The following is a 104458-nucleotide window of genomic DNA, read 5'->3' as shown; positions in this document are numbered from 1 at the left end:
CGTTCAGTTTTCAAAGAACTTGTCCGCCGCTTCAGAAGCGACTTCATCATATTAACATCTTCATTTTTCGATGTCAACTAAGTTTTAAAATTTATTTTTTGTCGTTTTCTGCGTTTCCGCATCAGCGACGTTTATTAATATACCATCATGATTTTTAAATAACAAGTGTTTTTTATAAAAAAACAAAAAAAATTATCTATCCTATCTTTCTTCTATAGTAAGACCTTTTATCCTCTCTACTGAAAACAAGTATTTTGATTGTATATCAATACACTCTAATTAACCAAACTGCATTTCATTCTCTTCTATATTAAACTTCATAATCATTTACCTCTCTATAAAATAACGATACACGTTAGCCGCAAAAACGAATCCCCCTCACTAAAAAGCAACTCAAGTGAATACTTCCTCTCCAATCAGACATTTCACTTTCTACAAATAATAAAATGCCGACAAAAACATTAAATTAAGAATATTGTTAGAATATTTTTACATTTAATTAATGAAAAATATCCAATTTTTGTTATATAGTAAGAGAGGACGTACTCAACTATAAATAAACCAATGGAGGAATTACTTTATGGATAGGTTAACGAAGTTTTCATTACAAAACCGCGCCGCTGTTATCATCATGGTTTTTCTCATTTCCATACTCGGCGTTTATTCCGGCTCTAAATTACCGATGGAATTTTTACCAAGTATCGACAATCCAGCAGTCACTGTCACAACTTTATCTCAAGGACTCGACGCTGAAACAATGACAAAAGAAGTAACTGATCCCCTTGAAAAACAATTTCGCAATTTAGAACACGTCGACACCATTACTTCTTCTACGCACGAGGGACTATCACGCATCGATATCGCATATACATCCAAAGCAAATATGAAAGATGCCGCACGCGAAGTTGAAAAGGCCATTAATACGATTAAATTACCTAAAGATGCAACTAAACCAATAGTTAGCCAATTAAATACTTCTATGATTCCACTCGCTCAAATTGCAATCCAAAAGCAAAACGGATTTTCAAAAGCAGATGAAAAACAAATCGAAAAGGAAATCGTACCACAACTCGAAAGCATTGATGGTGTTGCCAACGTTATGTTTTTCGGAAAATCAACTTCTGAATTATCTATTATACTAGACCCAAACCAATTAAAAGATAAAAACGTAACACCTGAACAAATATCAAAAGTTTTACAAGGAAAAGAAACTTCTACTCCAACTGGAGCTGTTACCGTTAATAAAGAAGAATATAACCTTCGTGTCATCGGGGATATAAAAAATGTAGATGACATTAAAAACATCACCGTTGCACCTCAAGTAAAATTGCAAGATGTTGCTCAAATTGAACTTAAACAACACTACGATACAATCTCACATATAAATGGCGAAGAAGGCACTGGATTAATCATCATGAAAGAGCCAAGTAAAAATGCAGTTGCAACCGGAAAAGAAATCGATAAAAAAATCAAAGATATAAGTAAACAATATAAAGATCAGTTTTCTATTAAACTTTTAGCATCAACTCATGAACAAGTTGAAAATGCTGTTACTAGCATGGGAAAAGAAGTAATCCTTGGAGCAATTGCTGCAACTCTAATTATATTAATCTTTTTACGTAACTTCCGAACGACACTCATCGCTGTTGTCAGTATTCCATTATCTATTTTATTAACACTCTTTTTACTACACCAATCTAACATCACACTTAACACTCTAACACTTGGTGGTTTAGCCGTTGCAGTTGGACGTCTCGTCGATGATAGCATCGTTGTCATTGAGAATATTTTCCGCCGTTTACAAAAAGAATCTTTCTCTAAAGATATTATTCTCGATGCAACGAAAGAGGTCGCCGTCGCAATTACTTCTTCTACTTTAACAACGGTCGCTGTTTTTTTACCTATCGGCCTCGTATCAGGAGTAATTGGAAAATTAATGTTACCTATGGTATTAGCGGTTGTATATTCTATACTATCATCCTTAATCGTCGCACTAACAGTTGTTCCACTTATGGCTTTTTTACTACTCAAAAAAACAAAACACAAAAAGCCAAGTTCTTCACCACGATATGTCGCTACATTAAAGTGGGCTCTTTCGCATAAATTCATTATTCTACTTACTTCTTTTTTATTATTCGCAGGATCGATTGCTGCCTATGTATTACTACCGAAAGCGAATATAAAATCTGAAGACGACACAATGTTATCTATCAACATGACTTTCCCAGCTGATTACGCTCCTGAAACACAAAAACAAAAAGCCTTTGATTTCGAAAAGAAGCTACTTTCTAATTCAGATGTAACAGATGTTATTTTACGAATGGGATCTAGCGCAGAAGATGCACAATGGGGGCAAACGACCAAAAATAATCTCGCAAGTATATTGGTAGTCTTCAAAAAAGGTTCTGATATTGATCAGTATATTAAAGAGTTAAAGAAAGAACATAAAACTTTTGAGCCCGCTGAACTTGATTATATAAAAATGAGTTATTCAAGCTCTGGCGGCGGCAATAATTTGCAATTCAACGTAACAGCTACTAACGAAACGAATTTAAAAGAGGCTGCTACTATCGTTGAAACAAAACTAAAAAGCATGGATGATCTTTCTAAAGTAAAAACGAATTTAGAAGACTCTAAGAAAGAATGGCAAATCCATGTTGATCAAACAAAGGCCGAACAACTAGGATTAACACCAGAACTAGCAGCTCAACAAGTGGCATTCCTTATGAAGAAATCACCTATTGGTGAAGTTTCAATCAATAACGAGAAAACTACTATTATGATAGAACATAAGAAAGAAGGCATTACTAAACAAGAAGACATTTTAAACACAAACATACTATCACCTATTAATGGACCAATTCCTTTAAAAGACATTGCAACTATTTCAGAAAAGCAACTTCAAACAGAAGTCTTCCATAAAGATGGAAAAGAAACGATTCAAATTACCGCAGAAGCTTCAAATGAAGATTTAAGTAAGGTAAGCGCAGAAGTGAACAAAGCGATAGCTGACTTAGATTTACCTAGTGGAGCAAAAGTAAATATCGCAGGTGCCACTGAATCTATGCAAGAGAACTTCACAGATTTATTCAAGATTATGGGGATTGCAATCGGGATTGTATATTTAATTATGGTTATTACCTTCGGGCAGGCGCGTGCTCCTTTTGCAATCTTGTTCTCCTTGCCATTAGCTGCTGTCGGCGGTATTTTAGGATTAATCATTTCAGGAACACCAGTTGATGTAAATTCCTTGATCGGTGCATTAATGTTAATCGGGATTGTCGTTACAAACGCTATTGTATTAATAGAAAGAGTACAACAAAACCGGGAACACGGTATGGAAACGAGAGAAGCCTTACTTGAAGCCGGTTCCACTAGACTACGTCCAATTATTATGACAGCTATTACAACAATTGTTGCTATGCTCCCACTCCTATTTGGCCAATCACAAGCAGGAAGTATGGTATCAAAAAGTCTAGCCGTTGTTGTCATCGGTGGTTTGGCAGTCTCAACCGTTCTTACATTAGTAGTCGTTCCAGTTATGTATGAACTATTAGATAAAATCGGGAGAAAAAGGCGCTCTCGTAGAAAAATAAGCACTTCTACAGAAACACCTGATATTTAAAAGCAAAAGGCGTTATCTTCAAAAATGAAGATAACGCCTTTTCTTTACCTACCCATATAATCCATTATTTTTTCCACATACCGTTCTAGAGATTCACTAGAATCCACAATAATATATTCACTATTTAAAGGTCTTTTACTACTATTTAACCACTTTTTAAAAGCTACTTCCGACTCTACCTTTTCAATTTGACTGACCATACGCTTACGTGTTTGCAACCTATTATTAATCTCTTCCATATCATTCAGATAACACTCAATATATTTATATTTCACACCATGTTTATTAGACAGCTTAATTCCTTTTTCAACCATCCCTTCATATAGACATGGACTATCCAATATCACACTATGCCCTTGTTCTAAATAAGAATCAATCAACACCCATTCAACATCGTATGATACTCCTCCAACAATCGTCGATTCAATCCCTTTCATTTCTAATGATTGCAACAATGCAGATTTCAAAACATCATGATCTACAATTACAGCACCTGTTAACTTCGCAATATACTTAGAAACTGTCGATTTTCCCGCCCCAGGAAAACCTGACATTTGTAAAAAAAACAATTCCTCCACTCCTTCAGTTGTACCTATTCGTCTATATAATCAATTACAAATTCAATAATCATTACATCCATTCCTTCTATATTAAAATACAAAAAGAACCCCCTACTTATAAGTAGAGAGTTCCCCCCTTTACAGCTTATGCTGCTTTTACCTTCTTCGTCGTTTTACTTTTTCTTTTCGTTCCTGTAAAACGTTTGTGTAATACAGATGCTACCAAGCGTGAAATAACGTTGAATAGTAATACCATAATAATTAATACTGCTGCAGATTTTGTCGCAATCAACTTCGCATCCGGGATAACCCCTTCAGAATTCAACTTCCAAATGTGAACCGCTAATGTTTCAGCTGGTCTAAACGGATTTAAAGGATGCGCAGGACTTGATAATTCTACTGCTGAATTTAAAATCGGAGATGTTAAACCCGCTGTATAAATTAATGCTGCCGCTTCTCCAAATATACGACCCGCCGCTAAAATAATCCCTGTAATAATTTGTGGTAATGATGACGGAATAATAATACGAGCGATCGTTTGCCACTTTGTTGCACCTAAACCAAGACTTGCCTCTTTTACATTATGAGGAACTTCTGAAATCGCATTTTCACAAACACGTGTTAAACCTGGTAAGTTTAAAATAGTTAAAGCAAGAGCACCACCCATTACTGTGTATCCCCAACCTGTCATTGTAACGAACACTAACAAACCGAATAAACCAACAACAATAGAAGGTAAAGATGCCATTGTCTCAATACATAAACGAACAAAATTTAAAAAACGCCCTTGTTTTGCGTACTCCGCTAAATATATTCCCGCACCTAATCCAAGAGGAATAGAAATAACAAGTGTTATAACAAGCATATAGAAGGAATTGAATAACTGCGGACCAATCCCACCACCAGCTCTTGTATTGCTTGGTTCTCCAAACAAGAAATTAGGATCCCAAAAACCCCATCCCTTTTGTAAAATTTCAAACACTAAGAACACTAGCAGCGCTACAACTAAAGCCGCAACTGCATAAAAGATACCTGTCCAAACTTTATTTACCGTTCTTGCATTCATTATTATCGCTCACCTCTTTGCCCAATCGCTCGAATTACTAAAATAAACAGGAATGAAATAACAAGTAAAATCATCGCTAAAGTCCATAGCGCATTGTTCCAAGCAGTTCCGTTCAATGTATTTGTCATATCCATTGTCAAAATACCTGTTAACGTTGCTGTCGGACTGTATATTCCTTCTGGTAATTTAATCGTGTTTCCAATTACCATTTGAACCGCTAACGCTTCACCAAAAGCACGCGCTAACCCTAAAACAATACCTGTTAAAATCCCTTTTTTCGCAGCAGGAACAATCACTCGGCTAACCGCTTGCCATTTCGTTGATCCTAGACCATAGGAAGCTTCTAAATAATCAAACGGAACAGAGCGTATTGCATCGGAAGCGATACTAGCAATAGTAGGTAAAATCATAATACTTAGTACAACAATACCTGCAATTAAACTAAAGCCCACTCCACCAAACGAATCACGTAATAGTGGAACTAAAATCGTAACCCCTAATAACCCGTATACAACTGAAGGAATACCGACTAATAATTCTAAAACAGGCTTCAATACTTTATTCCCAAACTTCGGCGAAATTAAATTCATGAATATAGCAAGAGCTATAGCAATCGGTGCACTAATAATAACCGCACCTAACGAAACCACCGTTGAACCTACAATAAAAATCAAAGCCCCGAAGGTTCCTTCGTCAGCATTTGGATTCCATTTTGTCGATGTTAACATCTCAGTAAACGAGATACCACTTTGCGTAAAAGATTGAATTCCTTTACCGCAAATAAACGCAATAATAGCTAATGTAATTAAAACAATTAAAATACCACAAAACGTAACAAGTGATCTTCCTATATATTCACTTTTTACGTAATTAATTTGTTTTTTCCCCTTCATCACAGGACAGACCCCACTTCACAGATTGAAATGAACAGGACTGGCCTTGCAGCCAGCCCTATAAATTTGATTATTTACTTAATTTAGACATTGGAATGTAACCCATATCTTCTACTTGCTTTTCAAAGTCCTTACCTTTTACATAATCGATGTAAGCTTTTGTTGCTTCTTTCGCTTCACCTTTTGTTACCATATATTCGTAAGACCAGAATGGATATTTTCCAGACGAAATGTTTTCAACTTTCGGTTCAGCACCATCAATTTTCACTGTTTGTAATGCGCCTTTTTTATCGCCAACCATGTAAGACATCGCTAAATAACTTACTGAGCCCGGCGTAGAATTAATTGCTTGCTCTACTGCACCGTTAGAATCTTGTGTTGTACCAGTTCCATCGTTAATTTTCGCGTCTTTCATAACCGTTTTTTCAAATGTAGCACGTGTACCAGATGAAGCTGGACGATTAATTACGTTAATTTTTTCATCTTTTCCGCCTACTTCTTTCCAGTTTGTTACTTTTCCAGTGAAGATATCTTGTACTTGTTGTACTGTTAAGTTATCAACTTTTACATCTTTATTTACGACAAGAGCGAATGCAATACCCGCTACCTTGTTATCTACTAATTCTTTCGCCTTTTCAGCATCTTTTATTTTATCTGAAGACGGAACATCTGAGTTACCAATCTGTACCGCACCAGATGCTACTTGGTTAATCCCAGTTCCACTACCGCCACCTTGAACTTGAATAGACACTTTCGAATTTTTCTCCATGAATTTCTTTCCAGCTTCCTCCGCAAGAGGTAGAAGAGCTGTAGAACCAGCCGCTGCAATCGTACCTGATAATTCTTGTTTCGCATTATCGCTTCCTTTAGCAGCCTCTTTATCCGTACTTTCTGCTTTTCCACATCCAACTAATGCACCTGCCATAACTAAAGCTGCTAAAGAAAATTTAATACCTTTTTTCATAACCATGTCTTGTACCCCCATTTGGATTATCGCTTTTCGAATTCATTTTCTTTCGAACACAAATTCATTGTAGGACAACAATATTATGTGAGTGTTAAGCAATTTTTAATTTTAAGTAAATCGCGATAATAATCCTTAAAAGCTAGGAATTCCAACATTTTTAGTTAAAGAATCCAACAAAATCCACACTAACTGAGCCGTAATGTAAATTTATTCTTAACAATGTAAATTCAATGTAAACGTTTTTCTTTCTTTTGCCCTTTTACTTAAAGTTACATTTACAATTCAGCTGTATTTTGTCACTTTTACACACATCATTTATGTACATTAAAAAGAATTTCAGTAATATTTTTTTAGTACAACTAAATAAATTGGAACAATTCTAAAAATAAATGAATATTTTTAAAGTACTAATTGACAGCATCATTCAATGTAGTCTACTATATTACTAACAAAAAGTTTACCTAAGGAAACTTTTTAAACTAAAACTAAAAATATAGAGATGAGGTAACTTTTATGGTATCGGCTAATACTAAACCTCTTTCCGATTTTAAAACAGGGGAATTTGTACAAATTGAGAAGATACAATTAGAAGGAACTATGAAACGACGTTTATTAGATTTAGGATTTATCCCTGGGGCAACGATTAAAGTATTACAGCGCAGTCCACTTGGCGATCCAGTCGCTTATCAAGTAAGTAACACAACTATCGCACTGCGTAAGGAAGAAAGCTCCCTTATTTTCGGGATATTAATAGGAGATGATTTCAGATGAGCAAACATCGTATTGCTTTAGCTGGTAACCCGAATACCGGGAAAAGTACATTATTTAATACTTTAACAGGCTTAAAACAACATACTGGAAACTGGACGGGAAAAACCGTTTTAAAAGCTGAAGGGGAATATGAACATAACGGAAGTAATTATACATTAATAGACTTACCCGGAACTTACTCGCTGTATTCAAATTCTGCGGATGAAGAAGTAGCAAGGGATTATATTATATTTGAAAAGCCAGAAGTAACTGTCGTTGTCATAGATGCAACTGCTATGGAAAGAAACTTAAATTTAGCACTCCAAGTGATGGAAATGACAAGCAACGTAGTCATTTGTATTAATTTAATTGATGAAGCCGAGAAAAAAGGTATTGTTATCGATGAAAAGAAGTTAGCAAAATCACTTGGTGTACCTGTAGTTAAAATTTCAGCTCGCAACCGCGTGGGTATTGGTCATTTGCTAAACGTCATCGCTAAAGTGGCAAATAGAAAGCTAATTCCAACACCAATTAAAGTTACTTATAGTGAAAAAATCGAAAATATGATTCGAGAATTAGAACCACAAATTTATAAAGTATTCGGTGATACGTATCCAGCACGTTGGATTGCATTACGTATACTAGATGGAGATAAAAATTTCTTAACTGCACTTCAAAAACACCATAACGAACCACTTGTAAGGGAGGTCGTAATCAATGGAATCTCACTCAGCCAGTAAAGCTCTTCCATTAGACTATATTATTCAACACGCTCAAACACTTTCAAAAGAAGATATACGAGATGATATTGTCGGAGATATTTATCGAACGTCTGCAAGCATCTGTAAAGAATCTGTTCAATATACAAATACGGATAAATTATATCGTTCTGAAAAACTAGATAAAATTTTCACATCTCCAATCTGGGGATTCCCAATTATGCTCGGTATTTTATCTATTATTTTTTATCTTACAATTGCAGGTGCTAACGTACCATCTGATATGATTGCTGAGTTCTTCGGATGGGCCGAAGGATATTTAACATCTTGGTTCCAAGCAGCACATGCCCCTGAATGGTTACATGGCATTTTAATACTTGGCTTGTTCCGTGGTATCGGCGCTGTTATTAGCGTTATGTTACCACCTATGGCCATCTTTTTCCCTATGTTTGCACTATTAGAAAACTACGGATACTTACCACGCGTTGCGTTTAATATGGACCGATTATTCAAACGCTCTGGTGCACACGGCAAACAATCTTTAACAATGGCAATGGGATTTGGTTGTAACGCCGCAGCTATTATGTCAACGCGTATTATTGAATCACCACGTGAACGTATGCTAGCAATCTTAACAAACAACTTCGTGCCTTGTAACGGTCGCTGGCCTATGTTAATTTTAATGGCTTCACTATTTATGGCCGCTGGTTATACAGGCAGCATGCAAACACTTGTTACTGCCGGCGTTGTAGTTGGAATGGTTGTAATTGGTGTTATTATGACATTAACCGTTTCTTGGGTACTATCAAAAACAGCTTTAAAAGGCGTTCCAACTCACTACACACTTGAGTTACCACCGTACCGTAAGCCAAAGGTCTGGAATACAATTGTGCGTGCAACACTCGATAAATCAGTCTATGTTTTAAAACGAGCTGTTGTTGTAGCTGCCCCTGCGGCTGCATTAACTTGGTTACTAGCTAATATTTTCATCGGTGACACAAGCCTACTTATGTATTTTGTAAACTTCCTAGATCCATTCGCTAAAATGTTAGGACTCGACGGCTTTATTCTAGCTGCATTCATTCTTGGACTACCCGCTAATGAAATTGTTATCCCGATTTTATTAATGTCTTACTTATCAACTGGAGCTTTAACTGAAATAGATGATTTTAATCAGATTAAAAATCTATTTTTAGAAAATGGTTGGACTTGGTTAACGGCGTTAAACACAATGTTGTTCTCACTTCTTCATTTCCCATGTGGAACGACACTGGTTAACATATATAAAGAAACAAAAAGTGCAAAATGGACATTCTTATCGTTTGCAATCCCTACCGTTATCGCCATTGTTGTGACATTCCTCTCTACACAATTGGTACATTGGTTAGGGCTTGTATAAAAACAAAGCATACATAGAAGGTATCCTCCTTCACATATGCTTTGTATAAAAGAAACCTGAAATCATTCAGGTTTCTTTTTTTGCACATCAGTATTCCAAGGTTGCGCTCCATACGTTGTGATTTTTTTATGAATGTAGTATATGGCCCCCGGAAGAATTGCCATTAATATTGTGCAACTAATCCCTAATCCAGTAAACACCTTCCATCACCTTACTTTACTCTTTTTGGTAAAGCTGAACCCGAATGTTCAATTGTTGGATGAACATGAACAGTAACCTCAGCATCACTAAAGTAATTTTCACCTTGATCCCAATTCTTACTTATTTTTTTCCACTCTTTATAATTATGCCGCTTATATACTTCCCCTAATTCTAATACATCTACCTTATATTTTTTTTGAACAAGCTTAATCGATTTTTGAATGCGCTTCTCCATTTCCTTCGTGATGTTTTTCTTTAATCGCTTTTCGTTCATAATTTGTTTATGATCATTAAAGTGTAACTCAGCTAAAGTGCCTTCCAAATATAAATGAATATCAAACTTCGGTTTTGTAGCACTTTCTGTAGATACTTTAATCTTTCGACGCATCTTATGAATTTCATATGTAATAAGCTGATCTTTTTTACGAACGGTAAAGAATCCTCCAATTTTCTTACCTATTATATAATTCATCCCTAATGTTTCTTCCCCATTCAAACTACCTACACACTTATTATCCTTCCCACGGAACAACGCTGCCCCGTTCATTTGTACACCTTGCTTTGTTAATTCAAGAATAGGTAATACAAAGCTTCGGCTCGCAATCATCTTTTCCTGAACTTCACCAATTCTTGCAGCCTCAATCATTTGGGCATTTTTTGGAGGATGTTCAGCTAACATATCAATATACTGCGCTGGTAAATTTTCAGGCTTAGCGCTCTGCTTTAAAATAGCTTCTGCATCTTTGTCAGAAACGAACAAACGAATATTTCGCCTCATCTCATGATCACGAATATATACATCTAACGTATTTTGTAAAACATATGGATTCACTAATAAATCTTTAGAAAAAATTATCACTTGTATATGCGGAAAAAATAATGAGCGACTAATTTTTTTTGCGATAATTCGTATTTGCTCAAAGACACTATCTGCTTTCGCACTCACATTAATATAATTTTCGCTATCTCCACCACCTTGTCCCCCTTGTTGCGCTAGCTTACTGGGAAGTACCATCTGATACGTCCCTTTCATAATCGGATTCGATTTCTTTTTTTTCACGATATCATAGGCTGCACCTACTACAAATCCTCTTTCTTCTATTTCTTCTAGCTCAGAGCACCCACTGATAGATCCAACTAAAACCATAAGCATTATAATTTTAAGAAGGTGTTTCATTTCTACCATTCCTTCTTTTTATTTTATATACAATAAAAACTAACAAAGGTGCTAACACGACAAACCCCATATCTATCCAAGCTAAATACGTCCCATAACTTGACAAAGCATTTAAATTACTAGGCATCATATTCACCATAAAAATAATCGGGGCACTTACAAAAATGAAAGTATGTTTCTTAACTTTTGGAAACATAGCACAAAATAATAAAGATGCGACGTCATAATACATTGCTGTAGTGTTATAAATAGTAATAATCCAAGTTGTAAAAAAAATTGCATCAAATCTTTCTAAAAAACCTCCACCAATTTCAATTTCTTTCCCTAATTCAATTGTTGGGTATGTCAATCCACGAGTTGTCATATACGTAAAAACACTAATACAAGTTACATAAATTAAAATGTACGACAGCACATTTACCATTACCGCTTTCGCAACTGCCATTGGTGCTTTTTTTGCTGTCTTATCGTTTAATAACACAGCATAAAAGAGAGCTACTTCAAATCCAATAAACGTAAAAATAGAATTCTTAACTCCAACAGCATATTGACTCATTTTCGTTTGAAAAGCTGGTAGTAAATTATTTATTTCCATTAAATTTATATTCAATAAAGAAAGAAGCACTATCGCAATTAAAACAATCGGTAAAAATAGAACATTTAACCTTAATAAGGCCGCTCTTGATCCCGCTATTCCATAAATAACAACTAATAAGAAGAAGAAAGACAGTAGTTGTAACGGTGTATCACTAAACAAATACGTTTGAGAAATAATCGAAATCATTCGCGATTCATATGCTGTCAAAGCAGAAAATGTTAATACTAAAATACTACTAATTGTGTACGCAACAGGCTTTGTCAAATGCGCACTCGTATATTGAACAAAGTTTTGTTTCGGGAATAAAATCGCTACCCTCGTTACAAACCAACCTAAAACTGCACAAACCAATCCACCCAAAAGCAAAATAATCCAACCGTCCGAAAATAAAGTTTGGTTAGCAATATCTCTTGGCATAGACAATGCCCCTATACCAATAATGGTCGATGATACTGCAAATCCAATTTCCCGAGATCCAATCTCTTCATCTCCATACTCAAATGGTTTCAATTATTTTCGCTCCTTTGGACGTATTGTAGAATCCTTCGTTTGTAAATATTCCGGTCTCTCTTTCAACATTGATTTTGGCAAACGAATAAGCTCTTCTTTCCAATCTTTATAAAAAGCTGGAGCGATAGGTGTTGTATAAGGAATACCAACACTCTTCAAATTTGTAATATGAACCGCAAGTGCAATAAGCGCTAAAATAATTCCATACAATCCAAAAGCAGTCGCTGCTAACACAAAGACGAAAAGTAAAATTCGAAACGTAATTGTGATGCTATACACCGGAAGTGAAAATGTAGCAATAGCTGTAACCGCAATAATGATAACTAAAAATGGATTTACAATTCCTGCGTTCACCGCTGCTTCTCCAATTACAAGCCCACCTACAATCCCAATTGTTTGCCCCATCGGTTTCGGCAACCTAATTCCCGCTTCTCGTATTAATTCCATCGTTAATGCCATCATTAATGTTTCTATATATGCAGGAAACGGAACACCTTCTCTTGCTCCAGCAATCGAATAAGCCAATTTAGAAGGAATAAGTCCTTGGTGATATGAGACGAGCGCTACATACATCGCCGGCATTAAAACTGCAACTATACCAGAACCCATCCGCAAAATTCTTAATAAAGTCCCTATTACCCAACGCTCATAATGATCTTCCACAGATTGAAAAATATCAACAAATACTAGCGGAGCTATAAGGGCAAACGGTGATCCATCCACCAAAATAGCTGCCTTTCCTTTCGCTAATGAGGCCACAATATTATCAGGCCTTTCCGTATTCAAAAACTGCGGAAACGGTGATAAATTATTATCTTGAATTAATTGCTCAATTGTACCCGTCTCAAAAACAACATCTGTCACTATGGATTGAAGACGCCGATCTAGCTCTTTTACAATGTAAGGATTAATAATGTCTTCTATATATACTAAAGTCACTTCTTTTTGGGATCTCTTCCCCATAATATAAGATTGAAATCTCAGCTTTGGGTCACGTAAACTACGGCGAATCAACATTTTATTCACGTTAATATCTTCATTTAATCCAACCCTTGGTCCACGTATTAAATCTTCTGTTACTGGCGGTTCTAAACTTCTTTTTTCCCAAGCTCTACTATTAATTACGATAGCGGTTTGAATATTATCGATTAATATAACTGTATCTCCCGCTAAAATCGCATTTATAATATCCGGAAACGTTGTCTTCTTACCAACTTCCGCAATAGAAATAAAGCGATCCAATAACGTTTGAACAACAGCTGCTTCTTCTTGTATTTCTTCATATTGAAGTGTACGAACTACATATTTATAAACATTATCCTTATCTGTTAACCCACATAAAAAAACAACAGCACAGCGTGTAAAACTACCAGCAAGGGCAACTTCCCTAATTGTTAAATCATTAGGCGAACCTAACTCATCCCTAATTTCTTTCATAACTTCAAATAAGTTACCTTTTAGCTCTAACAAGTCCCCCACCTAACTTCCTTTTCAACAAGTTTTTAGTTAGATTCCGCTAATAGAAGAAAATATATACAAAAAAAAGCTATCTCTTTTCAAAGATAGCTCTAGCATACGAATTACTTTTCTACTATTATATTGTCCGCTTTTATAGACACATTTTTCGTGAACCCGCTAACGATAAACATCACAATCATATTCATTAACAATGCGACTATACCTACATTTAAATCTTTTATATATTGAGGGAACCCCGGAAACATCGTAGCTATAGTTGAACCAGATAAAGTAATATACGCAACCACTAACAACCCAATCCCCATCCCTGCAATTGCCCCTTGCTTCGTAATAACCTGACGTGGAAACAGACTACATACAAGTGCAGGGAAAAGTTGTGTCACTATACTATATCCCATTAAAAGAAGTGCTCCTATCGTTTCTCCACCTTTAAAAGTGAACAAAACAGCTACAAGCGTTACTACAGGAACAAATAATTTCGCTGTTTTTGCAACTTGTCGATCCGAAGCAGATGGGACCATTGTTCGGTAAATATTTTTCGCTAATAATGTAGAAGCGGCCATGACAAGCATAGAACCTGGAACTAATGCCGTTAAAACTCCAGCACTACCAATAATCCCAATAAACCAAGGATCAAAAGTTTGAAGAGCCAGACGGACTAACGAAAGGTCTACATCCCCTCCCTTTAATCCAGGAACTTGTAAGATAGCTACGAACCCTGCAAAGAACACGAAAAGTAAAACTAAAGAATACAGTGGCATAATGGCTGCATTTTTACGAAACACTTTTTCATTTTTAGCAGAGAAAGCAGAAGCAAATGTATGAGGCCACATATAAAAGCCTAGGGCCGTTAATATAATAGTAGAAACAAACCAAGAAATACTCATCCCTTCTTCAGGCAAAGATAAAAATCCTGGTTTCGCAGCTTCTACAGCTTCAAACATCGGCTGAAACCCTCCGTAATAATGATACGGTAAATATATACCTAAAAACATAACGATAAACAGTATCATAATATCCTTCAAAGCAGCTGTCCAAGCTGACCCATGTATACCTGAAACCATTACATATATCGTTATAACAATAGCGCCAATCCATACTGCAACAACAGGTGATACCCTTCCATAAGAAGCTTCTGACACGATAATCCCCAATCCTTTTAACTGTAAAACAAGATATGGGATGATGGAAACAACACCAACAATTGAAACAATCAGTCCAAGTGCTTTACTTCTATATTTCTTCGCAAAAAAATCCGGCTGTGAAACAAGGTTATGTTCTTTTGCATACTTCCAAATTGGCGGTAATAAAAAATACGATAAAATATAAGCTAGCGCGCCATAACCTAAAATATAAAAAGTAGGAGCTCCTTTACTATACGCCCAGCCACTCCCTCCTAAAAATGTGAATGTCGTATAAATTTCTCCTGCCATAAGAAGAAAAACGAAGATTGTTCCAAACCCTCTTCCTCCAACTGACCATTGCTCTAAATTCATATCTTTTCCATGCTGCGCCCGAATCCCTAAAAAGAGTGCCACAAATAAAAATAAGATAATGATAAGTAGTGCTGTCATTTTACATCCCCCTTATTAGCGGGATCGAATACGTACACAATCCCCATACAAAGAGAGGTAATGAGTACCGAGAATAATACCCAAAACAATAAAAATGGCATCCCGAGTACGTAAGGAGTGACCGAATTTGCAAATACTGGTCCGACTACTAAACAAAGAACTGGAATAAGCGCTAGCACGTGTATTTTCTTCATCTCATTCTCCTTTATTTATGAAGTTCATAATGGATGATACAAAAACTTCCACCCCAATTGGTAGTGCATCTTCGTCAATCGTAAAACGAGGATGGTGATGAGGATATATAATCCCCTTCTCTTTATTTCCTGCTCCGATAAAAAAGAATGTCCCTGGTGCCTTTTGTAAAAATGCGGAAAAGTCTTCTCCAGCCATCGTTGGTTGTAAACGAACAACCCTTTCTCTTCCATAAAGTTGCAATGCAGTGTGCTCAATAAGTTCAGTAACTTCATAATCATTTACAACTGGTCGATACCCATATTCATAAGAAAATGTATATTTCGCTCCGTAAGATTCCGTAGCATGTCTCACAATCCGCTTAATTTTCTCTTCTGTTTCTCCTCTTAATTCATGTCTTAAACTTCTCACTGTCCCTTCAATCTCCGCTTGCTCTGGTATCACATTATGAGTTGTTCCCGCATGAAATTGTGTAACAGATACTACGAGAGAATCTAATGGATTCGTGAGGCGAGATACAATTTGCTGAAGCTGCGAAACAACTTGTGTACCAATTGCAATACTATCAACTGTTTCATGAGGGATTCCAGCATGCCCCCCTTTTCCCTCTATTGTAATTTTAAAAACATCTGGTGCAGCCATTGCCGGACCATACGTTACACCAATTTTTCCAACTTCTAACGCAGCCCAAAGATGAGCACCGATAATGTAATCCACATCTTCCATTACTCCTGCCGCGACCATTTCTTCTGCACCGCCTGGGAAATTTTCTTCTGCATGCTGAAATAGAAAACGAATTTCTCCTTTAACCTTTTCTCTTTCTTCTACTAACTTATGTATGACCCCAAGTAATATCGCTATATGTCCATCGTGACCGCACGCATGCATCACACCTGGGTATGTAGAAATAAAATCAAACTCATTTTCTTCATGAATAGGAAGAGCATCCATATCAGCACGAACCGCAATTGTTTTACCAGGTTTCTTACCGGTTAACTTTGCCATTACACTATATTTAGTAGGTCTTGATACTTCTAAATGCGGGATATTCTGAAGTATATCGAATACGAATTGAGATGTTCTTTCTTCTTGAAAAGATAACTCTGGATACTTATGAAAATGCCTTCTCCACTCAATCAACTGATTCTTTGACAAAACAAGTTCTTTTGCAACATCCATTTCTATTCTCTCCTTCTTCACCAAGTTAAATGTTATTATAACGTGAATTGTTAACTTTTAAAAGAATATTCTGAATTTTCCATCTTAATAAATTAAAAATAAAAAGCCATCGTAAGATGACTTTTTATTTTTATAAAATAGTAATAGCTTGTTTTCCCATTTGCTCCCAAGCTTTCTCAAATTCTGCTCGTGGAACAGCAAAACGTGGATTGTTTTTTAAAGGATCATTTACATATACAAAGTTTTGATCGTATCCAACTACTACTACACTATGCTCATAATATGTAATTTTCACTTCTCCCGAGCTTGTATTCCATGTTTCAAAACTACTTTCAGCTAGCGGCTTAAACGTCGTATTAATAATGACCCAAACTGGTGAACCAGAACTAATTACTTTATATACATCTTGCACATCTCTACTCGTTAAATTAAGTACTTTTTCAGGAATATATTTTTCTGCTAAATTAAAAATCGGTTGATTATATACGCCATATCCAGGTTCAGATTTCGTATAAATGTTACCAACAAATCCTTCATAAGGATTTCCCTTCAATCCATTCTGTTCAAATGGAACGCGATGAATCTCACTAGCAAGTTGCATCTTATCTATTTGAATACCTTTATATTGTAATAACATCGCTAAACTTGTCACTTCGCATCCTCGAGGTAATTCTGGTAACTGTTTTATGAATGGTACATTTTCAATCATTGTTGCTTCTTTCATTTCAGACATGAAATCTAATCGTATTTGCTGCGCTTTTTGCATAATTTTATTTTTCCCTATCAAAAAAGCTACGCATAATATTATACCGAGAATAAAAATATATTTTAACTTTTTCACCATTAACCAAACTCCATTATATCAATTATTTTAAAGACGTAACCTCTACCATTGTACCTTTCTTCTTACTAGTTTGCTAGAAAGATTCTGTGAATTATTATTCACATCTGTATCGTTATAAAATTCTAATTATTTTTAATAAAAAGAAAAAACAATATACTTCCTCGGAATATTTTGCTAAAATCAAAATTATTAACATAGTGAAGATATCACCTTGTTAATAAACATTCTTAGAGTATTTAGTCATAGTTCTTTTTTGCATACTCCATTCATTTCATAACAAATAAACTGAGTATGTGTCACATCCCCCACTAATGATTAAAAACTCAGAATGAAACCAGTTAATACACACAAGAAACTAACGGGGTGAGGGGCATATGAATCAACAAGTAGAACAAACAGATTTAAAACGAACAATGAAAAGTAGACATTTATTTATGATTGCGCTAGGTGGTGTCATCGGAACTGGTCTATTTATGGGATCTGGTCAAATCGTCCATAACGCTGGACCTGGCGGTGCTATTCTTGCATTTTTAGTCGGTGGATTTGTTATGTATTTAACGATGTTATGTCTTGGTGAATTATCCGTAGCTATGCCAGAAGCAGGTTCATTCCAAAGTTATGCAAGCAAATTTATTTCACCTGGTTTTGGATTTGTCGTCGGTTGGATGTATTGGTTAAATTGGGCTGTTACAGTTGGCGTAGAGTTAACAACTGTTAGTATTTTAATGAAGCGTTGGTTTCCAGACGTTTCTTCATGGATTTGGTGTGTTACATTTGCAGCTGCACTCTTCCTTGTGAACGCTTTATCAGCAAAAGCATACGCAGAAGCAGAATTCTGGTTCGCAAGTGTAAAAGTTGCAACAATTGTTGTTTTCATCGTACTTGGCGGTGCCGTTATGTTCGGTCTACTAGACTTTAACGGAAAGCCAGCACCAATGCTTCACAACTTCACTGAAAATGGCGGGCTATTTCCAAACGGTGCATTAGCGGTTCTTCTTACGATGATTACAGTTAATTACTCATTCCAAGGAACGGAATTAATTGGAATCGCTTCAGGTGAAAGTGAAAACCCTGAAAAAACAATTCCAAAAGCAATCAAAAATACAATTTGGCGTACTCTCTTCTTTTTCGTCTTAGCAATATCAGTTGTCGTAGGTTTACTCCCATGGCAGGAGGCTAACCTAGTCGAAAGTCCATTTGTACTTGTATTTGATGTGGCTGGTGTTCCATATGCAGCTGACATTATGAATTTTGTTATTATTACAGCTGTATTATCTGTAGCTAACTCTGGTCTATACGCGAATTCTCGTATGCTTTGGGCGATGGCAAAACAAGGAATGGCAAGTCCAGCTTTTACGAAATTAACAAAAAAAGGCGTGCCACTAAATGCATTAATTTTCAGTTTGATTTTTGCAAGCCTTTCTTTATTAACAAGTGTATTTGCAGCAGATACTGTCTTTTTAGTCCTAACATCTATTGCAGCAATGGCTGCCGTTGTCGTTTGGATGTCCATCGCGGCTTCACAGTTTTTCTTCCGTAGAAGCTTTGTGAAAAATGGTGGCGACATAAATGATTTAAAATATCGCACACCACTTTATCCGCTAGTTCCAATCGTAGCATTTTCACTCAATTTTATTACATTTGTTAGTTTAGCTTTCATTCCCGATCAGAGAATTGCTCTTTATTGCGGAATTCCATTTATGGTCATTTGTTACATTTTATACCAAGTTAAATATAAAAAAGTTGTCACATTTGAACAGCAACGAACTCTTTCACGCGAAATAAACTAAATATACAAAATATTCAGCTATCTTTCTTATGATAAGATAGCTTTTTTCTATTTCTTGGATATCTTGGTATAACTTTATTTATCTTAAAATTTTCACAATCACGTTTTTCTCTGGAAAATAGTTTACAATGTAATCAAGTTACAAATGATATTCACCTTAAAAAGTGTGCATTTGTGTCTATTTTTTAACAATATCACAAAAACTATTGCCTTCTATAAATTAATAGGTTTATATTGTTTTATTGGCATAGTTTCAATCCAAGGAGAAAGGAGATTTTCAATCGTGCAACTAAAGAAAGCGTTTTGGAAGTTGGCTTCGCTTCTTCCGTTATCATTACTTCTGTTCCTCGGTGGCTGTGATAAGAAACTCGCAGTATTAAATCCGCAAGGACCTGTTGCAAAAGCACAGTATGATTTAATTGTTTGGTCATTCTTGCTTATGTCATTAATTATCGCAATTGTATTCATCTTGTTTACAGTCATCTTGATTCGTTATCGTGAAAAACCAGAGAATATGGACTATGAGCCACCTGATCAACACGGTAACACATTATTAGAAATCATTTGGACGCTTGTTCCTGTTATTATCGTTATCGCATTATCGATTCCAACAGTTAAAGCAACTTATGCTTCGGAAGAGGTTCCGGAAGAGTCCAAACATATTAAACCAGTTGAAATTTATGTTACATCTGCAAACTGGAAATGGTTATTCAGTTACCCAGAGGAAAAAATTGAAACCGTTAACTATTTAAACATCCCAGCTGGTGTACCAATTCAATTTAAACTGACTTCTGTAGGTCCAATGAATGCTTTCTGGGTTCCAGAACTTGGTGGTATGAAATACACTATGGACGGCATGATTATGGATTTATATTTACAAGCTGATAAGCCTGGTTCTTACCTAGGCCGTAGTGCGAACTTCTCTGGTGAAGGATTCACTCACATGGAGTTCGAAGTTGAAGCAAAAACAAAAGAAAAGTATGACAAGTGGGTTAAAGAAGTACAACAAACTGCTCCTAAACTAACAGAAGATAAGTACAACGAAATTGTTAAACCTGGTGTAGTTGGTCGTATGACGTTCTCTAGTCATCACTTAAGTTATGTAGATCCAAAATCACTTGAATATTGTGATTATAACTACTACAAAAACAAAAAATAATAGCTATTATTCCAACAGATTGGAGTGAACACAGTGAAGCTTGATGAATTCTTTGTCACAGGTGACCCGATTATTTACGGTGCAGACGCTTCTATCGTTCTTGTGACATTAGCAATCATTTTCGTACTAACAAAGTATAAAAAATGGAAATGGCTTTGGGACGAATGGTTAACAACTGTTGACCACAAAAAAATCGGAGCCATGTATATTATTTCTGCGGTTATCATGTTATTCCGTGGTGGTATGGATGGTTTAATGATCCGTGCTCAGTTAACATTCCCAGAAACAACTTATTTAAACGCGGAACACTATAACGGAATCTTTACAACGCATGGTACAGTAATGATTCTTTTCATGGCAATGCCATTCGTTATGGGATTAATGAACCTTGTAGTACCATTACAAATTGGTGCTCGTGACGTTGCATATCCGTTCTTAAATGCTTTAAGTTTCTGGTTATTCTTTGTCGGAGCAATGTTATTCAACATCGCTTTCGTAATCGGTGGTTCTCCAGACGCTGGGTGGACTTCTTACTTCCCAATGGCAGGTACAGAGTTTACTTCTGGCGTAGGAAATAACTACTACGCAATTGCATTACAGATATCTGGTCTCGGTACGCTAATGACAGGTATTAACTTCCTTGTTACTATCTTAAAAATGCGTACACCTGGTATGACTTTAATGAGAATGCCAATGTTTACTTGGTCAATCTTAATTACAACAATTATCATTATTTTCGCTTTCCCAGTATTAACAGTTGCTCTTGCATTAATGACATTTGACCGTCTATTCGATGCTCACTTCTTTACGATGGCGAGCGGCGGTATGCCAATGTTATGGGCCAACCTATTCTGGGTATGGGGTCACCCTGAAGTGTATATCGTTATTTTACCGGCATTCGGTATTTTCTCTGAGATCATTAGTACATTCTCACGTAAACGTCTATTCGGTTACAGTGCAATGGTTTACTCAATGGTCGCAATTTCGTTACTAAGTTTCGTCGTATGGCTTCACCACTTCTTCACGATGGGTGCAGGTCCAGCGGTTAACTCATTCTTCTCGATTTCGACAATGGCGATTTCGATTCCAACCGGTGTTAAGATCTTTAACTGGTTGTTTACACTGTATAAAGGACGTATTCGTTTTACAGTTCCAATGCTTTGGTCATTGGCATTTATTCCAAACTTCGTAGTCGGTGGGGTTACAGGGGTTATGCTTGGTATGGCAGCAGCTGATTATCAGTACCATAACAGCTACTTCCTAATCGCTCACTTCCACTACGTATTAATCGCAGGTACAGTATTCGCTATGCTTGCTGGATTCACATTCTGGTATCCAAAAATGACTGGTCATATGTTAAATGAACGCCTAGGTAAATGGACATTCTGGATCTTTATGAGCGGATTCAACATCTGTTTCTTCCCAATGTACTTCTTAGGTTTAGACGGTATGACTCGTCGTATGTACACTTACTCTGAAAGTCTTGGATGGGGATGGCTAAACCAAATCGCATCTGTTGGTGCGGTAATGATGGGTATTGGTTTCCTACTTCTTTGTTACAACGTAATTTGGAGTGCTCGTCACGGTGAACGTGACACAACTGGAGATCCATGGGATGGCCGTACACTTGAATGGGCAACTCAATCTCCTGTACAACATTACAACTTCGCGCAACTTCCTGAAATCAAAGAAGCTGATGCTTTCTGGTACATGAAAAAACGCGGAGAAACAGTTACACCAGCAGCAGAAGATATCAAACCAATTCACATGCCAAGTAATTCTGGTGTGCCTATTATTGCGTCTTTATTCTTCGGTCTTGCAGGTTTCGCATTAGTATTTAGCTGGTTCTGGCTTGCAGCAATCGGCGGCGTTGGTATTTTAGCTTGCTTAATCTATCGTTCATTCGATTACGATGAAGGTTACTATATCAGTGTTGATGAAATTAAAAAATCAGAACATATAGCATGAGAGGTGAAATGATATGGCGGCTTTAGATAAAAGCTTACCTTTGGAATATCAATCCGAACAAAGCAGATTGAATATCCTAGGATTCTGGATTTTTCTTGGGGCTGAAATTATGCTGTTCGCAACACTTTTCGCCTCTTATCTAGTACTCGCTGGTCGTACGGCAGATGGCCCAACACCAGCACAACTGTTTGAACTTAAAACGCTTTTAATTCAAACACTACTACTTTTAACAAGTAGTTTCACATGTGGTATCGTGATTCACGAAATGCGTAAGCACAATCAAAAAGCAATGCTTGGATGGTTCGTCCTTACATTACTTTTAGGTGCAGGCTTCCTATTCTTCGAGATTGAAGAGTTCATTATGTATATTGGTGAAGGCGCAACAATTCAAACAAGTGCTTTCCTATCTGGATTCTTCGTTCTTCTTGGAACGCACGGAGCCCACGTAACAGGCGGTATCATTTGGGCAACTTGTGTTATTATCCAAATTTTAAAACGAGGTTTAACACCAGTTACAGCTCGTAAAGTATTCATTATCAGCTTATACTGGCATTTCCTTGATCTAGTTTGGGTCTTCATTTACACACTAGTTTACTTGAACGGGATGGTGGCGTAAATGGGTCAAAATAACAATCAAGCAAACGGGCATGCGCATAGCGGATTCCCTTGGTCACACGTTTTCGGATTTATTTTATCGCTTGCACTAACGTTTCTAGCTCTATACGTGGCACTTTACACAAGCCTGCCACTATCAACGATCTTAACTACCATTATCATAATGGCTGTTGCGCAAGCGTTGTTACAATTAATTATGTTCATGCATTTAAAAGAAGGAGAAGGAAGAGTTCAAATTCTTACTATGATTTACAGTTTCTTCGTTGCAACTGCAACAGTTGGTTTAACTGTATGGATCTTCTTCTCAATGTAATGTACATGAAAAAGACTGCTGAGATTCCTCAGCAGTCTTTTTTTTATTCCCTCTCCTATTACATCCACATTACGGAATTAACAACAGAATCATGAAAAATATACTTATTATGACAAATGTTAAGAAAACTCTTTCTTTATGAAATCGAATCCATATGCGTTGCTTTTCTACCTATTATATGGCTAAATAGGTACTATATTTATTTGAAGGGAGAGAACGCAATGGAACATCACACTTCTGTTCTATCACTTATGGTTGTCGTTGCAATCGCGTTTTTCGTTCCCCTTTTGTTACAACGCTTTAAATTAAAAGCACTTCCTGTCGTTGTTGCAGAAATCATCGCAGGAATCTTTGTAGGTAAAAGTGGGTTTAATATTATTGAGCCAGATATGTGGCTTCAAGTCTTATCGACACTAGGATTTATCTTTCTTATGTTTTTAAGCGGTTTAGAAATTGATTTTTCTATCTTTAAACAAAAAGGGAAAAAGAATACGACAAATGAACCAAACACATTCCAAGCAGCAAGCATTATCTTCTTATTTATTTTCATCTTATCTTATGCCCTATCACTACTATTCGTATGGCTAGGATTTGTAGATAATGCAATGTTTATGACTTTAATCATTTCAACAATCTCTTTAGGTGTTGTCGTACCAACATTAAAAGAGAATAACTTAGGAAAAACAGCAATTGGGCAAATCATTTTATTAGTCGCTGTTATTGCGGATTTAGTTACAATGATTTTACTCGCTGTATTCGTCGGATTAAATTCCGAAAGCGGTCAAAGCATGTGGCTCCTTCTTCTTCTATTCGGCGCTGGTATTGTTATTTACTTCGTTGCAAAACGTTTTAAAAACATTCCATACTTGGATAGCTTAAAAGCTGGTAGTGTACAAATTGATACACGAGCTGTTTTTGCACTCATTTTAATATTAGTTGGTTTATCTGAATCTGTTGGTGCAGAAAACATTTTAGGTGCCTTCTTAGCAGGTGTACTCGTATCGTTATTATCACCAAATGAAGACATGGTAGAAAAACTTGATTCCATCGGATACGGTTTCTTCATCCCTATTTTCTTCGTAATGGTTGGTGTAAATCTAGAAGTTTGGTCTATTTTCAAAGAACCTTCAAGTATGCTAATGATCCCAATATTAATTGTAGGACTATTTATCTCAAAACTATTACCATCACTCGTTTTACGAAAATGGTATCCACGCAATATCGTACTCGGAAGTGCCATCTTATTAACATCAACACTTTCTTTAGTTATTGCGGCTGCACAAATCGGTGAAAAATTAGAGATCATCAGTCCAAGTTTATCAGCTTCTCTTATTTTAAGTGCTGTTATTACTTGTATTTTTGCACCTATATTATTTAAAAAGATGTTCCCGAAAGTAGAAACACCAAAACCAAAAGTTTCTATTATTGGTGCGAGCAGAATTACTCTTCCGTTATCACTTGATTTAAAACGAGAAGATTATGACGTAACACTATATATGATGCGTCAAAATAAAATAAATGATGAGGAAGCGAAATCACATGACTTCCCTATCGTGAAATTAGATGACATCACAATCGCATCATTAACTGAACAAACAGCATTTAACGCAGATCGAGTTGTTGTTGCAACAAGCGATGATGAACTAAACTTATTATTAGCAGAACACGCAAAAGAACTAGGTGTTGAACATGTTATTGCAAGTGTAGAAGATCCTCTTCTACAAGAAAAAGCAACGCAAGAACATATTGCAGTATTCTCAACAATTAACTCTACACGTATTTTATTACGTGCCCTTATTGATAAGCCAAGTCTCGTTCGTTTAATTACAACAGCGAATGAAACAGTACGTGAAGTTGAACTGCGTAGCAATAAATATAACGGTGTTGCACTACGTCGCCTTCCGTTTTTAGGTGATGTACTCGTTATTCAAATTTATCGTGGCAATAAAGCATTAATACCGCATGGTGATACAAGACTGCAACATGGTGATACATTACTTGTGACAGGTTCAAAAGAACATATTGATACATTGAAAAACATATTAGAATAGAAGAATGCCCCTCACATAATTGAGGGGCATTTTTTTAAGTTTCATATGGTAAAATGTTACTATCATATATTATGGGGATGAATCACATTATGTCTATTGCAACTTTAGCTCTCTTATTATTGGCGGAAGTACTCGTTGCCATTATTCTCATCGGTGTTAGCATTGAAATTTGTAGTTACGGCTGGAAAAAATCAAATGGAGTTAAATACACTTGTCTCTTGCTTTCACTCCTTCTTGGAACTGCTAGCATACTCGGGCTTTTCGCCGCACCTGCTTATTTTTTCATACAACTAACAGAAAAAGGATTATAAGAAAGGATGTTAATATGATTACGGTAAAACATATTGATGGATCTGAAACTTACGTATTACGTCAAAAAATTTTGCGCCCAAGTCAAACATTAGCAGCTTGTAAATATTCTTCCGACTACGAAGCAGACACCTTCCACTTAGGCGCTTTTTCAAATGATGAACTGATTAGTATCGCTTCCTTCTCAAAAGAAATATACCCTGACTTACCAGCTGGTAGCCACTATCGACTACGAGGAATGGCAACATTACCAAACTTTCGAAACAAACGTGCTGGAAGCTCCCTAATCCATGAAGCCGAGAAAATTTTACAAGAACGTAACGCAAATATTTTATGGTGTAATGGGCGAGTTACTGTAGCTGACTATTACAAACGATTAGGTTTCCACGAACACGGTGAAATCTTTGAAATTGAACCGATTGGCCTGCATAAAGTTCTGTATAAAAAAATATAAGAAAAGCTTTCCTCAATACAGGAAAGCTTTTCTTATATTTTAATCTTCACCTTTTATCTTTTAAACAAATCAACATAATAAGTGCTGCTATACTAATCTCCTTTATCGAAATATCTGGTGTTACAATGATATAAATAGCTAACAGTCCAATAATAATACCTACTGGAATTAATAATAGCTTCATAAAATAACTACGTGATACTCCCCCTGTATGCTCATACACTTCCACTGAATTTTTCAGATTTAAAAAGTTAATAACTATTATCCCGCCCATAAACACCATTAATAAATCCGAAACACTTTCATATCCTGCACCTTGCAAAACGTAACGATAAAAAACAATACCTAGTATGACAATATTTTGTAAGATGAAAACTAATCTAATATGTTTTAGCCCTTCAATCATTAAACGTTCATCTTTCACAATTTTCACCTTATCACTCCTTTTCCTCCCAAAATAAATCATTCAATGTTTTATCTACCGCATAACAAATTTTCAAACATAAATCTAAAGACGGATTGTATTTCCCCTTTTCAATTAAACTAATCGTTTGCCTTGTAACCCCTACTTTTTCTGCTAATTGTTGCTGTGTTAAATCTAACTGAACACGTGCGACTTTTATTTTACTTACAGCCATTCATGTTCCTCCTTCGCCTCTATTGTAATATATATATTCCATTAAGTAATTTATATTTTACGTAATTAATTTGATTTTCACCTTATTATACACAAAAAAGGAGCCTCTCATCAGAAGCCCCTCTCCCAATATATTATAAGAATAAATGACATCCAAATAAAATTGTAAATAAGTATAGTAACGGATGTACTTCCATCCCTTTCCCTTTCACAATCTTTAAGACTGGATACACTAAAAATCCAATTGCAATTCCATTCGCAATACTAGATGTTAACGGAATACCTACGAAAATTAAAAATGCCGGCAATGCATCTTCAAACTCATTCCAATTAATATCTCGAATGCTTTGTGCCATTAAACTACCTACTATAATTAATGAAGGAGCTGTAATAGCGGCTACACTTGATAAAGACGCTATTACAGGACTGAAGAATGCCGTTATAATCGTTAAACCAACAACTACAATACCTGTTAATCCAGTTTTACCACCTGCAGCAATACCCGCTGACGATTCAATCGTCGCTGCTGTTGGGCTTGTTCCAAAGATAGAACCTGTCGTTCCGCCAATTGCATCTGCAATAAACGCTTTACCAAAACGTTTCTCTGTATTATCTGTAATTAAACCTGCTTGTTTAATTAAACCAAGTAATGCACCTGTTGTATCAAATAACAATACAAGTAAAAATGAAAATACAACACCATATAATCCATATTCAATTACATCTGAAAAGGCGTTGATTGGATTTGAAACGATAATTCCTTCTGGTAAATGAGGCATTGCTACAATTTTATCCGTAAACTTCAGTTGCCCTGTAAAGAAGGCGATAACTCCTGTCACAAGCATACTAATAAATAATGCACCACTCACACGTAATGTCATTAATACCGCCGCTAAAATTAAACCAATTAAAGTTAATATAACGGCTGGAGAATGAAAATCACCAATCGTAACTAAATTAGATGGATGATCCACGATAATTCCAGAAAGGCGTAATCCAATGAAAGCAATAAATAGCCCAATTCCACCTGCAATTGCATGCTTTAAACTATCAGGAATTGCGATAATTAGCTTTTGCCTAAATGAAGTGAAAGATAATAGAAGAAAAATGATACCTGTTACAAATACTGCTGAAAACGCAATGACATACGTAATCCCCTCTGCTTGTTGAACAACAGAATAAGCAAAATATGCATTCATTCCCATAGCTGGAGCAATAACAATTGGATAGTTAGCTAAAAACGCCATACATAGCGTCCCAATAACTGTCGCAATAATAGTTGCCGTAAAAGCTTGATCAAATGGTACACCTGCATCAGATAATATTTTCGGATTGATGACAAGAATATACGCAAATGTAAAAAAAGTTGTGATGCCAGCTAAAAGCTCTTGCTTCACAGAAGTGTTATATTTTTGTAATTGAAACATGCTTATGTACCCTTCCTACATCTGAATTATTATTACACATTCTTTTCTTACTAGTATGTGAGAAAATATAATACTTAATCTTAACAATCAATAAAAAGAAGAGTCAATATATTCTCTAATAGTGAGAATTTTAAGTTTAAGTCTGACAAGTCCAGATGTAGTACAGTTCTTTATGATTATTTTTGTAGCATAACAGATAGAAATGTTTTATAATTTGAAATAGTTAAACATTTAGCGAAAACATTCAAATATCGGTCATTCTACAAGGAGGATTCTTCTTATGCAACACTCAAACAAATCTGGAACTTTGAACCGAGGTTTAAAAGAACGACACATTACTTTAATGTCACTTGGTTCAGCTATTGGCGTTGGCCTATTTTTAGGCTCCGCTTCTGCTATTAAACTAGCTGGTCCTTCTATTTTACTAGGCTATATGATTGCCGGACTCGTTATTTTTTTCATTATGCGAGCACTTGGAGAAATGGCAATTGAACAGCCTGTTGCCGGTTCTTTTAGTAAATATGCAAATGATTATATTGGACCACTAGCTGGCTATATTACCGGTTGGAACTATTGGTTCTTATGGGTTGTTACTTGTATGGCTGAAATTACGGCAGCAGGAATTTATATGCAGTACTGGTTCCCAGATATTCCGCGCTGGACTTGGGCACTCTTAGCTCTATTATTAATGAGTGCTTTCAATTTCTTATCCGTAAAAGTATTTGGAGAACTTGAATTTTGGTTTGCTCTCATCAAAATTGTCACAATTATCTGTATGATAGTAGTTGGAGCTGGCATTATTTTATTCGGATTTGGAAATGGTGGTATCGCTACTGGTATTTCAAATCTTTGGTCACATGGTGGATGGTTCCCAAATGGCTTTTCTGGATTACTACTCTCCTTGCAAATGGTACTGTTTGCTTATTTAGGAGTTGAACTAATCGGTGTTACAGCTGGTGAAGCTCAAAACCCGAAGAAAACACTCGCAAAAGCAATTGATAACGTATTTTGGAGAATATTACTGTTCTACGTTGGGGCTCTATTTGTTATGATGGCAATTTATCCATGGAACGAACTTGGTGAGAAAGGAAGTCCATTCGTACTAACATTCCAACAAATCGGTATCGCAAAGGCAGCGGGTATTATAAATTTTGTTGTTTTAACAGCTGCACTTTCTTCTTGTAACGGCGGTTTATTTAGTACAGGCCGTATGCTATTTACATTAGCACAACAAAAGAAAGCTCCTGAACGATTCGGCCGTTTAAATAAAAACGGTATCCCGAGTCAAGGAATTGTAGCAACAGCAATCGTTTTACTTATCGGCGTTATATTAAACTACCTTGTTCCTGCAAAAGTATTTACATGGCTTACTAGTATTTCAACTTTCGGGGCAATTTGGACTTGGGGCATTATTTTAGTCGCTCAAATTAAATTCCGTAAAGGATTGCAAACTGATAAAAAGGATAAGCTAACATATAAAATGCCTTTACATCCATTAAGTTCATATTTCTCACTTGGTTTCCTCGGACTTGTACTAGGTATAATGGCCTATTCGGAAGATACACGAATCGCATTAATTGTCGGCCCAATTTGGCTTATCGGCTTAGCTATCGTGTATTATATAAAAGGGTTTCATAAAATTGATGAAGCATCTAATTCAAAAATAAGTTAAACCTGTGATCTCTTCCTATTTACTAGGAAGGGATTTTTTCATTATTCACATAAATATTTATCAACTAAATTAACGTTATTTTTACATTATTTAATATTTTCTATCTTTCTTTCCTGAAAAAAATAGATTACATTATGAAAGCACATATATTTATTATTAGGGGGATTCTTCTATGAAGAATAAAAAATGGATTACATTTTCTTTAGCAGCAGCAATTACAATTAGTATAGGAAGTTCGTACATTCCGGCTACTTATGCCGAAAGCTCCGCAGATCCGGCTCCTGAAATTGCCGCAAAAGTTGTAAATCAAAACAATGGAAAGAAAGTATTATTCGATAATACGCACGGTCAAACGGCAGGGACAGCTGATTGGGTTATTGATGGCGGCTTTTCTGACTTCGGAAACGGCATTGCCCACAACGGATATCATGTAAAGGAACTTCGTAAATCAACAACAATTACATACGAAGATTTAAAAGACTACAATGTATTTATCGTTCCAGAAGCTAATATTCCTTACAAGAAATCTGAACAAGATGCAATGTTACAATATGTGAACAATGGTGGAAGTATCTTCTTTATTGCCGATCATTATAATGCAGATCGTAATAAAAATCGCTGGGATTCTTCTGAGGTATTTAATGGATATAGACGCGGTGCATGGGATAATCCAGCGAAAGGAATGTCTAGCGAGGAAGCAAATTCACAAGCTATGCAAGGAGTAGAAAGCTCTGATTGGCTAGCTGACAACTTCGGTATTCGTTTCCGCTACAATGCAATTGGTGATGTTGCAGCTAAAAACATTGTGTCACCTGAACAATCATTCGGAATTACAGAAGGGGTTTCATCTGTAGCAATGCATGCTGGTTCTACTCTAGCAATTACAAATCCAAAACTAGCAAAAGGACTTGTTTACCTTCCCGAAAATCCGTCAAAATGGAACAATGCTGTTGATAGTGGTGTCTATAACGGCGGTGGTGTTGCAGAAGGTCCTTACGCTGCTATCGCAAAAGTAGGACTTGGAAAAGCTGCCTTTATCGGTGACTCTTCTCCTGTTGAAGATGCTACGCCAAAATATGTTCGTGAAGATTCTGGTCAAACAAAGAAAACTTATGATGGATATAAAGAAGAAAACGATGCGATCTTACTAGAAAATATCGTAAATTGGCTATCAAAGAAAGAAACATTTACAAGTTTAGATCAAGTTAATGGTTTACAGCTTGATGCACCTACAGCTCTACAAACATTTGAACAACCAAGCTTATCAACTGAACCACAGCCTGAACCTTGGAGTGCGCCAAATGCAGGTTACCAATGGTTTAATTCAAATACTTTTAAACCAGGTTCATACGGTTATAACGGTGCGGTAACAGCAAACGACTACGTAGTTACACATCCTAGCACTCTACCAAACAATGAAGTGTTCCAAATAAAGATTCAAGTGAATAACTTACTACCAAATACAACTTATAACAACTATTCTTTAGGTATATTCACTACTGGCGGTACACAGGTAGCAAAAGTTCAAAATGCAAATGGCACTTGGCCATCTACTTTCGGATATAGTAGTGCATTCTCTTTCACAACAAACAGCTTAGGTTCTGCTGAAAAAATTGTAAATGTACAAATCAATCCAACTACAACTGGACAAGCAACGCTTCGTCTACGTCAAAACACGACAGCGAAATATAATGAAGCTGTTACGATTAACAAGAAATAATGAAAAAGGCAATCCGCATACGGATTGCCTTTTTTTCACTTATCTTCTTTTGAGAAAAACATCCTTGAAATAACGATACCTATACTACCTACTATTAAGAATAACACTGCCCTGATCATCATTGATACTTCTGGTAAGTCCAGAAGGAATAGCTTCCCTATCGTTACGACTAATACGACTAAGCCGGCATACAATATTTCATTCATACTTTTATTCCGTCCAAGCCAAACAGCAAATAATGCATATATCATCCATAATAACGATACCGAAACACTAATTATACTTCCATCTGTAGATAAAACTTCACCAATTCTCGTAATTGTAACAAATACAAGAACCATAAATGAATAAAGCGCTATAGAATAAACATATTTTCCAAAACTTATTAACACTTCTTTCGATTGTTTCATGCAGTAATAAAATGTACCTATTAAAATAAGGTGAGCAACAAACCCTGCTGAAATAAATTCATCAAATGGGCTAAAAATCGTCTGTATCATTCCAATCGTGTAAATCGTTGCACTAACATACAATTTTATCTGTTGTTTTACTTTAATGGCAGTCATCATCCCTAGGAAACCTTGCAACAATAATACGATCGCTGCATTTACTAAACTGTATTCATATAAAATTGCTAAACTAAATGCTCCCATAGCGAAACCAAATAATAAATTTGTAAATGCAGAGTTTCTATTCTTCCTATATTCAAATACGAACATAACAGCATGCACAAGTGCACTAATGATTAATCCCCACGTTGTAAATTCTGGAACTTTTGCAATGGCTAATATAAAGAAAACGGCATTCGCACTAAAAATCGCCAAGCGTGGTTCTAATATAAAACTTCTCTCCGTAAACATATGCCAAAATAATAGTAAATGAATCAAGCCATAAACAAACGTTAATTGTATTTGCAAATTCTCTACTAACATTGACATAACCGCGAAGAAAACAAAAAGGACAATAGCGGCAACAGCATAAGAAATCATATATAAATACTTATAACGATTTTTCAACGCATACCATAATAAACTAAGCGTTAATATCGTCTCATATCCAAAGAAAATGTAAGAATTAGGAGTCGTACTATTTAACAAGAATGGCACGAAGAATGCTCCGACCGCTACGAAAATAGTGAGATATTCCGATTGATATCTTTTCGCTAAATAAATGCCTAAAATAACCCATACAATATTACAAATAAACGCGACACTTGCTGGAATGAATCCATATAAATAATGTGCCGCAAACGTCGTTAAAACAATACCCGTAATACTTCCTCCAGCTAACACTAAACCTAACGCTTGCCGCTCTCGTTTAATTTGAATATCCCCTATATAACACAAACCGATAGATAGGGCGATACCAAACACAATTCGTATCGCTGGTGTTAATAAACCAGCATCTACCCCTGCTTTAAATAACCAAATAACCCCGAGTAACATAATACCGACAAATATGCGCGGCAACCATGTTTGGCAAAACTTAATAATATTGAATGGTTCCGGTTTAAAAGCAGATATATTTACTTGTTTTTCCTCAATTTCTTGCATGTTCTCTTTAATTGCAACTACACTTTCTGGTGATTTTTCATCCACTATCGGTTCAATATACGCCTTCTTTTCCTTACGAACATGTTGCTGAGCGTTTTCTACTTTTATTTCTCTTTGTTTCGCTTTCAATTCAGAAAGTGCTTCTTGAATTGTGTCTATTGCCGTTTCGAGTGCTTCTATTTTCTTACCCAACTCTTCCTTCATACGCTCCCCCCTCATCCCCCATTCAAAACCTATATATTACCAATTACCTTCATCATACTATTAGTCTATTCATTTTCAAAAGTATTTTTCCAAAAAAAGAAAGGTGTTTTCCGAAATAGGAAAACACCTCTTACTTATTTCTTCTTATTTATAGCGATACTAACAATAACACCAATACAAACACCGAAAATAGCTGGAACAATCCACCCAACACCTTCTGTATAAAACGGAATATATTTCAATACTGACGTCCACTCATTCATCATTACATTTCTATTTAAAATATCAATTGTACTAAATAGCGCTACAGCCCCAACAGTTACTGCATATACGTATACATACTTTCCAATATACTTATGGAATAGCCCTAAAATAATAAGCGTTAATGCCACTGGATAAATAAATCCAAGAATCGGTACTGATACTTTTAAAATTTGCGTTAATCCTAAATTCGCTAAAATCATACTAACAAAACTTAGTATAAATGCCCAAATTTTATAAGATACTTTCGGAAATGCACTTGCGAAAAATTGACTACAAGATGTAACAAGTCCGATTGAAACACATAAACATGCGATAGTAAAAATAAGACCTAATAAAACTACTCCGCCTTGTCCAAATAATGTCGTCATAACTTGTGATAACACTTTTGCACCATTATCAAACGTGCCTAATGAACCACTAATTGAACCAACATATCCAAGGATGACATAAATAATAGATAATAAAAGACCTGCTCCAATACCAGCAATACTCATATATTTCGCTAAACCTTTATCATCTTCAATACCTTTTGCACGCAGGGCATTGGCAATCACAATACCAAAGATTAAAGCCGCTAGCGCATCCATCGTTAAATATCCATCTAAAAAACCTTGGAACATAGGAGCTTGTCCGTAGTTTCCAGCAGGCTCTTTCACACTACCTACTGATGTAAACATGCTTTTTATAAAGATAAGAGCAATCATACCTAATAATAACGGTGTTAAAACCTTTCCGAACAATCCCATTAATTTAGACGGTGATAAACTTAACCAGTACACAATACTAAAGAAAATAACTGTGTAACATAATAAAACTACGCTTCCCGCTTCTGGGAAGAACTGACCTGGCCCCATTTCAAAAGCTAAACTTCCTGCACGTGGTATACCAAGACCTGGTCCAATAAATACATACACGATACACGGAAAAATAATGGCGAATGAAGAATGAACCCTACCCGCTAACGTCCGAAAACTTCCCGCTTTCGCAATAGCAATAACTCCCAATATAGGAAGACCTGTTGCTGATATAATAAACCCTACTAATGAAATCCACACATGTTCTCCTGCTTCATAACCAAGAAAAGGCGGGAATATAAGATTCCCCGCTCCAAAGAACATTGAGAATAACATAAGACTAATAAGTAAAATTTCTTTTTTCTGTAACAATTTCATTTCTTTCCCCTTCTTTAATTTCATCTTCTATGAAATCAATTTCACATATAAAAAAGTGCAATAATCCGCTTCCTTACAAAGAAAACATAGTCCATAGTCTATCACAAAAGAAACACTCCTTCTATAGCTATCCCCCTTTTCCAATTTCTTCTGAAAAATCAACCTTTATTGACTTATAATAGTTAATAAAGTAAAATATTAAATGTACAAAATTATTAACTTTGTTTTTGTTTGTGTCAGGAGGAAAATAACATGGAATCAGCGATACAACTAGAAAGAGAACAACAAAGAAAAAAGAAACATCCTCCAGGTTTATACTTACTCTTCTTTACAGAAATGTGGGAAAGATTTAGTTACTATGGATTACGAGGATTATTAACATTATATTTAACGACAGCTTTAGTAAGCGGTGGTCTTGGGTTTAGTCCCGCATGGGCACTCTCTATTTACGGATTTTATACTGGAGCCTGTTATTTCACACCAATGATTGGTGGATACTTAACAGACCGTTTTCTAGGTAGACGAAAAGCGATCACAATTGGTGGTATAACAATGGCAATCGGTAACCTTACGCTATTTGCCTTGCAAAACCAATTAGGCTTATACCTCGGATTAGCGCTTATTATTATTGGTAATGGATTCTTCAAACCGAACATCTCTACACTAGTTGGGGAATTATACGAAGAGAACGATCCAAAACGCGATAGTGCATTTACCATTTTCTATATGGGTATTAACGTCGGGTCATTTTTAGCTCCACTCGTTTGCGGATTTTTATCAGAAAATTTATTCAAAACAACAGTTGATGGCGTTGTACATTATGGATTCCGTTACGGTTTCTTAGCCGCTTCAATCGGAATGATCATTGGACAAATTTTATTTACAACACTATCGAATCGCTTCCTTGGTGATATTGGTAAAAAACCAACTCGTGATTTGCAAACGGCTGCTGGACAACCATCAGTAGGAGATACACCGTTAACAAAAAAAGAAAAACAACGTACTGCAGTTATCGTCATTTTAACATGCTTTGTTGTCTTCTTCTGGGCTGGCTTTGAACAAGCTGGTAGCTCATTAACATTATATACAAACAAATTTGTAGACCGCTCTGTGTTCGGATGGGAAGTTCCAACATCTTGGTTCCAATCGGTCAATCCATTATTTATTATTTTACTTGCCCCAGTCATTTCAGCATTATGGGCAAAACTTGCAACTAGAAAAAAAGGGGACTTAAAAATCCCAACAAAAATGGGACTTGGTATGATCCTACTCGGTATCGGCTATATCATTCTCGTTATCGCTACATTAAAAACAGGTAGTGATGAACATAACATTACAGAAAAAGCAAACCTACTATTTATCGTCTTTACGTATCTTTTCCATACGTTAGGTGAGCTATTCTTATCACCTGTTGGACTATCAATGGTTAGTGCACTCGCTCCAGTAAAACTTGCTTCTTTATTAATGGGTGTATGGCTAGCAAGCTCAGGAATCGCCAATATTTTAGGCGGACAACTTGCGAGCTTTACAACTTCACTTGGATATTCTGAAGTATTTATAGTAATCGGAGCTGCCGCGATCGTCTTAGGTTGTGTTTTATTATTAATTTCTAAGAAATTAGTGAAATGGATGGAATAAAAAAAGATGAGGAATTTCTCCTCATCTTTTTTTACGCTTTCTTACCCTTTTCTATAGCTTGCTCATACAGCTCTTTATGTTCTTTATATCCACTCGGCACGAAATTCTTATAGAAGAATGAAAGCCAGCTGTCTCCCTTTTTATATCCTTCTTCTCGGATTTCCGTTGCCTTTTTATTTGATTTAAATCCTTCAGTAAACCATTTCTTTAATGATTCATTCTTTTCATACTTAGCAGGAACTTTCAAATCATAGTTTTCAAACGCATACTTATAGCCAGCCTTTTCTACTGCCTTTTTTGTAGACTTATAGCCCTTTTCATACGCTGTTTCATATGCTTTCACGTATGCCTCTTTCTCTCTATTTCCAGGATTCTTTTCTGCTAACTCTTTACCAGCCTTTTCCCCTAGTTCAGCTTGCTCTTTTTCAATTTTTTCCGTTCTTTCTTTATTTCCTACTTTGAATCCCTCTTCAAAGTTTGGTTTAAACTCTGGGGCAACTTGACTATCGTCCATTACCTCTTGTGCTAACCCCTGCTCTTTCCCTTTTTCAAAATGTATTTTTTTCTGCTCTTCTAACGACCATGCCGCAGCATAAGCAGTTGTAAATGCTTGTTTATATGTATCCGATTTTCCAGCTACATGCGCTTCTGTATCATTTTTGCCTGATTTAAAATCAGTTTCTCCATTTTTTTGGCCTTCAAGTTGACCTTTTTCCATATCAGCTTGGCGCTTAGCTTCTTCTTGCTTACGCGCCTCTTCTGCTTTTCTTTGTTCCTCTGCTACGCGTTGTCTCTCTTCTTCAGCTTTACGCTGTGCTTCTGCATTACGCTGCCTCTCTTCCTCTGCTTTACGCTGTGCTTCTGCATTACGCTGCCTCTCTTCCTCTGCTTTACGCTGCGCTTCTGCAGCACGTTGTTTTTCAAACTCATCATTGCGCTGTGCTTCTGCTTGTCTTCCAGCTTCTACAGCACCATTATTATTTTGACTAGGCGCTGGACTCGTTGCACCACTACTAGAAGCTGGTTTATTGTGATAATGGTATTCTCCGTACTGTAATCCCCATTTCTCACAATTTGTACGACACGTATGTCCACCATTAGCATCTGTACGCCCTGGATGCGCATAAGCTGAAATTGGAGCTACCAATAACGCTATACTTGTTGTTAAAAGAAGTTTCTTCACCTGTTGTTTCACTCTTGTTCCTCCCAAAATCTAAAATTCTAACTTTATTATACATAAATAGAAAAATACTTAAATATCAACTAAAATATTCTATTATTTCTCAACATTAGTAAAAAAGAAGGTCAACTCTTTAAAGAGTTGACCTTCTTTTTTATTTCTTCGCCTTCGTTCCTACTAAATCACCAGCAACAACATAACGCTTAGAATTATCCTTCACAGATACACATGTAATAAGCGTTATCTCATCTTTCCCATGATCCTCTACAACTTCCCACTTATCAGGAGTTACTTCAGATACACCCGTAACTGCATACTCATATTCATTTTCATTATCATACAAATAAATTTTATCGCCCTTTTTCAAAGAAGCTATATCACTAAATAAAACACCTTTTTTAGACATGTTATGTCCTGCTAGTGCGTAATTCCCTTTTCCCATTACTTGATTTTCTTTTACTGTCGCTGCACCTGATAATAGGTTTTTCTCAGTAGAAGCTTTTAAAATAGGAAGTTCTACCGAAACACTGGGAATCGAAATACGGCCAATCACTTGTTTCTTATCTAATGATGCATTCGCTACTTCTGCCAAGTCTGGCTGATTAATTTTTGAAGCATCTACAAATTCCGTCTCATGCTTTTCATAATCCATCTTTTGAACAGCCTGTACATTTTCAGTCTGTTTCTTTTCAGCCTGATATCCATCATAAAATGGCTTTCCAATTAAAACACCACCTACAACAAATAGAAGGATCGCTACTATACTATAAATTCTTTGCTTATTCATATACAATTCCTTTCCGTTACAAAATCTTACTCTATATAAAATGATAAGATAATATTGCTGTATGTACAAGTGTAAGCTTAAAAAGAAACCTTCTTGCTGATGCAAGAAGGTTTCTTTTTAATATAAAATGTTAAGATAATATTGCTGTATGTACAAGTGTAAGCTTAAAAAGAAACCTTCTTGCAGAAGGTTTCTTTTTAAGCTAATTTATTTCTGTATAGGGATATGTGGAAAACTGTCATTTGAATAAAGAAAATAGAAAATAGAATATATAGCGGGTATCCAGGAAGGTATTCATTAATAATAGGTGAAAAAGTTAAAAATCCAACTGCACAAGGTAGTACAAACCATAATGATACAAATGTTGTTCGACAGGCTTTATCCGTAATCGCTTTTTCACGTTCATCTTCTAGTGGAAATAATAATGGATACATCCAAAAAGATAAATTCTTGTATTTTTTCTTTTGAATTCTATAAAAAATTGTAACTATAATAGCTCCAATAAATAATAAAATAAATGGTACTCCATTAAACCATACTTCAAATGGGAATTTCTCGTTTTTAATTATATCTGCTAATTCTGTAATCACACTATAAAATTCAACAAATGTCCAGCATGCTAACGCAGTATAGAGTATATTTATGATATAAGAAAAACCTATTCTATTCATCCTCTTCCCCCTCCTTATTTAAAACAAATACATCTTCCATCTTTAGCTCGAACACATCACAAATTGTAAGTGCTAATAACAATGAAGGAACGTAATCACCTTTTTCAATTGCGGCAATCGTTTGTCTCGTCACTCCAACCTTTTCTGCTAATACACTTTGCGAAAAATTAAAACGAGCTCTTAATTCCTTCACTCTATTTAAAATGGTCAATTTTACCACCTCTCATCATCATTGTATGCTATCCTTAACAAAATGTAAACTCAACTTAACATTATTCTCACAAAAAAATCCAACTTTACATATTGTAAAGTTGGATTACGTATTAGTTTAAGATTGTAACTTTAACTGTTCTTCTGCCCCAAGCACTTGATGAGCCTTTATCTGGCATTAAAACATCAATTCTGTGACCTTTAATAGCTCCACCAGTGTCCCCAGCAATAGCTTCACCATATCCTTCAACATATACGCGTGATCCCAGTCTAATAACATTCGGATCTACTGCAATTAATTTCATACCTGGATTCCCAGTTAAATCATGTCCCATTGCTGATTTAACATGCTCTCCTGCTTTATAACCATTTTCCGCTGGATCCGCTGTATAAGCTGTAGCTTCTACATAAATTTCTCTCCCGCCAGCAGTTGGCTTAGAAGGTTGTGCAGGTTCTACCTTCGAATTATTATTAGCAACAGGTTCAGCTGGTTTATTAGCTTTTTCTTGCTTCTGTTTTTCAGCAATTTCTGCTTGTGCTTTCGCTAATGCTTCTTGCTCAGCCTTTGCAGCTGCTTCTGCTTTTGCACGCTCTTCTGCTGCAATTCTTGCTGCTTCTTGCTCACGAGCAATTGTCTCTTGCACTGCCTTCATATTTGACTCAATTTTAGCTTTTTCTTCTGCTGCTAAATTAAGTTGGCTTGCAATCTGGTTATATTTAGCTTGAACTGTTTGTAAGTTATCTTGACGCTTTTTCAAGTTATCTTGCAGTTCAGCTTGCGCTTTTGCTAATTTTTGTTTGTCTACTACTAATGATGCTTCTTTTTCGTCAATTGTTTTCTTATCCTCTTCAATTTGACGAAGATCTTGTTCTTGTAGACGTAAAATTTCTTTATCTGCTTCTAGAATAGTAGTAACTGCATTCATACGTTGTATGAAATCTGCAAAGTTTTTTGACTCTACTACAACTTCTACTACTAAACTTGTATTTGAACTGTTTTGAACAGAAATCATACGTTTTCTCATAATATCCTTACGAGCAAGGACTTTATCTTCTAAAACGACAATTTCTTTCTTTTTTTGTTCAATCTGCTTATGTGTTTCATCGATTTTACGTTGAATAGCAGCTTGATCTTCTTTATTTTTTGCAATTGTATTATTTAAATTATGTAGTTCGCTTTCGATACCTTGAATTTCTTTACTAACAGCTTGCTTCTCTTGCTCTTTCTTCTGCATATCTGCATCGTTTTGCTGCAATTGCTGTTGCATGTTGTTAAGTTTCTCGTCGTTTGACTCTGCTTTAACAGCGACTGTACTAGAAAGACCGATAATTCCTGCTAATACTAGACTACTGATTCGCTTAAAATAGTTCATAATCCGACTCCCTTCTTATACAGTTATACATGATTTATTTTACAGTTTGTTTACAATACCATTAAATACAGTTTATTTTTCATGACGAAAAAAAGGGAATTATGAATAAAATGTAATAGATTCTTAAATATTTAACAATTCCTATATTTATAAATTATAAAAGATGCTAAAATCCAAATATAGAGAAAATATAACTTCCAAAGGCGGTTGAAATAAATACAATGTTTACTCAAAAGAAAACACTCCAACATAAAATTGAACAATTAGAAAATCGTATACATGAACTAGAGACAGAATTAAAACAAAAAGATATTGAAAAACGAGAAATAATTTCCACTATCCACGATCGTGTACAAAGCGTCGTCCAAGAGCATCAACTTGTAAATAACCAACACCATACACTTCAAAATTTAGTTCAACAATTAAACTCATGTTTTGAAAATGTTTCAACACGTACGACGCATTCCAATGAATTAAACAGTGAAATGTTACAAAAAGAACATAGCTTAATTCAGTCTATTGAAGAAATTATTGACTGCTCTAATGAAGGAAAAGAATCTGTTCACCGTTTACTTATTGTTATTAATAAATTAGGCGAACAATCTCAGCGCACATCTAACAGCATGAATCATTTAAGTGAACGCTCAAAAGAAATTGAGCAAATCGTAGAAGTCATTCAAAACATCGCGGCGCAAACAAATCTACTAGCGTTAAATGCAAGTATCGAAGCTGCACGTGCTGGAGAGCATGGTAAAGGATTCGCTGTTGTTGCTAATGAAGTAAGAAAACTAGCAGAAAGTACGGCAGAGAGTACAAAAAATATCGGCAACTTAACGAAAAAAATTCAAGAAGAAATTGAAAAAGCATACGAAAACACAAAGGATAATTTACATTTAGTCGATGAGGGTGTCGAAATGAGTGCTGATACAAACGCTAGAATCGAAAATATTTTAATCATGATTCAAACGTTACAAAACGGTGCTACAAATGTTATTCAAGCGATTGAAAACCAAAAATCTTGTAATGACGATATATTACGAGAATTTGCAAATACACAACAAATGTTCCAAAAATTAAACACTACTATTCTGAGCCATATTCATGATGCTGAAAAAATCGATGTTCAATTGACTAAAAGTCTTCAAGAAACAGCGGCTTCTCATTAATAATAAAAATCCCCTACAGCGCTATAGGGGATTTTTATTATATTCCGAATACTTTTTTCTTCCCAATATTCATCCATATCTTTGTTATAATGGAAAAGTTGTTTCTTTATACTAATTAACAAGGAGGATGTTATGGAACAATTTTACTACATTTTAAAATATTTAATTCTTGGTTTGTTCCAAGGACTAACAGAACCAATTCCGATTTCTTCAAGTGGTCACCTCGTTTTAGCACAACATTTGCTAGGACTAAAAATAGAAGGGTTTAGCTTTGAACTACTTGTTAATTCAGCTTCATTATTAGCTGTATTACTTATTTATAGAAATGATTTAATTCGTCTAACGAAGAATGGTATGTCTTATATATTTACAAGAGCAGAAGATGCAAAATCAGATTTCTTCTTTATTATTTATCTTGTAATTGCAACGATTCCCGCAGGTGTCATTGGTGTTTTATTTAAAGATTATATCGATCAGTACTTAAAAGGTGTAAAAATGGTTGGGATTTCCCTTCTCATTACTGCTATCGGCCTTTGGATTATTAGAAACTTACGTGGACGTAAAAATGATGGTGATCTTTCTATGAAAGATGCAATCATTGTCGGATTAGCCCAAGCTTGCGCACTAATTCCTGGAATAAGCCGATCTGGTGCCACAATCGTAGCAGCGATGTTACTTGGTATGAAGCAAGAAACCGCTCTTCGCTTCTCATTCTTACTATACATTCCAGTTAGCTTAGGTGGTTTATTACTAAGTATTACAGACATTGCAAACGATCCAAATCTAGACACGTTATTCGTACCATATGTCGTTGCGTTCATCGCAACATTTATCATGACATATATTTCATTAAAATGGTTTATGAACATTATGGCAAAAGGAAATTTAAAATATTTCTCTTTCTATTGTATTATCGTAGGTGTACTTACTATTATTTTCTTGTAAGGCGAAGGCTTTTACGGGATTAAATGAACTTACAAATTTGAAGCGAGTCATTCTATTAATATAGAATGACTCGCTTTTGTATAATCCGATTAAAATAAAACCTATCATTATAAGAGAGTTCATCTAGTATTCCCCCTCTTACCTTTGTCATAGAGTAAGATAAGAGGGTTTTCTTATGCATAAACTTTCTTTTCTTGACAATACAAACGAATAACATGCTTATTTTGTTGAAATACATCATGTGTTAAGCGAATAATAATAAAGTTTCGTTTTATTTGATTGTCATGAACAAAAATCTGTTCCCCCTCCTGAAAATGCCACGCACTTTCAAAAGTCGTAATATGCCCCCCACTTACAGAAAACAGCTCATATTGCATCTCTTATACCCTCTCTCAATTTATATAATCATAATATTTTTATATTAAATTTAGTATAGCTTAATCCCTCTAAAATTTGTAATTTTTTCTATTTCAAACTATTATCACTTTGTTTTAAATTCTTTTTAGCGCTATAATGATAAACGAAATTTCATTGAAAGGAGCTTCATTTTGACTGCATATTTATTTCCAGTAAAAACAGCTTTTATTTTATTTCCTATTTTAGCAATGTTTCTCTTAATCCCTTTTTTAATATTTAATTATCGAAAATACGGTTATTTAAATAAATGGCGTTCATTTATTTTATACTCATTATTACTCTACTTGTTAAATGCCTATTTTCTTGTTATTTTGCCATTACCACAAACGTATGATACTTGTAGCCTACAACCGGCTAATACACAGCACATGCAACTCTCACCATTTTATTTCATACAAGAGATTAGCAATCATACATCGGCAATTTTAACGAAACCAGCAACTTATTTCTACTTATTAAAAGAATCTGCATTTTTACAAGTTGCATTTAATGTTCTATTAACCGTTCCATTCGGTATTTACTTACGTTATTATTTCCGACGTAGTTTCTTACAGACCATTTGCATTTCTTTTTGTTTTTCACTATTTTTCGAACTAACACAAGTGACTGGTCTATATGGTATTTATAATTGTGCCTATCGCTTATTTGATATTGATGATTTGTTTTTAAACACACTAGGTGGCGTAATTGGTTTTATCATTGCACCGATATTTACGTACTTCCTTCCGAAAGCAAGCGAATTAGATAGTCATATTGATTTGGAAACGAAACCCGTTGGATTCGTTCGTCGTCTGATTGCGATGCAAATTGATTGGATTTTCTTATCTATCGTTGTACCTGTAATTAAAAACAAAGGAAATTCTATCTTCCTTTCTAACATTCAATCTTACACCAATATGTACGAACTCATTTTTATTACGTGTTCGATCTTTATTTACTTTATTATCATTCCATACTTTACGAATGGAAAAACAATCGGAAAAGCATTGCTTCGCATTTACGTGAAAGGAAAGTCAGATCGTATTACAATGAAGGAATTATTCATCCGTTACGGTATATTCTATTTCATTTTAGGTGGAATCAATTACATCCTTTCTAGTAGCTCTATCTTAAATCTTACAGAGCCTTTAGTATTACTAGTTATAGTATTGTTCCAATTCGTCATTAACGGCCTATTTATTATCCATGTTTTATTACATGTATTTAGCCGTGATAAGTTACTATTTTATGAGCGTATTAGTCAAACAAGGAATGCAATTATACTAAAAAAAGCTGACAAATAATTATTTGTCAGCTTTTTTTCATACGTATAAATAACTTTTCTGCGTAAGGATTTAAAAACATTCCCATTTCATCTAGCGACTTCCTCACCTGTAAAAACGAATGAAATTCTGGATATATATGTTGTAATTGCTCATACGATAAAGTGTGCATTTTCCCCCAATGCGGGCGCCCTTCATACTTCAGAAAGATTTTTTCCACTTCACCAAAATAAGCTGCATATTTCATACCTTTATACATATGAACAGCGATATAAGCTGAATCTCTTCCGTACGCTGGGCTCAGCCATATATCATCACCTTTCACATAACGACATTCGATTGGAAAATGCACTTTATACTTTTTCTTTTCAATAAGTTTTGAAATCTCCTCTACAGCATCCCTCATATACTTCGATGGGACACTATACTCCATTTCATAAAATGGAACCGTACGTGATGTAGCGAACACTTCATAGCTTGGTCCAATTATTTTTGTGTTTGGTACAGCCTTAGCTGATAATCGACTTACCCCTTTACTTATGGAGGGGAACCATTTACAGCCTTTAGACAATAAAGAGAACATCCTATTTTCCAGTAACTCTACCTTTAGTTTATGCCATTTCAAATCACTTTCTTTACTCATCGTTTCATTTGTAAACTTCACTTGTACCTCCTCTGAATAAGGAAAGACAAAAAATTCAAAGTGGCGATTTTTCTTATATTCTTCAAGCTTGTTCATTACAGTAGATAATGATTGTTTTTCACTTTCATAAACGAGCGAATACGCTGGAATAACCTTCAATTTTATCTTCACAATTATACCAAGCATCCCAAGAGACAACTGAAATGCTTTCCAATATTCGATGTTTTCGGTTTCCGAACACACTATACTCTCTCCTGTAGATAAAACTGCCGTAATCTCTATAACTTGTGTCGATAAACTCCCAAAAGTAACACCCGTCCCATGAGTTCCCGTACTAATCGCTCCCGCAATAGATTGTGAATCAATATCTCCTAAGTTTTCTTGCGCATAACCTTTCTCTTCAAGTAACTTCCCTAAATCATGTAGTTTTGTTCCTGCCCATACTTCGACTGTCATATTCTCTATATCAACATCCATAATCCCTTTCAGTTCATCTAACGAAACTAAAATTTCTTCCGTTTGCACAAGAGGTGTAAACGAGTGTCCGGAACCGACAACACGGATTTTCTTTCCTTTTTTTCTTGCAAGCCCCACAACTTCTACTACATCTTGTATACTTTCTGGGTACATCGTATAATGCGGCGTTCCTTCTACATTCCCTGTCCAATTTCTCCATTTTTGTCCCTTTATAGAAAGCATTGACCATCCCCCCGATATGTTGAATACTCCCCAACGATTTTTCCTTTTTTAATACGATATAAAAAAGGAAACCGCTCACATAACTCTCCAGCTTTACTATGGCGAAACAAGATGGAATCACCTATATCTACTCGTTCCTCACCGTTATAAAAAATTGGTGTTTGCACTTCACCAGCACCTTCTAAAGGTAATAGTTTTGCCCCCTCCGGTCTCCAAACCTCAGGCTCTTTATCTTTTCCAACTGCCCCTGAAGCAATGTAACCACCACCGAGGCAAGTATAAATAGACATGTCTGGTTTACGCACAACTGGTAAAGCAAATCCGACAGCTGGCTGAAATTTCACTTCTTTATAGTAGTCAAACAGTTTCGGCGAATAAAAAGCAGAGCCTACCGTAATCTCTGTAACCGAGCTATCCCGCTCAGTTGTTTTTATACTTCCTGTTCCTCCCCCATTTACAAACCTTAGTTCAATACCAAGGTTCTGTATTCCGTTTACTATACTTCCTCTTCTTTCTATAACTTCTATCACTGATTTCTTCTTTAAATACGAAATCGCTTTACTTTTCATCCATTGATTCGGTATATGATCCCCCACCCCGGCAATTTGAGCTTCATATCCCATTACACCATCTAGTATTAAATATGATGAATCCTTCACCTTTTTTACTATTTTCAAAGCGTCCTGTACATCTTTTACTGGAGATCTTTTTACACCAAAATGAAATTGAAAAAAACGACTACTCATATCAATATCCAAACAAACACGAAAACAGCCGTGAGACTTCTCCGCAATTTTTTCTAAATAAACAATATGCTCTTCACAATCCACCATACAAGTTATAACATGCCCTTGCTTTGTTAGCAGACTAATTTCATATAAAGCTCTTTCATCATAAGCAGGATATCCCAGTAATAAATCATTGAATCCTTGTTCAATTAAAAACAAAACTTCCCTAGGTGAAAAACACATAATACCTTGAAATCGATCATTTGTAGCTAAAATCTTTTTCATAACCGGAATAGAACGTAACGATTTACTCGCTATACGAATCTTCTTATTTCCACTTAACTCTATAATCGATTGAATATTTTTCTCTAAAGCCACTTCATCTAAAAATGCACACGGTAATGGAACTTTCTTAAAAATTCCTCTATCCACATTTTTCTCTCCTCTTCTACATATGTCTTATACATATTGGAAAGAAAGTTTGAATTTCCTCTTACAAAATAAAAAAGTTTCTTCAAATTAAGAAGAAACTTTTTCAGGACTACTTCATAGAAATAGTCGCCTCTACTGGATAATGATCAGAATAATCATCATACGTATATTTTTTGAACCATGATGTAACAGACCACTTTGGCGATTTCATTTGTAATACTTTATTCTCTACAAATGATGGATTCGCATGATCTTTACTTGCAATAATATAATCTAAATGTTCAGCAGGTGCATCTGGATAATTGTATTTCGCAATACTGTTTGTCGTCGCATCCCAAGTTGCTGTATGTCCCGTATAAGATGGAATTGACGCATGCAATATTTTAAACATGGATGCGTACTCTGAATCACTATTGTTCTCAGCATTTATTTTATTCACGTTCATATCACCACCGAATAGGACGTACTCATCATTTGGTATATTCTTATCTTTAATAAAATCTTGAATTTCTTTTAACTGGTTTGTACGTACAGATGCCGGTGAAGTTTTTCCGCACATACTATCTTCAGCCTGCAAATGCGTCCCAATTACATGAACGAAACGATCATCTTTCTTGATTTTCGTGTATACAAATCCTTTATTTGACAAATCATCTGGCCCGCATCCTTTTCCAAATACATATTGAATCTTTTCAACGATTGGCCATTTACTCACGATTGCAACGCCCCCGTCTTCAGGAGTTGAAGATGAGTAGCTACCTAACGTTTTATCCCATTCATTTCCGTTACTACGACCTAGTACTGCTGTTTGATTTGGATATTCTTTCTTCAAATTTCCTAATAAGCGATTTGAAGCACTATTATCAAACACCTCATTTAATATAACAACATCTTGATTCTTTATATAATCTGCCGATCCAATTAAATCAGCACGCTGACTTTGTCCCCAGTTCGGATATAAGTTTGTTGATAGCATGTATACATTATGCGTCATCACTTTTAATGTATCATTTTGATTTGTAGAAGCTTCTGCTTGAGTTGACGTTCCGCTATATAATGCTCCTAAAGCAATCCCAAAACTGAGTACACCTTTTAGCAATTTTCCTTTCATGTTTCATACCTCCATATATTTTGTAGTGAGAAAAAGGCCAAATACTCTATTCTGAGATTTGACCTTTCTGCAATACTTAACGATTTCCGTACGTATCAAACCAAAGCTGAATATATCCAGCAGTTACACGTTGTGCTTCCATTAATCGCTTACCAGTCGTTGGTGTAACTTCAGCACGCCATTTGTCCGCATAACTTTGTGATACAGCCGCTTTCACAAACCAACTCTTTGTATTACTATTTACGATACCAGAGTAATCTTGCTTTGCAGCTACTGCTGCTCCATGAATCCATTCTTCCGGATTCATACCTTTCCAATTCCAATATCCATTTCCGTCCGTTACTCTATAATTATCTTTAATTGTATCTACAAAGTTTTCATATTTAGAATGGAACCCTTGTGGATACGAAAGATTCGTAAAGTTTGCCGCATGCATCGGCTGATTTACATCTCCTAAATAATGAAGAGATAGTCCTAAATAGAAGAATGCTTGTTTCATATCTTTATTTTTATAAGACTCACCAGCTAATTTAAAATATTTATTTCCCGTTTCCTTCGCCTGTTTTGCAAGTCCAACATACGTTTTCCCAGTATCAGGATCATAGAAATGGGAAGTAAATGTACTATTATCATAATAAGGATTTTCATAATCAGCAGCATAAATACCTTTCTCTAAATCTGTACGCCATTCATTTAATAGCGCTACTTCATCTTGCCTTACAAGTGTTGTATTACGAGACATAATATCAATAGCACGGTTTACAATCCATAAATGAGAGTTTACACCTTCTGAGTGTGTATCTTCCGCAGACCAATACTGAGTAATAATTGGTATATTTCCTTCATTCTTTTCATGTGCAAATGCTACACTTTGTAACGGAGCTACTAACGTAATCGCTGCTGCTAAAGCAAGAACTTTCTTTTTCATATGAAATCCTCCATTTTATAATTAATTTATTGTAAATATTCTGTTAGGATCCTACGATGTCTTTCAGTTAACCTATAATTAGAATATCCCACCTTTCACCGAACTTCTATCATTTAATTGAAATATGCAAATGTTCATATCACTATAACTTTATACATAGTGAACGTAATGAATGAATGCACTTACATTGTAATAAAGTATTATTAAGCTACTGCAAATGCTTGTCTAAAATAATGTAAAAAAAGAGTAAAGCAATTAATGCTTTACTCTTTTTTTCTCTTCGATAATATACTTGGTAATTGCACGTTAACTGCCAACTTATGAATAAATCCAAAAACTAATCCGATCCCGATAAATATGTATAAGATTGTAAATATCTTTCCGAAATCAGTTTGCGGACTAAAATCCCCATCACCGACAGTCGTCAACGTGACCACACTAAAATATAAAGCGTCAAGAGGACGTAATCCTTCAACTGTGCTATAAAAGATTGTACCAGATATTAAAGTCAAAATTGTTAATACGAATAACACTTGAAATTCTTTATCTTTCCACGCTCGTAAACAAGCTTTTAGCATCCGTTTCAATGTCAACATAAATGAAAGCATTAAACTTCCCCTTCCAAACAAAATACCTTTAGTCAAAGGAAAGTCTATCACCTTTCTGTATAGAAAAAAAGTAGCCCTCTTCTATTTCTAGAAAAGAGCTACTTTTTACCATTCTCTATTATTTAGGTGAAACAAGAATTTTCACTTGTGTTTTATCTTTTACAAGTGCTTCAAATCCTTCTTCAACAACTTGATCCACTGTAATTTTTTTCGTAATTAATTTCTCTGCTTGGATTTGTCCAGAGCTAATTAATTTAATAACAGCTGGGAAGATGTGACGGTATCCAAGAATACCGATAACCTCTTTTTCTTTTAATACAAGATTATTCGGAGTAATTGTTGCATCTTTTTCCCATACACTAACAATTACAGTTTGTCCTTCGAAACTTGTACTTTCAATCGCTTGACGAAGTACTACTTCAACACCTGTTACTTCAAAGCTCACATTTACACCTAAACCATTTGTTAAGTTACGAATTTCTGCTAATACATCTTGAGTAGCTGGATTTAATACGTAATCCGCACCTGCTAATTTTGCTAACTCTTGACGCTCTTTGGAAAGTTCAACTGCAATAACAGGAGTTGCTCCTGCTGCTTTAGCTGCTTGGATAACAAGAAGTCCAATTGGACCACAACCAAATACTGCTACAGCTTCCCCTTCTTTTAATTTACTTTGACGTACTGCATGAACTGCTACAGCTGCTGGTTCTACAAGTGCACCTTGTTCATACGTCATTTCATCTGGAATATGGTGAACCATATCTTCTGGTACTACTGTATATTCAGAGAAACCGCCGCCTTCTCCGCCAAGACCGTGGAAAACAAGTTGTTCACAAACATTGTAATGTCCATGTTTACAAGCTTCACATTTACCACAAGAATAAATTGGTTCTACAACGACGCGGTCTCCCACTTTATGAGATGTAACGCCTTCACCGATTTCAACTACCTCACCGCTAAACTCATGACCTAAAATAACCGGTGCTTTTACATGTGTTAATGGATGCTCTTCTGTTGGAATAAAAATAGGGCCTGCTAAATATTCATGCAGGTCTGTCCCGCAGATACCGCACCATTTAACTTTAATCTTAACTGCTCCTGGTTTTACAGTTGGTTCTGGTACTTCTTCTACTCTTACATCACGTTGATTATGCCAAAGTAATGCTTTCATTTTATACATCCCTCTCTATGTATATACTTAACCTGGTGAAGTTTACAAATCTATTATAATACTTCCATCCATATATTTCAAAAAAACAATCTCATTCCCACTAAATTTTAACAAATAATGTTCAATATTTTGTCACTTTGTACTTTTTTCCACATCTGTTAATTCAATTTCATTGCGGTTGAAATTAGCATTATGCCATAATAGCATAGGAGAGGTGAATATCGCTTGAAATATTTTATTTACTTTATTGTTATCGTAGCGTTTCTAGATACATTTTCACAATTACCTATTATGAGTACGTTCGCTCAAAGTCTTGGAGGATCCCCTCTTATTATTGGGCTAGTTGTCGGTATGTACTCATTCGCTAATATGATTGGTAATATTATTGCTGGCGCTGCTGTCGATAAATTTGGTGCAAAAAAAATACTTTATATAAGCATGGGACTTACAAGTTTCATAGTCTTGTTATACACCGTTGTTCAAAGTGGTGAACAACTATTAGTTGTGCGCTTTATGCACGGCTTTAGTGACGGATTTTTAATTCCTGCTGCCTTTACGTTTTTATCAAAACAAACAAATTCAGCAAGACAAGGTAAGGCAATGGCTCTATCTGGTGCTGCTGTTGGAACAGCGGCAATTGTAGGACCTGCTTTCAGCGGTATTATGAAAGCTACTGCTGGTATAGAGTGGGTGTTCATTACCATTTCAATTTTAATGGTCCTTGGTACAATCGTATCTCTATTCTTCTTACCAAATAACGTATCAAGAAAAGATACATCAAGAACGCAAATGATGAACAAAGAAGATATGATTGAATTGTTAAAATCAGAACCGTTATTGCAAGCATACATCGGCGCTTTCACGTTAATGTTTTCACAAGGAATTGTCACATATATGTTACCAGTAAAAGTTGAGGCATTAGCACTTAAAGCGTCTACTACAGGTATGATGTTAAGTGTATTTGGCATTACCGCTATCCTCTTCTTCTTACTACCAACAAATCGTATTTACGATCGATTTAATCGTTCAAAACTAATGTTGATCGGTATTGTCGTTATGGCATTAGCACTATCTTTACTCGGATTATTCACAACAAAAGGTATGCTCTTTATCATTATGATGATTTATGGCATTGGATTCGCTATCCTTTTCCCATCAATAAATGCATTACTTGTTGAAAATACGACAGATGATAAACGCGGAAAAGCATTCGGATTGTTTTATGCTTTCTTCTCATTAGGAGTTGTTGCCGGCTCCTTTACAGTCGGAGCAATTGGAGCATCACCTAGCGCTAGCTTCGTTATCGGAACTGCATTCTTAATAGCATTTGCTGGAATGATTTATGTCAGAAGCAAAGTAAAAGGCAAAGACAAAGTAAAAAAGACAATGATAGGATAATTCCATCATTGTCTTTTTTTAATGATAAACTCCTATTCAACTTTTAACTTTCAATAAGCCGTATTTAATAAACAATATGGCATTATATTTTTCATAGAGATAATACAATGGATAACAAAATAAGAAGAAAATAAGTACAGTTGGTACCTCGTCTATAATAGAAAAATATTTTACTAATAATTCCTTAATACTCTCTCCAATTATAATAAACAGTGGGATTATACAAATTGCTGCTAATATTAAGCACGGTGTGATCCTCATTTCTTTTAGCCTCACTTTACAGTGTGGACATTCAATTACTTCTTTCATTTAACTCACTCCTTTCTATTCATAAAAAAGAGCACTATCCAATAGCGCTCTTTTATTGCCGAGTATATTACTTTTGTGTATAGCCAAGTAACAATGTAAATAAATTAAACTGTAAAGGCAATACTACATTTCTTAAAAAAAAAATGTAGTAATACCGACGATACTTCGACAATTTCCTCGGAAATATTTCCTTCCCCCACATAATTTGATAAAATACACATGAATCAACAGTTTTATTACATGAGCTAAAATAATAACTTACTGTACAAATTTAAAAAGCACACTCTTCCTACGAAGAATGTGCTTTTCGTTTATTAACGTTTAATCCAAACTGCGCCCGCTGACTTATCATCTGCTTGTCCAACAACTTGGAATTTAAGTCCAAGGTTTGGAACTTTTCGTCCTGCATCAGCAATTTGTTTATTACTGTATACTTTTGAATCATCAAAAGTTGTCACACCTTGTAATCCAGAATAATTAAACTGTCCGCGTGTTAATGAATTTGCACTCCATGCTGGCGTTTGATCAAATGAAAATGCAGCATCTGCAATTTGCATGCCTGTATTACCGTACGCTGGTTTCCCATTTAAATTACCAACAAACGCTTCTGGATGAGAGTCAACAACCCCAAGGAATCCTTCACCTGGATGTACCCCAACCCAGTTATCTTTAAAGCTATCATCTGCATACCAAACAACAAGACCTGTATTATACACTGGACCTTTTCCTGCTTTTAATCCATTATCTGACCCAGCATAGTTTCTCCACTCTAAGTAGTAATAATGAGCTTTTTTCTCTGTCCCATCAGAAACAACAAAACCATTTAAACTCATTTTAGACTGCCCTTCTGCATCATCAGAAAATACAACTTGTCCATCAACTGTTACATTTACATTATCCATTGCGAAACCTTTATATGTTAAAGCTGGATCTGTAATATAGTCGAATTGCAGTTTCACTTTCTTTCCTTTAAATTGGCTTAAATCGTATGATTTATCAATCCATTTTCCATCTGTTGTATCTTTATCATCTTGTACTACCTTTTCTCCTAATCTATCAATTAATGTTTTCGTTCCATCTTCTGTTACTGCATGTACTTCGACAAAATCACACTCTGCTTCTAATTCATAATTTGCTTTATAATCGAATTTTGCATTTGTGCCTTTTGTTAAATCAAAGAATGGTGTCTCTAGTGTTGTATGCATATCATCTCCTCTTGTACTATAATATGCATGCTTTCCAAACTCTGGTTTAATCGTTTCAACACTTTTACCTGGTAGGTTAACACGTACAACACCTGGACGATTCGATTTCGTAACACTTTGATCAATATATGTAGGAACGCCTACACCACGCTTAATTTTATCGTAATCTACTTCTAAAATTTTTGCCCAGTTTCCACCCATATTCTTTTGCAAGAAGTCTTTATTCTGGGGTGAGAAACTAGTTGGCTCTGTTCCTGCAATTTTCCCTGTCCAACTACCTCCGCTCATTAATGACCAAGCTTCGACAGGTGAACCGGTTCCAGTATATTTCGTGTCATATTCATCTGGTAAGCCAAGGTCATGTCCAAATTCATGCGCAAATACACCTACTGCTCCATCCTCTGGTTCAATTGTGTAATCATGCGCTGCTACCTTTCCACCAAAGTAATCTACATTTGATTGTGTACCTTCAATCGCTACTGGATCTACCGCTAATTTTGAACGGTGTGACCAAATTGCATCATCGCCTAATTTGCCACCACCTGCTTCTTGACCGACACCAGCATGGATTACCATTAAATGATCAATTACACCGTCAGGCTCATTTTGATTTCCATCACCATTTGTATCATATCTATCGAATTGATCAAATTGAGATAAATCTAACCCTTTTTCAGCAGCTGCATGTAAAGCTTCTTTCACTAAATCACGTGCACCTTTTGGACCTTTGTTATCATGACCACTGTTACCATCAGCACCGTAGTCAGATGCTTTTCCTGGAACAGTTAGCCACTCCGTTACATATCCATCTGTCGTATAACTACCGCCAGACTGCTCTTCGTAATATTGTTTAAATGTTTTTACTTTCGAACCATCAAATAATGTGTATGGTTCATTACCAAATAGCATCTTTTGATAATGCTCTCTACTAAAGTCATTCGAATACATATACCCTGGCGTTTGATCAATATTATTATGTTTATAATCACTAAATTCAACGAGTAACACTAATACTTTATCAGTTCGAACAGATCCCTTATACGGTACTTGCTTTGCTTTAGATGTTGGAACTTGCCCATTCAATTGTTTTTTATTTGGTTCAGGCTTTTGCTCAGGGATAACATTTTTTTCAGGTTTCTTTACCTTTTCTTTTTCTTCCATTTTTTTCTCTTTTACTTTTTTCACGAAATCAGATGCCTCTTTAGCAGTATCAGCTGGAAGAATTTCTTTATTTGCCTGATCCCCTTGTTTCTTTTCAATATATTTCTCTACAGCCTTTTTCGTCTCTTCTTTAGAAGATGCTGGATTAATTGTTCCTCTTTCTTTCAGAGCTTCCGCTAAACGATCTTCTTGAATTAAATTGTAATCAATTGGTGTTGTAGATACATTTTCTTTCTCTTTTGCTGGCATTTCTGCGTATGCTACTGGAGCACTCATTACAGATGTGCATCCGATAATTGCCGCAATTGCTAATGATGATAACACTTTAAATGGCGCTTTTCTTCTCATTCCATTTCTCTCCTTTTATAAAACTTAAAATTCAGATAAAACGGTGCGTTTTTGTCGAAATCTCTGTTTACTACCCTCCCTATATAAAAAGGCATGAGTCTATAAACATTCAGCTTTCTGTTATAGAATCACGCCCTCCAGTTTTCTGGTCAGACTCCTACCTTTTTATGTCGAAATATGAAAAATAAAAAGTGATTTGATATATATTAAATAGCTTATATAACAAATTTAAAAGACAATATGCAAAATTGCATGAAAATTCTTTTAAATAAAAAAGAACCCTAGTCAATTAGACTAGGATTCTCAATTTCATATTATTTTTCTTGTGTTTTTTCCCAATCAGCTAAGAATTTCTCAATTCCTTGATCCGTTAATGGATGCTTTACTAATGAAGCAATTACATTTGCTGGAATTGTTGCAATATGTGCACCGTTTAATGCTGCGTCAGTTACGTGAACGCTGTGACGTACAGATGCTGCGATGATTTCTGTTTCGATGCCGTGAATTGCAAAGATTTCTGCGATTTGACGAATTAAGTCCATACCGTTATGACCGATATCATCTAAGCGACCTAAGAATGGTGAAACGTATGTCGCACCAGCACGAGCTGCAAGTAATGCTTGAACCGCAGAGAATACTAGTGTAACGTTTGTGCGAATTCCTAAATCAGAGAATGCTTTTACTGCTTTCAAACCTTCAGTTGTCATCGGAACTTTTACAACAACATTTGGAGCAATTTTCGCTAATTCTTTTCCTTCTTCGATCATTTTATCAGCTTCTAAGCTAATTACTTCTGCACTTACAGGACCTTCTACAACGCTACAAATTTCACGAATACGCTCGTGGAAATCTACCCCTTCTTTTGCTACAAGTGATGGATTTGTCGTTACTCCAGCTAATACGCCTAATGCATTTGCCTCTTTAATTTCGTTAATGTTTGCTGTATCAATAAAGAATTTCATTTGTTATTCTTCCTTCCTAATTTTCATTTTATATTTATTTATTTTTCTTAATAAGCTCTAATTCAATCGGAATAGATTTGTCCACTTGTTTCCCTTGCGTTATCTCTTTTGCTGTTTGCATCGCCTTCTCCCCGATTAATTCCGGTTTTTGAGCAACTGTTGCAGCCATACGCCCATCCTTAACCGCTTTAACAGCATCTTCTGTTGCATCAAATCCAACAACTACTACATCCGTTTTTCCAGCAGACTTCAATGCTTCAAGCGCGCCTAGTGCCATCTCATCGTTATGCGCAAACACGGCTTTAATATCACCATTTGCTTGCAAAATGTTTTCCATGACAGATAATCCTTTCGCTCTATCAAAATCAGCCGCTTGTTTTGCAACTATTTTTAAAGACTTATCAGCTATGTTATGGAATCCTTTCCCGCGCTCACGAGCGGCAGAAGAGCCAGGGAGTCCTTCTAACTCAGCAACATTTGCTCCCTCGCCAACTAATTCACGAATATAATCACTAGCCATTTGACCACCTTCGATATTGTTAGAAGCGATGTGAGAAACGACTTTACCTGCATTCGCAACGCGATCTACTGTAATGACAGGAACATTCGCAGCATTTGCCGCACTGACTGCTGAAGCAACAGCATCTGAATCAGTTGGATTAATAACAACTACATCGACACCTTTTTGAATTAAATCTTCAACATCATTTGTTTGCTTTGCTGCATCATTTTGCGCATCAACAGCAATCAATTCGATACCGCTTTCTTTCGCTTTCTTTTCTGCACCTTTTTTCAAAGTTACGAAAAAGGGATTATTTAAAGTTGAAACAGAGAATCCAACTTTAATAGTTTTATTTCGACCTTTATCGCTAGAATCCTTTGCCCATTCTGGCGGTTCCATTGAACAACCAGCAGTAATGACCATAATACATGCAACGAGTATAAGTAACCATTTCTTCATGAACTGTCCCTCCATTACGCTTCTTTTCGACGATCAATTAATACAGCTAGTAAGATTACAAGCCCTTTTACAACTTGTTGGAAGAAAGAAGATACACCTAATAAATTCAAACCGTTATTTAGTACACCGATAATAAGTACACCAATGAATGTACCAACAATCCATCCTCTTCCTCCAGAAAGACTTGTCCCTCCTAATACAACTGCTGCAATTGCATCTAATTCGTAAGAAGTACCCGCAGTCGGCTGCGCAGAATCTAGTCGTGATGTTAAGACAATACCTGCAAGCGCTGCCAAAATTCCGGAAAGACCGTAAATCATTACTTTAATTCTCGTAACATTAATACCTGATAATGCTGCTGCTTCTTCATTTCCACCAATTGCAAATGTACGACGGCCAAATGTCGTTTTCTTCAAAATGAAGTACAGTACTGCGAAAGCGATCATCATTGTAACAGCTGGTACGGGAATACCAAGAAAATAACCGCGGCCAAACATTTGGAACATTAAATGATCACCAAGACCAGTGATCGGACGTCCGTCCATATAAACAAGCGTCAACCCACGAAAAATAGTCATTGTTGCTAAAGTTGCAATAAATGGAGCTACTTTTCCCTTCGCTATGATGATACCGTTTACAATCCCCATTACAAGACCTGCTAATAATCCAACTGCCATTGCAAGGAACGGATCCATGCCACTTGCCATCATTCCAGCAACAAGTGCACTTGATAATGCTAAAATAGAACCTACCGATAAGTCAATACCCCCTGTTAAAATTACAAAGGTCATTCCAAATGCAATGAGTGCATTAATCGATACTTGGCGCAGTATATTAAATAAATTTGGAATTTCAATAAACGCTGGATTTAAAGCTGTAATTACTACGATAATTAACACTAAACCGATTAAAGAACCGAGTTGTTGTAATACATTCCCCTTCTTAGCCATATCTTACTCTCCCCCTGTAGCTAGTGCCATAATAGACTCTTGTGATGCCTCATCTTTCTCTAAAATACCACCGATTTTCCCTTCATGAATGACAAGAACGCGATCACTCATTCCTAAAACTTCTGGAAGCTCAGATGATACCATAATAACGGCATCGCCTTGCTCGGTAAGCTTATTCATAATAGAGTAAATTTCTTTTTTCGCTCCAACATCGACACCTCTCGTTGGCTCGTCTAAAATGAGTAGTTGCGGATGAATACCTAACCATTTTGCGATTACAATCTTTTGCTGATTTCCACCAGAAAGAGATTTCACTGCTTGCTCTCCGCTAGATGCTTTCACATTAAGAAGCTTCATCATATCCTCTGTAAACTGCTGTTCTAGTTCGTTACTAAGGACACTTCCCTTTGAAAGACTTTCTAAATTCGGTAACGCTAAATTTTCTCGAATTGAGAAATCTAACACTAACCCTTCAGACTTTCTATCTTCTGTAATGAAAGCAATTCTTTGTCTAATTGCATCTATCGGACTATCAATCTTTACTTCTTGTCCATTTATAAAAATTTGCCCAGAATCTAACGGTTCATATCCAAATATCGCTTTCATAATATCTGTGCGGCCAGCTCCCATCAAACCAGCTACACCAAGGATTTCACCTTTTCTTACTTGAAACGAAACATTTTCAAATTTCCCCTTTTTCGTTCCATTACGCATTTCAAAGATCACTTCGCCAATTTGACTATTTCGTTCTGGGTAACGTTCACCAATGCTGCGCCCCACCATCATACTCACTACTTCATCAAATGACGTTTCTGGAATTAACCTCTTTCCTACGTATTCTCCATCACGTAAAATCGTAATGGCATCACATATCGAGAAAATCTCTTCCATGCGGTGCGAAATGTAGACGAATGAAACATCTTCTTTACGCAGCTTATTTATAACTGTAAAGAGCGTTTCAATTTCACGATCTGTCAGTGCCGCAGTAGGTTCGTCCATAATAATAACACTCGCGTTCGTCATTAAAGCTTTCGCAATTTCAATAATTTGCTGTTGTCCAACCGACAGCTCTCCTGCTAACATAGCACCTTTTACATGTAATCCTAACTCCGCTAGTTGCTGCTGAGTAATTGCATTCATTTGGCGAGTGCGTAAAATGCCTGTTTTACCGTACATTAACTCTTTACCGAGAAACATATTTTCAGCTACTGTTAAGTTCGGTAATATGTTTAATTCTTGATGTATAAATGCGATACCGTACTCTTCAGCTTCTTTTGCATTTTTAAAAGTTCGTTCTTGCCCATCAATCTTGATTGTTCCACCATCTCTTTTGTATACACCTGTTAAAATCTTCATGAGCGTTGATTTACCCGCTCCATTTTCCCCCATCAATGCATGGACTTCCCCTGTTTCAATCATAAACTGTGCATTCTTCAAAACAGGATTGCCATTGAACGCCTTTGAAATGTTTTTCATTTCAATATGCATTCTCATCACTTCCCTTTATTAAAAAATCACGCCTGCATGTAAAATTACATTGGCATAAGGCGTAGCCTCGCCTGTACGAATAATCGCCTTCGCTTTCTTTGTATGCTCTTTAAATTGTTCATGAGATACATATTCAAATGCTGGCTCTATTAATTTCAACTCGATTTCTTTATTTACTTCCGCGTTATTGTTAATGACTTCTTCTGCTAACGTTACTTTTTCAATTGCCATATCATCAGCTACCACTTGCAATACATCTAAAAAACTTGGTTTTCCAATCTCAACAGCTAAATCAATTCGTTTTACTCCGTCAGGAATCGGTAACCCGCAGTCTGCGATCACAATTATATCTGTATGTCCAAGTGAAGCAAGGACTGACGCAATCTCACTGTTTAATACACCGTGCTTTTTCATCCGACAATCACCTGCACTTCACGTACTCTATCTCTCGTTGGCATACCACCTTGCGCCCCAAGCTTTGTTACAGAAAGACCACCAGCAATATTTGCAAAACGAATTGCTTTTTGAAGTGTTTCTCCTTCAGAAAGCGCAACTGCTAGCGCACCATTAAATGTATCACCAGCTCCAGTCGTATCTACTACATCAACAGCAATGCTCGGAACATGTACAATCCCCGTACCATTATGGAAGCGTACACCGTTAGAACCTTCTGTCATCAATAGTTTATTTGGATATTTAGCTAGTAAATCTTCAATTGGTGATGTGAAATCATCTAATACGATGCGGCACTCATGTTCATTTGGTGTAATATAAGTTGCCTTTTCTAAAATATCTTCTGATAACACTTGCGCTGGTGCTGGATTTAACATAACTGGAATATTATGCTCCTCACAAATAGCCAATACATATTTTACTGTTTCAAGTGGAATCTCTAGTTGAAGAACAACCATATCTGCTTTTATAAGAAGATCTTTAGAACGATCTACAACCGACTCATTTACAAGAGCATTCGCTCCCTGCACAACAACAATACTGTTATCCTCTTCTGCTAAAACGATATGAGCAATTCCTGTCGCCGCATCTGTAACCGGTACCACATAGTCGATAAAAACGCGTTCGTTCTCTAAATTTTCCCTAACTACAGTTCCATAATTATCGTTTCCTACCGCGCCAACCATCGCTACATTTGCGCCCAATCTAGCTGCAGCAACCGCTTGGTTGGCTCCTTTCCCTCCTGGAATTGTATGAAATGCTTCACCAATTACTGTTTCCCCTGCTTTCGGACGTTTTTTTGAAACGGCCACTAAGTCCATTGAAATACTGCCTACTACTGCAATATTTGGCATCTGTTTCATCTCCTTACTTCGTTGTATTTCGTTCTATAATTTCAATCGGTAAACGATAGTGTTTCTCTTCTAACGGACTACCTTCCATTTGCTTTAACAGCAATTCTGTCGCAATTTTCCCCATCTCATAAATGGGTTGTGCAACCGTTGTAATAGATGGATACATCATTTCAGTTAAAGAAATTCCATCAAATCCGATAATTTGCAAATCATCTGGGATAGCAATTCCCTTTTGCATTGCTGCTTTTACGATACCAATTGCAATTAAATCGTTCCCTGCAACAATACCATCAATATGTGGGTATTCTTCTAATAATTCCATCGCTACACGTTCACTATTAACTGGATCAAATGTACTCTCTGCAATCATATATGAAAGATTATTTTGCGTAATAACATCTACAAAACCTTCAAAACGTTCATTCGCTGTACTCACATCACGAGGCCCACGAATATGTGCAATATGTTTGCATCCTTTATCTAACAATAACTTTGTAGCAGCCTGACTTCCCGCATAGTTATCTGCATACACAGTAGGTATACGTTCATTAAACATACGGTCAATCGCAACGACCGGAACTGACAAATTCATGTAATTAACACTATTTTGTGGATTTGTTGCTACAATAAATCCATCCACATTATTTTGCCTAAGTACATCAATATATTGCTTTTCTTTCTCTAAACTCTCATCAGAATTACAAAGTACAACTGTGTACCCTTGCTTATGCGCTACATCTTCTACGGCACGTGCAACTTCTGGAAAGAATGGATTCACGATATTGGGAACAACTAAGCCAATTAAACGAGATTTTTTATTATACAGTGAACGCGCTACCGTACTGGGCTTATAATCTAACATTTCAATCGCACGCTCTACCTTTTTTAATGTATCCTCGTGAACATATCCATTTTTATTTAACACTCTGGAAACGGTCGCAACAGATACTCCCGCTAATTTCGCAACATCTTTAATCGTACTCATGCTCTTTCCTCTCCATTCCATGTAACCGTTTACAGAAAATAATATAACGTATTTCTAAAAATACGTCAATCATTTCTCATTAAAAAGCTTTTAAGGCTATACTCAAAAAAGCATCGCCCTAGGGCGATGCTTTTTCATTACGAATATGATACAGTTTGTTCTTTTTCTTCTACAGCAGGCTCTTCGGCACCTTTTTTACGATCTGATAGTTTAATCTTCTGTAAGAAGACTGTAAAGATGGCACCCACTACAATGAATACTAATCCTGTTAGGAATACAGTATGCAGCGAGTCTACTAAGGAGTTTTTCAAAATTGGTACAATGCTGTTAGCGAATGCTTCTGGCATTTGTTTTAATGCCTCTGGACTAAATAACATTGAATATAAACCTTGTGGGTCTGTATGAATCATATCTTTAAATTTTGTTACCATTTGTCCCGCTTCTTTCGGGAACGTATCTAATACAGGTACTAAATTCTTTGTTAATGTTGTACCTGAAGTGTTATTCATAATTGATCCTAAAATTGTAATACCAAATGTTCCCCCAATTTGACGGAAGAACTGACTTGATGATGTTACGACACCAAGATCTTTTTTCGGGAAGCTTTCTTGTAACGCCAATGTTAATGTTGGCATAACAAGACCCATTCCTAAACCGATAATCATCATATAAGAAGTTGCAGTAAGCTTCGTTGTGTGCATATCCATCGTTGTTAATAACCAGAATCCACCGGCCATAATAAGCATCCCTGTAATAATTTGTGGTTTTACCCCAACCTTTAATACAAGTTGCCCACCGATAATACTCATCACAATCATTGTAATCATCATTGGCGTCATAATCGTTCCTGATTCAGCTGCACTTACTCCTACGATACCTTGCATAAAGAATGGTACGAACATAATAGCACCGAACATGCCGATACTCATAAAGAATCCAATCGCATTCAGTATTGTAAATGTGCGATTTTTAAAGAAATGCATCGGTAAAATCGGTTCTTCTGCTTTCGTCTCAACAATAACAAAGCTAACGATACCAATTACAGCTAGTGCAAATAACCCGATAATTTGCCAAGAATCCCATGGGTAATTTTTTCCGCCAAACGTTAGAGCGAGTAATAAACTTACAACACCGAGAATCATCGTAAAGATTCCAGCGATATCAATTTTAATTGGACCTGTTTGTTTATGTGATTTTAATCCCATTGCGATAAAGATTGTTGCTAAAATACCAACTGGTAAGTTAATGTAGAATACCCATCTCCAGTTCACTGCGTCTACAATCCAACCACCAACTTGTGGTCCAATTACAGAAGCAAGGCCGTATAACGCACCAAAAATACCTTGCCACTTCGCACGTTCTTTTCCCGTGAACATATCTCCGATAATAATCATTGCCATTGGCATCATAATACCGCCACCAAGACCTTGAATACCACGGAAAATAATTAATTCTGTCATACCATTTGCCATACCACATAATGCCGAACCAATCATGAAAATAACTAGCCCTGTTATATATACGTTACGACGACCAAGTAAATCCGCTAATTTACCTGCAATTGGTACAACTGTCGTTGATGTTAACATATAAGCTGTTGTCAACCACGTCATTAAACTTAATCCGCCTAGTTCACCGACGATACGCGGCATTGCTGTACCAACGATTGTTCCATCTAATGCAGCAAATAGCATCGCGATTACTAAACCGATTAACAACAATTTTTTATTTATATTGTCTTGTTGCTCCATGTAATCTCCTCAATTCCTCTTAGTTATTCTCTTTTTTCTCTTGTGTCCCGCAAATAATTGTTTCTAACTTCTCAAAGAGACGTAACAAATCTTCTCTTTCTTGCAATTCTAAGTGTGAAAAATATTTTGCAATATGCTCATTACGAGCGGTCATTGCCTCTTCCACCCTAGCTTTCCCCTTTTTCGTTAACTCAATGACGACAACGCGACGATCATCTTTATCATGGTAGCGTTCTACAAGTTCTTGATCGATTAAACGATCAATCATCACGGTAATTGCGCTAGGCTTCACATACATTTTCTTTGCTAACGTTGTCGCTCTTGAAGCCCCATAATGATCTAAAATCTTTAAAATATAAAACTGCGGTGGTGTAAGTCCTGTTACTTGCATTTGTTCTAATAACTCTGTCTGCATTTTCTTTCCAATCGAAAAGGCAAGAGCTTGAATTTTATCGATATGCGTCATATCATTTAGCATGTTATCCACCTCTTATTTAAGCAATAAAATATTTAATGTATTTAAATATTAATCCGACGAACAAAATCCGTCAATACTTTTTATTTATAAAAACGTTTACATTTTTGTCACAAAGTTGTATAATTTTCGTCGAAGTTAATATTGACAGTCACGGAGAATCGGAGTATAAGGCTATGAATCATAAAAAAGGAAACTTTTTTATATTTCATGGCCTTTTTATATTCTCTCTGACTTACGACACTTCGAATTAATTAGGGGAGGATTTTCATTTTATGTTTTTCACACAATTCTTTAAACCTGCACCCCACGCGGAACGCTTACCAGCTGATCGCGTTGATAGTGAATACCGTAAACTGCGTTTACAAGTATTCTTAGGTATCTTCATCGGCTATGCAGGTTATTATTTTGTTCGAAAAAACTTTTCACTAGCAATGCCATATTTAATCGAACAAGGATTTAGTAAAGGGGAACTTGGGGTTATCCTTTCAGCAGTATCAATTGCTTACGGATTAAGTAAATTTCTTATGGGTATCGTATCCGATCGTTGTAATCCTCGCTACTTTTTAGCGGCTGGGCTATTTTTATCAGGTATCATTAATATTATTTTCGGCTCATTCTCTTTCATTACAACGAGTATCATACTTATGTTTGTACTTCAATTTTTAAATGGATGGGTACAAGGTATGGGATGGCCTCCTTGTGGTCGTACGATGGTTCACTGGTTCTCTATTAGTGAACGTGGTACAAAAATGTCTATTTGGAACGTCGCTCATAATGTCGGAGGCGCACTTATGCCTTCTCTTGTGACATTAGGGTTATATTTCTTTGCAAATGACTGGAAGAGTATATTTTACTTCCCAGGTATTCTTTCAATTTTGGTTGGGATTTATGTATTAATTACGATGCGTGATACACCTCAATCTTGCGGATTACCTTCTATTGAGGAACATACTGGTGAATATCCATCAGATGAAAAAGTAAAAGATCGTGAACGTGAACTTTCAGTAAAAGAAATTTTATTTAAGTACGTGTTAAACAATAAGTTTTTATGGTATATCGCTATCGCTAACGTATTTGTTTATTTCGTTCGTTACGGGGTTGTAGACTGGGCTCCTACTTATTTAGTAGAAGAAAAAAGCTTTACTCATAGTAGCTCACGTACAGCTTATGCGCTATATGAATGGGCTGGTATTCCTGGTACGCTTCTTTGCGGATGGATGAGTGATAAACTATTTAAAGGACGCCGTGCACCTGCTGGTATTTTATTTATGGTCGGTGTATTCATTGCCGTTCTCGTTTACTGGCTAAATCCTGCTGGTAATCCAATGGTTGATAGTATCGCACTGGTTTCAATTGGATTCTTAATTTACGGACCTGTTATGCTAATTGGTCTTCATGCGCTTGACTTAGCACCAAAGAAAGCTGCTGGAACTGCCGCAGGCTTAACTGGGTTCTTTGGTTACCTAGGCGGTGCTACTTTTGCTAGCGCAGCTATGGGCTTTATTGTAGACGCATTTGGATGGGACGGCGGGTTCATTTTATTACTTGCTTCTTGTGTACTTGCAATGTTCTTCCTTGCTCTTACTTTAAACACAGGATCGGTAAAGTCAAAACAAGCTTAAATAATATATAAATAAAGAATAGCTCTTAGCGCTTTTCTTACTATTTATAACAACCAATTCCTTCCCTACTATAAAATTAAAAAATTTGATGAAACACCTTTATTAATACAGCTAACGTAACAGATGCAGCAAATCCCCCTAAACAAAGTAAGCTAACCCCTTGACTATATGATAAATTTTGAAATGATTTCATTGCTTCCATCCTCCCTATCTCCCCTTTGATATATTTATTTTACCAATGGGAAAAATTTCATAACATCGATTTTTCTGACAACTAACTTACAAATTTGTAAGTTAACAATTTTTCAAAACCTATATATTTAGTATGTCCATACACTCCCCATTTATACGTCAAAAAAGACCTCAGATTATATCCAGGTCTTGCTTTCGCTAATACATATTTCACCCAATTTATTTTACAATCATCACCGGGCATTTCACACGCTTTGCTATTTTATGACTTACGCTACCAAGCACCATTTCTTGCAATGTATTTAACCCTCTACTCCCAGCAACAACAAGATCTATATCCCCTGTATTTACATACTGAACGATTGTATCTCCAGGATCACCGTGTAGAATTGTAATTTTGTAGGAAATGTTCTCTTTCTTTAATAAACCCTCAATCTCTTTTAATTTATCTTTTCGACTAGCTGATATTGTTTCTAAATCCGTTTGTCCTTGTATAATATCCGACTTCGCTGTTCTATTATCTACTACGTACACAACTTCAACATTTGTTTCTTCGTTAAATTTCGCAATATATGTTGCATGCTCTGCTGCTCGAAGTGCATGTTCAGAACCATCACATGCTAATATAATTTGTTTGTACATATGCTGAATCCCCTTTTCGTTATCCTACTCGTATTATATAATAAAGCCTCCTAAAAAGGAGGCTTCTAACCAGCAATTCTTTTATTATAAATAGCTAAATTTGTAACGAGTTTCGAGCTACGTTCATTTAATCCCGTTATACTTATTTTCACACCACTTTGTTCATACTTCATAATAATTTTATCAATTGCGGCTACCGCTGAATCATCCCATACATGTGCGTGAGTAAAATTCAATTCAATTTCTTTTACATCTTCCTCAAATGAAAAATTATTTATAAAGTCTGCTGTAGATGCAAAGAAAAGTTGGCCATGAATTTCGTATATTTTCTTATTTTCAATATATAAATGTTTCACGTGAATCTTTGCCATATTGAATGCAAATAAAACCGCGCTAATTACTGTTCCGATAATTACACCTAATGCTAAATTATGTGTAATTAAGACGACCACAACTGTCACGATCATAACAAATGCGTTTCCTTTTGGTACTTTATGAATCGTTGTTACAGAGTTCCAATCAAACGTTCCGATTGAAACCATAATCATAACCGCAACTAAAGCTGCCATCGGAATATGAACGACATAGTCACCTAAAACAAATAGTAATACGATTAAAAATCCGCCCGCTACAAATGTTGATAAGCGACCTCGTCCACCCGATTTAATATTAATAACAGATTGTCCAATCATTGCACATCCTGCCATTCCTCCGAAGAAACCAGCAACAATGTTTGCAATCCCTTGTCCACGTGCTTCCTTATGCTTATTACTTTCCGTATGCGTCATATCATCTAAAACTGAAGCTGTTAATAATGACTCTAGTAAACCGATAATTGCAAGCATAACTGCGTACGGTAAAATAATCCCTAATGTCTCAAGTGTAAAAGGCACGTCAGGAATGCTAAAGAACGGTAATTCTTTCGGCAGGCTTCCCATATCCCCTACCGTTTTCAACTGTAATCCGCTCATAAGTGCAATACTTGTCACAATAATAATGGAAATAAGTGTAGACGGGACAGCCGTCGTAATACGTGGAAATACATATATAATTGCAAGTCCTAATGCGACAAGTACATACATTTGCCAAGTTGCATTTTTAAAATGAGGCAATTGTGCTGTAAACACTAAAATCCCAAGTGAATTTAAAAAACCACTCATAACTGATTTAGGGACAAACTTCATAAACGAACTAAGTTTGAACACCCCAAAAATAATTTGGACAATACCTGTTAATATTGTTGTAGCGAATAAATATTGCAAACCGTGATCTTTAACAAGCGTTACCATTAATAATGCCATTGCACCTGTTGCAGCTGAAATCATCCCAGTTCTTCCGCCAACAAATGAAATGGTAACTGCAATACAAAAGGCTGCGTATAACCCAACGGTCGGATCCACACCTGCAATAACAGAGAAAGCAATTGCTTCAGGGATTAACGCTAAAGCAACAACTATTCCTGATAGCACATCCCCTTTCACGTTGGAGAACCAATCATTTTTTATCGTTTGAAACAAAATACCACTCCTCTACTCTTTTATCATGTGATTTTCTCCATAAGAAAATCTAGCCGATTGCACGAGAGCTATTATATAACGAGTAGAGATATTTTTGCTATGTAAAAGTTTCCTAAAGAAAAAGACCCTACCTTAGTAGCGCCTTTACTCCTTTTACTAGTGTCCACCGTGCCCTTGGCCACTTTCTTGCACAATCTCTAACCTCTCATCCAATATACCTTGTGTTTCAAATGAAATATCACTTGTACTTCCTAATAAGAAGCTGTGGTTATACGGTCCAAGTGTTGGGTCATCTTTAAACTTCGGTTGAATAGTAGCAAGAAAATCATAAACTGGTTGTGAAACTTTCCCTTCCTCTAATAAGATAACAGGGGCATGTTTACCCATATGTGAAAACGGTGCTCCCGCAATCGCTAATTCTGGTGTTTTGTTTGAAACAAACGACACACCATGACCTGGTTTTGTGAATCCCCAGCCAAATTTCGTTTTTTCATCTTTAAATTTCGCAAATGCAATAGAATTTTCTGTTGGAGTCTCCCCACTAATACGCGTTACTTTTCCGTATTTACTTAACTCTTTTTCCACTTCTTTTGAAATGATTTTTTCTGGCCCTAATACATATATATTTGCTTTATCTTTTCTCATCTTTAATGCCTCTATCGTAGAATCTGGTACTTTATTTTTTTCTACATATAAAAGTGGTTCTGGCATATGAGAAATCCAGTTTGCAGCTGGTATTGTGTATAAACGTCCTTCTTCTTCGGACGAACCGATAATAACGCTATTTGGATAACTTCCTGTTATATCGGCATACTCTTTATCAACATCTTTTGCAAATGTAGCTGAATCTGTTTCTTTTATTTGTTTTACTTTATAATCTTTTAATTGTTCAAGCGTGCTAACGCCTACATCCCCCATAACCATAATTTGTGTTCCATCTTTCGTTCCGAGCGGATTTAGTCGTTTTATTTCTTTTAACGTCATTTCAGGTACCTTTTCTTTTTCTATAAATAAAATCGGCCCGTTATTCGGATGATGAATAAGATCCGCACTTGCAATCCCTAATTGCCACTCGCTCACTGGCACTAAAATAACAGCTCCTGGCTGATTCTCCTTATGAGTTGCTGGCCATATCGTTTGTGAAGTTAATACTGCCATTTGCAATGGATCATTTGTGTTTAACCTCGTCACATTTTTTAAACTTGTCGTTAATAAATCATTTGATGCCCCTTTGTTCAGTTCTTTCGGCGCAGTTACTTCCTGATTCATTTTCATTTCCTTTTGCTCTGTTTCTTCCTCTTTTTTAGGTTCATGTTTTGTATGATCAATATTATTCGTTTGTCCACATGCCGCAAGACCAACTGCTGTAATTATTGTTATCCCAAAAATTCGGATCATCTTTTTCACTATACCGCCTCCGTATGAATCGTTTTCGAGCCAATATCATTATCTAAAATGGAATTTCAACTTTACAATAACAAGCAATTTTGAAGAAATTATGCAGATGCATCATAATCTGCACCATTTCTTCATGATTTTGCATTAAACTTTGAGTAACGATTATAACTATGGAGGGCTCTCTATGATTGATATACTGCTCGTAGACGATGAACCGAGAATGCTTGAGTTATTAACACTGTATCTTACTCCAATTGGATATAACTGCGTATGTGCAGTATCTGGTGAAGAAGCTATTTCACATATAGAAAACCAAAACTTTAAATTTATTTTACTCGATATTATGATGCCAAAAATGGACGGATGGGAAACTTGTAAAAGAATTCGTTCCTTTAGTAACGTTCCTATTATTATGGTAACTGCCCGTGATCAAACAGTAGATGTCGTCCAAGGATTAAAACTCGGGGCAGATGATTACATAACAAAACCTTTCCATGAAGAGGAGCTTTTCGCAAGAATTGAAGCTGTTTTACGGCGTACGAATCAAGATGCGCAAATCGAATATCACGGCATTTTATGGGATGAGGCAAAACATTTTGTATCTGTCCATGATGAAGAACTTCTTCTCACTCCAATCGAATTTTCTTTGCTCGGATTATTTTTACGCCATGTGAACTACGTATTAAGCCGTGATCAGCTCATTGAACGCATTTGGGGATTCAATACAAATACAGAAGATAGAACTGTCGATTCACATATTCGTAATTTGCGTGATAAATTACGAAAAGTAAATTTCCCTATTGATCACCATTTAAAAACTGTTTACGGAGTCGGATATCGATGGGTTGATACTCTAGATTAAGGAGCAAAGCAATGAAGCGAATTTCTATTCAGCTCGGATTTTATTTTTTGATTGTTACACTTTTAATCGAAAGTGTTCTATTTGTCTCGCTTTATTATAGTCTTGTCAACAATAGAGTAAATGAAGAAATGACAGCTTTATTAAAACGCGGAAATAGTCACAGAGATGTCCTTGAAAAATATTTTGATAAGCAAACAATCACCCATGTTGCACTAATGGAATCCGAAGCCGAAACCACTGTTGTTATTACAAATGCAAATAAGGATGTACTAGCTAAATCGAATGAAATAAATACTACTATAAAAAAGCATATTGAAAAGATGCAAACACGGACAGATCATGGCGGAGCAATTATAGAAAATCATTGGAAAACATCTAATTATATATGTACAGTTAGCCCCATTATAGTGGCAGAAAAAACGGAAGGCTATGTATATATGTTTCTCGGAACGGAATCAATCGAGGAAATGGTTAACGGGCTAACAAGACAATTCATTATTGCTGGAGTCATTACTTTTCTATTAACAGCCATCACCATTTTTCTATTATCCCGCTTATTAACAAAACCATTGTTACACATGAAACATGCCACTGAAAAAATGAGTAAAGGTGATTTATCTGTTTCATTAACGACCACTCGAAATGATGAAATTGGTGAACTAGCATCCTCTATTCAAACGCTTGCTAATGATTTACATTATATGAAAACAGAGCGAAGTGAATTTCTAGCAAGTGTTGCCCATGAATTACGAACACCTTTAACATACGTAAGAGGTTACGCTGACATTGCATTAAAAAAAAGCACTCCTCCTGAACAACGTTTACGATATTTATCTATTATAAAAGATGAGTCTGATTATATTACAAACTTAGTTCAAGATTTATTTTTACTTGCACAGATGGAAAAGCATAGCTTTTCTATTGTAGTAACAGAAGTTCAGTTACACTCTTTTCTTACTCGTATAACTGAAAAAGTAAACGCTATGTATAAGGAAAGACACGTTAAAGTTTCTCTTACTTGTCCTTCTTCCCTGCTAGTAAACTTAGATGAACAGCGATTCGAACAAGTTATAGTGAACATTTTAAGTAACGCTTATAGACATTCAAAAGAACATTCTCATATCAACATTTCTGTTACCGAAGAAACCAAACGTATTTCCATTACAATTGAAGATGAAGGCGAAGGTATTCCTCCTGAAGACCTCCCTCACATTTTCGACCGTTTTTATCGTGTTGATAAAGCTAGATCACGAGCTACAGGTGGCACCGGTTTAGGACTCTCTATCGTGAAGGAAATTGTAGAGCTACACGGCGGGAATATTACAGTATCGAGCGAAGTTGATCACGGATCTTGCTTTATCATTTCGTTACCATCTGTAAAGAAACACGACTACCATCAGTAGTCGTGTTTCTTTATCATTTTACTTTATAATATAAATTTACAAATTGCCCAAAACGTTTCGTATCCGTTAAAGTTAAATTAATTTCCGGATTCTTGTCTTGAAATAACGGCACTCCAGAACCTAATATATGTGGTGTAATCGTAACAACATATTCATCAATTAGATTATTCTTAAAGAATTCTTTTAGTAGACTCCCTCCACCGACCATCCATATTTTAGATCCTTCCTGTCCTTTCAATTTTTTCGTAAACTCCACTACATCTTCATTTACAAACTCCACATGTTCGTTTGAACCTTTTTCTGAGTTAGAGAAAACATAACATTTTTTATCTACATACGGGAATGTGTCCATATGCTCTACTACATAATCGTACGTTCTTTTTCCCATAATTATTGTATCAATCGTTTCATACATTTCTGTATAACCGTTATCTCCCTCTCCTTCCGTTTCCATTAACCACTGTAAATCATCATTTTCTTTCGCAATATATCCATCCAAACTAGCTGCAATAAATAAAACGAGTTCACGTGACATCTCTTTTCCTCCTTGCATCTCATCTTGATAACATATGATGTAAACAATATACTAACAATAAAACATGACAATTTATGTCATGTTAAAAAGAAAAAAGGTGATACATTTGTCAAAAGCTAAACGCTTATTAGATATTCTTATATTTGCTTCTGCCAAAAAGACATTTACAGCTCAAGAAATAGCTGATGAATTTAATATCTCCGTTCGTACTGTCCATAGATACATTTTAGATTTAAGTGATATGGGGTTGCCCATTTACGCAGAACAAGGTCGCAACGGAGGATATAAAGTATTAACGAATAGAGTAATTCCGCCTATTTTATTTACCGAAGAAGAAGCAGTCTCCATCTTTTTTGCCTTTCAATCTTTAAGCTACTACAGAGACTTGCCTTTTAATACAGAAATCAATTCTGTTACTCATAAACTATATAGCTCTCTACAGAATGAGGCGAAAGCGAAAGTTGATAAAATACGTTCTTATATCGCCTTTTGGAATCCAAAGAGAACAATTGATACACCACTTTTAAACGAAGTGTTAACTGCCGCTATTGAAAATAAAAATTTACACTTTCAATACGAATCTAAATCGGGGATAAAAACAAAACATGTTCATCCTATTGGTGTATATGCTCACGACGGTTTATGGTACTTACCATCCTATGACTTCAGTAGAAAAAAAGTATTACTGTATCGCATTGATCGTATTCTTTCTATATTATCAACGGAAGAAAATAAGAATACATTCATGAATTTAGAAGAGTGGTTTGCCTCTAACTCTAACGTAGTACACAATCCTACTCAGTTACATGTTTTACTATCAACAGAAGGTGTACGCCAATGTAAAAGCGTTCCTTACCTTGAAGAATTCGTTGTAGTAAACGAAGACGGGACAGGATATATACATTCAACAATTGATAAAGGTGAAATTAATTTTATTACGCCTTTATTTTATAGGCTTGGAAAAGATGCAAAAGTGTTAGAACCGAAAGAATTGATAGATTGTTTACGTATACGTGCGAAAGAAATTTTACATATGTATGAAGACGAAAAAAGCTACTAAATATAAGCAGCTTTTTTCGTCGATTTGTTTCTATTATTTTGACTGTTGACGAATATCGAACCACCAACGATTTTTCTCATTCATATTCTCAGTGCCACTAAACCCACTGTAACGGAAAGCATCAAGGAAGATTGAATCTAGCTTATCCTCATCTACAAAATAACCTAAGTTAACCTTTACCGTTTGGCCAGGTCGGATACTACCAATATTGTAAAAGCTTTTCCCGTCTCCGTGAGGTTCTAAATAATCAACTTCGCCCGTCATAATATTTTTTTCAGCAATTCCATCTCTTTCAGCGTAATTCCATACATTACCCTTACTTTTAAGCACTTGTATGGATGGATGCATATAGATTTCTTCTGTCGCCTGTTTACCTATATTTTTCACTGTTGTTGTCAAGTAAACAAATTTAGGATGAATTAATTTTGACTCTACTAATTGATCAATTGAATCTTTACCATTTCCAACTTTATATTCATCCCGTCTATATGGTATCAATTGTCCAGCTTGATCCAAAGCCTGATTCCTGCTTAATATTCCTAAACCAAGTTCATTAAAGTTTTCTTGTTTAAAATCTTTGATTGAATCAAAAACTTCAACTTTTTCTATCACATATTCAATTTTGCTGTTATCCATGATAATCGTTACTGGAACCTTTTGTCCTATATGAAATAGTCGTTTACTATCTTTTTTCAAAGGAATCACCTTAGTTTTTTTAGGCTTACTTTCTTCGCTAAAATACTTTTTATCATAATCTGTTATATGTGATGCCTTTTCTTTTGACGTAGGCTCAAGTGAAATATTCCCTAACACATCCACCATTTGTTCTTCGTTTATATCGCTTCCAATATAACTTTGTAACATGATCCCTTCTTCCTCAAAGAATAGAAAAACTACCCTGTCCATCATTAAATCTTTGTTACCAGTTTCTCTATGGACAATTACTGCCTTCTTACCATTTATCTCTTTTTCTTCATAACTTTTCGAGTACAGAGTTGGAAAATCTGAATTTCTCCCTACTCTCCAAAGAACGAATGAAAAGCCTCCATTTGCATAGTTATCTTTAAATGAATATTTCATAGCACTGTCATCAATTGCTTCCATATTTTCTGGCAATTTACCAATCTTCAACTTATACCACTGATCACTCTTTTTCGAATCCTTATTTGTTAAGGAAACGTTTACTTCGTAATTTTGTTTTTGAACAATCATATTATAGACTTTCACTGCACCAAAAACAGTTGTCGGCATACCAATTAATAAACAGGCAGCAGCGATTAACATACGATGTCTTTTACGCTTTTTCTGTGGTTGCTCGCCCTTCAGCTTCATTTCTTCCATAAACAATTTCTTTTTACGCGTATATGTATGTGAAAATTCATGTTGTTCTTCGAGTTTATCAAAATCATCTAAAGCAATTTTTTCAGCAAGGTCATACATTTCTTTGGAGTTCTTTGAATTCGTCATGTTGTATACCTCCTATCATATTTTGAACTCGTTTTCGAGCACGCTCAAACTGCTTACGGACATTAGCCTCCGTTATTCCCATGACACTTGAAATTTCTTGATACGTTAAGTTATAGAAGACTTTGTACTTAAATACCTGTCTATTAGATTCATTTAACTCTTTTAGCAATGTATCAATTTGAACCTCAGACATTTTACGTTTTTCCCACTCTTCGATATTTTCATCTACTGCTTCTTTTGATTCTCTTTCATATTCTTCTAAAAATGTTTCATGTCGTTTATTTTTCCGGTAGCTATCAATCGCCTTGTTTTTCGCGACCCTCAAAATGTAACGTTTAAGCTCTTGAGTAGCCAAGCTATGAAGCTTTTCCAAGTTCTTATAAAGAGTAATAAACGTCTCTTGAACCGCATCTTCGGCCTGCTGAATATTATTTAAAATAGAATACGCTACATAATAAATCTTTTGTTCATACAACTCATATAGCTCTTCCATCTTTTCATAATCGTTGTTTGTAACTTTCATATAATTCCTCCTCTCACTCTATATAACGAATGAGCGCTATACTTTGTGACACTGCAAAATCTTTTTATAGATAAAATTTAATAATAGAATAAATAAAAGCCCAATTTCTCTATTTTAACTGAGAAATTGGGCTTTTTAATATTAGAATTTTCCTGACTGTATCTCTAAAAAATTCTTTTACACCTTTTCCATATGCAGTATTTTCTCTATCGCTTCTTTTAACAAATTCTTTGTCTCTTCAAAGTTATAACTCTTCTTTTCTCCTAGCTGTACCGTATAAAACTCGGCAAATGAGCGCTCTTTATATCTCGGTACAACATGCATATGATAGTGCGTAAGTTCATTAAAGATTCCACCATTTTGACAAATCGTAATTCCGTCAGGTTTATATAATGCCTTAATCGCTTTTGCAATCAGCTTAGAAGCTTCCATAATCGATTTTGCTACAACATCATCTAATTCATCTACCTCTAAAACATGTCGCTTTGGCACAATTAAAGTATGTCCTGGATAGAAAGGTTCATGATCTAAAAAACAAGTTACATAGTCATCTTCATATACTTTATATATCATTTCTTCTTCGTTTGCTAATTTACAACCTAAACATTTCATAATACTTCCCCCTCTGTTAAAAACATAAAAACGTGAGAGCCGTATTCTCACGTTTTTATCTTTCACTTTATCAATTCAATTGTTTCCGTAACCTTTATACTATCTTTTACAGATTGAACAATTGTGCAATTTTTCACTGCAAGCTGTAGCGCCTTGTCCAACTGCTCTTCTGTAATGTTTTCTGCTTTAATTTTATAGTGCAAATGAACACTTTCAACTGGTTTTGATAATGCTTCACTTCTACCAATTTCAGTTTCGATTGTAAACGTATCATATGTAATACGTTTCTTTTCTAAAATTGTTCGAAAGACAATTGCACTACATCCTGCGATAGAAGAAATGAGTAATTGTAACGGTGAATACCCGTTTTCTTTTCCAATCGCTAATTGACCATACGATAAATCTGCTTCTATATCATCGTGTTTGATTGTTAGTTTCATTTGTTTTTTCCATCTCCACTTTCATCGGTTTCTGCCGTTTCTTACTCATATAATAATATATATAGCAGAAAATGATAAATGGAATACCACAGTATAACGCCATTCTTTGTTCAGGAATAAACGCTAAACTAATAACAACGATACTATTTGTAATTAAAGCTAAAATAGGAACAATTGGATATAACGGTGTTCTATATTTTAAGTCCTCTAACTTTCCTCCGCCTTTTATATACTGACTTCTAAAGCGCAGTTGCGATAAAGCAATAATGATCCAACTTGATACGGCTGATAAACCAGCTATAGATAATAAGTACATGTATACTGTATCTTCTGCAAGGAAACTTGTGAATAAAGAAAGGCCAGCTACCGCAATCGTTACAACTAGTGCTGTAATTGGAATACCACGCTTATTTACTTTTTGGAAAGATGCTGGTGCCATTCCTTCATTTGCAAGTGACCATAATATACGAGTTGCCGCATATAATCCTGAATTCGCTACGGATAGTAACGCTGTAATAATAACGAAGTTCATAATATCAGCTGCGTATGGAATACCAATTTTATCAAATACAACTACAAATGGACTTTCAATTACCCCTGCTTCTTTCCAAGAAATTAATCCTACTAAAATCGTCATTGTTAAAATGAAGAATAACATAATGCGCCATACTGTATTACGGATCGCACGTGGAATTGTTTTTTCTGGATTTTCACTTTCTCCCGCTGCAATCCCGATTAACTCTGTTCCTTGGAACGAGAAGTTAACTGTAATCATTGTAAGTAATACGGCAGCTAGTCCATTCGGGAATAACCCACCATCACTTACAAAGTTAGAGAAAAGAGGTGCTGCTTCTTTTCCATCGTATGGTAAAAAACCTAGTAATGCACTACCACCAAGAACAACAAATGCAAGAATTGTAATTACTTTAATACTAGAGAACCAAAATTCTAATTCAGCATAGCTTTTCGCCGAAATTGCGTTTGAAGCATATAAAATAACGCCGAATACGAGACACCATACCCAAACATCAACATTCGGAAACCATCTTTTCATCATTAAACCGATTGACGTTAATTCTAGTCCTACTGTTACTGCCCAGCCAAGCCAATATAGCCAGCCGATCATAAAGCCCGTTCCTGGTCCAATAAACTTCGTTGCATACTTTTGGAAAGAGCCTGAAACTGGCATTGCTACCGTTAACTCTCCAAGACAAAGCATTGTTAAATACATAATAAATCCGCCCACTAAATATGAAAGGATGGCCCCCCCTGGTCCAGCCTGATTAATGGTGTAACCTGAACCTAAGAAAAAACCAGTTCCGATTACACCACCAAGTGCGATCATAAATAAATGTCTACTCTTCATCGTACGATGTAATTTCTCATTCGTTGGTTGCTGCATCTAAATCCTCCCCCTACAAATATACCCCTATATCTTGTTAAAATTTTCTGATAATAAAAATATACACGAAAGCGGTTACAATTTCTATATAAAATTAAAACTTTTCTGATAAAATAATATAAAAAATCGAATTATTGTAAGATTTAGATTCTATTTAGAGGAAAATAAGGAGAAACAAGGAAAAAACCCTTACATATATTGTAAGGGTCAACGAAGTTCTAACCTTCTCGATAAAATTGATAAACTATAATTTACGATAAAATACACACAAGCTACTACTATAAACGTCGGAATCATATAATTTACATTTTGTCCGCTAATAATTTGAGCATTATGCATAAGCTCTGGTAGTGATATAACGACTGCTAGCGATGTATCTTTCAGCAATGAAATAAACTGACTGACAAGTGGCGGAACCATTCTTCTTAATGCTTGTGGTAAAATAATATGCCAAAGTGCTTGAACATACGTTAATCCTGAAGATCTTGCGGCCTCAATCTGTCCTTTTTCAATAGATAATAGGCCACTTCGAACAATTTCAGATATCATTGCTGATTCAAATATTGTTAAAGCAACAATTGTAGCTGTTATAATTTCTAATTTCAAGCCTGCTTCTGGAAGTGCAAAATACGTGAAAAATATAATTAAAAGTAGTGGTAAGTTTCGAATCACTTCAACGACAATTCCTAATATTTGTGAGACGACAGGGATTTTCATGTAGCGCAATATTCCTATTACGCTACCAATAATAAAACTAAGTATAATCGCTACGAGCGCTACCTCTAACGTTATAAGTAATCCTTTTAATAAAAAGAGGATATGATCTCCTGTAATTGCTCCCTTAAAATCCATTTACACCGCCTCCTTTGCTAAGCGTTTTTCTAAATAACGCACTAGCATACTGAGCGGAATTGTTAATATTAAATAAAACATCCCGACAAATATATAGACATCGAACGTAACAAGTGTCTTCGTTGAAATTAAGTCTCCTTGATACATTAAATCCGTACCAGCGATAATTCCGAGTATGGAAGAGTTTTTTACTAAATTGAGAAATTGATTTCCTAAAGGAGGGATTACGATTTTCATCGCTTGAGGTAAAACGACATGGTACATCGCTTGCGTATAAGTCAACCCTGAAGAACGTGCTGCTTCCATTTGACCTTTCGCAACGGATAAAATACCAGCGCGAATGACTTCAGCAATAAACGCTGCAGTATATACGGTAAGCGTAACTGTTCCTGCTACAAAACCATTTAAAGTAATTCCTACTACAGGTAAAGCGAAATAGAATATAAATGCAATTAATACGAGCGGAATATTTCTTACAAATTCTACAATAGCAGCTCCTAACCAATTTAAAATGCGAATCGGTGCAATACGCATTACCGCCAATACTACCCCTAAAATAAAACTGCCTATTAATGCAATTACACTAGACATCACTGTATATTTAAAGCCCTCTAAATACATATCAATGTTATTCGTTAATATAGAAAAATCAGGCACATACTCTCCCCTCTTTCTTTGCAAGAAGAGGATGAGCATCCCTCATCCCCTCACTCTTACTATTCACTGGGAATAAAGCCCCACTAATTAAAGTTTCACTTTACTACTCTTGCTTTTGTCCAATCCATTTCTCATACAGTTTGTCATACTCTCCGTTCGCCTTCATATCTTTTAGCAAGCTATTAATCTCTTTCGTCAAATCATCTGCACCTTTTTGCACAGCAATTCCGTATGGCTCATCCGTAAAAATTTTCCCTACAACTTCATAATTTGAATCTTGTTTTGCCATGCCGTAAAGAATTGCATTATCTGTCGTTAAAACATCACCTTTTCCTGCTTTTAACGCCGTAAATGCCTCACTGTAATTTTCAAATTCTAATACAGTCGCTTCCGGTGACTTTTGACGAATGTTATTTGTAGATGTTGAACCTTTTACTGCTAACACTTTTACGCCCTTTTTCACATCATCAATACTTTTAATATCGCTCCCTTTTTTCACGAGTAACGATTGCCCTGCTTTAAAATATACATCTGAAAAATCTACCTCTTTTTTACGTTCTTCCGTAATTGTCATTGTTGCGATAATTGCATCAATGTCACCGTTTTTCAGTAGTGGAATACGCGTTTTAGACGTTACTTCTTTTAATTCTAGTTTCTTTTCATCTCCGAGAATTTTTTTCGCAAGCGCCTTTGCAACATCAACATCAAATCCTTCTACCTGCCCTGTTGAAGGGTTTTTCAATCCAAATAAGTTCGTATCATTCTTCACCCCAACTACTAGTTTCCCTCGCTTCTTAATTTGCTCTATGGCCCCGCCTTGCTTCGTATTCGTTTCTTTCGCCTCATCTTTTTTACTTCCGCACCCAGCAACGACAAGTACGAATAAACATGAAAATACAATTAAGGTGAACAACTTTTTCATTTTAAGCATAAAATTCCTCCTTTAATGATTTAACACTCGACTTAAAAATAAACGTGCTCTTTCTTGTTCAGGACTCGCAAAAAATTGCGCCGGTGTTGTATCCTCAATAATCTTGCCATCATCCATAAATAAAATCCTATCTGCTACTTCTCGCGCAAATCCCATCTCATGCGTGACGACGACCATCGTCATCCCTTCTTTAGCTAACGTTTTCATAACATCAAGCACTTCTCCAATCATCTCTGGATCAAGAGCAGACGTAGGCTCATCAAATAGCATAATTTCTGGCTGCATCGTAAGTCCCCTAGCAATCGCTACCCTTTGCTGTTGACCTCCTGATAATTGATGTGGATATACACCTGCCTTCTCCGGGATTCCTACTTTCTCTAAATAAAACATCGCTGTTTTCTCTGCTTCTTCTTTTGAAATTTTATTTACTTTAATCGGTGCTAGTGTAATATTTTGAAGAACTGTTTTATGCGGGTATAAATAAAAATGCTGAAAAACCATCCCAATATTTCGGCGTAATTCATTCATATCTGTTTTTTTATTGTGCACTTCTGTATTTTGTACAATTAATTCTCCATCTGTAATGGTCTCCAATTGATTTATACACCGAAGTAATGTGCTTTTCCCTGATCCTGAAGGACCAACAACTACTACCACTTCACCTTTTTTTACTTGCACATTAATATTTTTCAAAACTTGAAAGTTACCGTAATATTTATTTACGTTACGAAACTCTATCAACATACTCCCCCCTTCCCCTCAACAAAGCATGTACATTCTTTTTATATTCAAAAATAGTCCCAAAAATAACTTCTCGCTTCATTTTCGCCCATAAAAAAAGCAAAGGGATTTCCCTTTGCTCCTTCATTTCTATTCTATTAAGATACTTCTTCCTTCTTATCTTTTCCGTATTCATGCTCCCAAAAATCAGCGTTTTTAATTCCTAATGGGCCCGGATCGAATACTGGATCTTTACCTTCTTTTTTCTGTTTTTCATAATCCTTTAATGCAACTAATGCTGGCTTTTGTAATAATAAAATCGCGATAATATTAACCCAAGCCATAATACCTACACCGATATCGCCTAAAGCCCAAGCTGTTGCTGCTGTTTTTATACAGCCATAGAATACTGCTCCTAAAAATACAAACTTTAGTATCAGGGACAGCCAAGGACGATCCTTATCACGATTTAAGTACGCGATATTCGTTTCTGCAATGTAGTAATACGCCATTATCGTTGTAAATGCGAAGAATAATAGCGAGATTGCGACGAAACCGTTTCCAAAACCAGGGAATACAGATTCCACCGCTGCCTGTGTATATCCAGGTCCTGGCTGCGCACCGTTTAGTTTATTAACGATAAAGTTTTTTCCGCTTGCATCAAATACGTTATACATGCCTGTAATAATCATCATAAATGCTGTTGCTGAACAAACAAATAATGTATCAATGTAAACGGAAAATGCTTGCACTAAACCTTGTTTAGCTGGATGTGATACTTCTGCAGCTGCTGCTGCGTGTGGTCCAGTTCCTTGTCCTGCTTCATTGGAATAAATGCCACGCTTTACTCCCCAAGAAATTGCCAAACCGATAATACCACCAAAAGCTGCTTCTAATGCAAATGCACTTTTAATAATTAACATAAATGCTTCTGGCAATTTTTCAATATTCATAGCAACAATGACGCAAGCTACTAAAATATAACCTATTGCCATAAACGGTACGACAACTTGAGCTACGTTAACGATTCGCTTTACTCCACCGAAGATGATAAGAGCTAATACAACAACTAATAAAGCCCCTGATACGGTAGTGTTAATCCCAAAAGCTGTTTCTAAACTTACCGCAATACTATTTGCTTGCACACCTGGCAGTAAAAGCCCTGTTGCAAGAATTGTTGCTGCAACGAATACTAAAGCATACCATTTAACCCCTAAACCTTTTTCGATGTAATAAGCCGGACCACCTCGGAACTGCCCTTGATGTTTCGTCTTATATATTTGTGCTAGTGTCGATTCTACATAAGCAGAACCTGCTCCTAAAAAGGCTACTGCCCACATCCAAAATACAGCTCCTGGCCCACCGAATGCAACCGCTGTTGCTACCCCAGCTATATTTCCTGTCCCAACGCGTCCTGATAAAGAAAGTGCTAACGCTTGGAATGAAGAAACACCAGCCTCTGATTTTTCTCCCTGAAATGTAAGCTTCACCATTTCTCCTACGTGCCTTACTTGTAAAAACTTCGTTCGAATGGAAAAATATAAACCTACTCCTAAACATAAATAAACAAGTGCGGGACTCCAAACAATATTATTTAACCAATTTACGAAAGCTTCCACTATTCCCCCTCCTTCTTTATAAAGAATATTCAGAATATATATAAAATTATAAGTGTATACCGAATCTATAACAATATTATTTTAATAAAACAAACATATTTTTGTATAAAAAAACAAAGCATACATTTATTTTGTATGCTTTATTTTGAACAAAATGTATTATATATTCACAATTGCTTCTTTGCTTACAATTCTTTCATATAATTCTTCAGATAATTCCCTGAATTTATCTGGCATATCTTTCCCTTTAAATTTCTTTTGGAGCGTGCCGTATAGACCTATGTCACGCAAACGTAAAAATAGTGGTAATGATTCATACCAACTATCCGCCAGTCTGTGCTCATACTCATAGCCTTTCCGTAACACTTGTAGCTGGTTACGAGCAAATTCTGTCTTCTCTTCCGCTGTCCACGGTGTAAATAGAACAGAGTAATAGAGAACCATCGCTAAATCGTGTATAAAGTAATTATAAGCCGTATCATCAAAATCAAAGATCGTTAGCTCTTTTCCATCATAATGAAAATTACCCGGATGAATATCACCGTGCATAAGGCCGAACGTTCCTCTTTCAATTGGAAGAGCCTTTATTTCATCCATTAATACCGCAGCAATTTTTTTCACTTGATCATCTTCTAATTCATTAACAATCCCACTCTCATCTTCTTCCCACGTATCACGATAATCCGTTTTAGGATAGTTCATTGTTAGACGATGCAGTTGTCCAATCGTTTTCCCCCAAGCTTCAAAGAGAGGCTCGCCCCAATAAGGCGATTCTTCTCCTTTTACTTGCTCACCTTTCGCGTATGTAAATAAGGAAGCAAAAAAGAAAGTTCCATCCTCTGCTACTATTTCTTCTACAAGATTTTGAGACGTTGAATAAAGAGGTCCAGCTACCTTTGCCCCATTCTCCGCGACATATCGTAAAAAATCTAGTTCAGCTTCAACTTCTTTTTTAGAACGATGAGAAGAGTGGGTTAAACGTAATACGTAATCTTCACCACGATCGCCCTTCGCCTTAAAAATATAATTTTCAAAATCTCCAAGCGGCTTGTCTTCCACTGTTACATGAAACAAACTCGCTGCTCTTTTTAAAATCTCTTTCGTAAAAACACGTTCTACAGCTATTTCCATATGTATCCCTCCTATATATCTTCTTAATTCGACATAAATGTGAGAAGTACTGCTATGAATAATCTAAAAACAAAAAAGGTTGATTCACTAAATCAACCTTTACACTATTAAAAGTTCTATTTATCAATTCTTCATCAATTGATTCTCATATATAACATTTATTTTTATTTCTCTTCACCTTTTGTCTGCATTGAATTGAAAGTCCAATTTAATTTTAATGAATCTCCTTGAAATACATTTTGCTCTTCATCGTTATCTACAAATGTGAACATTACATAAAACGTATCATCATCACCAGGAGCAAGTCCATTTCCTTCTCGGTCTACAACACCTTTTTGTACAAGATCAGGAATACTTCCGTTTTGCGTAGCTACCTTTAATTCAGATAATGTAGTAGACCAAATTGGAACTTCATTTTTATCCAAATTCCACAAGAAATCAACACGGATATGATCACCAAAATCAGCATTCCCATTATCCCCTTTCGCATCGATTACACTGTAATCTGTCAGGAGTTTCACATCTCCTATTGCTAAGGTTCCTTTGTTCACTAATTGAAAACCACGCTCCATTTCATCACCTGGTTTCATATTATCGACATTAATAACAACTTTAGGATCAACACTCAAATCTAAAGTACCCGCTGCAAACTTGTTTTGTGATACTTCCTTATCACTAAAATACGCATATGTTCCCCCGCCAATTAAAGATAAACCAAGCGCTGCAGTTATAACACCCATACCAAGTTTTTTCTTCATACTCATTTTACAAGTCCTCCTATGTTTAGAGTTCAAACTACAAACCTAATTTCCATCCCACAAACAATAATAATTAACCAACTCCCTTGTCCCATAACGAAAGCGAACTACCTTTAAACTAATTACTTCATGTACTCAAACAACTATTACTTTTAAAATAACCGGTAATGTTACCGGTTATTTGTTAGCCAATCTCATTTCATTTTATATTCATTGTCTTATTGCATTATTTACTCTAGAAGTTTGCCCACTTATTTTTTTGGTTCTAAGCCAATAGAGCGTAAGATTTTATCTAATGTCACTGGCCCTACATTTTCTTTCGGTTTCTGATTTTCTTTAGCATCTGGGCCCTTTTTCAAGAAGTTTTTCTCAATTAAACGAACATCCGTTTCATCTACAATACCATCTTGATTTATATCTCCATCTTTTACAGATACTTTTCCTTTTCCATACGATAAAGCTGCTATTCTAGCATCTTGAATATCTACCATTTTATCGCCGTTTACATCACCTGCAAGGTTATCATCCATGTCAGCTCTAAAGTTTTGTCCCACTAATTCTCCATCCTGCAGTTTCCCTATTTTTGTTGTTAATTTACTATTTAAATGACCTGGCATTTCTACGAAAATATCATATTCTTTATCGCTTACTGGGACACTATGAATTTCAAATTGCCCGTTATCACCAATCGTTCCTGTATATTTCTTTCCATCCTTGCCAACTGCGTACACTTTTGCTCCTAGTTTTGTATAGTCTTTCTTACCTAAATACCCCTCTTCATTCAAGAAAGCTTCCGGTCCAATATATCCTGTAACTGTTGAATGTTTCGAAACAATAGCAAAAGATTTATCTTTAAACGCAGGAATCTCAATGCCTCCTGATGCACCAGCTTTTGTATAAGAGAACTTATCTACTCCAAATGCAGTTAAATCATTAAAGTATTCATCGTTCGTCATCTCGAATGTAACATCTAAAAATGGTGTATCTCCATCTAATCCTTTAAATTCTTTTCCTTCCAATGATGCGCCAACTTTCACCTTGTTTTCCCAACCTCCATCTTCACTTATCTTCGGATCTTCTAATTTAAGGTTCAGTCCATGTTGTTTTACATATTCCGTAAGTGCTGGATTTGGTTTCACATCTGTAAATTTAAATAGCTGCTTGTAATAAGGAATTTCAAATGTACCTGACATAAGCTGTTTTACATTATTAAGATTCAAAGTTAACGTAATTTTCTCTCCTAATTTGATTTTATCTTTGTCATAACTTGGAACAGCGTATTCTGTCCCTTCCTTTACAAAGACGTAATCTTTATATCCAGTTGCCATATTCCCTGCAGTGGCAAGGTCATATCCAAATAATCTTAAATTTAACGGCTCATTTATTTCCTCTGGAAGTACTCCAAATTTAAAATCACCATTTGCTTGAATTGTATTCAGCCAACCTGATGGGAAGGCTGAGTTTTGATAATATACAATTTGATTCGCTTTTTGATCATACTGCAAGCCTTTTGCCTTTAATGCGTCTACTGTAGAATCATAAATATTACCATGCACCCATAATGCATGTTGGCCGTCTTCTTCTTTAAACATGGAATCATTGACTTCGTGTATACCAGGTTGTACATCTTTAAATTTCATTTCAGGTATTACATTATCAATGATAATGCTATCGCCTTTTGTATAAGATTTTCCTTCTTTATCATATCCAACGAAGTTCAATTCGTAATCTCCATCAGGCAACATAACAGGCTTATCCGCAATTGGATGAGCTGGATCTCCTGTGAATGGAAGTACATACCCTCCCATACCAGAAAACATCATATATTCAAGATTCGGTGTTAGACTACTTGCATCAAGTGTACCAACGACTCCTAATGCCTTCCCTGTCTTTCGGTCCTTCACAACTGCATCAATAGTTTCAAGAGGACTATTTAGTTTAAATGTCAAAGGCGAACTTGGTCTCTCCATAAACGGATGGAATTTAGATGCATCTGTTGCCATTGCATCTCTCAGTAAATCTACAGACGCAATCCCTTTTTCTGTGAATTTAACTGCAAATGGTACTTGATATACTTCTTTTTCATTGTTTTTATTTGAAATATGAATATAGCCCTCATATCTACCAAATTCAGCGTTTTCTGGAATGATAATTTCAGGGCTAATTTCCTCTGATGTACTAGGAGCTACTTTAATAGAATCTGGTACATTTAGCTTCACACCATTCTTCGCTGCATCTTGCACACCTACACTTGTAGGTGAAAACTCTACTTCTAATTTAAACTCTTTCCCATCAGTTTTACTACTGTTCTTAATTAAGACTTTTCGACTATCTTTAATAGGACCATTTTCAATTTGATTTTTATACCCAAACGCAATAGAACCTGTTTTTTCTTCAATTTCTACTTCTTCATCATCTACAACATTTGATGTTTTATCGACAACCTCGATAGATGTATCTGCATGAACTGCACGATATGCATCAATTCGTCCAGAGCCCACCTCAAATACAGAACGCTCTTCTTTTAAGTCAACTGCGGTATTCATAAGTGCTTCTTTTACTTCAAATGGACTATAGTTTGGATGTTCTTGTAAAATGAGTGCCGCTACCCCTGCAGTATGAGGAGTTGCCATAGATGTACCTGACATACGTCCATACGCTACCGGATAATTTTCTCCATCTTTTGGATCATTAATATATTCAGGAACAGTTGAGAAAATAGACACACCTGGTGCTACAATATCCGGCTTAATATCATCTGTCTTAGTTGCAGGACCACGGGAGCTGAAATCAGCTAAGTGATCTCCCTCTGTTTTTATATTACTAAGTTCTCCAAATGCTAACGACACATCTCCTTGCACAGCTTTTGCTTGTAATTTCTCACCATCTACTTTTGTTAAGCGGAACGATGGAATGGATGAAGTACTTTCCCCAAGATAACTTGTAATTTCACCATCTACATTGTTGTATACGATTACCGCCTTTGCGCCTGCTTCCTTAGCATTTTTAATTTTTTCATCAAATGTAATCTCACCGCGTTGGATAAGAGCTAACTTCCCTTTCACATCTTTCCCTGTAAAATCATCTGTTTTCCCAAGCCCTGCATATACAACCGATAAGGATTGCCCTTTCAAATCTTCAATCTTATCAGTAAAGCTTTTTCCAAGTAGCATCATCTTATCTACATGTACATCACCTGCATCGGCGGAAAACGTTGGGATAGTCATTGCAGCGTCACTTGCTCCAACTGTAATTGGAAGTGCCGCTGCACTAGGTGATCCAATGGTACCTTCTCCCGGACCACTATTACCTGCTGCTACTATCGTAACAACACCTGCTAACATTGCATTGTTCACTGCGATAGAAGTAGGATATAAAGGATCATTAATAGATGCTCCTAGTGATAAGTTAATAACATTCATATCATCTTTCACTGCTTTATCAATCGCAGCAAGAATACCGCTTGTTTGTCCACTTCCATACGGACCTAATACGCGATATGAATATAAATCTACATCTGGAGCAACGCCCTTCACTGCATAATCCACACTATTCTGTTTGTCTGCAGCAATTGTCCCAGCTACATGCGTACCATGGGATGTATAATATGCACTTCCATCATAAATCTCAGGGTATCCTCCAGAATTTTGCCAATCCTTATACGTTGTCTCCATTGGATCGGCATCATTATTCACAAAGTCCCATCCTTTTATTGAGTTCGGATCTATTTTGCTTGGATCTTCACCTTGCTTTGCACGATATCCCTTATATGCATCTTTCAAATCCGGGTGGTTGTAATCAATACCTGTGTCCAGTACACCTACCTTAATTCCTTTACCTGTTATTTTTTCATCATGCAGCTTGTCCACACCAATTTGTGGTACACTATCTGCCATTTTTGGTTCAACAGCAGTCTTAGCTGTTTCTTTCGGCAAATCAATTTTAACCTCATGATCTTCCCATACGCGCTTAACGATACCGGTACGAACTAGGTCTTCAATCATATTCGCAGGTAAAGAAATTGCTACCCCATTAAAAGCATTCTTATATTCTCTTGTTATTTTTGCAGATTTTAAATTTGTTCCTTTCTCTTTATTCTTTTGAAGCTGTTCAAGCTCTGCTTTAAATCCTTTATGTGATGCCTCTACCTTTTGTTCCGCATTTGAAAGAGCTACCTTTTTCCCTTTAGCCGCTTGTTTTAATACCTCAATTTTGCTAGGTGCTTGCTTAAATTCTATAATCACATTCACATTATTAGGACTTGCTGTATTGATACCTGGCGAAATAACAAAACCTGGTTTAGCATCTAACGTTTTTAAGGCATTACGTTGTTCCTTGGTAAGACCTTTCAAGATAGCATTTGCATCATCAATTCCAGTTAAAGTAGATGTATTTACCTCTTCCGCTAATACGTTATATGGAATTCCTTGTGACAATAACATTCCAACTGTTAACGTTCCAATAAGAATCTTTCCAAATTTCCCTCGTTTCATATTGCATCTCCTCATTATTAATATTATTTTTTGAAACAAATTGATTCTTAAATTCCCACTTAGCATTGGAAACTCTATCAATCTTAATTTTTTGTATCATGAAAGATTTCCAACACTACTACAATCCCCATACCTCATATAGCTAATCACTCACTTTACTCTTTCTATAGAAGCCCCCCATCATTTATTTTCAACAAAAGATTTTCACAAAATGAATTATTAATAGGATTAAAATATAATTCTATTTTTATTATTCCACATTTAGATTATTCTGAAAATTAATCAAAAGGAGTATCTTTTCTCTAAGGATTCTATGCCTAAATAGTACAAAAGAACTATCTTGTCCTTTATTCTTTGTGATACAGAATAAAGCAACACGATAGTTCTTTGAAAGATCTCTTATTTAATCTAACGGAACCAATTGATTTCGAACTGCATAAATAACTGCTTGCGATCGACTTTTCACATTTAACTTTTTAAAAATTTTATTGATGTGAATTTTAACTGTTTTATCACTAATATATAAAACCTCAGCAATTTCTTTATTACTAAATCCTTTTACTAATTCAAAGAGAATTTCCTTTTCACGTTCCGTCAGTTCATTTTCATTTGATTCTACTTTCATTTTTTGCTGATGATATGTAATTAATTTTTTAGTCATACGCGGATGAATAACTGAATCGCCTCGATATAACATTCGAATTGCTGCTACTACCTGCTCTGATGATGAATCCTTCAATAAATAACCATCAGCCCCAGCCTGAAGTGCGTCCATTAAATACTCATCGTGCTCATACATTGTAAACACAAGTACTCGGCAATTCGGATATTTTTTTTTCACTAACTCTGTTGCTTCAATTCCATTTTTCCCTGGAAGGTTAATATCCATCAAAATACAATCTGGTCCGCATTCTTCTACTTTTCCCAATACTTCATCCCCAGAGCTGGCTTCTCCAACCACTTTCATATCAGATTCATCCTCTAGTATGCTCCGAATTGCATCCCGTAAAAAAGCATGATCATCTACTACTAATATTTTAATCATTTTACGCACCCCTTGTTTGTGAATCTGGAATTAACAGTGTAATTTCTGTCCCTCTCCCTACAGAACTATCAATCTGTAAAGTAGCCCCTAATTGGTCAGCTTGTTCATTCATATGTAATATACCATAATGTGGCTCATTCTTTGTTTTAACCATAGACTCAAATAGTGAAAAGCCAACTCCATTATCCTTAACCCTTAAAAGCACGTGCTCACTTTGATAACTGAGTAAAACATCTGCCTTTTTTGCTTGTGCATGTTTTACAATGTTTTGCAAACTCTCTTGTAATGTATCAAATATAACTCTTTCTTTTAAAAAACTAAGCGGACGTGCATGACCTCTTTCATGATATGTAATGTCTAGTTCATATTCTTGTTTTAAAGATTTTATTTTACTTGCTATCGCCTGTTTAAGTCCTAATTGTTGTGTCGGATATGGTTTTAAAGCATAAATAGAATAGCGAACTTCTCCTAGGCTTCCTCTTAAATCTTTTATGCTTTTCTCTACTACTTGCTGCATATCTATTGGTTTATCACGGTACTTTTTCTGCGCGGATTCTAGTTGGTATATCACCCCGGCTAATGTTTGTGCAATACCATCGTGAATTTCACGGGCGATTCTATTTCTTTCTTCTAAGATCATTCTTTTTTCCTGTTCAGAAATCAATATCCTTGTTTTAACTACGTTAGCTAATTGGTTAGAAAATGTAGCTAACGACTGTACATCTTCCGGAAAGAAACCCGCATTTCTACTTTTCCCTGCAACAAACATTCCGACTAGTTCATCATTTACAATAAGAGGAAAATATACAAGTGAGCGTATAACACTATCAAATATTTCATCTCCAGGAGCCGTACCAATTTTCCAATCATTAAATACAAGATTTTTAGAAAGTCCTTCAAATGCCCTGAACTTTTCCGAATCATCAGACACATCAGAGCGGACTTTCCCATCTTTTAACAGAATATTCCAGTTACCATCATCTTTTGTCCATATTACATATGCTTGTATGCCAAAAAAACCTTTAAGTGCTTGTTTAATATGTTTCAAGTTTCCTCCGGTTAATCCTCGACTAATTTCGGTCGTAATAAGAAATAACTCATATAATCGTTCCTTTTCCATCCTTATCCGTACAGAAAAAGAACTAATAACTGACGTTGCTACAAGTGGAAAAAAGAAAAACAGTACTGTAATCTCGTTTACTCCCACACTATATGTACTAATTAATACGTGCATCAGTGCCGCATAAGAGAAACCAAAAGTTTCGCAAAGAAATACCGTTACAGTTTTTTTATACCACTGATAGATTGAATATGGCTGCGGAAGGAGTATCATTAACAAATCGTAAAAGCGGTTGTTGAAAAAACAAAAAAACACGCAAAATAATAACAAAGATATTAAATTTTCATACAGAGCTGACATAACTATCTTATTAATTAATAAGGACGTACATTTGTTTGAAAACCATTCGGCCAAGATTAAACTAAGTGCATGCTGAGTACTATTAAATAACATTCTTTGTATCGGTGAACGACGATGCAGGTGAATAATTAGCGTAACGAGTACAATAGCAACAATAGTTATATGGATTCCAAACTGCCAACCCATAGCGTAAATGATTGGAAAGGTAAGCGAACTAGTTCCTCTCCAAAACCTTACAGGAAAATACTCTGCAATCCCCATAAATATTAACAACAATATTAGTATTGTTGAATGAGAAGGGATTTTAATTTCAAGTAAAGATATAGTTATAGTAACCAAACCAAGAAAAGAAATAAAATAAAGATAAAAACTAGCAATCTTTTCTCTCATAAAGATAGAATTTACCTCCTTCAAAACAACCCCTTCTTTCTTTATAAAACTTCATTTTCTCTATTATCCAATAAAAAACCGGCACTGGCAAAATGGAAAACCTCCACTAGCCAATCACCGGCTGTGTACTGTACCTAAAAAGGCAAGACACAATACTAGTATTATAAATCGCTTTTCTTAAATTTCCTATTCATCGAATGATGTAATTATGCATACCACTAGGTTTACCCTCTTATAGTACAAAAGATCTATATTAATATCGCAAATATATACGTTCTTTCCATCCCCCTACTTTTCTAAAAAATTCAAGCATAATTTTCTCATAAAAAGCAAAAATTAACAGAAATAATTTCAAGGTAAAGGAGATGGAATGTATGGCCGAACAGAAGAGCTCACAACAAGATAATAACAAAAAGCATATGTTTCCATCACTTCCGGAAAATACTAATTACATTGAAAATAAGCTTTCCCATTCTGATGATATAAAAAAATTAGATATCCCTTTTCAAAACGGAAAAGGAACAATCTTATATATCGAATCTTTAGCAGACCCAAATTTAATTCATCAATTAGCTCTTGAACCATTATTAACGCGGTCTGATTTGTCTTTAGATAAAGCCTTTTCTACGTTAAATATGAAAAAAGAAACAAATTTAAATTATGGTGTGCAGCTTCTATTACAAGGTAAATCCTTATATTTTCATGAACACGTCGACAGTTTTTGTATTTTCGAAACAGCTCTATCCTTAAAGAGAGATATAACAGAACCTGATAATGAAGGCATTGTCCGTGGACCGCATACTGGTTTTGTAGAAGACTTAGCAACCAATTTAGCTTCCATTCGTAAACTCATAAAAAGTCCACATGTCGTCGTTAAATATTTCACGCTTGGTGAAGAAATGCACACGAAAGTGGCAATTGCTTATATGCAAAACATAGCGAATGACGATTTAGTTACAGAAGTAAAAAGAAGGTTAGAAACGATTAAGACAGATGCACTTATACCTCCAGGATATATACAAGAATTTATAGAGGATACGTCTTTCTCACCATTTCCGCAGCAATTAAATACAGAGCGTCCAGATAGAGTCGCAGCAAATTTAATGGAAGGACGAGTTGCTATTTTATCTGATGGAGATCCAACAGCGCTTATCGTTCCTGTTACGTTATTTGCTTTCTATCAATCACCAGATGATTATAATAACCGCTGGATTGTCGGTTCTTTCGTCCGAATGATTCGCTTAGTGAGTTTCTTGATTGCTTTTCTCTTACCAGCTATATATATCGCAACCGTAGCCTTTCATCCTGATGTATTGCCGCTCGAGCTTGTGTATACAATTAAAGCTTCATTAGAGAAAGTACCACTTCCTCCTATTTTTGAAGCTCTCTTAATGGAGCTAATTTTCGAGTTATTACGAGAAGCTGGTATTCGCTTGCCGAGCCGAGTTGGACAAACAATTGGTATTGTAGGCGGTTTAGTAATTGGTGATGCAATTGTAAAAGCTGGACTTGTTTCTTATACGATGATCATCGTTGTAGCTTTAACTGCAATCTCATCTTTTCTCGTTCCATCAAACGACATGAGTTCAGCAGTTCGAATTCTTCGTTTTCCATTAATGCTCCTTGCTGCCATATTTGGATATGTAGGCATCTCATTCGGTCTAATTATAACTTTCGTTCATTTATGTCAATTACATTCATTTCATACACCATATCTTTCTCCTGTTGCCCCGATGCGGATAAAAGATATGAAAGATTCTTTTGTAAGACTACCAATTTGGTCATTTTGGGAACGACCACATGATCCAAAACCGAAAAAAATGCAACGACAACATGTAACGAGAGAGGATGAGAACGGTGACAAACACGCAAAGTAAAATTTCGCTTGTTCAATTTACCTTTTTCGTTATTCAATGCCAAATCGGGGTTGGTATACTTTCCCTACCTAACCGTCTTCACCCAATAGCAAAAGGAGGTGGATGGATTTCCGCTCTCGTCGCTGGGCTTGCAATTCAACTTATTATTTTACTTATGTGGCTTTTCTTAAAGCGATTTCCTGATGCAGATATGTATGAAAGCGTTTGTATGCTATTTGGTAATAAGTTTGGAAAACTATTAGGTTTTGCTTATGTTTTTTATTTTACGCTTATTGGTATGACGGTTATGTTGAATGCTTGTAATGTCATTAAAGTATGGATATTACAAGCTACTCCTTGGTCTGCCATTCTCATGCTATTTACAATAGCTTGTTGTTATGTAGCTTATAACACTTTTAAAGTCATCGTACGATTTTATGTCATGGCCTCTATCCTCATTATTCCAATGGCCCTTTTAATTGCCCTAGGGCTTTCCCGAGCTGATTTCTCTTATATTTTTCCCATTACAGAAGCCGGCTGGTGGAATATAATTCAAGCATCCAAGGAAACAATTACAGCCATGTATGGTTTTGAAATCATTCTTATCGCTTTTCCAAAAGTAAATGGCAGTTCTGTCGCAAAACTGAAGGCCATTTCTATCGCTAATGGATTTGTAACACTTTTTTATACTTTTACTGTTTGGATTTGTTTTATCGTATTTAGTCCAAAACAAATTGAGCTTATTCCAGAACCAGTTGCTTACTTATTACGCTCCTTACATATCGGAATTATAGACCGAACTGATTTACTATTTATACCAATTTGGATGATAACTGTTGTAGCTTCTATCGCTAGTTATTATTGCGCTGCTTCAATCGGAGTGGGACATATATTCAATCTTGCTAATCATAAAAAAGCTGTTCCAATCATTGGTATTATTGCTTTTAGTGTAGCCTTATTTATAGATACACCTGAAGAATTAAAAGTAATCTCAACTTTCACTGATAAGTTCACCTATATTTTCATAGTTGTCCTCCCTCTTTTATTTCTACTTTATTCTGTGATACGAAATAAGAAAGGAGAACAGTATGTTCAAAAAAAGAGTTAAATTACTTTTTGTATTATGTACTAGTTCCCTCCTTTCTGGATGCTGGGATCAAGAACCATTAAGGGAGGCAAGGTTAGCTTATAGTATTGGATCTGATATTACGGAAGAGAATCAACTCCAGCAAACAATCGAGCTCGTAAAAAGTTCAAGCGGAGAGCAATCTTCATTCGAAAATGAAATACATTCAGCAACGGGGCATAACATAAGGGATACAAGCGATGCCCTAAAAAAAAATGTTACTGGGAATATTCGCTATTTTAAATATGGTGTTCAATTACTAGGAACCAAAATTCTAAAAAAAGGGATACTACCCTATTTAGATGTCAGCTTTCGGGACCCAACAAATCCAACTGCTTTAGTAAAGCTTATTGCAGTAGATGGTGAAACATCGGAGATACTAGAAAAAAAGAAAGTAGGAAATTTACTAATTGGAGATTTTCTAAAGAAAAAAGTGAAAAGCTTAGAAGATATGAGTGTATTTCCAAAAGAAACTTTAGAAACAGCTGCTACAAAAATGTTAGATCCCGGTAAAGACTTTACCCTCCCTTCTATAAAAATAAAAGGAAAAGAAGTAATTACAAACGGTCTAGCTTTATTTAACAATGATAAATTAACTGGGCATTTACCTTTGAAACAATCTGTTTTATTCGTATTATTAACCGGAAAAATGGGAACAAGTGCCCGTATAACCCAGAAGCTTACTAGCGATGAATCAGAGAAAACATCTGATTATTTAACAATGGAAATTAGCAATCGAAAGTTAAAACGAGACTTAAAAATAACAACAGATAAAAAAGGAAATGTTTATGCTCACATTAAGCTCCAACTAAAAGTTATAGCGCTTGAAGCTCCGAGAGATAACCTTTATAAAATGGATGAAAGAAAAAAGCTAAATAAAGAATTATCGAAACAACTTACAAAAGAAGCGAAAAAAATAACAAATAAACTACAAAAGGCAAATTGTGATGCTTTCGGAATTGGTAGACACCTTATCGCGTATCACCCTGATTTATGGAAGAAAAAAAATTGGAATAAAGATTATGCAAAAGTAAAGTTTAAACCTGAGGTAGAGGTAAACATTTTGTATAGTGGTGTCTTAAAATAAAAGGTTGTATGCCACGCGGGCATACAACCTTTTTATTTCGTATATCGATACACAATTGATTCATATGGTCTTAAGTTAAGTTTTGTAATATCATTGCTAGCATCTTTATAATTCGACAGTAGTATTTCTTGTTTCATTCCATCTAATTGAACGTGCGCTGGTACAGAGTACGTTATTTCTTCTCCATAGAAGTTATTTATAACAAATAGTACTTCACTTTCTGTAGTACGAGTATATGCCCAAATTTTAGGATCATTTTTATCCAAAATAGCATATTCTCCTTCTGTAATCACATCATATGTTTTCCTTAATTCAATTAGTTTTTTGTAATGATAAAATACAGATTCATTATCTTCTAATGCTTTTTCTACATTAATCTCTTTATAATTATCAGCAACTGAAATCCAAGGTGTACTTGTTGTAAAACCGCTGTTTGCCTCTTCATTCCACTGCATCGGAGTACGGGAATTATCACGAGATTTTTGTTTTAAAATTTCTATAATCTCTTCTTTGGATAAGCCTTCTTCTTGTTTTATATCATATATATTTAACGATTCCACATCACGATATTGTTCAATAGACTTAAAATTAGGATTCGTCATACCGATTTCTTCACCTTGATAAATATAAGGTGTTCCTTGCAGCATATGCATAGCCGTCGCTAACATTTTTGCAGATTCATTTCGGTACTTCCCATCATTACCGAAGCGTGACACAATACGAGGCTGGTCATGATTACACCAGAATAACGCATTCCATCCCCCGCCCTTTTGCATTTCAATTTGCCAATTAGACATAATCTCTTTTAATTTAACAAAATCAAACTCAGCCTTCGTCCACTTATCACCATTCGGATAATCTACTTTTAAATGATGGAAACTAAAAGTCATGCTCAATTCATTACGCTCAGGGTTTGAATATTTAATACAATTATCAATTGTCGTAGATGACATTTCTCCAACTGTAATTACCTCTTTCCCTTCAAACACATTTTGGTTCATCTCTTGTAAATATTCATGAACACGCGGGCCATCTGTATAATATTTACGACCATCGCTTGTCACCGTACTTCCGTCATCATTTAAGAACTGTTGATCTTTTGAAATTAAATTAATAACATCTAATCGGAATCCAGTTACCCCTTTATCAAGCCAAAAGCGCATCATATCATATATTTCTTCACGAAGTTTTTCATTTTCCCAATTTAAATCAGCTTGTGTTTCATCAAATAAATGTAAATAATATTGCTCCGTCTTCTCATCATATTTCCAAGCAGATCCACCAAACTTAGATTGCCAATTATTTTTTTCATCACGCCAAATATAATAATTACGATATGGACTATTTTTATCTTCCTTCGCTTCTTTAAACCACTTATGTTCAGTCGAACTATGATTTACAACAATATCAAGCATAATCTCAATGTTGCGTACTTTCGCTTCTGCTAAAAGTTCTTCAAACTCTTCCATCGTTCCGTAAGATGGATCAATGCTGTAGTAATCACTTACATCATATCCATTATCATTTTGTGGTGATTGGTATATCGGTGTTAACCATATATAATCCACTCCGAGTTCTTTTAAATAATCTAGTTTCTCTGTAACACCTTTTATATCACCGGTTTCTTTATTGTAATAACTATTAAAGCTCTTCGGATAAATTTGATAGACTACACTTTTATGCCAATCCTTCATACTTAACTTCCTCCTACTTCTGTTTGACTCTTTTTGCAAATAACCACGTTAACGTAAATGGGATTACAACTGCGATAATCATTCCGATAATAAACATTGGAATCGATTTCGGAATGATAGAAATAAATGCGGGTAATCCGCCAATTCCGATAGCAGGTGCTAATACACCATTTAACGTAATAAATATTGCTGCCACAGCCGATCCTATAATTGCTGCATAGAACGGGAATTTATTTCGTAAGTTTACACCAAACATAGCTGGCTCTGTAATACCGAAATATGCTGAAATGGCTGATGTAGATGCCATACTTTTATCATTTTGATTTTTAGAAATCCAGAACATCGCAAGTGCTGCACTACCTTGCGCAATGTTAGAAAGGGCAATCATTGGCCAAATGAATGTACCACCGTGCTGTGCAATTAATTGTAAATCGATAGCAATAAACATATGATGCATACCTGTAATTACAAGTGGTGCATATAATGCTCCAAACAATACTGCTCCAACTACCGGTACTGTTTCATATACACCTACTAATCCAGCTGTTAATAAATCTCCAATATGACGTGTAACTGGACCAATAATCCCTAATGCTAACACACCTGTTACGACAATCGTTGTAATTGGTACAACTAATAATTGAATTGCATTTGGTACATGTTTCTTTAAGAAAATTTCTACTTTACTTAATACAAATGCTGCTACTAGGACCGGTAAGATTTGACCTTGATACCCTACCTTTTCAATTTGAAATAATCCTAAAATATCGAAGTACTCAATCTTTTGTCCATCTAAACCAGTAGCTGCTTTTCCATAGTCCCATGCGTTTAATAAGGCTGGATGCACAAGCATTAATCCCATAACAATCCCGAGTATTGGACTACCACCAAAACGCTTCGTTGCTGACCAACCGACAAGTGCTGGTAAGAATACGAATGCTGTATTCGCCATCATATTAATTAAATCCCAAAGCCCACTTAAGTTTGGATACACATCTAATAAATTTTTACCTTCAAAAAATAAGTCCTTCGCCCCTAATAGATTGTTAATTCCCATTAGTAAACCAGCTGTTACGATTGCTGGTAATATCGGCATAAATACATCTGAAAATACTTTTACAAACTTTTGAGCTGGATTTAACTTTTGGTTTCCAGAATCTTTTACGTCAGCTACTGTCGCTTCCTTCATACCTGCAAGCGTTATCAATTCAGCATATACTCGATCAACATCTCCTGGACCGATTACAATTTGAAATACCCCAGAGTTATGAAACGCTCCTTTCACTAATGAAACAGACTGCAATTTATCGTTATCTATTTTACTTTCATCTTTTAAAGCGATACGGAGTCTCGTTACACAGTGCGCAGCTTGTTCAATATTGTCTCTCCCACCAATACACTGCAATACTTCCTCTGCTGTTTTACGATAGTCTTTCCCCATATTCCGGTCCCTCTTTTCTTTTTTTGATACCGTTTACAATTACATATTAACTCGTATATATAAGTTAGTCAACACTCGTATATACGAGTTTATAATTTTTTTATAAAAAAAGAGATGAAACGTTATTTCGTTCCATCTCCTTATTTTCTCCGCGCCACATCCGAAAAATGAAAAATATCTAAGCGGTGGCGTGATTCTGTATATTCGAACTGACTTCCATCATAAAAATGTGTAAAGTTTTTCACAACGACAACATAGTCTGTTCCATTTAAATCTAAATACTTTCTATCGTCCTCTGTACATGGTTGCACTTCAATTACCCTCTGTGAGTAACTAATATGAAGACCTAATTCTTTCTCAATGTATTTATAAATGGATTCCGTTGCAATCTCACTCGTTAATCCAGGAATATATTCCGATACAAAATGATTGATATCCAAAATTACTTTTTCTCCATCAATATTTCGTACGCGTTTAATATGATCTATTTCTGTTTTTTCTTTCACATTTAATAACTTTGCAACCTCTTTTGTCGCTTTTACTTTCTCCATTTCCACGACTTCTGTAATACAATGGCGTCCTAAACGTTCATTTTCTTCTTGGAAACTTACAATACCACCAAAGTTGAACTCAATGTTTTTTCGCTTTAAAACAAAAACACCTTTTCCATGAATTTTTTGCACATATCCACGCTCTTGCAATAAATCTACTGCTTTTCTTACAGTACCTCGGCTTGCCTCATACTGCTTCATTAATTCAGTTTCTGATGGGATTTTGCATCCCTCTTTTAATTGTTTATTATCAATAGAATTACTGATTTCTGTATAAATTTGTTCATACTTACTCATCATCTACAATAGCCCCTTGTCACCTTCTAATTCTATATGTATTATACCATGCTACACTCTTCTGCCAATCTCTCACTTATTTTCCAGTATAGGAAAAATACAGGTAAATATTTAATCTCTAAAACGTATTTTTATAAAAATTTTTATATTTTTCTTTTCATTCAAAAAAACATGTAGTATACTAACTTCAAAATCAGAGGAGAAAGGGAGCAAAGAACTATGCTTACTTATACAACAATTGTAGTTACATTTGCACAAAAACATCATCATCATACGTAACCCTTGAAACCTAGCGGAAAAATTACGCGTAGGTACAAGGGTTATTCCCGTTGTACCTACGCTTTGGCGAAGAGCCATGTAGGTATTTTTTATCTACATGGCTCTTTTTTTATTGCCAAAAAGCTAGTAAAAAATGATGTTTAAGCAAAACTTACTACAAAGGAGTTAACAAAAATGGAAACGAAAAAATGGGGATTATGGGTTTTAACAGCTTTTGTTATCGGGAATATGGTTGGCGGTGGCGTATTTATGCTCCCAGCAAATTTAGCACAAGTATCAGGTCCAATGGGTTCTACACTTGCATGGAGTATTACAGGACTTGGCGTATTTATGATTGCACTCGTATTCGGAAATTTAGCAATCCGAAAACCAGAATTAAAAGCAGGACCACAAAGTTACGCTCAAGCAATGTTCCCTTCAAAAAAAGCGGGTAAAGTTGCAGGATATAGTATGGCATGGGGATATTGGGCTGCCAACTGGGCTGCAACAGCATCTGTTATTATTTCCTTTGCTGGATATTTATCAACATTCTTTCCAGTTTTACAAAGTAAGCAAATCCTTTTTTCAACGAACGGATTTTCACTAGAACTCGGAAAAGCTTTAACTTTCCTCGTATGTAGCCTTATGTTATGGGGAATTCAATATATTCTTTCTCAAAATATTGACCAGGCTGGTAATATGAACCTTCTTGCTACTATCGCAAAAATTATTGGATTTACAATGTTTATTGTGATTACATTATTCATTTTCAACGCCTCTAATTTCGGAGACGGGCAAACATTTATGAATGAAGCTGGACAATCTATTTCGTTAGGTGGGCAAATTAATTCAGCTGCTATCGCAACACTTTGGGCATTTATCGGTATTGAGTCTGCTGTAATGCTTTCTAACCGTGCAAAATCTCAGCGCGATGTAAAGAAGGCTACGATTTTCGGCTTAATTATTGCCCTTCTTATTTACATGTCAATTACTCTACTTACAATGGGAGCTCTTCCACAAGATGCTTTAAAAGAATCTCAAAAACCATTAGTAGACGCATTAAATTTAGCAATTGGCAATAAAGGTGCCTACATCATGGCTTTACTTGCACTTGTATCTTTATTTGGATCTACAGTTGGCTGGATTGTTGTTAGTTCAGAAGTACCTTACCAGGCAGCAAAGAATGGACTTTTCCCTAAGTTGTTCGCGAAAACAAATAAAAAAGGTAGTCCTTCAAAATCATTATTTATTACAAATGTGATGACGCAAATTTTCTTATTCTCAACGATTTCTGGTACTGTATCCGAAGCTTATAATTTCGCTATCGTTGTAGCAACATTAGCATATTTAATTCCATACCTTGTTTCTACCTTGTACCAATTAAAATTAGTTATTACAGGAGAAACGTATGATATAATGCCAGGCTCTCGAGTAAAAGATGGCATCATTACTATATTGGCATTGATATACTCCATTTGGGTTATCAAAACGGGAACTGCTGATTTAAAAACGTTCTTCTTAGGAATTGGATTGTTTATATTAGGGCTGATTCTTTACCCAGTACTAATGAGAAACTCACAAAAAACAAATTAAAAAAGAGAAGCTTCTGGCTTCTCTTTTTTATTAAAAATCTGTAATTAACTTTTCTTTTAACTCTCCTACAGATAAAGGTTTCGCATAATAAAATCCTTGTACGTAATCACAGCCCATGGATTGTAGTAAACTTTCTTGTTCTACGGTTTCTACCCCTTCAGCAACTACTGCTAAATTTAAACTATGAGCAATTTCAATAACAGATTTTACAATTGTCCGCTCTGGTTGCGCGTGTTCATAATGAAATTCACGAATAAAATTACGATCAATTTTTACGATATCAAGTGGTAGTTGTTTTAAATAATATAAAGAAGAATAACCAGTTCCGAAATCATCTAAAGCAATTAAAACGCCCATACTTCTGATTTCTTGTAATGTAGCGATAATATAATCAAAATGGCGAACAGCAATACTTTCCGTTATTTCTAAAATTAAACGATTCGGTGGAAAACCTGTTCTTCTTAAAATACTACGTACAGACAAAATAAAACGCTTCTGCATTAATTGTTGTATCGATAAATTAACCGATAATTTTAATCCTTCTTCATACTCTGGTAATGTTTTAAACAATCGGCATGATTTTTCTAATACCCAGTCTCCTAGTTTTATAATAAGTCCACACTCTTCAGCTACAGGGATAAATTCACTTGGTGAAATAGGACCTTCTGCTGTCGTACAGCGTACTAAGGCTTCAACACCAGTATATTTCTTCGTTTTCAAATCAATGATAGGTTGTAATGCCACGTCTAATTCTTCATCACGAATTGCCTTTTGCAAGGCAAACTCAATCTTCATTCTACGATTTATTTTGGCACGTAACTCATCTGTAAAGAAACACGCCGCGTTCCTCCCCTGTTCTTTCGCACTATACATAGCTAAATCCGAATTTTTCAATAATGTTTCCACATCTTGTCCATCTTGTGGGTATGAACAAAGCCCTAGACTAGCTGAAATGTATACTTCATGACCTTCCAGCATAAATGGTGCCTGAAAACATGACAATACAGATGTCGCTAGCTGCCTCATCTCATCTTGTGTATGTTTTTTTGTTAACAGTACAAATTCATCTCCACCAAGCCTAGCCAGAACATCTTTCTCTCCTAACACATAATGCAATCGTGAAGCGACTTCACTTAAAAGTAAATCTCCTATCATATGACCTAACGTATCATTCACTAATTTAAAACGATCTAAATCAAAGTAAATCATACCAAATTCTATTTTCTCTACAATCATCTTATTTACAGTCGTAATTAACTGTAAACGATTTGGTAAACTTGTTAACGCATCATGGTATGCAAGTTCTCTATAACGACTTTCGCTTAACCGCAATCTTTGTTCTGCTTCTTTTCTACTACTAATATCATTTCGGATCGCAATAAACTGATATGGCTCTCCTTTTTCGTTTAAAAATGGAACAATTGTTGTTTTAACCCAATAATATGTACCATCTTTTGCTTGATTTCGAATTTCTCCTGTCCAAACTTTTCCATTCAAAATACGCTTCCATAGTACTTGAAAAAATGCTTTCGGATGATATCCTGAATTTAAAATACGATGATCTTTTCCTATTAGCTCTTCTCTTGTATATTTAGAGATTTCACAAAACTTATCATTTACATATGTAATAAGACCTTTTCGATCTGTAATTGCAACAATTGAAGACTCATCTAATGCCATCTTTAAATCTCGCAATGAAGAGTCATACAATGCATGACCTCTTTGTTCTAGCATCCGCATCTCTCCTTGCTTCCTATCTGACTAAAACACAACTTGTTTCTCTTCATAGAAATAGAGATATTTCATTTTCTCATAATAGACCTTTACATAAACAATAGTTTTAAATAGGCCGATTAAAATAACATAATATTATTTGTAATAAAAAGCAATATAATACCGTTTCAATTATAAGTAGTAGCTTTTCATCTCTCTAATTGTCTTTCCTTATTATACTGCACTCATTCTCTTACGTTCCTTTAACTCGCTCTATTCAAAACCTGTTTCTTACTAATTTCGCTTATATTTAACGTCCATTCCTTACACATCCGAATAGAAGTTAAAACATACTATACAACTATTCACGAATAATAATATAAAAATCTAAATTGGTATATATGTTTTTGAATTACAATAACAAAATATTAACATATTTTCACCTTTATTTTGGAAGTATTTTATAAATAAATACAGTATTAAACTAAAAAAAGAGGATCACCTCTTTTTTAGTTTAATACTGGTATGGTATTTGCTGATAACTTGGGTATGGAACTGGATATGGTGCTGGATATGTTACCGGGTACGGTGCTGGATAATAGCCTCCACTTGTTGCACCTGTTAATGCACCAGCTGTAAGCCCGCCTAACACGCCTCCTGCAAAACTTCCAGGGAAAAATCCGCCACCCCAAGAGCCACCTCCCCAGCCCCATCCACCACCGTGATAATGATGGATGATAATAAAGATTGTGTCTCCCCTGATGATTATGTTCGCCGTGATATTGGTGCCCTCCATGTGGATTACGAGATTACACACCGTTATGTTCTAAATCTGTCTT

General features: G+C 35.6%; 88 protein-coding genes and 3 pseudogenes. 27 read left to right on the top strand and 64 right to left on the bottom strand.

All coding sequences use genetic code 11. The annotated features are described in order from the left end of the window. The first annotated feature begins 580 nt into the window (after nt 1-580). Nucleotides 581-3625, top strand: coding sequence for an efflux RND transporter permease subunit (locus DN410_RS23300; protein WP_149178232.1), 3045 nt, complete (start codon nt 581-583; stop codon nt 3623-3625). Between the two features lie 44 nt (nt 3626-3669). On the opposite strand, the gene DN410_RS23295 is transcribed toward DN410_RS23300, so the two are convergent. The 4 genes from DN410_RS23295 to DN410_RS23280 all read right to left on the bottom strand — a co-directional run bounded on the left by DN410_RS23295 (nt 3670) and on the right by DN410_RS23280 (nt 7114). Beyond that, nucleotides 3670-4194, bottom strand: coding sequence for a P-loop nucleotide/nucleoside kinase family protein (locus DN410_RS23295; protein ID WP_149178231.1), 525 nt, complete (start codon nt 4192-4194; stop codon nt 3670-3672). 136 nt (nt 4195-4330) lie between these two features. After that, nucleotides 4331-5251: a phosphate ABC transporter permease PstA gene (pstA, locus tag DN410_RS23290; protein WP_149178230.1), complete on the bottom strand. Its 921-nt coding sequence runs from the start codon at nt 5249-5251 to the stop codon at nt 4331-4333. A 2-nt stretch (nt 5252-5253) separates the two neighbouring features. After that, complete coding sequence (gene pstC, locus DN410_RS23285; RefSeq protein WP_033665411.1) at nt 5254-6144, bottom strand: phosphate ABC transporter permease subunit PstC; 891 nt, start codon at nt 6142-6144, stop codon at nt 5254-5256. 70 nt (nt 6145-6214) lie between these two features. After that, nucleotides 6215-7114, bottom strand: coding sequence for a phosphate ABC transporter substrate-binding protein PstS family protein (locus DN410_RS23280; RefSeq protein ID WP_149178229.1), 900 nt, complete (start codon nt 7112-7114; stop codon nt 6215-6217). 510 nt (nt 7115-7624) lie between these two features. On the opposite strand from DN410_RS23280, the gene DN410_RS23275 reads away from it, so the two are divergent. Genes DN410_RS23275 through DN410_RS23265 form a run of 3 tightly spaced genes read left to right on the top strand, consistent with a single transcriptional unit; the run spans nt 7625 to nt 9979 of the window. Beyond that, nucleotides 7625-7882, top strand: a complete 258-nt coding sequence (locus DN410_RS23275) for a FeoA family protein (RefSeq protein ID WP_088232588.1) — start codon at nt 7625-7627, stop codon at nt 7880-7882. After that, nucleotides 7879-8601, top strand: coding sequence for a FeoB small GTPase domain-containing protein (locus DN410_RS23270; RefSeq protein ID WP_149178228.1), 723 nt, complete (start codon nt 7879-7881; stop codon nt 8599-8601). The genes DN410_RS23275 and DN410_RS23270 overlap by 4 nt, the downstream gene beginning before the upstream one ends. Continuing rightward, a complete protein-coding gene (locus DN410_RS23265) occupies nt 8579-9979 on the top strand; it encodes a nucleoside recognition domain-containing protein (protein ID WP_144615874.1) in 1401 nt (466 codons plus the stop codon). Before DN410_RS23270 ends, DN410_RS23265 begins: the two co-directional genes overlap by 23 nt. A 211-nt stretch (nt 9980-10190) precedes the next feature. On the opposite strand, the gene DN410_RS23260 is transcribed toward DN410_RS23265, so the two are convergent. The 7 genes from DN410_RS23260 to DN410_RS23230 form a co-directional block, all read right to left on the bottom strand. Then, on the bottom strand, nt 10191-11357 hold the full coding sequence (locus tag DN410_RS23260) for a Ger(x)C family spore germination protein (protein ID WP_149178227.1): 1167 nt from the start codon (nt 11355-11357) through the stop codon (nt 10191-10193). Beyond that, on the bottom strand, nt 11341-12465 hold the full coding sequence (gerLB, locus tag DN410_RS23255; RefSeq protein ID WP_149178226.1) for a spore germination protein GerLB: 1125 nt from the start codon (nt 12463-12465) through the stop codon (nt 11341-11343). The genes DN410_RS23260 and gerLB overlap by 17 nt, the downstream gene beginning before the upstream one ends. Next, on the bottom strand, nt 12466-13944 hold the full coding sequence (gene gerLA, locus DN410_RS23250) for a spore germination protein GerLA (protein ID WP_149178225.1): 1479 nt from the start codon (nt 13942-13944) through the stop codon (nt 12466-12468). Between the two features lie 101 nt (nt 13945-14045). Next, the gene (locus DN410_RS23245; RefSeq protein ID WP_149178224.1) at nt 14046-15518 is read right to left on the bottom strand and encodes a sodium:solute symporter family protein; all 1473 of its coding nucleotides are present in this window, start codon (nt 15516-15518) and stop codon (nt 14046-14048) included. Further along, nucleotides 15515-15712 carry a DUF3311 domain-containing protein gene (locus tag DN410_RS23240; RefSeq protein ID WP_149178223.1) on the bottom strand — a complete coding sequence of 66 codons (198 nt, stop codon included), beginning with the start codon at nt 15710-15712 and terminating at the stop codon, nt 15515-15517. The genes DN410_RS23245 and DN410_RS23240 overlap by 4 nt, the downstream gene beginning before the upstream one ends. Nucleotide 15713: 1 nt before the next feature. Then, entirely contained in the window at nt 15714-16889 is a 1176-nt protein-coding gene (locus DN410_RS23235) for an amidohydrolase (RefSeq protein WP_149178222.1), read from the bottom strand. 130 nt (nt 16890-17019) lie between these two features. Then, nucleotides 17020-17733, bottom strand: a complete 714-nt coding sequence (locus DN410_RS23230; RefSeq protein WP_179958638.1) for a C39 family peptidase — start codon at nt 17731-17733, stop codon at nt 17020-17022. A 374-nt stretch (nt 17734-18107) separates the two neighbouring features. Here DN410_RS23230 and DN410_RS23225 point away from each other — a divergent pair, with 374 nt between their 5' ends. From DN410_RS23225 to DN410_RS23190, 8 genes are all read left to right on the top strand, one after another. Continuing rightward, entirely contained in the window at nt 18108-19523 is a 1416-nt protein-coding gene (locus DN410_RS23225) for an amino acid permease (RefSeq protein ID WP_149178221.1), read from the top strand. Between the two features lie 282 nt (nt 19524-19805). After that, the gene (locus tag DN410_RS23220; protein WP_078986314.1) at nt 19806-20681 is read left to right on the top strand and encodes a cytochrome aa3 quinol oxidase subunit II; all 876 of its coding nucleotides are present in this window, start codon (nt 19806-19808) and stop codon (nt 20679-20681) included. Nucleotides 20682-20714: 33 nt separating this feature from the next. Beyond that, entirely contained in the window at nt 20715-22649 is a 1935-nt protein-coding gene (qoxB, locus tag DN410_RS23215) for a cytochrome aa3 quinol oxidase subunit I (protein WP_149178220.1), read from the top strand. Nucleotides 22650-22662: 13 nt separating this feature from the next. After that, entirely contained in the window at nt 22663-23265 is a 603-nt protein-coding gene (gene qoxC / locus DN410_RS23210) for a cytochrome aa3 quinol oxidase subunit III (RefSeq protein ID WP_000729318.1), read from the top strand. Next, a complete protein-coding gene (gene qoxD / locus DN410_RS23205) occupies nt 23266-23577 on the top strand; it encodes a cytochrome aa3 quinol oxidase subunit IV (RefSeq protein WP_139869420.1) in 312 nt (103 codons plus the stop codon). It begins immediately after the preceding gene. Nucleotides 23578-23798: 221 nt separating this feature from the next. After that, the gene (locus tag DN410_RS23200) at nt 23799-25628 is read left to right on the top strand and encodes a monovalent cation:proton antiporter family protein (RefSeq protein ID WP_149178219.1); all 1830 of its coding nucleotides are present in this window, start codon (nt 23799-23801) and stop codon (nt 25626-25628) included. A gap of 53 nt (nt 25629-25681) precedes the next feature. After that, nucleotides 25682-25939 (top strand): DUF4022 family protein, encoded by a 258-nt coding sequence (locus DN410_RS23195; protein WP_149178218.1) that lies wholly within the window; start codon nt 25682-25684, stop codon nt 25937-25939. 14 nt (nt 25940-25953) lie between these two features. Beyond that, entirely contained in the window at nt 25954-26391 is a 438-nt protein-coding gene (locus tag DN410_RS23190; RefSeq protein ID WP_149178217.1) for a GNAT family N-acetyltransferase, read from the top strand. A gap of 46 nt (nt 26392-26437) precedes the next feature. Here DN410_RS23190 and DN410_RS23185 read toward each other — a convergent pair whose 3' ends face one another. The 3 genes from DN410_RS23185 to DN410_RS23175 form a co-directional block, all read right to left on the bottom strand. After that, nucleotides 26438-26824 carry a hypothetical protein gene (locus DN410_RS23185; RefSeq protein WP_149178216.1) on the bottom strand — a complete coding sequence of 129 codons (387 nt, stop codon included), beginning with the start codon at nt 26822-26824 and terminating at the stop codon, nt 26438-26440. Nucleotides 26825-26828: 4 nt separating this feature from the next. Next, on the bottom strand, nt 26829-27029 hold the full coding sequence (locus DN410_RS23180) for a helix-turn-helix transcriptional regulator (RefSeq protein WP_000301182.1): 201 nt from the start codon (nt 27027-27029) through the stop codon (nt 26829-26831). A gap of 133 nt (nt 27030-27162) precedes the next feature. Continuing rightward, the gene (locus tag DN410_RS23175; RefSeq protein ID WP_149178215.1) at nt 27163-28455 is read right to left on the bottom strand and encodes an NCS2 family permease; all 1293 of its coding nucleotides are present in this window, start codon (nt 28453-28455) and stop codon (nt 27163-27165) included. 280 nt (nt 28456-28735) lie between these two features. Between DN410_RS23175 and DN410_RS23170 the strand changes: the two genes are divergently transcribed. Then, a complete protein-coding gene (locus tag DN410_RS23170; RefSeq protein WP_149178214.1) occupies nt 28736-30127 on the top strand; it encodes an amino acid permease in 1392 nt (463 codons plus the stop codon). A 172-nt stretch (nt 30128-30299) separates the two neighbouring features. Beyond that, complete coding sequence (locus tag DN410_RS23165; protein WP_149178213.1) at nt 30300-31847, top strand: DNA-binding protein; 1548 nt, start codon at nt 30300-30302, stop codon at nt 31845-31847. Nucleotides 31848-31882: 35 nt separating this feature from the next. On the opposite strand, the gene DN410_RS23160 is transcribed toward DN410_RS23165, so the two are convergent. Both DN410_RS23160 and brnQ1 read right to left on the bottom strand, forming a co-directional pair. Beyond that, nucleotides 31883-33604 (bottom strand): DUF2339 domain-containing protein, encoded by a 1722-nt coding sequence (locus DN410_RS23160; protein WP_149178212.1) that lies wholly within the window; start codon nt 33602-33604, stop codon nt 31883-31885. A 134-nt stretch (nt 33605-33738) separates the two neighbouring features. Continuing rightward, nucleotides 33739-35040 (bottom strand): branched-chain amino acid transport system II carrier protein BrnQ1, encoded by a 1302-nt coding sequence (gene brnQ1 / locus DN410_RS23155; protein WP_149178211.1) that lies wholly within the window; start codon nt 35038-35040, stop codon nt 33739-33741. A gap of 252 nt (nt 35041-35292) precedes the next feature. On the opposite strand from brnQ1, the gene DN410_RS23150 reads away from it, so the two are divergent. Beyond that, nucleotides 35293-36678, top strand: coding sequence for a peptide MFS transporter (locus tag DN410_RS23150; RefSeq protein WP_149178210.1), 1386 nt, complete (start codon nt 35293-35295; stop codon nt 36676-36678). A 31-nt stretch (nt 36679-36709) separates the two neighbouring features. On the opposite strand, the gene DN410_RS23145 is transcribed toward DN410_RS23150, so the two are convergent. The 5 genes from DN410_RS23145 to DN410_RS23125 all read right to left on the bottom strand — a co-directional run bounded on the left by DN410_RS23145 (nt 36710) and on the right by DN410_RS23125 (nt 40899). Further along, the gene (locus tag DN410_RS23145; RefSeq protein WP_149178209.1) at nt 36710-37873 is read right to left on the bottom strand and encodes a YHYH domain-containing protein; all 1164 of its coding nucleotides are present in this window, start codon (nt 37871-37873) and stop codon (nt 36710-36712) included. Between the two features lie 139 nt (nt 37874-38012). Further along, nucleotides 38013-38645 (bottom strand): class A sortase, encoded by a 633-nt coding sequence (locus DN410_RS23140; RefSeq protein WP_149178208.1) that lies wholly within the window; start codon nt 38643-38645, stop codon nt 38013-38015. A 197-nt stretch (nt 38646-38842) separates the two neighbouring features. Then, nucleotides 38843-39316, bottom strand: coding sequence for a DUF2178 domain-containing protein (locus tag DN410_RS23135; RefSeq protein WP_149178207.1), 474 nt, complete (start codon nt 39314-39316; stop codon nt 38843-38845). After that, nucleotides 39309-39527 carry a helix-turn-helix transcriptional regulator gene (locus DN410_RS23130; RefSeq protein ID WP_000154009.1) on the bottom strand — a complete coding sequence of 73 codons (219 nt, stop codon included), beginning with the start codon at nt 39525-39527 and terminating at the stop codon, nt 39309-39311. Before DN410_RS23130 ends, DN410_RS23135 begins: the two co-directional genes overlap by 8 nt. Before the next feature lie 112 nt (nt 39528-39639). Then, entirely contained in the window at nt 39640-40899 is a 1260-nt protein-coding gene (locus DN410_RS23125; RefSeq protein WP_149178206.1) for a 3D domain-containing protein, read from the bottom strand. A gap of 221 nt (nt 40900-41120) precedes the next feature. Here DN410_RS23125 and DN410_RS23120 point away from each other — a divergent pair, with 221 nt between their 5' ends. Both DN410_RS23120 and DN410_RS23115 read left to right on the top strand, forming a co-directional pair. Then, the gene (locus tag DN410_RS23120; protein ID WP_149178205.1) at nt 41121-42065 is read left to right on the top strand and encodes a methyl-accepting chemotaxis protein; all 945 of its coding nucleotides are present in this window, start codon (nt 41121-41123) and stop codon (nt 42063-42065) included. Nucleotides 42066-42197: 132 nt separating this feature from the next. Continuing rightward, nucleotides 42198-43010 (top strand): undecaprenyl-diphosphate phosphatase, encoded by an 813-nt coding sequence (locus DN410_RS23115; RefSeq protein WP_149178204.1) that lies wholly within the window; start codon nt 42198-42200, stop codon nt 43008-43010. A gap of 173 nt (nt 43011-43183) precedes the next feature. Here DN410_RS23115 and DN410_RS23110 read toward each other — a convergent pair whose 3' ends face one another. Further along, complete coding sequence (locus DN410_RS23110) at nt 43184-43387, bottom strand: hypothetical protein (protein ID WP_001199183.1); 204 nt, start codon at nt 43385-43387, stop codon at nt 43184-43186. Nucleotides 43388-43558: 171 nt separating this feature from the next. Between DN410_RS23110 and DN410_RS23105 the strand changes: the two genes are divergently transcribed. Next, complete coding sequence (locus DN410_RS23105; protein WP_149178203.1) at nt 43559-44710, top strand: VanZ family protein; 1152 nt, start codon at nt 43559-43561, stop codon at nt 44708-44710. A 7-nt stretch (nt 44711-44717) separates the two neighbouring features. Here the strand turns inward: DN410_RS23105 and DN410_RS23100 are convergent, their stop codons facing one another. The 6 genes from DN410_RS23100 to bdhA all read right to left on the bottom strand — a co-directional run bounded on the left by DN410_RS23100 (nt 44718) and on the right by bdhA (nt 51009). Then, on the bottom strand, nt 44718-46031 hold the full coding sequence (locus tag DN410_RS23100; RefSeq protein WP_149178202.1) for a D-arabinono-1,4-lactone oxidase: 1314 nt from the start codon (nt 46029-46031) through the stop codon (nt 44718-44720). Continuing rightward, nucleotides 46019-47191, bottom strand: a complete 1173-nt coding sequence (locus DN410_RS23095; RefSeq protein ID WP_149178201.1) for an amino acid deaminase/aldolase — start codon at nt 47189-47191, stop codon at nt 46019-46021. The genes DN410_RS23100 and DN410_RS23095 overlap by 13 nt, the downstream gene beginning before the upstream one ends. A gap of 109 nt (nt 47192-47300) precedes the next feature. Further along, nucleotides 47301-48302, bottom strand: coding sequence for a sphingomyelin phosphodiesterase (gene sph, locus DN410_RS23090; protein ID WP_149178200.1), 1002 nt, complete (start codon nt 48300-48302; stop codon nt 47301-47303). A gap of 76 nt (nt 48303-48378) precedes the next feature. Further along, nucleotides 48379-49230, bottom strand: coding sequence for a phospholipase CerA (gene cerA / locus DN410_RS23085; protein ID WP_149178199.1), 852 nt, complete (start codon nt 49228-49230; stop codon nt 48379-48381). Between the two features lie 263 nt (nt 49231-49493). Further along, nucleotides 49494-49838 carry a potassium channel family protein gene (locus DN410_RS23080; protein WP_149178198.1) on the bottom strand — a complete coding sequence of 115 codons (345 nt, stop codon included), beginning with the start codon at nt 49836-49838 and terminating at the stop codon, nt 49494-49496. Between the two features lie 118 nt (nt 49839-49956). Then, on the bottom strand, nt 49957-51009 hold the full coding sequence (gene bdhA / locus DN410_RS23075; RefSeq protein ID WP_033691573.1) for a (R,R)-butanediol dehydrogenase: 1053 nt from the start codon (nt 51007-51009) through the stop codon (nt 49957-49959). Between the two features lie 225 nt (nt 51010-51234). Between bdhA and DN410_RS23070 the strand changes: the two genes are divergently transcribed. Continuing rightward, nucleotides 51235-52407, top strand: a complete 1173-nt coding sequence (locus tag DN410_RS23070) for an MFS transporter (RefSeq protein WP_149178197.1) — start codon at nt 51235-51237, stop codon at nt 52405-52407. A 36-nt stretch (nt 52408-52443) separates the two neighbouring features. Here the strand turns inward: DN410_RS23070 and DN410_RS23065 are convergent. From DN410_RS23065 to DN410_RS23015, 11 genes and pseudogenes are all read right to left on the bottom strand, one after another. After that, a pseudogene (locus DN410_RS23065) lies at nt 52444-52698 on the bottom strand (hypothetical protein); the annotation flags it as partial. 332 nt (nt 52699-53030) lie between these two features. Next, nucleotides 53031-55430 carry a M6 family metalloprotease immune inhibitor InhA2 gene (gene inhA2 / locus DN410_RS23060; RefSeq protein WP_149178196.1) on the bottom strand — a complete coding sequence of 800 codons (2400 nt, stop codon included), beginning with the start codon at nt 55428-55430 and terminating at the stop codon, nt 53031-53033. Nucleotides 55431-55744: 314 nt separating this feature from the next. Next, a complete protein-coding gene (gene fsa / locus DN410_RS23055; RefSeq protein WP_000667664.1) occupies nt 55745-56392 on the bottom strand; it encodes a fructose-6-phosphate aldolase in 648 nt (215 codons plus the stop codon). A gap of 34 nt (nt 56393-56426) precedes the next feature. Further along, complete coding sequence (rbsB, locus tag DN410_RS23050) at nt 56427-57353, bottom strand: ribose ABC transporter substrate-binding protein RbsB (RefSeq protein WP_149178195.1); 927 nt, start codon at nt 57351-57353, stop codon at nt 56427-56429. Between the two features lie 14 nt (nt 57354-57367). Beyond that, nucleotides 57368-58303, bottom strand: a complete 936-nt coding sequence (locus DN410_RS23045) for an ABC transporter permease subunit (protein WP_001074641.1) — start codon at nt 58301-58303, stop codon at nt 57368-57370. Between the two features lie 3 nt (nt 58304-58306). Further along, nucleotides 58307-59791, bottom strand: coding sequence for a ribose ABC transporter ATP-binding protein RbsA (gene rbsA / locus DN410_RS23040; protein WP_149178194.1), 1485 nt, complete (start codon nt 59789-59791; stop codon nt 58307-58309). Between the two features lie 18 nt (nt 59792-59809). Continuing rightward, on the bottom strand, nt 59810-60205 hold the full coding sequence (gene rbsD / locus DN410_RS23035) for a D-ribose pyranase (RefSeq protein WP_149178193.1): 396 nt from the start codon (nt 60203-60205) through the stop codon (nt 59810-59812). Then, nucleotides 60202-61098 carry a ribokinase gene (gene rbsK / locus DN410_RS23030; RefSeq protein ID WP_149178192.1) on the bottom strand — a complete coding sequence of 299 codons (897 nt, stop codon included), beginning with the start codon at nt 61096-61098 and terminating at the stop codon, nt 60202-60204. The genes rbsD and rbsK overlap by 4 nt, the downstream gene beginning before the upstream one ends. 13 nt (nt 61099-61111) lie before the next feature. Then, nucleotides 61112-62083: a ribose operon transcriptional repressor RbsR gene (gene rbsR / locus DN410_RS23025; protein ID WP_149178191.1), complete on the bottom strand. Its 972-nt coding sequence runs from the start codon at nt 62081-62083 to the stop codon at nt 61112-61114. Nucleotides 62084-62220: 137 nt separating this feature from the next. Beyond that, complete coding sequence (locus DN410_RS23020; protein ID WP_149178190.1) at nt 62221-63834, bottom strand: MDR family MFS transporter; 1614 nt, start codon at nt 63832-63834, stop codon at nt 62221-62223. A 19-nt stretch (nt 63835-63853) separates the two neighbouring features. Then, nucleotides 63854-64312, bottom strand: a complete 459-nt coding sequence (locus DN410_RS23015) for a MarR family winged helix-turn-helix transcriptional regulator (protein WP_149178189.1) — start codon at nt 64310-64312, stop codon at nt 63854-63856. Nucleotides 64313-64584: 272 nt separating this feature from the next. On the opposite strand from DN410_RS23015, the gene glpT reads away from it, so the two are divergent. After that, nucleotides 64585-65934, top strand: coding sequence for a glycerol-3-phosphate transporter (glpT, locus tag DN410_RS23010; protein WP_149178188.1), 1350 nt, complete (start codon nt 64585-64587; stop codon nt 65932-65934). A 76-nt stretch (nt 65935-66010) separates the two neighbouring features. Here the strand turns inward: glpT and DN410_RS23005 are convergent, their stop codons facing one another. The 4 genes from DN410_RS23005 to DN410_RS22990 all read right to left on the bottom strand — a co-directional run bounded on the left by DN410_RS23005 (nt 66011) and on the right by DN410_RS22990 (nt 69692). Next, nucleotides 66011-66127 carry a DUF4027 family protein gene (locus tag DN410_RS23005; RefSeq protein WP_149178187.1) on the bottom strand — a complete coding sequence of 39 codons (117 nt, stop codon included), beginning with the start codon at nt 66125-66127 and terminating at the stop codon, nt 66011-66013. A 218-nt stretch (nt 66128-66345) separates the two neighbouring features. Beyond that, nucleotides 66346-66768 carry a universal stress protein gene (locus DN410_RS23000; RefSeq protein WP_000278005.1) on the bottom strand — a complete coding sequence of 141 codons (423 nt, stop codon included), beginning with the start codon at nt 66766-66768 and terminating at the stop codon, nt 66346-66348. 65 nt (nt 66769-66833) lie between these two features. Further along, nucleotides 66834-68285: a SulP family inorganic anion transporter gene (locus DN410_RS22995; protein ID WP_149178186.1), complete on the bottom strand. Its 1452-nt coding sequence runs from the start codon at nt 68283-68285 to the stop codon at nt 66834-66836. 156 nt (nt 68286-68441) lie between these two features. Continuing rightward, nucleotides 68442-69692 carry a cell wall-binding repeat-containing protein gene (locus DN410_RS22990; RefSeq protein ID WP_149178185.1) on the bottom strand — a complete coding sequence of 417 codons (1251 nt, stop codon included), beginning with the start codon at nt 69690-69692 and terminating at the stop codon, nt 68442-68444. Between the two features lie 175 nt (nt 69693-69867). Between DN410_RS22990 and DN410_RS22985 the strand changes: the two genes are divergently transcribed. Both DN410_RS22985 and DN410_RS22980 read left to right on the top strand, forming a co-directional pair. Further along, nucleotides 69868-70545 carry a response regulator transcription factor gene (locus DN410_RS22985; RefSeq protein ID WP_149178184.1) on the top strand — a complete coding sequence of 226 codons (678 nt, stop codon included), beginning with the start codon at nt 69868-69870 and terminating at the stop codon, nt 70543-70545. 11 nt (nt 70546-70556) lie between these two features. Beyond that, complete coding sequence (locus DN410_RS22980; RefSeq protein ID WP_149178183.1) at nt 70557-71948, top strand: sensor histidine kinase; 1392 nt, start codon at nt 70557-70559, stop codon at nt 71946-71948. Nucleotides 71949-71961: 13 nt separating this feature from the next. On the opposite strand, the gene DN410_RS22975 is transcribed toward DN410_RS22980, so the two are convergent. Further along, complete coding sequence (locus DN410_RS22975) at nt 71962-72483, bottom strand: dihydrofolate reductase family protein (protein WP_149178182.1); 522 nt, start codon at nt 72481-72483, stop codon at nt 71962-71964. A gap of 64 nt (nt 72484-72547) precedes the next feature. Between DN410_RS22975 and DN410_RS22970 the strand changes: the two genes are divergently transcribed. Further along, on the top strand, nt 72548-73543 hold the full coding sequence (locus DN410_RS22970) for a helix-turn-helix transcriptional regulator (RefSeq protein WP_179958636.1): 996 nt from the start codon (nt 72548-72550) through the stop codon (nt 73541-73543). Nucleotides 73544-73576: 33 nt separating this feature from the next. Here DN410_RS22970 and DN410_RS22965 read toward each other — a convergent pair whose 3' ends face one another. From DN410_RS22965 to DN410_RS22890, 15 genes and pseudogenes are all read right to left on the bottom strand, one after another. Continuing rightward, complete coding sequence (locus DN410_RS22965) at nt 73577-75010, bottom strand: anti-sigma factor (protein WP_149178180.1); 1434 nt, start codon at nt 75008-75010, stop codon at nt 73577-73579. Next, nucleotides 74976-75533, bottom strand: coding sequence for an RNA polymerase sigma factor (locus tag DN410_RS22960; RefSeq protein WP_149178179.1), 558 nt, complete (start codon nt 75531-75533; stop codon nt 74976-74978). Before DN410_RS22960 ends, DN410_RS22965 begins: the two co-directional genes overlap by 35 nt. A gap of 177 nt (nt 75534-75710) precedes the next feature. Continuing rightward, the gene (locus tag DN410_RS22955; RefSeq protein ID WP_255446810.1) at nt 75711-76145 is read right to left on the bottom strand and encodes an HIT family protein; all 435 of its coding nucleotides are present in this window, start codon (nt 76143-76145) and stop codon (nt 75711-75713) included. Nucleotides 76146-76207: 62 nt separating this feature from the next. Beyond that, a complete protein-coding gene (locus DN410_RS22950; protein ID WP_000778831.1) occupies nt 76208-76585 on the bottom strand; it encodes an OsmC family protein in 378 nt (125 codons plus the stop codon). Beyond that, nucleotides 76560-77987 carry an amino acid permease gene (locus DN410_RS22945; RefSeq protein WP_149178177.1) on the bottom strand — a complete coding sequence of 476 codons (1428 nt, stop codon included), beginning with the start codon at nt 77985-77987 and terminating at the stop codon, nt 76560-76562. Before DN410_RS22945 ends, DN410_RS22950 begins: the two co-directional genes overlap by 26 nt. Nucleotides 77988-78194: 207 nt before the next feature. After that, on the bottom strand, nt 78195-78839 hold the full coding sequence (locus tag DN410_RS22940) for an amino acid ABC transporter permease (RefSeq protein ID WP_060629533.1): 645 nt from the start codon (nt 78837-78839) through the stop codon (nt 78195-78197). Beyond that, complete coding sequence (locus tag DN410_RS22935; protein WP_060629532.1) at nt 78840-79496, bottom strand: amino acid ABC transporter permease; 657 nt, start codon at nt 79494-79496, stop codon at nt 78840-78842. It abuts the gene before it with no gap. 103 nt (nt 79497-79599) lie between these two features. Beyond that, a complete protein-coding gene (gene glnH, locus DN410_RS22930; protein WP_149178176.1) occupies nt 79600-80427 on the bottom strand; it encodes a glutamine ABC transporter substrate-binding protein GlnH in 828 nt (275 codons plus the stop codon). 12 nt (nt 80428-80439) lie between these two features. Further along, nucleotides 80440-81343 (bottom strand): annotated as a pseudogene (locus DN410_RS22925) (amino acid ABC transporter ATP-binding protein). After that, entirely contained in the window at nt 81306-82766 is a 1461-nt protein-coding gene (locus tag DN410_RS22915; RefSeq protein WP_149178173.1) for an alanine/glycine:cation symporter family protein, read from the bottom strand. Before DN410_RS22915 ends, DN410_RS22925 begins: the two are co-directional and overlap by 38 nt. 159 nt (nt 82767-82925) lie before the next feature. After that, on the bottom strand, nt 82926-83897 hold the full coding sequence (locus DN410_RS22910) for a phosphotransferase enzyme family protein (RefSeq protein WP_149178172.1): 972 nt from the start codon (nt 83895-83897) through the stop codon (nt 82926-82928). Nucleotides 83898-84061: 164 nt separating this feature from the next. Continuing rightward, nucleotides 84062-84661 (bottom strand): TasA family protein, encoded by a 600-nt coding sequence (locus tag DN410_RS22905; RefSeq protein WP_149178171.1) that lies wholly within the window; start codon nt 84659-84661, stop codon nt 84062-84064. Nucleotides 84662-84906: 245 nt separating this feature from the next. Then, nucleotides 84907-89148, bottom strand: a complete 4242-nt coding sequence (locus DN410_RS22900; RefSeq protein ID WP_149178170.1) for a S8 family serine peptidase — start codon at nt 89146-89148, stop codon at nt 84907-84909. 403 nt (nt 89149-89551) lie between these two features. Further along, nucleotides 89552-90193 (bottom strand): response regulator, encoded by a 642-nt coding sequence (locus DN410_RS22895; protein WP_149178169.1) that lies wholly within the window; start codon nt 90191-90193, stop codon nt 89552-89554. 1 nt (nt 90194) lies between these two features. Continuing rightward, the gene (locus DN410_RS22890) at nt 90195-92027 is read right to left on the bottom strand and encodes a GAF domain-containing sensor histidine kinase (protein WP_149178168.1); all 1833 of its coding nucleotides are present in this window, start codon (nt 92025-92027) and stop codon (nt 90195-90197) included. A 350-nt stretch (nt 92028-92377) separates the two neighbouring features. Here DN410_RS22890 and gerKA point away from each other — a divergent pair, with 350 nt between their 5' ends. From gerKA to gerKC, 3 genes are read left to right on the top strand one after another with little or no spacing between them, the layout of a single operon-like run. Beyond that, a complete protein-coding gene (gene gerKA, locus DN410_RS22885; RefSeq protein WP_149178167.1) occupies nt 92378-93880 on the top strand; it encodes a spore germination protein GerKA in 1503 nt (500 codons plus the stop codon). Next, a complete protein-coding gene (locus DN410_RS22880; protein WP_149178166.1) occupies nt 93861-94967 on the top strand; it encodes a GerAB/ArcD/ProY family transporter in 1107 nt (368 codons plus the stop codon). The genes gerKA and DN410_RS22880 overlap by 20 nt, the downstream gene beginning before the upstream one ends. Continuing rightward, nucleotides 94948-96072, top strand: a complete 1125-nt coding sequence (gerKC, locus tag DN410_RS22875) for a spore germination protein GerKC (protein WP_149178165.1) — start codon at nt 94948-94950, stop codon at nt 96070-96072. Before DN410_RS22880 ends, gerKC begins: the two co-directional genes overlap by 20 nt. Nucleotides 96073-96104: 32 nt before the next feature. On the opposite strand, the gene treC is transcribed toward gerKC, so the two are convergent. From treC to treR, 3 genes are all read right to left on the bottom strand, one after another. Continuing rightward, on the bottom strand, nt 96105-97766 hold the full coding sequence (gene treC, locus DN410_RS22870; RefSeq protein WP_149178164.1) for an alpha,alpha-phosphotrehalase: 1662 nt from the start codon (nt 97764-97766) through the stop codon (nt 96105-96107). Nucleotides 97767-97779: 13 nt separating this feature from the next. Next, entirely contained in the window at nt 97780-99207 is a 1428-nt protein-coding gene (gene treP / locus DN410_RS22865; RefSeq protein ID WP_149178163.1) for a PTS system trehalose-specific EIIBC component, read from the bottom strand. A 140-nt stretch (nt 99208-99347) separates the two neighbouring features. After that, nucleotides 99348-100058 (bottom strand): trehalose operon repressor, encoded by a 711-nt coding sequence (gene treR / locus DN410_RS22860; protein ID WP_149178162.1) that lies wholly within the window; start codon nt 100056-100058, stop codon nt 99348-99350. A 450-nt stretch (nt 100059-100508) separates the two neighbouring features. Between treR and DN410_RS22855 the strand changes: the two genes are divergently transcribed. Beyond that, nucleotides 100509-101906, top strand: coding sequence for an amino acid permease (locus tag DN410_RS22855; protein WP_149178161.1), 1398 nt, complete (start codon nt 100509-100511; stop codon nt 101904-101906). 30 nt (nt 101907-101936) lie between these two features. On the opposite strand, the gene DN410_RS22850 is transcribed toward DN410_RS22855, so the two are convergent. Together DN410_RS22850 and DN410_RS22845 are read right to left on the bottom strand one after the other, a co-directional pair. Then, the gene (locus DN410_RS22850) at nt 101937-103640 is read right to left on the bottom strand and encodes a putative bifunctional diguanylate cyclase/phosphodiesterase (RefSeq protein WP_149178160.1); all 1704 of its coding nucleotides are present in this window, start codon (nt 103638-103640) and stop codon (nt 101937-101939) included. Between the two features lie 493 nt (nt 103641-104133). Next, nucleotides 104134-104425 (bottom strand): annotated as a pseudogene (locus tag DN410_RS22845) (hypothetical protein); the annotation flags it as partial. Nucleotides 104426-104458 lie beyond the last annotated feature (33 nt).

The sequence above is a fragment of the Bacillus sp. SH5-2 genome (assembly GCF_008368905.1).
GTDB lineage: Bacteria > Bacillota > Bacilli > Bacillales > Bacillaceae_G > Bacillus_A > Bacillus_A luti.
The sequence above is the reverse complement of the archived record's forward strand: the minus strand, read 5'-3'. Positions and strand labels throughout refer to the sequence as shown.

Coding starts and splice junctions, on each gene's coding strand:
- DN410_RS23165 (WP_149178213.1), top strand. CDS start 30,300: ATGAAGAATAAAAAATGGATTACATTTTCTTTAGCAGCAGCAATTACA.
- treP (WP_149178163.1), bottom strand. CDS start 99,207: ATGGGGAAAGACTATCGTAAAACAGCAGAGGAAGTATTGCAGTGTATT.
- DN410_RS22940 (WP_060629533.1), bottom strand. CDS start 78,839: ATGGATTTTAAGGGAGCAATTACAGGAGATCATATCCTCTTTTTATTA.
- DN410_RS23175 (WP_149178215.1), bottom strand. CDS start 28,455: ATGTTTCAATTACAAAAATATAACACTTCTGTGAAGCAAGAGCTTTTA.
- DN410_RS23235 (WP_149178222.1), bottom strand. CDS start 16,889: ATGGATGTTGCAAAAGAACTTGTTTTGTCAAAGAATCAGTTGATTGAG.
- DN410_RS23230 (WP_179958638.1), bottom strand. CDS start 17,733: ATGGTGAAAAAGTTAAAATATATTTTTATTCTCGGTATAATATTATGC.
- DN410_RS23080 (WP_149178198.1), bottom strand. CDS start 49,838: ATGCTTTCATTTATGTTGACATTGAAACGGATGCTAAAAGCTTGTTTA.
- DN410_RS23240 (WP_149178223.1), bottom strand. CDS start 15,712: ATGAAGAAAATACACGTGCTAGCGCTTATTCCAGTTCTTTGTTTAGTA.
- sph (WP_149178200.1), bottom strand. CDS start 48,302: ATGAAAGGAAAATTGCTAAAAGGTGTACTCAGTTTTGGGATTGCTTTA.
- DN410_RS22905 (WP_149178171.1), bottom strand. CDS start 84,661: ATGAGTATGAAGAAAAAACTTGGTATGGGTGTTATAACTGCAGCGCTT.
- DN410_RS23150 (WP_149178210.1), top strand. CDS start 35,293: ATGGAATCAGCGATACAACTAGAAAGAGAACAACAAAGAAAAAAGAAA.
- DN410_RS23275 (WP_088232588.1), top strand. CDS start 7,625: ATGGTATCGGCTAATACTAAACCTCTTTCCGATTTTAAAACAGGGGAA.
- DN410_RS23140 (WP_149178208.1), bottom strand. CDS start 38,645: ATGAATAAGCAAAGAATTTATAGTATAGTAGCGATCCTTCTATTTGTT.
- pstA (WP_149178230.1), bottom strand. CDS start 5,251: ATGAATGCAAGAACGGTAAATAAAGTTTGGACAGGTATCTTTTATGCA.
- gerKC (WP_149178165.1), top strand. CDS start 94,948: ATGTTCAAAAAAAGAGTTAAATTACTTTTTGTATTATGTACTAGTTCC.
- glpT (WP_149178188.1), top strand. CDS start 64,585: ATGTTTTTCACACAATTCTTTAAACCTGCACCCCACGCGGAACGCTTA.
- rbsB (WP_149178195.1), bottom strand. CDS start 57,353: ATGAAGAAATGGTTACTTATACTCGTTGCATGTATTATGGTCATTACT.
- fsa (WP_000667664.1), bottom strand. CDS start 56,392: ATGAAATTCTTTATTGATACAGCAAACATTAACGAAATTAAAGAGGCA.
- rbsK (WP_149178192.1), bottom strand. CDS start 61,098: ATGCCAAATATTGCAGTAGTAGGCAGTATTTCAATGGACTTAGTGGCC.
- DN410_RS23190 (WP_149178217.1), top strand. CDS start 25,954: ATGATTACGGTAAAACATATTGATGGATCTGAAACTTACGTATTACGT.
- DN410_RS22945 (WP_149178177.1), bottom strand. CDS start 77,987: ATGCAGCAACCAACGAATGAGAAATTACATCGTACGATGAAGAGTAGA.
- DN410_RS23120 (WP_149178205.1), top strand. CDS start 41,121: ATGTTTACTCAAAAGAAAACACTCCAACATAAAATTGAACAATTAGAA.
- DN410_RS23280 (WP_149178229.1), bottom strand. CDS start 7,114: ATGGTTATGAAAAAAGGTATTAAATTTTCTTTAGCAGCTTTAGTTATG.
- treC (WP_149178164.1), bottom strand. CDS start 97,766: ATGAAGGATTGGCATAAAAGTGTAGTCTATCAAATTTATCCGAAGAGC.
- DN410_RS23115 (WP_149178204.1), top strand. CDS start 42,198: ATGGAACAATTTTACTACATTTTAAAATATTTAATTCTTGGTTTGTTC.
- DN410_RS23265 (WP_144615874.1), top strand. CDS start 8,579: ATGGAATCTCACTCAGCCAGTAAAGCTCTTCCATTAGACTATATTATT.
- brnQ1 (WP_149178211.1), bottom strand. CDS start 35,040: ATGAAATTGTTACAGAAAAAAGAAATTTTACTTATTAGTCTTATGTTA.
- DN410_RS22900 (WP_149178170.1), bottom strand. CDS start 89,148: ATGAAACGAGGGAAATTTGGAAAGATTCTTATTGGAACGTTAACAGTT.
- DN410_RS23300 (WP_149178232.1), top strand. CDS start 581: ATGGATAGGTTAACGAAGTTTTCATTACAAAACCGCGCCGCTGTTATC.
- DN410_RS22850 (WP_149178160.1), bottom strand. CDS start 103,640: ATGCTAGAACAAAGAGGTCATGCATTGTATGACTCTTCATTGCGAGAT.
- DN410_RS23180 (WP_000301182.1), bottom strand. CDS start 27,029: ATGGCTGTAAGTAAAATAAAAGTCGCACGTGTTCAGTTAGATTTAACA.
- rbsR (WP_149178191.1), bottom strand. CDS start 62,083: ATGAGTACGATTAAAGATGTTGCGAAATTAGCGGGAGTATCTGTTGCG.
- DN410_RS22975 (WP_149178182.1), bottom strand. CDS start 72,483: ATGTCACGTGAACTCGTTTTATTTATTGCAGCTAGTTTGGATGGATAT.
- DN410_RS23110 (WP_001199183.1), bottom strand. CDS start 43,387: ATGCAATATGAGCTGTTTTCTGTAAGTGGGGGGCATATTACGACTTTT.
- DN410_RS22855 (WP_149178161.1), top strand. CDS start 100,509: ATGGAAACGAAAAAATGGGGATTATGGGTTTTAACAGCTTTTGTTATC.
- DN410_RS23225 (WP_149178221.1), top strand. CDS start 18,108: ATGAATCAACAAGTAGAACAAACAGATTTAAAACGAACAATGAAAAGT.
- DN410_RS23125 (WP_149178206.1), bottom strand. CDS start 40,899: ATGAACTATTTTAAGCGAATCAGTAGTCTAGTATTAGCAGGAATTATC.
- DN410_RS22955 (WP_255446810.1), bottom strand. CDS start 76,145: ATGAAATGTTTAGGTTGTAAATTAGCAAACGAAGAAGAAATGATATAT.
- bdhA (WP_033691573.1), bottom strand. CDS start 51,009: ATGAAAGCATTACTTTGGCATAATCAACGTGATGTAAGAGTAGAAGAA.
- DN410_RS23260 (WP_149178227.1), bottom strand. CDS start 11,357: ATGAAACACCTTCTTAAAATTATAATGCTTATGGTTTTAGTTGGATCT.
- DN410_RS23170 (WP_149178214.1), top strand. CDS start 28,736: ATGCAACACTCAAACAAATCTGGAACTTTGAACCGAGGTTTAAAAGAA.
- DN410_RS23015 (WP_149178189.1), bottom strand. CDS start 64,312: ATGCTAAATGATATGACGCATATCGATAAAATTCAAGCTCTTGCCTTT.
- DN410_RS23160 (WP_149178212.1), bottom strand. CDS start 33,604: ATGAAGGAAGAGTTGGGTAAGAAAATAGAAGCACTCGAAACGGCAATA.
- DN410_RS23020 (WP_149178190.1), bottom strand. CDS start 63,834: ATGGAGCAACAAGACAATATAAATAAAAAATTGTTGTTAATCGGTTTA.
- DN410_RS22950 (WP_000778831.1), bottom strand. CDS start 76,585: ATGAAACTAACAATCAAACACGATGATATAGAAGCAGATTTATCGTAT.
- DN410_RS22985 (WP_149178184.1), top strand. CDS start 69,868: ATGATTGATATACTGCTCGTAGACGATGAACCGAGAATGCTTGAGTTA.
- qoxC (WP_000729318.1), top strand. CDS start 22,663: ATGGCGGCTTTAGATAAAAGCTTACCTTTGGAATATCAATCCGAACAA.
- DN410_RS23245 (WP_149178224.1), bottom strand. CDS start 15,518: ATGACAGCACTACTTATCATTATCTTATTTTTATTTGTGGCACTCTTT.
- DN410_RS22970 (WP_179958636.1), top strand. CDS start 72,548: ATGACAATTTATGTCATGTTAAAAAGAAAAAAGGTGATACATTTGTCA.
- DN410_RS22960 (WP_149178179.1), bottom strand. CDS start 75,533: ATGAAAGTTACAAACAACGATTATGAAAAGATGGAAGAGCTATATGAG.
- DN410_RS22895 (WP_149178169.1), bottom strand. CDS start 90,193: ATGATTAAAATATTAGTAGTAGATGATCATGCTTTTTTACGGGATGCA.
- treR (WP_149178162.1), bottom strand. CDS start 100,058: ATGATGAGTAAGTATGAACAAATTTATACAGAAATCAGTAATTCTATT.
- DN410_RS23045 (WP_001074641.1), bottom strand. CDS start 58,303: ATGGCTAAGAAGGGGAATGTATTACAACAACTCGGTTCTTTAATCGGT.
- pstC (WP_033665411.1), bottom strand. CDS start 6,144: ATGAAGGGGAAAAAACAAATTAATTACGTAAAAAGTGAATATATAGGA.
- DN410_RS22965 (WP_149178180.1), bottom strand. CDS start 75,010: ATGACGAATTCAAAGAACTCCAAAGAAATGTATGACCTTGCTGAAAAA.
- DN410_RS23000 (WP_000278005.1), bottom strand. CDS start 66,768: ATGTACAAACAAATTATATTAGCATGTGATGGTTCTGAACATGCACTT.
- gerKA (WP_149178167.1), top strand. CDS start 92,378: ATGGCCGAACAGAAGAGCTCACAACAAGATAATAACAAAAAGCATATG.
- DN410_RS23100 (WP_149178202.1), bottom strand. CDS start 46,031: ATGCTTTCTATAAAGGGACAAAAATGGAGAAATTGGACAGGGAATGTA.
- DN410_RS23005 (WP_149178187.1), bottom strand. CDS start 66,127: ATGAAATCATTTCAAAATTTATCATATAGTCAAGGGGTTAGCTTACTT.
- glnH (WP_149178176.1), bottom strand. CDS start 80,427: ATGCTTAAAATGAAAAAGTTGTTCACCTTAATTGTATTTTCATGTTTA.
- rbsD (WP_149178193.1), bottom strand. CDS start 60,205: ATGAAAAAGCACGGTGTATTAAACAGTGAGATTGCGTCAGTCCTTGCT.
- DN410_RS23270 (WP_149178228.1), top strand. CDS start 7,879: ATGAGCAAACATCGTATTGCTTTAGCTGGTAACCCGAATACCGGGAAA.
- DN410_RS23200 (WP_149178219.1), top strand. CDS start 23,799: ATGGAACATCACACTTCTGTTCTATCACTTATGGTTGTCGTTGCAATC.
- rbsA (WP_149178194.1), bottom strand. CDS start 59,791: ATGCATATTGAAATGAAAAACATTTCAAAGGCGTTCAATGGCAATCCT.
- inhA2 (WP_149178196.1), bottom strand. CDS start 55,430: ATGAGAAGAAAAGCGCCATTTAAAGTGTTATCATCATTAGCAATTGCG.
- DN410_RS22980 (WP_149178183.1), top strand. CDS start 70,557: ATGAAGCGAATTTCTATTCAGCTCGGATTTTATTTTTTGATTGTTACA.
- DN410_RS22910 (WP_149178172.1), bottom strand. CDS start 83,897: ATGGAAATAGCTGTAGAACGTGTTTTTACGAAAGAGATTTTAAAAAGA.
- cerA (WP_149178199.1), bottom strand. CDS start 49,230: ATGAAAAAGAAAGTTCTTGCTTTAGCAGCAGCGATTACGTTAGTAGCT.
- qoxD (WP_139869420.1), top strand. CDS start 23,266: ATGGGTCAAAATAACAATCAAGCAAACGGGCATGCGCATAGCGGATTC.
- DN410_RS23135 (WP_149178207.1), bottom strand. CDS start 39,316: ATGAATAGAATAGGTTTTTCTTATATCATAAATATACTCTATACTGCG.
- DN410_RS23195 (WP_149178218.1), top strand. CDS start 25,682: ATGTTACTATCATATATTATGGGGATGAATCACATTATGTCTATTGCA.